The sequence below is a fragment of the Fusibacter sp. A1 genome (genome assembly GCF_004125825.1).
Taxonomy (GTDB): domain Bacteria; phylum Bacillota; class Clostridia; order Peptostreptococcales; family Acidaminobacteraceae; genus QQWI01.
The window spans coordinates 1-115,343 of sequence record NZ_QQWI01000008.1 but is presented as its reverse complement, the minus strand read 5'-3'; the positions used below and the strand labels follow the sequence as shown (position 1 = coordinate 115,343).

Here is a 115,343-nt window from a genome sequence, read left to right as displayed (position 1 = left end):
GAGCTTTTGAGGATGACCTTACATTGAAAAGTGACAATTTGAATTTACCTAATTCCATTGATTCCATTTTTCTCTCAAGAATAGATCAATTAAGTAATTATATAAAATCATTTGTTAAAAAAGCATCAATCCTTGGTACAATATTTCCAATTGAGATTATATCACGTATGCGTATTGATGGAAGTGTCAATGATTATTTGATAAAAGGTATTGACGAAAACATATGGGTATCTATGGATAAATTCAAGTATATGTTCAGGCATACATTATTCAGAAATACTGTATATGAGCTTCAGCTTAAGTCAGAAATTAGAGAATTACACAAATTAGCTGCTAGAGAAATGATAACCGTATACAAGGAGTATTTGGATAATAAAGCCAGTATTATTGCTTTTCATATGGAGAAAGCACAACAATATAATGAAGCAGTTAAGTATTATGTTATGGCTTCTAATTATAACTTTAGTAATTATAGATTAGATGATTGCATAAATAATTTAGATAAGATTACTGAGTTAAAGTCTTACGTTACTAAACAAGAGATGTATGAGGTTTTTGAGAAATATGCAGAGATTTACTACTTGAAAGTTGATTATGAAAAATCAATCATATATTGTAAAAAAGCATTAGAGATATGTGAATCAAAAAACCAATCAGTGAAGATAAATCTTAAAATTGTAAGAGTCTACAATGTGACAAACCACGATAAATCGATCGAAATGTACGAGGAAATAGAAAGTTTATTAGATGAACTCGATGATGATGTGAAAGCTGAGTTTGCACTCAGTAGAGGTATTATATTGCTTCACAGCGCGGAATATGATCAAGCAGATATTCTATTAGATAGAGGGCTTACTTGGGCTGAAAAAACAAGTGATATCCAAATGCGAACATCAATATATAACTATAAAGCTTATATTTTAGTAGCACGAGGAAAGTATAATGAAGCAATAAAAATGTACAAGGAAATCCTTCTCACTAAAAATGAAATTAAAGATTACTATGGGCTAACCAATATTTTCTTGCATATTGGTATTGCCTACTATTACTTAAATGATTATCAAAATTGCATAAAATATTATAAAAAAACTTTGGAAAATGCTATTAAGCTTCATGATAGAAGAAGTCAGGATGCAGCAAAAATTAACTTAGCAAATGTATTAAAGGACATTGGTCAATATGAAAAAGCAACTTCCTATTTGCTGCCGATACTAGAACATCGCAAAAAAAATAACGATGGTTTTGTATTGATTTATATCTATAATAATTTAGGTGCCATATATAAAGCTTCTGGTGATTATATAAATGCTATTAATGCTTTAGAGCATTCTAATAAATTTGGGGTTGAATATGATCATTACAAAGCAACACCAGAAAATAATCTTTTATTGGCAGGTATATATGACGATCAAAATAGACTTGAAGAGGCAATTGAAAAGATTGAAGAAGGATTAAATCTAGCTGAAAAGCACGATGTTTCGCAGTTGAGTTTATTAAAATTGATAGAATATCGTGTTAAGTTTAAGTTGCTTTCGGATCAACAAGTCAATCAACAGAAAATTATAGATTCTCTCATTGATTACGGAGAGCATATTACGGATTCAGTTTTGAAGGCTTATTATCTGAAGGAGTTAGCCTTTATGTATAAAGTTATAAATAAGAAAGCATTTAGAGTAACAAAAGAAAAAGTAATACGTTTACTCGAAGAAGTTTACCGAACTATACCTAAAAAAGAAATTATTGACAATATAAATGAGGTATCTAATTTGTAAGTTGAAGTCAATTAATGATGAAAGTTTAATATTTTCAGATAACTGGTTATTGATAAAATGATAACAGACTAGGATTTCAAGACCCAATTTTATATGCAGTTAATAGCAAAGCAGGTTATTTTATTGTACAAACTTAGATAGTTTCAGAAGGAGTCGGCTACATTCTATATCATATAACGACAATCAGAAAGAATTAGAATTAGACAATATCTAATTGTAATTTAATCAGAAAAATTACATGAAGCATTATTTACAAGACTAAACGAACTACAGAATCAAGAGACATTATCAGCTCAAGAACTGACAAAATATGATGAGTCAAACAATGTAGGAAAAATAAAAGAAAGTGACATTTGTGAGGTGTTTGATAAGTACCGGTTTGTAGTGAGAGATGCAGACAAACGAAAAGTGAAATTGGTAGTTAGGAAATTTATAGTCGAGTAGATGTTTATGAAGATCGTGTTGAAATAAAATTCAATGCAGCCTCTTCTTATGTTAATTTCGATTTGGTGTTGCTTGAAGATTGTGCAGTTGGGAGGACTGGTACCGACCTCAATTGTTAGTCAAAATTCTAAGAATAGCTATATATAACAAAACCCTCACGATATTTTCGTGAGGGTTTGATGGTGCCGAAAGCGGGACTCGAACCCGCACGGGTTGCCCCACTGCCACCTGAAGACAGCGTGTCTGCCATTCCACCACGTCCGCACTATAGTAGTAGTTTAACATATTCTTACTGTTGTGAGAAGATGAATTTTGTGAAGCGCCTATACCAAATTTACCAATTAAATTACATGATGCATTTCTATGGAATATTTCGACTTCTACTGGGTATGTTGATTCTAGCAAGATGCTTTTGACAGTGGAGGTGATTTGATTGGTAAAGAATTGCTGGGAATATTGCAAGTGCGGTAGGGAACCGGGAGGTATCAACAAAGATGCCCTTGGCGTTTGTCCTGCAACCACTGATGAACTTGCCGATGGTTATCTTGGTGGAACAAATGGTGGTCGTGCATGTGTTTATATTACAGGCACCTATTGTAGTGGTGAGATCCAAGAGGACTATAAAAGGAAGGTCAAAAACTGCAAAATGTGTGACTTTTATCATAGCCTAAGACATGAACATGACATCGCAATGAGCGCCTACGAGTTTGCAAAATATAAGAAGGCAAGGGGAGCTGAACTAGGAAATCATCGGTAGTAATAGCCTTACCCGGTTCGCGTATTAAATTCATTTATTAAATTCTCCAAAAACACCATTATTATGGTGTTTTTTTTATATACTATAAAAAAGATACATACGTTTTGTCGAGCGGTAATTTTAAGTATGGGCTATTCTTTAACTAAGGAGGATATTGATGGACGAAAATGAAATTAAGATCTATATTCAAAATCAAATCGGTCAGCCCATAGATAGCAAAGTGCTTGCGGATTTGGTCAAGTATTCAAAACCGCATTTCAATATGCTGTTTAAAGACAAAACAGGCATGACAGTTAAGCGGTATATCCTGAATGCTAGGTTAAGTGAGGCCTGTATCATGCTGATGGACAAAGAGAAGCAGCTTACAGAGATCGCGCTTGATTTGGGGTTTGAACATTACGACACATTTCGTAGGGCGTTTAAAGCTAAAATGTGTATGACGCCGAGTGTTTATCGCAGGATTCAATCAGAATGCGATCAAAAAGGAGAAAGTAAGATGAATCATGAGATAATCAAACAACTGAAGTCATGTTCAGACGAGGATAAGAATAAAGCGTTGGAGCTGGTCAAAGAAGTCTTGGTCGCGGCACAGCACGCGAGGAGCAACGGACTTGTGGCCTTGAGCGATTTGAAACTTCCTTTGCTTGGTCGAATGGAGTTTTATAAGAAAGCATTGTCGCTAATGATAGACGGTACCGATCCGGACCTGTTGTCACAAGTACTTGAGACGATTTTACTTGTAGGAAACTATAGCTCGCTTGAACTTTTAGAACGGACGATTGTCTTAGTAGGTATCACAGAAATTCAGAAGGGAACCAACATTCAACTGCAAAAGCCCCGTTTGCTGTCTCTTTTAGGAGAGGGCTATATCAACAAACTTGAGGAGTTGAGCGGCGATAGTTTTAAACGTACCGAGATTATGGCGCTTTTAGCAGGCATGGACAAGTCCTATGAGACATCGAATGACGTTGTCACCTTCGAAAAGCTTATACGGTCGTTTGATAAGCGGTCGCTCCAAAGAATACTAAGGGAAGTCAAGGTTGATATCGCTGCAAAAGCGATCGTCGGATTGCAGTCCGATGTTCAGCAGTCGCTTGTGGATGCTTTGTTCGGAGCGAATTTGACGATGTTGTTGAATGATTTGGAATTCTATCCATGTAGTTTTGAAGTCACTGTAATCGCCCAGAAGAACATCATCAACACGATAAGCATGCTCAGGACGGCTGGCGACCTATTGTAGAAATGATTTGTGTATGAAAGTGGAGGCGTACTGATGGAATCAAGAAAACAGTATTGGAACAATAAAATCAGGCGAATCGATGCGAGCAAGGCGATCTATGACGGTTGGCTGGATAAACACGTTGAAGCTCACGAGTTGAAGCAGACCATCGTCGAACTTGGTTGCGGTTGGGGATGTGACACACAATTTCTAGCAAGGACGGAACATAACATCATCAGCTGCGATTTTTCGATAGAGGCAATCGAAATAATCCGTGAACGATATCCCAATGTAATGACCATGCAGTTCGATATGCTGGACGGACTTCCGTTTGATGACGAACGTGTCGACATCATTGTCGCGGACTTGTGCCTTCATTATTTTGATTGGAAAAACACGGTGCTTATTTTCAATGAGCTATTACGGGTATTGATTCCCGGTGGTAAGCTGCTATTCAGAGTAAACTCATCAAAAGACACAAATTTTGGAGCAGGTGAGGGAACGGTGATAGAAGACAACTACTATATGTCTGAACGAGGCCAGAAACGATTTTTCACCGAAGAAAACTTAATTGAATTACTTGAAAACTGGCATGTCGAATCGTTAAGCGAGCTGACAATCGGCAAGTATGGCAGGCCTAAAGTAGTCTTTGAAGCAGTTGCCATTAAACGATGAGCGATTTGCCTGTGAGCTGTAACTTTTCACAGCATCTTCCAATGAGGACTAGCATAACTTAATGTGATTTAGTACAATTGAATAGACAATAGAATAAGTATTCAATACTTAGTAGAGAAGGCGGTATTCATATGGTGGGTTCATTAGTTATAGCAAAATTCAAGAATAAGTACATTCAAGCATTGATAACAGCTGTTAAAGGGAAGTTCTATTACGGCTTTGAAGTAATCACAACAGAACAACTACTGCAAAAGGTCACCTCGGAAGAAAAGGAAATCACGTATATTTATGATAAGAATCTAATCGTGAACGGGCAAAATTCGGTCATCTTGTTTGATAAGCTTGTTAAGTTCAATGAGTCTGACTTGTCCAATCCGACTGGCGACTATAAAGATTTGGCTACAGCTGTAGTCGGGCATTACAACTTGCCAAAAATTGAGAATCTGTTCGACAAACATGCCATGACTGCTGCTGAAAAGGCGGAACTGAACGAAAAGTTGGAATATGCCTATATCGCGATAGAGACCTATGAAGTGGACATTATGACGATCAGTCAGGAACGACTTGAGGCACTTAAGCATGAAGTCATTAAGTCGCTTGGCAAGCAGTATAAATTGGGGTGTTATGAGAATAGCCTGGAACATATCTGGGAGGATGTGATTCATGACACCCAGTTGCACGAAGTGACTCCAATTGAGATATTCAAAGCGTATGTAGCTTGTGGTGCGCTTACCGGTTTGACACTTTCAAGCTCTGATTTAGGATTTGAAAAAATCGAAACGACAAAAAAAGGATTGTCAACTGTCGATCTTCCTAAGACCTTACTGACGATGACTCCTGTTCAGATCGCTAAAAAATATGTTAAATCACTTAGCGAGAAGCAGATTGAGAAAATCCACAACTTCATTTTGAAGGAGTGCAGAGACCAGCAAAATAGTCATTCACCCAATTTGTGGATTTCTGACTTCAATAAAATGTGTAACGAGGTCTATCTTCTGGATCATGAATTAAGGTTCGTACCCTTAGGATTCTATGAGTTCCTAGCAAAACATGCTATCAAGACAAATGATGTCACCTTTAAACTTGATGAATGTATGATTAAAATAACGGATGAAGCATTTATTCAAGAGCAAAAACTAGCGGATTAGTGATCTGAGATAAATCACTGGACAGTCTTTGAAAGACTGTCCAGTTTTCTTTTTTTGAAGGATTGAATTTCTTATATTACATTTATCTTAAAAAACCTTATTTAAGGCTCTTTTTCTATATAATGAGGATAAGGAGTGTCTGAGGGAAGATACATAGGCACGACATTACCGTGAGATAGCTGTTCAAGCCAATCAACGGCTATGCGATGTGTATTTTCTTAAAGAGGATTAGTTTGTTTTGGAGGTTACAGGATGAGTTTTAATTTTGTGGATGGATCAGGCGGGTTTCCAATCCTTTTTGCTATCGTACCGATTTTTATTTTTATCGTTTTTGCAATCATGATCATTATGCTGCTTTCAAAGGCTATAAAATATGGTGTAGATAAAACTAAGGATGTCGAAAGTGTCCATGCGATAGTGTTGAGTAAACGCCAGCAGGTATGGGGGGAGCGTACACATACCTATTATTTCGCCACGTTCGAACTTACGGGTGGACAACGTGTTGAATTTAGTATTCCAGATTCTAAAATTGGTTATCTGGTAGAAGGGGATGAAGGAACACTTACCTATCAAGGAAAGCTTTTTGTCGGATTTAGCAGGCAGATTCAGACAGCGAGTATCATATAGGCTTTTAGAAAGGATTTTGTGATGAAACTATTACTTATCATGACAAAAGGCGTTGAGATGTTGGAAGCGAGCGCGTTTATCGATGTGTTCGGTTGGTACAGGGATATCAGCAAAGGGGATATCGAAGTGGTCACATGCGGTTTTAACAGGCAGGTGGTCAGTTCTTTCAACTTAAAATTTGAAGTTGACCTTTTAATCGATGAGGTACATGGTCCTGAATTTGACGCAATCGCCGTACCTGGCGGATTTGGATACTATGGCTTTTATGAAGAAGCCTTTGACGTACGGCTCTTGAACCTTATCAATTGGTTCAATCAGCATAAAAAGATAGTCGCTTCAGTTTGTGTAGGAGCTTTGGTCCTTGGTAAAAGTGGTGTGCTTGACGGCAAAAATGCGACCACCTATCACTTAATGGACGGTCGAAGGCAGAATCAGCTAAAAGCGATGGGGGCAAAAATCGTAGAGGCTCCTGTGGTGGTTGATGATCTGCTTATCACTTCATGGTGTCCTTCCACTGCTCCAGAGGTTGCGCTAAAAACATTGGAACTGATGACATCTAAGGAAACCGCTGACCAGATCAGGGTAATGATGGGATACTGATGACGCAAAAAAACACTCTATGTTCCATAAGGAATTCAGAGTGTTTTCATTTGGCGTGCCAAGCGGGATTTGAACCCACGACCTACGGCTTAGGAGGCCGTTGCTCTATCCAGCTGAGCTACTGGCACGTGTGAGCGGACTATATGTTAAAATGATGTCCTATACTAGGATAACCAATAAAGTGCATATTAACAAGCATTTTTTGCATATTTATGGTTTTAGAATAAAATTTTTAGGAGAATACACCCAATGAATAAATTCATAGACTTGCTGCTCAAACCGCTGAAAGACGTACTTCTGATCGTACTACCCATCTATGTGGTCGGCTTTTTGATAGGAATCATGGAAAAAGTGATGCTGACAAATTACTATTCGAGGTTTGGAATGATAGGCGTAAAAGTGACTTCATTCATCGGCACGCCTTTTCATGAACTTTCACACGCACTGACAGCACTTGTTTTCGGTCATAAGGTTACACAGCTCCAGTGGTTCAATTTTAATTTGAGCGGAGTACAAGGTTTTGTAAACCACAGCTATAATCCAAGCAATGTATATCACCAGATAGGAAACTTCTTTATAGGAATAGCCCCCTTGATTTTAGGTAGCCTCTTCATAGTTTTACTTTATCGCCTGTTACTGAAAGAAAGTTATCAACTGCTGATGGAAGAGGTGATGCGTTCTGTCGTATCCATTAAAATGGAAAATGTATTTAATCTATTTAAAATTACGGCTAAAAGTCTGATTGACTTAAAACAGTTTAAACGCTTGAAATACTGGTTGTTCATTGTGTTGTCGTTCAATATAGCCCTTCACATGTCGCTTAGCGATGCGGATATTCTGGGTAGCCTCAAAGGCATAGGGTATCTGTACCTGCTGTTTCTTATTCTAAGGGCTGTGCCTATCAGAAAACTAGGAAAAGCGATTGACGACAAATTGATAGCGTTACAACGTATGTTGCTTGTTTTCTTGACCATTGCGTTGGTTTTCAATCTATTTAATCTAGTCTTGTCCATGGTTGTTAGTATATAAAAGAAAGCGGATCATTCCTGTTGATGGGGAGTGGTCCGCTTTTTCTTTTTGTATCTTAGCTGTGTATCATCTTGTGAAATGGTTTTTGATTCTTATGCCGGAAACTTTATTCCCTACCTACAAGGTAGTCATACATGTAGTAAAACATGGGGTACTGTCTTTTGGATGCGCCGGTATCAAGGTCGTTCAACCATTTAAAAGAATCGATATCCTGTTTGAATGGAATGAGATTTGCCTGCCATAGTGGAGTGAGGACACCTAATCTGATATAGTCGCATACGGATCCGAAGTTGATACGATGCTGGTAGGCAACACCTGTTGTACGACAGGTGATAGGACGGCTTTCATAGATGGTACAGCTTCCTTCATTTGAAAGAAAGACACATGGAAGGGTCACTTCATATCTGTCGGGGTGCTGATAATAGTCATCGTTTACTACGTCGATGGTCTGCTTTGAGAAGTACGTTTCATGAAAGTCCGGCCAATTTTCTCTGAACAGGTCCATTAGTGTTTCGGCTCTCAGACTCAGTTCGTTTTTTTCGGTTTGGCTAAGGCTGTCTACTTGCTCTTTGATGACTGCGAATTCAAGTTCGGATATTTCAAAAAACTGACTGCAGCATGAGGAGCAGCCCTTAGAGCAAGGGGGTTGAAGCCTTTTGCCTTTATAATGATTCGTGATGGTTTCATCAAGTTTCCGATATAGGTCTGTTAGTTGATCAAGTCTTGTGTTCATAATGCCTCCTCTTGTAGTGACATTCATCATACAACAATCAACCTTGTAATGCAATTGTAATATTCATCCACTTCATTATTTGTTATACTATACAACAATATACATAAAAAGGGGGGGTATTTATGGCAATCATCGAAGTAAACAACCTAGTCAAGCATTACAAAGTAAAGACAAAAGCACCTGGATTCAAAGGGAGTATTCAGTCGCTTTTGAATCCCCAGTATCAGGAGGTCAATGCGGTAGGCGGAATATCCTTTTCTGTAGATCAGGGGGAGATCCTCGCATTTATCGGACCGAACGGGGCAGGAAAATCCACGACCATCAAGATGCTCACAGGAATCCTGCATCCGACTTCCGGTGACATGTCGGTCTTGGGGATGAATCCCACGCGGGACAGGAAAAAGCTTGCCTATGAGATCGGTACGGTGTTCGGGCAAAAATCGCAGCTATGGTTCCATCTACCTGCGCTTGATAGTTTTCAGCTACTGGGTAAGATTTACGAGATAGAACCCAATAGGCTCAAAAAACGTATCGATCTCTTAAAGGAACTATTCGACATTGGAGATTTGATGAACATACCTGTGAGAAAACTGTCGCTTGGGCAGAGGGTCAGATGTGAGATCGCAGCGTCCATTCTACATGAACCGCAGCTCATATTTTTGGACGAGCCGACAATCGGACTCGATGTGGTGGTCAAGCAAAAGATCAGGGAGCTGATCCTACAACTGAACAAGGAAACGAAAACAACCATATTTTTAACTTCACATGACGCCGGCGATATCGAACAGCTTTGCAAGCGCGCGATGATCATCAATCACGGTGAAGTCGTTTTGGATGAGTCGATCAAGAGTTTAAAATACAATTACTTGAATAAAAAAGTCATCAGCATCAAATACGAGGAGCCCATCCAGCTTGCGCATCCTCATCTGAACATCATCAAACACAAGGGCAACGGACTTAAGGTAGAAGTGGACACCAGTTGCCAGAACATAGACGATGTGCTCACAGACCTTATCAAGCTTGGTAAAGTGAACGACATCACCATCACAGAAGCACCGCTTGAAGAGATCATCAGTACGATCTATCTTAAGAAGAAAAGTGGGTGATGAGATGAGGAAGATAGATAAGTATTTTGAAGTGATGAAGATCACCTTGTCGAACAAGCTGGTCTACTTTTGGGACTATCTTAGCAACAATCTGTTTTTTGTATTCATCATGTTCGTGTACTGGATGCTCTGGAAGGCCATTTTTGCTAGTAAAGGCGATGTGGTAGGCGGTTTTACACTCAACAGCATCATGTGGTATCTGGTGGTCACTGAACTGGTCACTTTGTCTAGGCCTAACGTGCACATGCAGATCACAAAGGATGTGAAGGACGGCAGCATCGCCTACTTATTGAACAAGCCTTATGACTATATCCTATACAATTTTTCTTTGTTTTTAGGTGAGACAGGAATCAAGCTGATGACAAACGGCTTAGTGGGTCTCCTTGTAGGACTAGTGTTTGTCGGTCCGTTAAATGGGGCGAATCTGCTGTACCTGCCATTTGTGCTGGTTTCAATTGTGCTCGGTTGCATGCTCAATTTTTTCATCTACATGACCCTCGCGCTTACCGCATTTTGGTTTGAGGAAAACCAGGCCTTCTTTTGGATCTATTCGAAGCTTGTGTTTACCATGGGAGGAATGCTGATTCCTATTGATCTTTTCCCGGAGTGGCTGCAAAAGATCGCTGTGTATATGCCTTTCGCCTATGTCACCTATGTTCCGGCGAGATTAGCCGTACATTTTGACATGGGGCTCTTTATCAGCAATGTCAGCGTTCAGTTGTGCTATGTAGTGACGTTCTATCTATTGGCTAATGTGCTTTACAGAAAGGGGGCTCGACAACTCAATGTTCAAGGAGGCTAAAGGCGCCCTAAGACTGATGGGCCATTATATGAAGTTCAACCTAGCTGCGATGATGGAGTATAGGATGAGCTTTATCATACAAACACTGGGAATGGTACTTAACAATTCAGCGTTCATCTTTTTCTGGTGGATTCTCTTTAATACGGTGGAAAACATCGGCGGATATGGATTTGAAGATGTCATGCGTATTTGGGCGCTGACATCCACTGCATTCGGCCTTTCGAATATCTTTTTCGGCAATACAAGATTCATCACTCAAATCATTATGACTGGCGAGCTGGACACCTATCTGCTACAGCCCAAGGATCCGATCATCAATTTGATCTGCTCAAAATCAAACCTCTCATCATGGGGAGATGCTGTTTACGGACTGATACTGATCTCACTTGTTGAACAATTCGCGGTACCTAAGATCGCACTCTTTCTTCTGCTGAGCATGACCGGAGCGCTTTTGTTTACAGCGGTGATGATCACGTTCCATTCGCTTAGCTTTTATGCTGGAAACATGGAGGCGTTTGCAGGACTGATGACAGAGTTCATGGTCACATTCAGCATCTACCCCGAAGGCATATTTGGCGGAGCCCTGAAGTGGGTCTTGTATACTTTGGTTCCAGTCGCTTTTTTAGTGTACCTGCCAAGAAGCATCATCATGAACTTCAATTTAGCCCGATTGCTCTTGGTGCTGCTGGCCGTAACGCTATGGATCATGGTCGCATATGTGTCGTTCTACCGTGGACTTAAACGCTATGAGTCCGGAAATTTGATAGTGAATAGGGTCTAGTGATTTTTTTTGTGATAATTGGGTAATCATAGCAATAGCAATTATCATTTCTTCATTAGGTAGGATTCTTTTACAGGAGGCCGACATGCAAAAGAATATCGTGATTATTTTATTATGTTCAATAGGAATTGCGGTCTTTGCGATTCTTAATGCGGGCGCTGTGCCTGTTAATTTGATTTTTACTAAAGTCAATGTTTCTGCGGCGCTTGTGATTCTTATTTCAGCGAGCTTAGGCGCCATCATCGTATACTTTTTAGATACGGTCAGCAGAATGAAGTCGAAAAAGTCAAAAAAAGAGTTTGAAAAGATGTTATTGAAGATGACCAATGAAAATCAACAATTAAAAGAACAGATTGAGGATTTGAATGCCGAGCTGATTGAATGTCAAGTCAATTTGAAGAACTCGGTGAAGAAAGCTAGCGGCAAGAAAGAACTCATTAAAGAGGTTGAAGGTACAAACCAATAAAAAAATCGCCGGTTTCGGCGATTTTTTTTATTGGTTTGAATCACTCTGATCTTATGCAGACTTGCTATTTATCGAGTCCGAAGTTTTGACCACGGTTCTCATTTCTACCTTAAAAGCTTTAAGTATAAGCTCCATCGGACAGAAGCCCGTTGTCGCTGAGATAATGAGCATGGTTCCTACTAGGCCGGTGAAATATAAGAAATACTGGCTTACTGTAACACTCAGGATGACGCTGCCTAAGACAAAAATTCCTGCGATCAATCGAATGATAGATCCTTTTCCATTTACTAGAAACATTGATAACCTCCAATTTTATTAGTACAAAACCTTGATGATTCTAGGTTCAGTATACCCTTTTCAATCGTTGATTAGCAAGCTAAATAAATAAGGAGTAACATTGAATTTTCAAGATGCTGCTTCAAATATGGTATGGATATTTGGAGTAATATTAGGCAATAGCTGTGTCATCATGCATAAGTGGTGAGGTTTCAATTAATTCTCGTAAAGTCTGGTCCTTAAATCGGGGTATAGATAGAACAACCACATTATTGTTTGACGAGGTGATATGATGAATGTATTTTGTTATGTTGAATCAAAAATGCTAACCATGATGTTACATGACTATTTTAGTAAAGCCAGCATCACGAGTCAATTCTTCGATAAGGAATACTTGAAGGTACATGGACTGGACCTGAGTAAACCAGATTTTGTTGTGGTGGATATGACCCTGTTTACTATAGAAAATTCTGAACTTGTTCAAATTGTAAAAGAAAACTTCGGGTATTCAACCGATTTGATTGTTTTGACTGAAGAGGTGGAAAGGTCTGATAATAGGAGCAGTGAAGTCTTTTATGTGAGTGCGACTTCTAGAATGGAACTGGCTGACGGATTTAATGAGGCGATAGAGATCAGAAAGGAAAACCTTATTAAATTGCATGATGAGTTCAATGAGATAAAGAAGAAAAAGCGGGTATTGGTCGTGGACGACAGTGAGCTGCACCATGAGCATCTGAAAAACATCTTTATGAACACCGAATTCGAGCTCGAGCATGCCTTTAACGGCGAAGAGGCCATTGCACTGGTTAACCGAGATGTGCCCAGCCTTATCATCACTGACTTTGAGATGCCTAAGATGAACGGAGTAGAGCTTTGTAGCGCGATTAGAAAAACCAAATACGGTTACGCGCTGCCGATCATACTTGGAACCAGTTATACGAGTGAGACAATTCAGCGGGATACCTTTAATGCCGGTGCGGATGACTTTATTTGCAAACCATTTGTCAAAGAGGAGCTGCTCAACAAGGTGAACAGTTATTTTGGCAAGGATAAGAGAATTGAAAAGATACTCATTGTGGATGACAGTGAGATGATCAGAAAAATACTGCAGCACGCGCTTGTCAAAATCGGATATACCGTCATTGAAGCGAAAGATGGAGTAGAGGGATATAACAGTGCCTGCAAGTACAAACCAGATATCATCGTGACGGACCTTACGATGGATAAGATGAGCGGATACGAGATGATAGAGAAAATCAGGCAAACACCTGCGATCTCAGAAACACCTTGCCTTGTTGTGAGTTCGATGTCTACCGAATACGATAAAAAGCTTGCCGAAAAGTTAGGTATAAGCAAGTATTTTGTAAAACCTTTTAAGGTGGATTACCTTCTTTTGGAGATTGAACATCTCTTTCTTGAAAAATACCGTGAACTCGCACTTGAAAACGAGTTTCTCTTAGATACGATCAATACGTTGATATGCGCTCTGGAAGCTCGTGACAAGTACACCCAGGGCCATTCTGAGCGTGTGACTCGATATGCATGTCTCATTGCTGAAAAGATGAATCTTGATGAAAACGAGATAAAGATTATTGAAGCGGCATCTAAACTTCATGATATCGGTAAAATTGGTATCAGGGACGAGCTGCTTTTAAAACCGAGCAAACTGAGCGAGCTAGAGTTCAACCTGATTAAAAATCATACGATTATCGGAAAATCCATTTTGGGTGCGTCGAAAACGTTTAGAGAGGTTGTACCGATCATGTATTATCATCATGAGAGAGTTGATGGTAAGGGCTACCCCGAAGGGCTGTCTGGTGAGGACATACCGCTTGGGGCAAGGATCATCGCCGTCGCCGACTCCTTTGACGCGATGACATCGAACAGACCCTATAGGAACAACTTATGTGTGGATAGGGCCTTAAAAATATTGATTGATAATGTGGATACACAATTTTGTCGAAAGTGCGTGGAGGCATTTCTACTCATCAATCCCGAACGCCTTAACCGGATAAAAATGGGACTGGAATAGCAGCTAATTATGACATATTGTTTTTGTTCAAAATATAACAAAAAGGTTGAAAATCCAAAATGTGATGTTAGAATGGACTTAGGTGTCTGAAAACGTTTTACTAAAGGACACTCAGCCATATGGGGCACAGCAATTTAAGACTATTTCTGAGGAGATTTCGTATGAGTAAACCAATTCTTTCATCTCACTTTGAGTCAAGAAAACCATCGGACGTGAGATTAGCACAAATGAAATATGACGAGCGTAAAGTCAAGCCTGAAGCTGTTATCAACGTAGGTATAGGTAACGTATCACTTCCGACTAATCCGGCTATGATGAAAAGAATGTTTGAACTTAACGCACCGGGTAGTCCGTTTGAAAATGGCGTTGTGAGATATTCAGGTACTGCAGGTACACTTGAATGCCAGGATGCATTTAAGAACATTCTAAAATGCGAAGGTTTTGATACGAGCAAGTTGCACGTTCAGGTTACTGACGGTGGCTCTGCCGGAATGGAGCTTTTACTTATCGGAGTTTGCGGACCTGCAGGTTCGGATGAAAAACCACTGATGATGATTGATCCCGCTTACACGAACTATATTTCTTTTGCTGAAAGATTAGGACGAAAAACAGTCACTGTTAAACGTCAGTTAAGTGAAGACGGTAATTTTGATTTGCCTGAACTTAGTAAAATTGAAGAATCGATTAAAGCGAATAATCCAGGAGCACTTCTTGTTATTCCTTATGATAACCCAACTGGTCAGCTATATGACCACAATACTCTAGTTGATCTTGCCAAGCTTTGTGTTAAATACAACATGTGGATGATCAGCGACGAGGCATATAGAGAGCTTTACTATGAAGAAGGTAAGGATCTTGTGAGTATTTGGGGTCTTACAGATGCCGAAGCACCAGGAATCGAAGGCAGAAGAATCAGTATCGAGACAGCATCGAAGGTTTGGAACGCTTGCGGTCTTAGAATCGGCGCTGTGATTACCGATAGCGCTGAGTTCAACAACCGTTCTGTTGCAGAATACACTGCGAACCTTTGTGCTAACGTCATCGGCCAATATATCTTTGGTGCCCTTGCTCATGAGACAAAAGAGCAAATCGCTGCTTGGAGCAGTGAGATCAGAGGATACTATAAGGAACACATCCTTAAAGCTTATCATGGATTCAAATCGCTTGAGCCTGGCTTAATCGTATCTAGTCCTGACGCTTCGATCTATACGGTTCTTGATGTGAGAAACATCGTAAAACCTGGTTTTGATGCGATCGATTTCGTACTTTACTGTGCACAAGAAGGTTCTGTAGTGGTTGATGGTGTAGAAACTACGTTACTTGTGGCTCCTATGAAAGGCTTCTATGACATTAAGGCTGGAGAAGTGAATCCAGGAAGCACGCAGTTTAGAATCTCCTTTGTTGAAACACCTGAGAATATGGCTAAGATTCCATATCTGTTTGTTGAATTGTTAAGACAGTTTGAAGCACAAAGATAAGTATAAAATCAATTATTTAGGGTAGGCCGTAGGCCTACCCTTTTTGTTTATGACATAAGGTTATTTAATGAAAAACTACAAGCTAGAAATTGCCTAGCTTGTAGTTTTATTTGTTAAATATTCCTCGATTGCATTTGAGGTAAGTTTTGAATATTTTACAGCTTCGACTACGGTCATAGCGCCAGTCACCACATCACCAGATGCAAATACGCCTTCGCGAGTGGTACGACCTGCATCATCCGTGATCACCAGTCCGTATTTATTGGTGCCGATGTCTTTTGTGTTTGAAACGATATTGTCTCGTGGTCCTTGGCTGACTGCGATAATGATCGAGCTTGCTTCAATCATCCCGGTGCTTGAAGGATCTTCATGCCAAATCAAGGCTCCATCGCTATCCTCTGTGGAATAGGTCTTGATGTACTTGATTCCTTCCCGCGTCAATTCAACAGGGAGCTTATTGAACTCGAACTTGACTCCATCTGCCTGAGCGTATAATCGATCCTGCTCATTGGCAGGCATTTGCTCAAGCTCTTTGCGGTAGACAATGCTAACGTTTCGACTGCCGTTTCTAAGCGCTGTACGTGCCACATCCATCGCAGCATTACCAGCGCCTATGACACAGACATTGTCTCCAAGGGCATACACATTGGGGTTCTTAAGGTAATCCAGTCCATAGTGGACGTTACCTAGCGATTCGCCCTTGATTTTCAGCTTATTGGGTTTCCACACGCCTGTGCCGATGAACACTGCATCATATCCGTCTTCAAAAAGATTGTCGAGGGTGAGGTTGGGCCCGATGAGCGTATTTGGTCTTATCACAACACCAAGTGCGATCAACTTATCGTGGATACGGTCTAGAATGGATTTTGGCAGCCTGAATTCAGGAACGCCATATCTTAAAACACCGCCGATTTTGTCGTTTGCCTCAAAGATGGTGATCTGATAGCCCTTGATCGCCAGGGTCATGGCAATGGTGAGTCCGGCAGGTCCTGCTCCGATGATTGCGACCTGTTCTGAATTTTTCGCCTTGATCTGGTAGTCCATGACCGTCAGGTAGTAGTCTGATATGTAATTCTCAATTGAACTGATATGGATTGGTTGCTCTTTTTTATTCAGTACGCAGTAACCTTCACATTGGCGCTCGTGAGGGCAGATCAGTGAACAAACCACTGAAAGGGGATTGTTCTCGAATAAAAGCTTGCCGGCCTCTAGGATCCGGTTGTTTTTAAAATAGCTGATAAACGCGGGTATATCGGTAGAAACAGGACAACCCTTTATACATAACGCGTTTTTACACTGCAGGCAACGCTTGGCTTCTAAAATTTCATGACGACTCATAAGATGCACCTTCTGTCTTAAATATAGTTTAATGAAAATAGTAACACAGAATTCAAGGCTAGTAAAGCTGTGAATCAACAAATTTGGGCATTTAAATGGTTAAGCAGCGATTTGGTGAAGATGATCTTCAAAGATACTTGACCGGTTACTAGATTATTTGTGCTCGATTAGGGTAATTTATGAATAACGTCAAATGCAATAAGACATAGTTTGGTGTAAGGCGAGGTGAGCGGATTTGACTGATGTGAATAAGGACTTTGCTAATAAAAGTAAGTTTGAATTATCTGAGCTTATGAACCTAATACAAGGTCTGATGATACTCGAAAAAAATACAGGCATGTATCCTGAAGGACACAGCGCAATTGATAGCGTCAGTGAACGCTTATTTGTTTTATTGGATGAGTTTTTTACAAGGTCTCCTGTGATCAGCATTACTGCAATTAAAAACAGGTTGATCATCAACGATATGGAGCTTGCTTTAAAACAGGCGGGTCTTCAGGAGTTCGCTCTTTTTCTCAGCCAGCGCGGCATTCACACCCTGCTATTAAAAAAAGGGCTGCAAGCAAAAGAACTTCAGTCGTTTTACCGTCTTGTACTTGAAGTATCACCTAAAACCGTACTTGAAGAATATCCGCTTGTAGAAGAACAGATCAAGTCGCTTGAGTATGTATCCATCAGCGAAATGGACCTTAGTGTTGTCTCGTATGATGACGATTCGACAGGAAGCGCTGACATGGCAAGAGCTGATAAAACATCCCTATGGGAACGGCTCATTAGGGGACAGCTGTCACAAGAGCAGATAGCGAATAATTACACTCATATCTTGGACGAGTGCTATCATAGGTCAAAGCAAGGCGGTCAACTGGTAGATAAGAAGAAAGTGTTTGAAACGATCAGTAAAATGTTCCCTGAGTTTACCAGCGAGCTTAAGGAAGTCATCCTTTCGACGTCCTTTGAAAAACTAAATGGTTTTAGCGAAGAGTTCGAGCTTGATGAGTTTATCAACGCAATTTCTATAGAAATGACTCAGGCTTTTCTTGAGCATGCGAGTCGTCAGAACAAGGAGATCTCACCGGCACTCATAAAACTGATAAGCGCGTTCTCGCAAACGGACAAGCAAAAGCGAAAAGGAGCAGCTAAGCCGGGGGAGGAACCAAGTATCCATTATAAACAGATAGAAAAGCTTTTTGAAAGAGAACTTTATGAGGACTATGTACCTGATGAATATGGTGAGATCCTTAGTGACATAAGACTCGGCGACAGCCGCGAAATTGAAATTGATAAGGAGTCGTTTGATGCAGAGGGCTACATCGAGGCGCTTGATTCATCCTATGTGAACAAGCGTGTTGTCGGTGCCATTTTGAAACTTATAGATGGCGAACTCGATCAGCAGGCTTTTTATGATTTTGTAACGGATATCGCAGGGATGCTGCAAGGTTTTCTTCATGAGGCAGAATATGCCCTGCTTCTCCATATCCACCATGTACTCCATCGGCATAACATTCAAAGCGAAGACCAGAACAGAAGCCTTGCCATCGCGTTTGTCTTAAACGCTTATTCCGAACTCGCGTTTACGAGTCAACTCAAAGCTGATTATCAGGGTTTACTTAAAAGTAAGACCTTTGGTGCAGGTTTTGATGAGCTGAACGAGCTGATTGTACTGAGTGGTAAGAAGAATCTGACATGGCTTCTTGACTGCTTTTTAGAGGCTACAACTGATATTGAACGACAGAAGGTTTTTGATCTTGTCGTCAACTTCGGCAATAGCGCTTCGATAGCAGCGCTTGATAAGATAGGCGAGGTAAGCGATGAGCAAATTCCAATACTTCTACGAGTGGTCGAAGTCGGATGGGACCATGCCATTAGTGCGAGGCTTAGGGAACTGCTGGAGAGTCATGAGCTTGAGGTGCGGATCGCTGTTATCGACCTATTTTTAAGACATCATGACAGGTATGCGATTACCACGCTTAAGGAGTTGCTGGACTCTAAAAAAATGGAAGAGGCAGTGCAGGCGCTAGCCCTGATTCGAGCATGTGCGATAAACGAAATGGCTCCCCATTTAGCGGAGATGATCAAGGTATTTTATGTCTCTGACGACTCCCTAAGGCTTAATAGAGAGCTACTCGACACGCTTGCCAGTCTCAAGGAAATCGAGGTATTGCCTACGCTTGAAAAGATCGCGCGCCACAATGTCTCATTAACCCTAAAAAACTTGAAAAAGACACAGCTACACCTTTACGGCACTTTAAAGTCCTACCCGCGAGAAAGCATTCAAAGTATGCTGGAGTATTGCTTGAATGTACGAGATGAGAACATCAGAACCCTATGCGAACAGTTAAACGACAAGGTGTAAGAAGGTGCATGATGATTAGAACATTCAATCAAGAAAATCAAAAGGTCATTCACGAGATCGTAGCGACGGTGAATACGATCAAGCTCTATACGCTCGGGCATCCTCAGATCGATATCTTCGTTGACAAGCTATACGAGACGATCCAGTTGATCTTCTTTACAGAATCGGAGCTAACGATCCTGATCATAGACGGAGAGGTCGTCGTAAACTCAAGATTGCTTCCTGATCTTGGATCTGTGAGCCGTAACTTTGTAGAAGTGTTAAGAAAAAAAGGGATAGAGAGGCTGACCTTCATAAGAGGGGTCACTCGGGAAGAGCTGTTAGCCGTATTTAAAGAGATGGTGTCGCCGGAGGTTAAGGAGTTTGGCAAGTACGATCGGATTAGGTTGGGAAAACTGGCGATTGAAGATTGGGATAAGGAATATATCCGAGAAGATGCAGCGATCGACTACGACAGGATCTTTGAAAAATCAACGCTTGATCTCAAATCACTTTATGCCAATATTCAGTTCACAAAACAACTTACCAAGACAGATGAGAAAGAGGCAAGGTTCTTGGCTGTCAATTTTATTAAGACCTTCAATCAAATCAGTAATCCTATGGAATATCTGGCGTCGATCAAGACAGAGGATGAATACACCTTTGTACACACGACAAATGTCGCCCTCCTGACGATGAAGCTTGCCGATAACTTGGGGTTTACAGGGCAACACCTTGTGGACATCACCCTAGCGGCACTGATGCACGACATTGGAAAAATGACGATATCCTCTGAAATCCTCAACAAAAAAGGCAGCTTAGACGACGATGAACTCGCAATCATTCAGAGTCACCCTATCAGAGGCGCCCAGTATATCTGTAAACAGAACGAGATGAACAAGCTGACGATGCTCGTGGCGCTTGAGCATCATATCAGATACGACGGTGCTGGTTATCCTAATCTTGGTGAGCGCTGGAACACAAATATCGTCAGTCAGATGGTAAGCGTGTGTGATGTGTACGATGCACTCAGAAGCAATCGACCCTACCGTGGGCCCATGAGCCATCATGAAATAAGGGAGATACTGATTAAAGACAGCGGAACCGTCTTTAATCCTGTTCTTGTAACTAAGTTTTTAGATATGATTGAAAAAACATATTCACCTTCATAAGGAATTAATGCCTAGTCGGAGGGGGGAGAAAAATGAGTCAGTATACGAAAAAGAACATGAAAAAGAAAAAGTTGAATCGGTTGGTGATGTTTTTAATCTATACTTTCTTTCTGGTAATCGTTTTAGGAGTGATCGCTGCAGGGACCGTGCTTCAACTTGTGCAGAGCATTATTGCTGAGACGCCGCCGATTACGAATTACGATATCTACGAGCTTCTCGAAGAGAACTCGGTGATTTACGATATCAACGGTGTTCAGTTTGAAAAGGTGTCTGACGGCGGAGTGAGAACGATCATACCCTATGAGGACATCGATAAGGACATCATAGATGCCTTTGTCGCTGTTGAGGACAAGACCTTTTTTGAACATGATGGTTTCAATTTTGTCAGACTGGTAGGTGCGGTGATTGAAGCGCTAAAAAATGATACAAGTCCTTCCGGGACATCGACCATCACACAGCAGTATGCAAGGAACATGTACCTTGCGGATACTCGATTTGATAAGGGCCAGGAGGGCTTTATCAGAAAAATCAAAGAAGCCCACTACGCGACCGATCTTGAAGAACATCTGTCAAAGGAACAGATCATCGCCTCTTATCTAAACACAATCGAATTAGGAGCAAATGTTCAGGGAATTCAGGCCGCGACCCAGCGCTATTTTTCAAAAGACGCCGACGATGTAGACTACATCGAAGCGGCTATTCTAGCTGGGATTCCTAAGGCCAGTTCCAGATATGCGCCCTTTACGATAATCGATAAAAACGATGTGACAGACGGCCACTATGTGCTTGGCGAGCATGCGGACGAGTATGCGATAGTCTTCAATGAGAACATGCTAGAGCGCTTTAAGGTAGTGTTATATGCGATGAAAACCAATAGCGTGATTACCAAAGAGCAATATGATTATGCGCTAGACTATGCGACAAGCTATAAGATCATCGAACGATTTGTACCGGGAGCCTTTAGAAACGAAGACATCTCTTCTTATTTTGCAGATATGGTCAAGGAAGATGTGTTAGGGGCGCTGATAGAAGAAAAGAACATTACAAAGCTAGAGGCTGAAAGAATGCTCTATGGAGCAGGGCTTCAGATCTATTCGACACTTGATCTTGAGTTGCAAAAAAAGGTGGAAGCCGCGTACAATTCTGACGATTTCAATCCTACCTTTGACGCAGCCACAAGACGTGCTGTTGTCGCATTTCAAAAAAAATATAGTCTGGGTACCGATGGAATCGTCGGTCCGGACACACTTAATAAACTTGCAGAGCTTGGACTGATCGAAAGGGATAAGTTTTTAAAAGAAAACTATTGGGAATGGATGATAGAAGATGAAATCGTCCTTTTAAAGCAGGCGCTAGAAAAAGAAGGGTTATTGTTCAGGACGGTGGCTAATTTGCCTGTCATTGAAGCCTATAGGGATAAATCCAGAAACATTCTGCATCTGATAGAAAATGAGAATGACGATGTCATCGGGTCGATCATCAGTCTGAACGATCTTGACACGCTGGTCAATGCGAATGCAGAACTTGTTGTTAATCCTAACGATTACTATTTTGACAATGACGGCAATCTTGTTTTAAAACACAGCAAGGCCTTCAACTTTTATAGGGTCTTCAATGCGGATGGAACAGAAAAGGGAATCGACCTCTTCATTAAAGACGCCTATCGATCGGATCCGACCTTTGAAACACGGCTACTTGGGGCAAAGGAATTCTACGATGAAAAAGTTTCGATCCAGGAGATGTACATTTTTAAAGGAAAAACCATAAAAATAGGATACGAATACAAGTCCTTTGATAGACGAAGAAATATCGTGATTGATAAGTCTTTTTTTGAAATCAATCCTACCTTTTATACAATCGGAGAAAGCGGCGAACTCCTGATCAATAAGGTGTTTTACAATATTTCAAGTACCGGTGTGATTCAACCCCAGTCTGCGATGGTGGTGATCGATTACCGTACTGGTGAGCTGCGAGCCCTTGTGGGTGGCAGAAACATCGCCGGGCAGCGAGTGTACAACAGGGCGCTTAATCCTAGACAACCAGGATCTTCAATCAAACCCTTAGGTGTCTATATACCGGCACTTGATAGTGGATTGACCACATCTACCGTATTTGACGATGTGCCCCATTATGACAACAAGGGTAAAAGATGGCCTAAGAACTGGTATGAGCATCAGGCATACAAGTACTGGGGTATCATGACCATGCGTGAAGCGATTGAGATGTCCAACAATGTAATCGCTGTCAAGGTTGCTGATCGTCTTGGAGTGGATCTTCTGATACCTTACTTGCAAAAGTTTGGAATATCGACGCTCGACCTCGAAGGACCGGTTCATGACAGAAATCTATCGGCTGTCGCCTTAGGTGGCATGTCGGTGGGCACGACACCGCTTGATATGGCAGGTGCATACGGTGCGATAGCAAACGGAGGAACACGAAACGAAACCATCACCTTCACCAAGGTCACGGACAAATACGGAAAGGTGATTCTTGAGAACGTTCCAGAAAAGACCTTTGTGGTTGAAGAGAATGTCGCATTTTTGATGCATGACATGCTGCAATCGGGAGCGCGCGTAGGTCTAGCCAAAACCGCGGCTATCAGAGAAAACAACGAAGGAATCCCCATTGCGGGTAAGACCGGTACGACATCCAGCAAACACGATGCGTGGTTTATCGGTTATACAGGCTACTACGCTGCGAGCGTCTGGATAGGAAACGATGTGCAGGTACCGCTTTCTCAGGGGTCCACAATCGCAGCTAAGTTTTGGAAGGGAGCGATGCAGTCCATTCATGAGGACCTTGCGGACAAAGGGTTCAAATCGTATGAAGAGGTGGGGCTTGTCACCATGGAAGTCGACAGTAAATCAGGTAAGATTCCAACTCCGCTAAGTTATAGAGACCCTGAAGGCAGTACGGTTATCACCGAACTCTTCATACCCGGTACAGAACCCACAGAGTATGATGATATTCACAAGGAATCGATCTACTGCAGCGAGAGCAACAGGCTGATTACGCCCTACTGTCCAGAAAGCACTTATATATCGGTGGTGACCCGCACAAGGGTCGATCCAGGCTACTATTCTTTCGCAATAAAGGACAATATCTATATGGCCCCAAGGTATGGGTCTGCTACTGACTTTGACTATGCAGCCTATACGAATAATCCAAACTCACCTTATTGCTTTATTCACACTGGAGTGGTCAGAACCGCTCAAACGACGGTTTCCATACTTGGCAACATCGGCACAACAGACCTTGCCGACGGACAAAAGCTAACCACCGAATCCATCATCATCACAACCATTCATAAAGCCGTGTACAACGTGGATGCAGGCTCCAGAATCAACAACCAGGGTACCATAGTCACTACAGAAAACATCGTGATCTACCCATGGCAAATCGAAAGCTATACACGCAAATGACAAGTGCATTAATACAAAAAACTAGTATCTCATCACTGAAATACTAGTTTTTTATGGTCGGAGTGACAGGACTTGAACCTGCGGCCTCTTGACCCCCAGTCAAGCACGCTACCAATCTGCGCCACACCCCGATAATGAATAATTATAGTGTATAAGACACTAATTGTAAAGGGTGTGATAACATTTATCTTGCTGAACCGGTAAAGATTCTTACAAGAGTGTAAGGCAAATGTAAGTTGATTCGAATGATGTTTAGCTCTCGTATTGGTATACTTGGCTTAACCAATGAAAGGAGTTGCTAAAATGAAAAAATACCATGTCAGTTTGTTAGCGCTAGTACTAGCTGCAAGTTGCATTATCATGTTCAATCTCATCGGCTCATCTGTGAATGAGGAGGGTATCTTGATCGAACCTTTCTTTTTGATTCCGATAGGATACATTTGTCTATTAATCGCTGTGGTTTCAGCAGTGTTCACACGTATTTCTACTAGACGATCTGCAAGAGGATAGTAGGCGAAAACTACAAACGGTCTTACTAGCTATCGGTTGAATGGGATCCGATCAGTTTTCCCGATCTACGATTGCCCTCATTCTGTTTTGAGAAGCGTCTGATAGTCCGGAATTTTGCAGTAGTACAGTTAAATCTTTTGATTTACCATAACCTGCAATGTATCCGTTTAGCTTTGATGCAAGGATGGATAAGATTTGCTTATCGGGTGTGGTGAATATTTGAGAAACTTCGTCATAGAGCGAGGTTTCTTTTTTTAGATAACTCAGTTGATGTCTATCTTCGGCAAGATAGAATACGTCCAGTGGGTCGATTTCTGTAAAGATGGGTTTTCCCTGTGATTGTGAAAACTCCTTTTTAAGATTATTGGCTATACTCTGTTCCTCGTCGTCGCGATAGAAGATCACAGACTTTACCCGCTGACTATATGCTCTCACGGTTGCATCATAATAGGTGAAATAGAGGGTTACAAGATCTTCATAGGTGAGGAATGCAGGGTCATAATCAATTTCGATGACTTCGATATGGTTACCCAGATTTTCGTATGACGGCGTAGTGCCTGTTCCGCCAGTGTAACCGACTCTGGTTCTAAGTACGCCGTCAAGTACGGCAAAATGAGCTGCTGGTCCCCAGAAACATCCTAGTGCGAAGGTAGCAGTCTTATAGTCGCCATCAAATTTTTCGATCTGTGGGTATTCACCTGTCCAATGGGCATCATAAACCACTTGCCCCTGAGGTGTATAGGCAAGACAGTAAGCACCTTCGTTTTCACTAGGTGTTTCTTGTGATGCAGTTGGGGTACAACTTGCTAGAAGTAAGGAAAATACGAGTATCAAACATAGTCTTTTCATCTTTACCACCAATCTTTTTCATACAATACAATCGTATAGTATATAGATACCCGTAATTGATAAATGTTATCATTAAACAGTGGTTAAACTATCACCTTAAGAAATGATATACTGAAACTGGTAGAAACTAATCAAATAATCGGATAGTAGGTGAAATGATGGCACAAGATATAAAACTGGCAAGCTTCATGGAGTATCTGGTATGTAAATACGGCGTTGTACATATGGACTGGGCTTTTGATAAGTATCGCGAGCTTGCTGCTGTCGATTTTTCAGATAGGGAGCTTGCGTTAAGAGTAAAGGAAATCAATCGGACGAACCGCACATTTTTGACTACGGGCAATTTTGTTTATGAGTCGAGTGTGAAGAATGTCGCTCTGTTTTCTAGGGGAATTGCAAAGAGAGGCGATTGTGAACGGGATGAGCCTAGCATGGTGGAATGGAAGGGGTTTAAAAGCAGCGGTCTGGGATACTGGGCCGATGGGTATGAACCGCTTGTTGAAGCTCTTGCTGAGCTTGTCGATGACATGAGGATTGACAGTAGGAGGCTTACTGACCATCTGCTGTCTATCTACCAGGTAGAAGGTGATAAGCAGGGGATTGTGAATGCCATAGGACAGGTGACTTCTTTAAAATCAGAAGATGAAGTCCGTCTATTCTTGAGTCGTTTCCTGCAGGTGTTTAAAAAGATGCCGAAGTGGCTGAACCTAGGCGCAGTTATGAACTCTAGGGGTGATTCGGACCTTGAGCCTGATGTGATTAAGTTAAGAAAGAACAGACCGATGCAGGAAGGAAAGACACTGAATGACTGTCTGAATGAGCTTACCGATCTTGAGCTTCAGAGGATTGGAAGTAGACGCGGTATCAGAGGGGTCGACAATCTGAAACGTGCTGAAAGGCTTGAAGTGCTGCATACTGATATCTTATCGAAGTTACCTGAGCATTGCCACTATATGATTGATGGACATATCAAATGCTTCAATGCTTTAGTGAAAAATAGGTTAAGAGAGCATGTTTGCCCCTTTGTGGAGGATTTGATCGACTTGGGCTTTTGTTTTGAGTTAATAGAAAAAGACAAGGCGTGCCTGTATGTTCCACATGAGGTAGCCGAAGTGATTAAAGCGCAGATGAACGAACGGGTGATTAGACAAATAGGTTTTAACACTAGAATAGCTAGAATGATTGAGTTTGCCGTTTATAAATTCGGTGTCATTTCAATATATGATTTGGACAAATGGATCAAGTCGGTTCTTATGGATGAGTACCGAATCAGCACCCTTTTCGCTCTGCTTCCGGTGACAAATGTTGGACATGACTTTCAATCTGCAAGAATCTATCATCCTGGTATCGAGTCAACGTTTATTGAAATCTATCAAAGGATAAAAAACAATTCGACTTTTGAGGAATACTCCAAATTTGATTCAGAGGAGTTTGAAGCTTTCTGTGACGGATACGTTTGGAGCTTTCACCCAGAGCTTGAAAAGGTAGAGCATGAACTGAGTATGCTTTTACCGGATGGGGAGCGTATGGATCTTTTCATGTTTGAAATGATGAAGTGCTTTTCACTGGGGCAAAGCATCAAGAGCATCACGAAAAGCCTATCCGAAGGAGACACAAATACATGTTTAATTGATAAAGATAAGCTTTTGCCCCTAATCGAGTACTGTGACAATCATTGTCCTTTGTGGCTGCACAAGGGACATGTCAAAGAAAGACCTAGGCTCAGGCTCGTATGATGGGTTTAAATAGCAAAACAGCACGCTTAAGGCATACCACTTTGAGCGTGCTGTTTCTATTCTTGTTTAATGGAGCTAATCAGTCCGGTCATGCTGTTTCTGAAGATCTGATCATATCCATCGAGGGTATGGATGCTTTCCAAAATAGGCAGGTAGACCTGATAGATGGTGTTAGCCATGATTTTGATAAGCTTATCATCGAGTGTGGAATACTCGGGAACCAGCCTCAGTAACTGGTTGAATACAAATACGAAACCGTGCTTGTAGCTTTCTATTTCGGTGCAATCATCCGAGTTTAGCTTCATTAGCAGGATCGAGTTTAAGGACTCGGTTTTCCACAGCTCAAGACAATAGGTCCAGATTTGGTCTAAAGAGATTTTTTTAAGATCTTTGGCATCCGATAGATAGTCTTTGGCATGGTCGCAGACAGGCATGACCATTTCTTTGATAAGCGCCTCTTTGTTTTCGAAATGGTTGTAGATGGTCTTTCTTGCCACATCCGCGTGTTTTGCAATATCTTCTAAAGAAACAGAACCTGATCCATGAAGGACCATCAAATCGGCAGCTGCGGTTAAAATCTCCTGATGTTTTTGGTCTCTTCGTTTTGTAGTTCGACTAATTTTTAATTCCTTCATAGTTCACCTCACTGCTGATTCGTGTCTGTTAATTAGTTATAGTTTATCATATGATTAAAGTAAGTTGTACAGAGGTGTGTAAGTTTATGTATGGATGAGGCAGGCTGTATCCTTCTATCGATTAATAAGAAATATCAAGGGTAAAAGTGCTATAATGGGATATAGATATTTCGCAATAAACCTACCTTAGGAGCTGCTTATGAACGTGACACGGGCAAAAATCAGGTTGAACTGGATCATTCTTATTGGCATATTGACGATGGGACTACTCGCCATGTCCGTCTATCTGTTGGCTACGGGAATCGACAATGTCAAAGTATCCTCAAAGCGTTTTGAAACGTTCATTCTAAATGGAATGAAAAGCGACGTCAGGTCCGAGGTGCTCAACCGGGTGGATGAGATCGAATATGAACTGAGGTTCATTCAGGATCGTGAGAACGAGGTGACAAAATCAAAGGTTCAGAACATGAGAGACATGTTGCTTAATGAGCTAGAGTTTAAAAACGTTGATATTTCTGAAATGAAAAGCAAGGTACTCGAAGAGTTCGAGATACATGTAAGTGTGGACACTGAATATTTTTTTTTTGCATTGAGCAAAGAAGGGGAACTGCTCAGATCTGGAACGGACAGTACCTTTGAGGGGACGAGTGTTGTCGATCTTGTGGATAAGAATGGTGTCTACTATATACGTGAGATGCTCAAGGCTGTTGATAATCCAGATGGCGTTTATGTGACCTACGACTGGCCCAAGGTAAGCGGAGGCGAACCGCTGACGAAAACATCCTACTGTTTATATGCTCCAGAACTCGACATACTGATCGGCACTGGCAGCTATCTAGAAGATATGGAAATCGACTTGAAAAGCAACATTACAAAACGCCTTCAGTTTTATTATAGCGGTAAAAACAGCTATATCTTTATCCACGAAAACGACGGTACCGCTCTTGTTAGCGGGAACTCGAGCTATCTGGGTGAGAATATGTCACAGATCCTCGATTACGACGGAGTGTCAATCCATGACAAGTGTCTGGAGGCGCTCAAGGATAGCGAGGATGCCTTCATTACCTATTACTACCTTAATAAAGAGACCGGTAGCGTTTCTGAAAAGATATCCTATATCAAGCGGATCGACCAGTGGGACGCTTACATAGGTATGGGCTTTTATACCGACGACCTGGTCCAGGAGATCGAACGATATAATGAGGAGTTCAAGAAGGATCATTACCGAAAAACAAGCGTCGCAATCAGTTTACTGGTGGTTTCCTATATCGCACTATTTCTACTGATTAGAAGAGCGACAAGCCTTCAGGGCAACTACTTGAAGCAGGAAGACGTTATCTTTGAACAGCTTTTTCAGCTTTCAAATGACGGCATATTGATTTTATCGGACAGCGGTGAAATCTTGTACGAGAACCGAAAAATAAATCTGCTGTTCAACAACAACATCGAGGATTATGTCAACGGCAGCAAGCTGACCCTCAAGTCTGAAAATGAAAAGGTCTACCGTATTGAGAATAGCCTAGATAGGACCTATTTTATCGAAATCAGTCAGGAACCTATCGGATTTAAGGGCTATGACAGTCTGATCTACTTCTTTAAGGATGTGACCAAAGCCTATTTGAAGTCGAACAAGTTTGAACAGCTCGCACTGATAGATGAGCTTACCCAACTGCCCAATCGAAGAAAACTGGTGTCCGATTTTGACGAGCTGTCTTCGATCGACCCGAGCGAGCACGAGATATGCGTCGGCATTGTCGACCTTGACGACTTTAAAAAAGTCAACGACGTCTTTGGGCACACCTTAGGCGATGAGGTGCTAAAGCTCTTAGGCGACGTTTTCAAGCACCGACTAAGACCGGAAGATACAATCTACAGATATGGTGGCGAAGAGTTTGTCGTGATCCTGAAAAACACCTCGCTCAAAAATGCGAAAGCGGTTCTTACAGAAATCAACAAGACGCTGGGCATAGAAAGCGAAAAGCAGTTTTCTGTCAAGGTTACCTATAGCGGGGGGCTTGTCAGCTATAGGGGCGATAGTCTGTATGATACCATCAAATCTGCCGATTTTAAATTGTATCAGGCCAAAAGAAACGGTAAGAACCGTATTGAAATATAAGGATCAAACTTCACCTTTCGTAGGTGAAGTTTTTTTTTGAATTTTAAGGACTTGCCCTGAGACCTTGAAAATAATGGTATAATAATTACAATATTCTGAATTTAACACAAGGAGAGATTATGTATACTTTTGGAGTAATAACCGTTAGCGATAAAGGTGCTCGTGGAGAGCGCGAAGATAAAAGCGGTGAGCTGATCAAGACGATGATGCATGCTTGTGGGTACCAGATCAAAGGTTACCAGATCGTACCCGATGAGGTGGACAGGATAAAAGATGCCTTAGTCGACATGTGCGACCAGGCAATAAACATAATACTGACTACCGGAGGAACCGGGTTTTCGAAACGGGATGTCACTCCTGAAGCGACAAAGCAAGTGATTGAAAGAGAAGCCTTGGGCCTTGTTTTCGCCATGCTTTCAAAGGGTCTCGAGGTGACTCCAAAGGCCATGCTTTCGAGAGCGACTGCGGGAATACGCGGTGAGTCGCTGATTATCAACCTACCCGGGAGCCCCAAGGCGGTTGCAGAAAACCTAGAAGTGGTGCTACCGGTATTAGGGCATGGACTTGGAATCTTGTGCGGTACAGACGGCGAATGCGGCTGAAGAGGAACTAAGGAGTGACACATGAAAAAAATTGTCTTACTCTCTGTCATGGTTGTGCTGCTGCTTTCGTTGACTGTGGTATTTAAAGCCGAATCGAGAGAGAGCATTGTATTGGCAACCACGACAAGTGCTGAAAACAGTGGGCTGCTCGCTTTTTTACTGCCTGACTTTGAAGAAGCATACGGCGTAAAGGTGAAGGTGGTTGCCGTCGGTAGTGGAAAAGCCCTGAGGATGGGCATGGAGGGCGAGGCGGATGTGCTGCTCGTTCATTCAAAAGACGCAGAAGAAAGCTTTATGGACGACGGGTACGGGATTATGAGAAGCGCTGTGATGTACAACGAGTTTATCTTAGTCGGCCCTAAGGAGGATCCTGCATCTTTAAAAGGGCTTAAGGACATCGCCCTAGCTTATAAGAAAATAGCGGATAGTGAGTGCAGCTATCTTTCAAGAGGCGATGAATCGGGTACGCATGTCAAAGAACGCACCCTGCTCGAATCCTTAGGTATTTCACCATCCTCAAGATGGTACCTCGAATCGGGCCAGGGTATGGGAGCGACGCTTCAGATGGCAAGCGAGCTGATGGCCTATACTTTGACAGATCGTGCGACTTATCTGTCGATGAGCTCTCACCTTGACCTAGAGGTGATTGTGGAGGACGACCGGCGGCTTTTCAACCAATATAGCGTGATTCTTGTCAATCGGGCAGAGACTGAAAAGGAATATGAGAATAACGCCTTGCTATTCTATACGTGGCTGGTGTCTGAAAAAACACAAAACAGAATCGCAACCTTTGGGCAAAGAGAGTACGGACAGCAGTTGTTTGTACCCAATGCGGACCATGGAGATCAGTAGATGAATTATATTTTTGATGGACTAAAAGAAGGTGTGCACCTTCTTGTAACTTTTAACCAGGACGTGTATCAGGTGATTTTTCTGTCGATCGCCGTGTCCTTCATGTCAAGCCTTATCAGTTCTGTGATAGGCATACCGCTTGGACTGTTGATTCTTTCTAAGGACTTTACCCTCAAGAAGATGACCGTCCGCTTGATCAACACCATGATGGCCATGCCGCCTGTTGTGATTGGACTTGTCACTGCGATACTGCTGGCAAGAAAGGGTCCCTTTGGTGTCTTTGAGCTGATGTTCACACCCAGTGCGATGGTGATCGCCCAAACTATTCTGATTACACCCATTGTGATGGGTATCATTATAAACAACACAAAGGCAAAAGCGCAACATACCATAGACACCTGCGAAAGCTTGGGTGCGAATCGGTTTGAAACATTCAAGATGCTCGTTTTAGAGCTCCGTAAAGTAATCATGGGGGCGTATGTGGCCGGGTTTGGCAGGGCGGTTTCAGAAGTCGGTGCGATCATGCTTGTGGGTGGCAACATCAGAGGAGCGACAAGAACGATGACGACCTTTATCGCCATGAACAACAGTATGGGAAACTACGAGACCTCGATTGCGATGGGGCTGATTTTGATACTTTTAGCCTTTGTCGCCAACACGATACTTTATAAGTTGATAGAGTAAAAGGATAACCCTATGAATGTGATTTACAACAACCTGACAAAACAATATGACAGCAGGCAGGCTCTCTCCATTGACGAGCTGGTCATAAAAAAAGGAGAGATCACCTGCGTGATCGGACCTAACGGTGCCGGAAAATCCACCTTGCTCAAACTGCTGAGTTCAGCCCTTAGCCCTTCAGGACACGTTCGCTGCATCAACGGGTTTGACAAGATGCAAACGAGCTTTGTGTGGCAGCAGGCGGTCTTATTCGATAGGACGGTGATCGATAATTTGATGTATCCGCTGACCCTTCGAAAGATCAGTAAGGATAAGGCGAAAGCGGTGGCTTATGAGGTCGCAGGTCAGATGTGCATCGAAGGCTTACTTGAGCGGTATCCTATCACCTTATCGGATGGCGAAAAACAGAGGGTGATGATCGGCAGGGCCCTTGTGTATCAGCCGAAGCTTCTGCTGTTAGACGAGCCGACGGCGAATATCGACCCCTATTCGATTGAGGTTGTGGAACAAACGATTAGAGACAGGGTGGATAACGATGGACTTACAGTCGTTTGGGTGACGCATAACCTGTCGCAGGCGGCAAGGGTCGCTGATACGGTCGTCTACCTTGAAAAAGGGCGAATCGTCGAACAAGGAAACGGTAAAAGCGTTCTGCTTTCTCCTAAGAAAGAGCTGACAAAAACATTTTTACATCACGAGGTACTCACATGGGCAAAATAGTAAAAGGGCTGAGCATGACTCCTATAGAGGAGGTTCTTAAGACAATCGGCGGTGCATTTATGGATCGGCCGCTGCAATCGGAAGACATCGGTATTTTAAATGCAGCTGGTAGGATGTTAAGCGATAAGATAATCAGCAGGGTCACCATACCCGAATTCGCAAAATCGACCGTGGACGGATATGCCATACGTTTTTGCTCGCACACAAGCGTGAAAAAGCTTATAGGTAAAGTGGGCATGGGCAGTGTCACCGACTTAACAGTGGACGAAGCTGACTGCGTGTACGTGCCAACCGGGGCGATGATTCCAAGTGGCGCGCAGACGATGGTGATGGTGGAGGACACGGTCGCAAACGAAGACGGCACAGTCACCATTATCGGAGAACATACTAAACGCAACCACATCATCGAAGCCGGCGAGGATATCAAGCCCGGTGAGACGGTGCTACATAGACATACACTTATCGGAACGCATGAGATAGGGGCTCTTGCCTCACTTGGATTTACAGAGGTAAACGTCTTAAAAAAACCTACGATCATGATCCTCTCGACAGGAGACGAGCTGGTGAGTCTTGAAGAAGCGCAGATAAAAGGAAAAGTACGCGACATCAACACCTATATGCTAAAGGTCGAAGCCGAGGCCTTAGGTTTTGAGGTGCTGGAGACCAAGGTGCTTAAGGACGACTATGACCTGATCAGACGCGAAGTGGAACAGGCTGTTTCAAAGGCGGATGTCGTGTGCGTATCGGGAGGAAGCTCAGTCGGTGAAAAGGACATGACGGCTACGATCTTATCGTCTATCGGGGACCCTGGAGTCCTTGTGCACGGTATGGCGATAAAACCTGGAAAACCCACCATCGTGGCATCCATAGGGGGTAAACCCATATTCGGTCTGCCTGGACATCCTGTCAGCGCGATTGTGGTATTCAGACTGCTAATCAAAGCGCTGCTTGTGACGTGGGGCTATAAGGTAGCTAGCGAAAGAAAAGTGCAGGCGGTGCTTGTTGATGAGGTTGTGGCGGCACAGGGCCGTGACACCTACCAGATGGTGAGTCTGACAGAGGAGAACGCGCGGCTCTTGGCGAACCCTACTAATGGTAAATCGGGACTGATCACCTATCTGACGCAGTCAAACGGATATGTGGTCATACCAAAAGAGATAGGACGGATAGAAAAGGGTACTGTGGTTGACGCATACTACTTTTAAAGAACAGTAGGTTGATGATGAGAGATCAATACGGTAGAACAATAGAATATCTGAGGATCGCAGTGACAGATCAGTGCAACTTAAGCTGCAAGTACTGCAAAACAGGCGAAAGCTGCCGTGAAGAGAAAAGGGTGCTAAGCGCCGATGAGATCGTACGCGTTGCGCAGGTGATGGTCGATATGGGCATCAAAAAGATCAGACTGACAGGTGGAGAACCTCTGCTTGCCGATGGGATTATCGCGCTTGTGGCAAGGCTTAAGTCGATCAGCGGATTAAAAGAACTCACGCTTACCACCAACGGAGTGCTGCTTAACAGGTATGCCAAAGGCTTAAAAGAAGCCGGACTCGACCGCGTGAACATCTCGCTTGACTCACTGGATAGGGACAGCATGAAAGAATTGACAGGTAGGGACTGTCTTGACCTTATCTTTGAAGGAATACGTGCGGCAGATGCAGCGGGTCTTACTCCGATTAAGCTTAACACAGTGCTTATCGGTGGATTCAACGACCATGAGATCAATGACTTTATCAACCTGACCCTGACGCATGACCTTGACATACGGTTTATCGAACTGATGCCTATCGGTCAAGCGGCATACTGGCAAAGTCATCGGTTCATTGCAAGCGATACGGTGCTAAAAGCTAACAAGAACTTGATTGAGATCACTGAGGACAGCTCCAGCCCCGCAAGGTATTTTAAGCTCGAAGGCGCAAGGGGCAGGGTAGGACTTATCAGTGCCATGACCTGTGACTTTTGCGACAGGTGCAACCGGTTGAGGCTGACCTATGACGGCAAACTAAAACCTTGCCTTCATACCGACATAGAGGTGGACCTGCTTGATAGCCTCGAAAGTGATGAATGGATCGCAGACAGAATAGAAGAAGCAGTCCAAAATAAACCGCAAAAGCACCACGCAGGCGACAAGGGCCATATACCTGTAAAACGGGCGATGTTCCGCATTGGAGGGTGAAAACAACTGATGGACAAACCTAAGCTAAATCAAATGAATACGACAGGCGCATCGGTGCTGTCGGTCAACATAAGCAAAACAAAAGGAACAGTCAAGGATCCTGTAAAGAGCGCTGAGCTAAGGACCGGCCATGGAATCGTAGGCGACGCGCACGCGGGTGACTGGCATAGACAGGTTTCACTGCTCGCTATCGAGAGCATCGAAAAAATGATCGACAAGGGTTTTGACAACCTAACCCCAGGAATCTTTGCTGAAAACATTACTACAAAAGGAATCGAACTACACACCTTGCCAGTAGGGACCAGGCTTAAGATAGGCGCTACCCTGCACGAAGTGACTCAAATAGGAAAACAGTGCCACAATAGCGGCTGCGCGATCAAGCAGGCGACTGGAGAATGTGTGATGCCTACTGAAGGCATTTTCACCAGAGTGTTGGAAGAGGGAATTGTCATAGCCGGCGATTGCATTAGTTTGATAGAACAGGACGACTTATGAAGAATAAGATTTATGAGCAGCTAAACCAAAATCTTAACAAGGGTAAGCGGTGCGTCGTCTTTACGGTGCTTGACTTCATCGATGACACCGGAGGCCGGATCAGCCACAAGGAACTGATCGTCGAGAACGAGTTGACAAGTGGGATGGGCGGGCATTCTGAGAATTACCGCCATGCGGTAGTAGAAGCGCTGGACACAGGAAAAATGCGCTTTGACAGGATTAGTCGGACCAGTGCGGTTTTGATCGAACCTTTCTTACCAAAGCCGCGACTGATCATTTTTGGTGGGGGTCATATCTCTTTACCCTTGGTCGAGTTTGCGACCAAAGTAGGCTTCTCTTGTGTGGTATTCGATGACCGCCCGTTCTTTGCGAACAAGCAAAGGTTTTTAGAGGCCGATCAGGTAATCTGCGAGGCCTTTGACAAGCTGACGGACACGATCGAGTTTAGAAGCTCTGACTATGTGGTGCTGGTCACTAGAGGCCATAGATACGACAGGGACATCCTCAGAAAAATGCTCAAGATAGATCTTTGCTATTTAGGCATGATCGGATCGAAACGCCGGGTTGCCGGCATGAAAGAGCAGCTGTTGTTGGAAGGAGCGGATAAGGCAAGGCTTGAGAGGTTGATGTCTCCAATTGGTATCGAGATAGGTGCGGTTTCACCAGAAGAGATTGCAGTAGCTATAACAGCGCAGCTGATCGCTGTTAAAAACAGGTTCGGCACAAAACATTTTGACAAACAAGTCGAAGTGGTGACCTTTAAGGAGCAGATCGCCAAGCAGCTGAATGATGAGGCAGCGATGCCAAAGGCCCTGCTGACCATCATTTCTACCAAGGGATCGGTCCCCAGAAAAGCTGGCGCCAAGATGGTCGCCTATTATGACGGGCGGACGTTTGGAACGATTGGTGGAGGCTGCAGCGAGTCCGATGTGATAGCAAAAGCAAGGGATAGGATGCTTGAAAGAGGATTCTTCGTCGAGTCAATCAGGATGACAGGCGAAGTCGCAGAGGACGAGGGAATGGTCTGCGGCGGAATCATGGATGTACTTGTAGAAGTGTTTTAAGAAAGAGCTAAGTAGTTTAAGCCAAACGAAGGTGCAAGGTGTCTAAATAAGACATCTTGTACCTTTTATTTTTGGGCTCAAACTGTGTGACGGGTTCAAATTTTGGTATAAGACAAATAGTTGGAATTAGTGTAGAAACTAAGTTAATAAATGGGGGTGCAGTGGTGAGGGAATTCAAGTACTTTAAGCCGGAATCGTTAAAAGAGGCAAGTGATCTTTTAGTCACCTATGGGGATGGAGCCCATATTCTTAATGGCGGTACCGACCTTTTGACAAGGATAAAGGCGGGAGTGACCCGAGTTGACCAGGTGATTGACATCAAAGGGATCGGCGGACTGGATCAACTAGGCTTCACAAAAGAAGACGGTCTCTTTATCGGCGCGTGCGTAACCCTGAACAGTCTTATGAAAAACGACGATGTAAAAAGACATTATCCAATGTTAATAGAGGCCATACACCTGTTGGGATCGACCCAGATCAGAAACCGTGCGACCTGCATAGGCAATCTGTGCAATGCCTCACCACTTGCGGATACGGCGACACCACTTTTAGTCATGGATGCTGTCGTTCACGTATACGGAAAAGACGGCCCCCGCGACATATCCATCCACGACTTCTTCACTTCGGTTAGAAAGACAAGCCTCATTGAGGGCGATATCGTAACGGGTGTGACCCTGCCATACGAGGAGGACTTTCATGGGTACTTCCACAAAACATCCAGAAGAAAAGAGGTTGATCTTGCCATTGTGTGTGCGAGTGTCGCCCGTGTTAAAAACGACTATAGAATCGCGCTTGGCGCTGTGGCTCCGACACCTATCAGGGCGTCAAGGACCGAGGCCTTCTTAATGGATAAAAGGTTGAATGAAGATGTGATAAAACGTGCCAGTCTGATGATTGCCGGCGAAATCAGCCCGATCGACGATGTGAGGTCTACAAAAGAGTACCGTATGGATATTGCTCAGGTGCTTGTAGAACGAGGCCTTGAACTTCTGATGAAAGGGGACCGTTGATATGAAGCATACCATCAGTTTTTATTTAAACGGCGAAAAAATACAGCACGAAGTAAAACCGAATCTGACGCTTCTTAAGATGATTAGAGAGGATTTTTACCTGACAGGTGCTAAAGACGGTTGCGGCGCGGGAGAATGCGGCGCATGCACGGTACTTTTAGACGGACTGCCTGTCACAGCGTGCCTGATGCTAGCAGTAGAGGCCGATGGCACTTCTATCACAACGATAGAGGGATTGTCAGATGGTACAAAGCTTCATCCGCTTCAGACGGCGTTCATTGAAAAAGGCGCGCTTCAGTGCGGGTACTGCACTCCCGGAATGGTCCTGACGGCAAAGGCCTTGCTCGATCATCAGCCCAATCCCACAGAAGATGAGATCAAAGCTGGCATCAGTGGAAACTTATGCAGATGCACCGGCTACAAGAAAATTATCGAGGCGATTCAAGAGGTCGCAAAGAAGGGAGGAACTACATGAAAGTTGTCGGAACCAGGGTAAACAGAGTCGACGGTATCGACAAAGTCACCGGTACCACCCAGTATGTAGACGACCTCCATTTACCTAGAATGCTCTATGCAGGTGTAAAGCGAAGCGATTACGCCCACGCCAAGATTATACGTATCGACACAAAAAAAGCAGAAGCGCTTGAGGGTGTCAAGGCTGTGATCACCGGTGAGCACTATAAGAAAAAGTGCGGTCTTTATCTGGAAGACAAGAACTTTTTAGCGGTCGACAAGGTCAGGTATCTAGGCGAGGCGGTGGCTGCTGTCGCTGCTGAAACCGAGGACATCGCCAAGGAAGCTGTGAAACTGATTGAGATAGAATACGAGGAGCTGCCCGCTGTTTTTGATGCGGTAAAAGGCATGGAACCCGACGCGCCCCTTGTGCACCCCGACCTCGGTGATTACCACTATGCCAAGGTGTTTTTCCCCAAGGCTGGGACCAACATCAGCAATCATTATAAACTGCGAAAAGGAGATGTCGAGTCAGGGTTTGAACAGGCGGACCATATCTTTGAGCATGAATTTAAAGTACCGCATGTGCAGCACGTGCCCATCGAAAACCATTCGGTCATCGCCAAGATGGATCCCGACGGTACCGTCACGGTTTGGGCCAGCTGCCAGTCGCCTTTTGCCGTGCGCAGAACCCTTTCAGTGGCATTCGATTTGCCGCTCAACAAGATCAGGGTCATCTCGCCGGCTGTAGGTGGCGGGTTTGGATGTAAGGCGGGAACAACCCTTGAAGGGATTGTCATACCGCTTGTGATGCTCACAAACGGAAGACCTGTCAAGCTCACCTATTCGAGAGAGGACGAGTTCTACAATGCCTTTGTAAGGCAGGGTCTGCATCAGACCATCAAGACGGGCGTCATGAACAGCGGCAAGGTCGTCGCTGTTAAAAACACGCTCATCTGGGATGGTGGAGCCTATAACGAGTACGGTGTCAACATCGTCAAGGCTGGGGGATACTCCTCCACTGGAGCTTATGATATCGACAACGTGTGGACCGATTCGTACTGCGTGTACACCAATCATCCGGTAGGCGGCGCCTACAGAGGCTTTGGCATGTCAGAGATCCATTTTGGGATTGAGCAGAATATGGACATGATTGCGCTAGAACTGGGGATTAACCCAATTGAAATGAGAAGGATCAACAGTTTGCAGGCAGGAAGCAGAAACGGAATGGGTCAGACGATCGACCAGTGCGGGCTACTCGAATGTATAGAAAAGGTCGTCAAACATCTTGACTACGACAAGTCGAAAAACAGCGAGAACAACGACTTGGTAAAAGGCGTCGGACTTGCATGCGCACTTAAACCACCCTTTATGCCCAACAACGCGGCCTCGTCAGCGATCATTAAAATAAATGAGGATGGAACCGCGCATCTTTTGGTCACAGCGATGGATCTAGGGCAGGGATCTGACACGGTGCTGACGCAAATCGCATCAGAAATGCTTAGTATCCCTGTTGAAAAAATAAAAATCAAGACAGGAGACACCGATTACACACCGTACGAGTGGCAGACGGTTGCGAGCAGGACGACCTACAGCGCAGGGAACGCAGTAATCAAGGCGTGCGAAGACGCCAAAAGCCAGCTTCTTGATCTTGCGCAAATCAAGTTGGGTATCATCGACAGGGACCTTGAACTCGAAGATGAGTTTATCGTATCGAAGATTTACCCGCAAAAGCGGATACCTATTTGTGAACTAGCCGTTGGCCTAAGCATGGAGGACGGTTCAGGTATCCATGGTCCGATTATCGGAAGAGGTGTGTTCATCCCCGACAACCTGAGAAACGCAGACCCCGAAACAGGACTCGGGGACAATCCGGTGCTGTTTTGGACCTACGGCTGCCATGGTATGGAGATTGAAGTGGACAAGCGCACAGGAATCATCCGGGTGGTAAAAGCCGTGGCCGCCTATGATGTGGGTAAGGCGATCAACCCTCAGCTGCTCGAAGGACAGATCGAAGGTGGAATCATGCAGGGGCTTGGAACTGCGCTATGGGAAGAGCTTAAACTCAAGGATGGGAAAGTGCTCAACGCCTCCTTTACCGATTACAAGATACCTACAGCCGACGATATTCCTGAAATGATCATCGAAATCATCGAAAATCCCGAACCAAAGGGAGCATTTGGTGCAAGAGGTGTTGGAGAACTTGCGATGATACCTGCCGCACCCGCTGTGGCGAATGCCCTATATGACGCGCTGGCCATCAGAATCATGTCGATGCCGTTAACGGCAGAAAAAGTACTTAAAGCGATAAAAGATAAGGGATGATGTGAATCATGATACTGGTATCTGAAGATTTGATAGCATTATTAAAACAGAAGCACATAAAGGCGAACATCCATTCAAGGTTTGAAAGCGCCATCAATATGCTTACAGAATCATACGAGCTGATCACGGTGTTCATGGAACCTGAGAACATCTCACCGATGTCTGTAGTGATCACAAAAGACCGTTTCAGCGACCTTGAGCGGCACAAGGAAAAGAATCTGGAGCTGTCGCTACAAGGAAACAGGCTGCTGCTTTGTGGCGGACATCAGATACTTAGTGAGGAGTTCATCACCTGGAGCCCGATGACTTCTTATAGTCCTGTAGCTATGGGGCAAAATCTGGATCTGAGCGTGTCGTGCAAGAAGATGGTAGATGCGGTTTCGATCTATGGCAACTTGGATGGCGTGGGTCCTTTGATCTATATGAACGAGACAAGTGTCGGGCTGACCGACGCCTTGGCCTTCTTCATGCCTCGGCTGCAGTCCTTTATAGAATCGCTCTGTGAAATGGAACTAGAACGTATCCGGTTCCATTCACTGCTGATCATAGGCTTCGGACCAGGCCTCACACCAGCAAGCGATGATCTGTTAAGCGGAATGTTACTCAGCCTGATCTACTTCGGTGAGCATTATGGATTAAACATTCAGACGGTGCGTCAGATCACCCGGTCGATTGTTTCAGGAATTAGGGGTTTAACCACATTGATCGGTGAGCGTAGTCTTATCTATGCTTCTGAGGGAAGAGTCTGCCTGAAGGTGAAAAGGGCGATCGACTCCATATTAAACCAAAATCAGGGTTTAGAAGACGCTCTGATTGGGGTGATAGAACTAGGCGCTACATCGGGCACAGACCTTTTGACTGGCATGTACTTAGGCATGCGGCTCTTGATGGATGGGCGGATCAACTGGGAGGATAAGGCATGAAGGTTTACACAAGGGTCAAAAAAAATGCGTATTACGACTCCATCACGTTGATGCGGATGTCTAAGGAACTAGAAGGCATGGACGGTGTTAAAAGTCCTCTGATAGGGATGGGTACGTCGCTTAACAAAGACCTTGCCAAACATCTTGACGTGTTTGATGAAACCATGACAGACGCGACGCCTAATGATCTGATGATCACCTTCATGGCAGTCAGTAAGGAGTGCGCCGATGCGATTTTTGACAATCTGGAAGGACTCTTGACCAGTGCTAGAAGTACAGGGACCGGAGATTATGAAGCTGCGACCCTCGAATCTGCCATGGAAAGCACACAAGATGTCAATCTTGTTTTAGTCTCTGTTCCAGGGCAATACGCAGGTGCTGAGGCTAAAAAAGCGCTAGAAGCTGAAAAACACGTGATGGTATTTTCTGATAATGTCGATCTTGAAACGGAGCTTGAGCTTAAAGAGCTTGCCACTGCAAAAGGACTGCTCATGATGGGACCCGACTGCGGAACGGCAATCATTAACGGAACACCGCTAGGATTTGCAAATGCCGTTGCTAGGGGTTCGATAGGAATCGTCGGTGCTTCCGGCACGGGTATTCAGGAAGTATCGGTACTGATCGACAGGTACAAGGAGGGCATCTCTCAGGCGATAGGAACCGGTGGAAGAGACCTAAAGGCGCCAATAGGTGGATTGATGATGCGCATGGGACTGAGAGCGCTTATCCAAGATGACAGGACCGAAGTCATCGTGCTGCTATCAAAAAAACCGGATAATATAGCTGCAAGAAGTGTATTGGAGTTGATCGGAACGACAGACAAGAAAGTGGTGGTCAACTTTTCTGGATGTGACAGAGCACTGATTGAAAATTACGGCGCGATCTATGCGCATACTTTAGAAGACGCAGCCCGACTGGCTGTGGAGCAATGCGGCAAAGAGGTCGCGGTTACGCATGCTGACATAAGAACGCTAGTTGAACAGGAGTCTCATGCGATGAGAAGCGACCAGAAGCTCCTGCTTGGGTTGTTTACCGGCGGAACACTGGCTTCTGAAGCGGTGGAGATCATCGGTGATTCGATGAAGGAGTTAAGCACAAACCTTGTACAGGAGCATAAGATCGGCGTTTCGGATATTCGGACATGCCCAGGTCAGCTCATCATAGACCTTGGAGACGATGCATTTACTGTAGGTCGGGCGCATCCAATGATCGATCCTGGCATCAGGACGAGCATCATCAACCACGACATGGGACAACAGGTCGCTGTGCTTCTTCTGGATATCGTATTTGGATACGGAGCCCACCCTGATCCTGTAGGTGAGATGCTTAGCGCCCTTGTTGCAGCCAAGAAAAGAGCCCGTCTACAAGGCGGATACCTGTCCGTCATCTGTTCGATCTGCGGTACCGACAAAGATCCGCAGGATTACGAGGCATCCAGGTCTGTTTTAAATGAGATCGGTGTGATCGTTGCTGAATCGAATGCGCAGGCTTCAATGATCGCTAAGGAACTACTAAACAGGGTCAACCAGATTCAGTTAAAGACAAAAGACCTGTTCGATACGGACTTGTCTGTCATCAATGTGGGTCTGGACATTTTTTATCAAGACCTGATACGCGCTCATTGCAAAGCGGTCAATGTGGACTGGAGGCCCCTCGCCGGTGGCGACAAAAGAATGACCGATCTTTTATCAAGGTTGAACCGGTGAAAGGATTCAAAAGAAAGGCAGGTGCACGGTGAACGAAAAAATCAAAATGGCGAACGAGCTGGCGATTGACAGGCTTTTAAAGGCTCGTCCCGTTCTACTGGACATAAAAAAGGCGGGGGATGTCATTCCCGGCTTGGACAAGACTACCATCTTGCATGCGGGTCCGCCGATCAAGTGGCAAGACATGAGCGGTCCGCTAAAAGGCGCAGTCGCTGGCGGACTAATTTACGAGGGGCTTGCCACTGATTTTGAAACGGCTAGCGAGCTTGCCATGTCGGGCGACATCAAGTTTGATTCCTGCCATCATCATGGGGCGGTAGGTCCTATGGCCGGGGTCATCACCAGCAGCATGCCTGTTTGGGTCGTTAAGAACGAAACCTTTGGCAACTACAGCTACTGCACCTTAAACGAGGGTCTAGGAAAAGTGCTTAGGTACGGAGCGTTCAGCTCTGATGTGATGGCAAAGCTTAAATGGATGGAAACCAAGCTGGCGCCTGTATTGAAGGCTGCGCTTAAACTATCGGGGCCCATAGAACTAAAACCCATGATCGCTCAGGTGCTTCAGATGGGTGATGAGGGGCACAACAGGAACAAAGCCGGAACTTCTCTATTTATCAGAGAGATGGCGCCATTTATTGTCAGGACGGACTTTACTGACGACGAAAAATCAAAGGTGCTCAGCTTTATACATAGCAACGACCACTTCTTCTTAAACCTGACCATGCCCGCATGTAAATGTACGATGGACCCACTTAGCGGCATAGCGTACAGTACGATCGTGCATACCATGGCAAGAAACGGAACCGAGTTCGGTATCAGGATAGCAGCACTTGGCGACCGGTGGTTCACGGCTCCCGCCCAAGTGGTCGAGGGTCTGTTCTTTACAGGATTTACAAAGGATGATGCCAACCCGGACATCGGAGACAGCGTGATCTGTGAGACCGCAGGTATCGGTGGTTTTGCGATGGCATCGGCGCTGTCCATTGTTCAGTTTGTAGGTGGAACTACAGCTGACGCGCTAAATTACACACGAAGCATGTACGAGATCACCGCTTGTGAGAATAATGCCTATAAGATCCCTATGCTCGCCTTTAAAGGCACACCGACAGGAATCGATCTGCTAAAAGTGATTGAGACGACCATACTGCCGATCATCAACACCGGAATCGCACATAAGCTTCCCGGTATCGGCCAGGTCGGAGCGGGCCTTGTGAGACCCCCAAAAAAGTGTTTTGAAGACGCACTGGAAGCTTTTGTCGAGATGATCGAGAAAGAAGGAGGAAACTAAATGGAATTTTGGAACAAGGTAAAGATGTACGACCTGACTCAGAACTTATCACATTTGACACCCGCCTGGCCTACGTATGAACCTCTTCAGATCAAGTTTTTCAAAAGGCTCACACCCAACGGCGCCAACGGGCAGCTTATCACGACGTCAAACCATGTGGGAACACACCTAGACGGATCCTTACACTTTTGCACCCATGGAAGGGACATCGCATCGATTCCGCTTGAAGACCTAGTGGGTCCTGGAGTGATCGTGGACCTTTCGGATATGGCGGAAGACTATGGCATCTACACCTCACAAGATATCTTAGATAGGGTAGAAGTCAAAAAAGGGGACATACTTATCATCAATACCGGCTACCACAAATACGGATGGGACCAGCCCGAGGCCGACGAACGAAGGTATATGCTCAGGCATCCGGGACCTACAAAGGAGTTTACAAAATGGTGTACCGACATGGAGCTCAAGTGGATCGGTGTGGACTGCGGTTCGGCGGACCATCCATTCAACACCAAAATAAGAGACTGGGAGCCAAAAGAAGCCAAGCTTGCAGACAAGTATTTGCAACAGAAATACGGAAAATCCTTAGAAGAGATATTCCCAGACGAGGATTACCAGCTGATGCATGTCGATTTGTTCCCTATCGATATCGTGCACGCAGAAAACCTTGGTGGAGAAATCGACAAGCTGCTCAACAAAAGAATGATCATCGGATGTTTTCCTTGGAGATTTCAGGGGGGGGAATCGAGTATCTGCAGAATCGTCGCATTCAATGAAGAATAGACTAGGGGTGAGCGTATGAAAGAGCATATCGCTTCTTGCGTGCAGTTTGCTGTACAACCCAATGAGATAAGCCTTAATATCGATAAGGCATGCCACTACCTTGAAAAGGCGGCAAAGGAATACGAGGCAGAGCTGATCGTTTTTCCAGAATCGATCACTACAGGATTCAGCCCCAATATGGAAACGGCTGAGTTTTATGAAATGCTTACTGAGGTACCGGGGGTGCACACCCAAAAGATTCAGAAGTTATGCAAGTCACTGGGGGTGCACGTCGTTTATCCGCTTTACGAAAGAGCAAGTGAAAAGAACGTGATTTTGAACAGTTCGGTGCTCATCGACAATCACGGGTCGGTGCTTTACAACTACCACAAGACCCATCCTTTTCCTACAGAAAGGGCGTGGACGACAGCTGGCAACGACTGCCGCGTGGTGGATACGGCACTTGGAAAGATAGGCATGATCCTATGCTACGACGGTGATTTTCCAGAACTAAGCAGGGTGCTCGCCCTAAATGGGGCAGAAATCATCACTAGACCATCGGCCTTTTTAAGAAGTTATGAGATATGGGAGATGACCAACAAGGCCAGAGCCTATGACAACCACTGTTACGTGCTTGCGGCAAACGCCGTGGGTAGGGACGCTGCGGACAACTACTACTTCGGGCACAGCATGATTGTGAGTCCTATCGCCCAGACCCTTGCGCTTGCAAGAGGGACAGAAGAGATTATCGCAGTCAAGCTCGACCCGGATCCCTTAAGGCATGTCACCTACGGATCCAAGTCGCCCATGATCTTCGACCACCTGCAGGACAGGAACGTGGGGGTCTACAAAGACATACTTAAAACAGGCAAATCGGCGTTTGAGCCATCAAAGCGCATTGACTACAAAAGGTAGGTGAACCTATGGCATTCGCATTAGAGGGAATCAAGGTGCTAGACCTGACAAGGGTGCTTGCCGGTCCCTATGCCACGATGGTACTCGGGGACCTGGGCGCTGATATCATCAAGCTTGAAATACCATCAACCGGTGACGATTCAAGAATGTTCGGACCCTTTATCAAGGAGCAGAGCGCTTACTTCATGAGCTTAAACAGAAACAAACGAAGTATGACGCTCAACCTCAAAACGGAAGAGGGCATCAGAATCTTTAAAGAGCTTGTAAAGAAAGTGGATGTGGTGGTTGAAAACTTTAAACCCGGGACCATGGATAAGCTGGGACTTGGCTATGATACGCTGATTAAGCTAAACCCTAGACTGATCTATGCAAGTTCGACAGGGTTTGGACAAACAGGCCCCTATTCCAAGAAGCCCGCATACGACGGTGTGATTCAAGCCATGAGCGGCATCATGAGCATCACCGGACCAAAAGACGGAGAGCCCACAAGGGTAGGACCGTCGATCGCTGATATCACTGCAGGACTTTTTACCGCAATCGGCATCTTAGCAGCGCTGACAAGCAGGCAACAAACAGGTGCCGGTCAGATGGTGGACGTGTCCATGCTGGACTGCCAGGTCGCCATACTCGAAAACGCCATCGCAAGATATCAGGCGACGGGTGAGGTACCAACGCCAATAGGAAACAGACACGCGTCGATCGTCCCCTTCGAACCTTTCGAAACTTCGGACGGCACCATCGTCATCGCTGTTGGAAACGATAAGATCTGGAAAAGCTTCTGCAAGTGCTCGGGGCTTAAAGCGCTGGCAGAAGACGGAAGGTTTATGACAAATGCAGATAGAAGCAATCATTACAGTCAACTTAGACCTATCATCGCAGACAGGATCAAAGAGCATACCACCAGCTACTGGCAGGCTTTGTTTGATAACAACGATATCCCGTCAGGACCCATCAGCGGTATGGACGAGGTTTTAAAAAACGAGCAGGTGCTCGCTAGGGAAATGCTTGTGGATATCATGCACCCGGTGGCGGGGATGACCCAGATTCCAGGTATCCCGATAAAACTCAGCACCACCCCAGGCAAAATCACACGCCCGGCACCGCTCCTTGGTGAACATACCGAGGAAGTTCTAAAAGAGATGCTTCAGATGGAGCCTGATGAGGTAGAGGAGTTACGAAAAAAAGGGATACTATAAAACCACATCCCCTCGTAGGGGCGCGGCCTTGTGTCCGCCCGCTCTAAAACAGAACTTAAGCGATCAAGAGAACTGCATATTCATAAAACCACACTAAGAAAAGCAATCATCGCAACACTTTCTGTATTTATTCGACATTACATTTGATAGTGCATGTACAAGTTTACCTGTACATGCACTTTTAAGGCGCTACGCTTCAAATGCAAGGAAATTCAAGGCGTGAGTTGACCACAATCCTCGTAGGGGCGCGGCCTCGTGTCCGCCCGCTTTGTGTTTTTTGATGGATGAAATAATACCTCAATATGAAATAATTATCTCATCGGAAACTATAAAAGGAGTCCATCGATATAATCTATGTCCACTTGATAAGCAAAAAAAAAGTACTCACAAATGATATTGTAAGCACGAATCATATTGACTTATTGGATAAAAGTAGAGGATCACCAAAGGTCGATAAGTCGCATTCCAATGACAAGCATAATTGGAATCGCAAGGAATTTGACAAGCGCTGTAAGGATCAGCGGTCCTACTAGGAACTGAGCTACAAGAAGGAAAGCCAGTACTCCTAAGCCATTAGCCAAGTAAAACTGCATGGAATCCTTATATTGGTACGTTAAAAGTTTCATAGTTGCTCCTTTCGCACACGAGTAATTGTTGTTATAACTTATTCCCTATTTTAAGGTGAACTATCATTACAAATAAAATTAGAATATGAAATTGTTGTAATAATACATGCAGTTTGTTATAGAGGCTGATGTGAACGACGCCAGACCATATTAGAGAATGGACATTCACAACTGACGATTGGCACTGCCCACAGGCGACAAATGATTTGTGGGTGTTTGGTCGATATGTAACCACGATGGCTTGAGTTACTTTTGAAGCGATTGCACCAGGAACAACCCGGATTGTTGAGGTTTTTGAAACAGAAGATGAAAATTCATTGGAGCAGCAGCGCATTGGATGGCAAGCCAATTTAAAAACCTATAAACGTGCAGCTAACGCCGAAAGGAAGTAGATTGTGCAAAAACATAAGATTTATACCATGAGTGTAGCAACCGTTTATCCTCTTTATGTCGCAAAGGCACAAAAGAAAGGGCGAACTAGAGAAGAAGTTGATTCAATCATCTTTTGGTTAACTGGATATACGAAGACGGAGTTTGATAAACTTATTGAAAATAAAACCGACTTTGAAACTTTTTTTGAGAAAGCACCGAACTTGAATCCAAATCGAAATGAGATCAAAGGTATGATTTGCGGAGTTCGTGTAGAAAATATTGACGAACCGTTAATGAGAGAGATCAGGTATCTCGACAAGTTAATCGATGAACTGGCAAAAGGTAAAGCAATGGCTAAAATACTTAGAAACACGATATGAAATATATTTATTACTAGCAATGGGCAGAGAAATCTGCTCATTTTACGTTTAACTTTGATATTAGTAAATCTAAGTTAATAATTTTTTTAATAGAATGCCATCATATAATAATGACGCTAAACAATTGGTTCTTTAAATTCAGGAAAAGTCTTAGTAGTTAACATATGCAGCTCACAGACAAAACAGCAAGAACAAGTCAAGACGCAGGTCTTTGATATTACATGAACTGATAAATACATGTATTGTAATTACTAGTGTAAATGGTACTATAAAAGAACAATTTACAATATGGAGGTTAGTTGATTATGCTTATTAGATGGGTGAAAAATGAAGATAAGCCAGCATGGATGCAACTTGTGGGAACGGTTGCCGAACTTTTTAATAGTTCAAATATGGCGACAGATGAAACCTTCCATAGTTATATGGATCATAAAGTTGAAAGGTTTGAGGCACTTACTGCAATAGATCGAATGACTGGAAGATGTCTTGGAGTCATTGACTTTTCAAGAGCGAATAACCGCATTTCATGGTTCGCTGTTCAACCGGATCTAAGGGTGGAGAAGCTGCAAGGATTATTTATGAAAAAGCTGATTTTATCGATAGTGGGTTCTTTGAGGATGAACAGGGAAACTTACGCTGTAAGATGAAACGTTTACCTACTACTGAAAAAAGAGGTGGGAGTTTTCATTACAATTACCCTGGCTATGATAAGTATTCAAAAGAAGAAAACTGCCTGTGCTGCACTAATGCTCCTGCTCCTGATTTTTTAGTCGATATTGCAGAACTCGACTATGCTTTTGCTACCGCCGAAAAAATTGCACAGGGAAAGCTGTTTGGTAAATGTCATGTGCTGATTAAGAATCACTATGTTAATTTTGAGGACATTAATCATGATGACATGGTTGGCTTTATGAGTGAAATCCAGCTAGTTGGAAATGCACTCAAAAAAGTTACCGGAGCGGTTAAAATCAATTATGAAATCCACTCAAATTCTGGACCGCATATCCATTGTCACTTGTTTCCTCGCTATCTTGACGATGACTTTCCATCAGCACCAATAGATTATCGCATTTGCGAGCCATCACCATATGAAAGTGAAGAAGAATTTTCATGGTTTGTGCAGCGAATTAGAGAAGAATTGATTAAGGGATAGTAAACCTGGTTGACGGTCTGTGGTTCGTTGGACAGAAAGGAGAACAACATCGATAGATTAACTTATTTAAAAAGAATATGCTATGAAGGTGAATTACTCCCCAATTATGATGTTTTATGTAAGTTACAGCACTCACATATGTTTCATATTCCCTTTGAAAACCTTGATGTACATTCTAAAACTGAAATTTCATTGAATTTAAAAAACATTTTCGAAAAGGTCATTCATCGTCATAGAGGAGGCTTTTGCTATGAGCTAAATTATTTGTTCTATAGCTTATTGATTGAAATCGGCTTTGATGTGAAGCTGATTTCTGCAAGCGTGTATGATCATCACTCCAAAAAAAATGGTCCAGAATATGACCATTTGGCTATGCTTGTTCAAATTGATCGCAAAACCTACTTAGTGGATGTAGGTTTCGGTGAGTCAAGTATATTGCCTTTGGATATTGGGATACCTTCTATACAGAGTGATACAAGATTTGAGTATATCATTGAGCATCTGGATTTCGACTCTATGATCTTGAGTGTTCTTCATGAAGGGCAAAAGGTGCCTATGTATCTATTTTCAGTTCCAGAGCATGCCATTGAGGACTTTGCATCTATGTGTGTTTTTCATCAGACAAGCGATGAATCTCCATTCACAAAAAGAAAGCTAATCACTCTTCCGATTGATCATGGAAGAGTATCAATAAAAGGCGATAAGCTAAAAGTGACTTCAAATGGTCAGGTTATAAGTGAGAGGGTTATTGAGAGCTCAGAAGAATATGATAAGCTACTTCAACAATACTTCTATTTCAAATAGATAGAAGTGATTTTACTTTTCTTCGACCTATCCTAATTATTATTACAACGTAGTATGACAACTCAAAGGGGAATGAAATGCCAAAGGGGATTCTTGTATTTGGATTAAACGGTAGTGGAAAATCAACGTTAGCTAGGGTGCTTGCGGATGCACTGGACTATAAGTTTATGGATATTGAAGAGTATGTTTTTATGGAAGCAGATGTTCCATTTACAAAACAACGATCACGAGAAGAATATCTAAGCTTGATGCAAAAGGACATTATAAAGTATGATACGTTTGTTTTGGCAGCGGTAAAGGGTGATTTTGGAGATGAAATATCATCAGGCTATAAGCTAGGTGTGTATATTGATGTCCCATATGATATCCGAATCAAACGTGTAATCAAGAGAATGACTGAGAAGTTTGGAGATAGGGTGAAAGCTGGCGGTGACATGTATGATTCGGAGATGGAATTCCTTGAATTTGTAAAATCGCGCACTGTTCAAAGTGTTGAAATGTGGTCAGATACGTTGCACTGCCCAATACTTCGAGTTGACGGCACAAAAGAAATAGCCGATAATGTCAGACTGATAGAAAAGACATATTTAGAAATTGTTGAACGCTGAAAACATTCGTAATTATCATCGCTAGAAGCAAAGTAAACCTCCGACAAGTACTACCTAGTATGAACTAGGCTACTGATTGGAGGTTTTTCTAGTTTATTTGACAAAGGTTATACTTAGAATTTCTTCACCAAGATGCTATTCACATTTAAACTGCTGACTTCTGAGGGTCTGGCTGACTTTTGGGAAGTATACCTTGTTGTAGGTGTTGCCGATCGCTCCACTCCAGTCGTGGATGTTTTGACCCTGACCTCGTGCAGCCATGTATTTTTTTATGGTTTCATCGTATGTGTCGATGTGCTTTTTAAGGTCGGTGTTGTATTTTTCGATGTGTATTACCGCATCTTTTTCAAATCTTGGTTTTTTGTCAGGCAACGTTTCTGTGTTGGGGTGACCGACACAAAGTCCGACAAGAGGGTAGACGTACTCCGGTAGTCCGAGCAGGTCGATCATTCCTTGAGGGTTGTTCCTGATTCCACCGATGCACACTGTGCCAAGCCCCAACGATTCAGCTGCAGCAATCGTATTGCCCATGGCAAGTCCTGTATCGATGGATCCGACAAGTGTACCTTCCATATTGCCTGCGATGACAAGAGGTTGTCCGATCTTATCACCTGCAAGCTTCGCTCTGTAAAAATCAGCTACGAAAAGAAGAAATACAGGGGCTTGGCTGATCCAGGGCTGGCCGCCTGCAAATTCCGCGATTTTATCTTTTGTCGCCTGATCCTTAACGACAACCACGCTCATCTGTTGACCGTTGATGGACGATGGAGCGGCTTGAGCACACGCGAGTATCGCATCCAGTTCTTCAACAGATATCTCTTTATCTGTGTAGCTTCTTATCGACCTGTGATTTAAAATGCTATTAATTGTACTGTTCATAATCAACCTCCTAGTTGAATAAAATGAATGTTCATTCATTTTATAGTGAAAATAAAACTAAAACAGAAAATGTTTTAGTTGGTTTGCTTGCTGATTCCTTGCCAGATGACTGAAAAAGCCTCTTTGATCATGGCGTCGTCTACGACTGCTATTCCACTTTCGTGGTAGATGTACAGTTCTGTTATCGGCCCTAAGATCATTGAGCTCATGACAGCGCAGGAAATCGGTTTGATCAGTTGCTGTTCGACACCTCTATGGAGTACCTGCGTGAAGAGGGCATAGACTTCTTTTTGCTTGCAGAGTACTTCTTTGGATGCATGATAGGACATTCTGTATTCGTGCATGAACTTTACTTTATTGGAGTTGGCAAGGTAGTAGTCGATAATGCCTTTCCACATTTCATAAATGCAGGTCTCAAGCATGAGAGACTCATCGTGGCGATCAGCCATGACCTGATAGAGCTCGTCTGCAATGCTGTTATAAAGTTCGCTTAGCAGGACTTCTTTGTTTTCGAAATAGCGGTAAATCGTACCGGCGGCAATGCCCGCATGGTTTGCGATTTTTGACATAGGCGTAGCGCTTATTCCACCTTGCAGGGCGATTTCTAAAACGGCATGATAGATTCGTTCTTTTTTGTCCATGTAAACAGCTCCTCAAAAATGAATGTTCGTTCATTCACTGAAAGTTTACCATAATCAATCGTTAATATCAATGATAATTTTTATCATTTAAAGAAGTGTGCTGCTTTCGTAAAAAAAGTAACGACTCAATCAATAAGTCATTACTTTAGCTACTACGATAATTTGTGGTGCAGGTAAAAAGCCGATCGTATCCAACCGCTTTTCAAGCATGGCAGCCTTTATCTCGAATTTTTCAAAGTCTTTGTGGTCTTTGACCCTATCTAAGGACTTTACGAGCGTGTCTTTCAACAGGACATAATCCTCTGGTTTTAGAGGCTTTTGATCGGTGACTTCAAGGTTCCAGATATCGACTTCGCCGATCCTTTCGTGACCTTTGATCGCTTTAATGATTTCTTTTCGGTCTAGGGTCTCGTTGTGGACGATATTGTTTGCTCTGTCTATTTCGGCCCAAAAGTGATGGATGAGCGTGTGTGTCACTTGCTGCTGGTTGAGGCTACCTGAGTACATTTCATTAAATAGAAGGATTCCACCAGGTCTTATCAGTTCTGTCATGATACCGATGCATTTGTTAAGATCTTGCATATGATGTATCGAGTTGGACAGACAGACCGCATCGAAAGAATACTTTTGTAGGGTGATGTCTTCGATATCCATCTGCATGAAGGTGACCTTGTCATGTATCACGGCTTTCTTAGCAGCTTCTATGGCAGTAATTGAACTGTCGATTCCTATGATGGAATCGAAATCAATATCCATCGATAATAGTGTTTGGATAAATGAACCGTTTCCTGTCGCTAGGTCAACTATTTTTTTAGGATGAATATCGGTAATGAGTCTTTTGAGTCTTTCCATCGTGATCTCCTTTATTCTGTGCAAGTGAGTCACTTTAATGACTTATCCCAGTGTATCATGTATTTCTTAAATTGGTGGATTATTGTTCAAATATATGATTTCGTTTTCTTAATTAGCCGACATTTTATCTCAGATAGAGTACACTGTAACTAGTAAAAAGTACCCATTCGGATAAGGAGATGACAAGATGATCTATGATATTACTAAAACCATCAATAATAAACTCAAATGCTGGCCAGGTGACCAGGAATATGGGAGACACGAAACAGAATTTGATTTTAAGGGCGGAACAGGACATGCTTCATGGATTACAGCTAGTCTGCATACCGGAACGCATGTGGATGCCCATTGGCATTATAGCGATAGCGGCTTAACGATAGATGAACACAACCTGGAACATTATATCGGACCTTGCCAGGTGATTGACGTGACAGCTGCGACCAGCAGCCATATTGAAGTATCGGATATCAAGGTTGCAATTACTGAAAAAAGAGTGCTTTTTAAGACAAACCAACAGGTGGATGAGACGGTTTGGACTGACGATTTTAAAGGTTTATCGGTAGAGCTTGTTCATTATTTGAATTCTTTTGGAGTTGTCCTAATCGGTTTAGACACGCCAAGCGTGGATGTTTATCAAGCGGAAACACTTTCTACCCACTTGGCCTTTTACGAGTGCGGTATTTACATTTTGGAAGGACTTGTGCTGAACGAGGTCACACAGGGCACCTATGAACTGATCGCGTTACCGCTTAAATTTGAAGGGGCAGACGGAAGTCCTGTACGTGCTATACTGAAGCCAACCTAAAAAAAGATACCATGTATATGGTATCCGAAGTAGCTTTAGCTGATTATAGTTGACGAAATACATCTTCGTCATTGTGGAGTTGCTCGTTGACAGCTTCAAGTGTGACACAAGCGTTTTGACGTTCTTGTTCGCGGTTCATTTCATCCAATTGCTGATGGCTGAAGATATTCATGTTTTGATTAGAAACGCCACATTCCACTTCTAGTGCTTGTTTCTTTGCCTTAAGGTTGATGATTTCATCAAGAAGTTCCTTTTTCATCATTTTCACCTCCGCAAGGACTCATAATTCCCTTATTCATATATACCCAATTTGAAATAAGATGAACTAAATTTTATAAGGTTTAATAAATAATGATATAATCAGTACAGATAGTGTTAGACAAAAGGGAGGGTAACATGTCAAAAGCAATCGTAGTATATTATTCTTATGAAGGAAGCACAGAGGAGATCGCTGAAGCCTTGTCCGATTATCTTAAGATTGATTTGCTTGAAATCAAACCAATAAATGAGAAGAAAGCGACTGGGTTCTCAAAGTTCTTTTGGGGTGGAAGCCAGGTGGTGATGGGCAAGACGCCAGAGCTGAGCAAGATGGATAAAAATATCGACGATTACGATACTATCATCATCGGGTCGCCGACATGGGCAGGGTCCTATACGCCACCTGTAAAAACACTGTTCGACAAAGGCTTTGTCAAAGACAAAAAAGTCGCCTATTTCTACAGTCATCTCGGAGGCGATAGCAAGGTGGAGTCGAAGGTTCGAGCTTTGATTGAAAAGAATAACCAACTGATTGGCATCAAAGCGATTAAGGATGTCGCCACCAGCAAGGATCAGGCGCTTAAGGATATTAAAAATTGGGCGGATTCGTTAGCCTTATAGGACTAGTATGAGTTAATAATCAAACAGTATTTCACAGCTTATGCGGAATACTGTTTTTTTTGTTTTAGATACTCTTTAACTGGAATCGATTGTAAAATTAATCTATACTTGTTAAGTAGGAAACTTTCAACTTAGGAGGGTGCTGTGAGATTTAAAACAAAAAACTTTCATTTGAATCAATTTTTCAAAGTTCATGCATGGCAGATTTTGATTACAGCAAGTCTGGATATCATAGGTGTGTTTGCAGCGCTTTCTATTCCGCTTTTTTTAGGTAGGATGATTACGGAACTTGAAAAGGGAAACGCTACAGTACATTCGCTATTTGTCAGATTTTTGACGGTTGTCGGATTGTATGTGATTTGGAACGTGATCTCACTACTAGTTGAAGTCAATTTTGAAGTGATCAATAAGAAAATTGAAAACCAGGTCAGACAGCATTGTAGGAGTCTTTAGAAGTGCTACGATATTTGTGGGAGGACTGTTTTACTTGACCGGTAGAGTCTCACTCGGCAGCATATTTACCTTATACACTTATGTGATTCAATTGGCATCTTATTTACGTAGTCTTGTCGAGGTAGATATCCTCATTAAGGACATGGCAGCTTCACTGACTAGGTTAGACGACTTTTTAGATAGCCTAAGCAGTGGTGAGTTTGATGACAAGGCCTGCGTGGGACCGATCACCGAAGTATCATTTAAAGAGGTGTCGTACAAGTTAGGTGCACAGACAATTTTACATCCAATTAGTTTTAGAGCACAAAAAGGAGATATTGTTGGAATAAGGGGGAAGAACGGTTCTGGAAAGTCTACGCTGTCGTATTTTATCAACGGCCTGCTTAGTCATGACGGCATATTCTTAAACCAAATGCCGGCTAAACAGTTCAGTACTGCGAGTCATATCGGTAGAGTGTCATCCGTGTTAAAAGAACATATATTAGAAAACGAAGAAGATCAAAACTAGTACATGGTCGAAACGGTGACCTGATACGCCTACATTACATACAAAGGAAAGTTTACTTAAATGATAAAGCAGCTGACACAAGTTTACAAAGCATTTTTAAAACAAATCATCCTAGTGGTTCTTCTTGTTCTGACATTGTCCTATGTCAATGTTCAGATTGTGGTGCTATCCGGATCGCTCATCAATACCTTGGGAAATAATGTTGCATTTATGCCTGTTCTGATCTTTTTTGCAGTGATGATGCTGGTTCAGCATTTATTGACGCTCACGCTCAAGTTTTACGAGGAAAGGCTGAACTTTAGAATCACTAACCAATTGAAGGCGCTTGTCTATGAAAAGTTGATCGGTATTAAGACCGACAGACTGATGGCCTGGTCTCACGATGACCTTTTTCAGATGTGGTCGTTTGATATCGACGAAATTCAGAAGATTTCTGTTGGAACGGTCACATCCTTTAGCATTAAGCTGATCAGCGCTTTTATCGCGGTCATTCAGTTGAGCCGTATTTCGGTGGTGTTCACGCTGATTGGGTTGTTTTTTTATCTGATAGCGATGATTCCGATACACTTTGTAGGCAAATTGAGTAAACGTGCTGAAAATAAGTTGCGGCAGTCCATGACCGGTGTGAATAAAACCTTTTATTTTGGCATCGATTTCATCAGGCTAATCAAGACCTATGGTAAAACCAGTGAGACACTACTAGATTTTGAGAAGGCAAGCGAGGAATACAGTATAAGAAAAGTGAACCAGTTGACGCTTTCAAATCTTTTTAGGATGGTTGCCTTAGTGCTTAAATCCATCGCTCCAATAGCCGTTTTACTTTTGGCGAGCAGCAGAGTCTACAGTGGAAGCCTTTCTCTTGGGGACCTTGTGGTCGCGATGGCGCTACTTGGAACAATCAGTGCCCCGATATCAGAAATAGGCACCTTTTTGATCCAGATCAGGTCGACCGCGCCTAAAATTGATAGACTGTTTGACTTTTTATCGGAAAATGACGAGCAGGCTGATACTAATAGGTGTGACTCAGGTGACAAAATCGATTTAAGCGGTGATATCACTTTTGAAAATGTCTCGGTGGTCAGAAACGGCCAAAGCATAGTTAGCGATGTGTCTTTTATTATTCAGAATGGCGAGAAGGTGGCTATAGTCGGCGAGAGCGGTTGTGGAAAAACTACAATCGCAAATCTCTTGACTGGTCTGATTGAAGCGGATGTAGGTCAAATCAAGGTTAAAGGCAAACCAATCAGCAGCGTTGAAGTGGGCGCTTTAAGAAAACAGCTGATGTATGTGGAAAGCGACATCTATCTATCGAACGATACACTTTTAAATAATCTGACCCTTCTGGGCGGCTGTGAGCCGCAACTTTTGTCCATTACAAGAGCCTTGGGTTTCAACAAGGATATTCTGAACATGGATGAAGGATTTCAGACGGTCATAAACGCTAACGGTACCAACGTTTCAGGCGGACAAAAGAAAAAAATCGGTTTTATCAGGGCGGCAAGCGTTAAGAAAAACCTTTATCTCTTGGATGAGGTCACGACAGGACTTGACAAGAAATCCGCTCATCTGATGACCGACTATATAAAGAATGAAATGAACGCTACGGTAATCATGATTACCCATGAAATCGCTCTATGTGAGGCCATGGACAAGGTGCTTGTACTTAAGGACGGTTGTCTTATCGACTTTGGGACGCACAAGGAAGTCTACAGTCGTTGTGATTATTACCGCGAACTTCAGATGAGTGAGGTGGGCGAAAATGAAATCGGTTAAGACGACCTATAGGGACCTGTTCGATCAGAAGGTGAAAAAGAATTGGTATAAGGTGGCAGCTTCGATTCTTTCGGGAATGATAAGAGCTGTCGCCATGCTGATGCCGACTTTTCTTATACGTAATATGCTGAATGCACTGATCGACAGGATCAATACGACCTATTTGATTCAAACGGCACTTTTGACCCTGTTGATGCCAACGATCGTTTTGATTTTGTACGTGATCGATGCAAGAATCAGCAAGTATCTGTTTGACATCGTAAAGGATATCAGAACCGCTACCTTTAAGACGATACTCAGTCAAAAACTGCGCTGGGTCTTGTCGAAAGACCGGAGCGAACTGTTTAATAAAACGATCTCTTCGACGATTCAAATTGCGGAATTTTATTACTACACGCTCAGCAACCTAGCATGGTACAGTACCACAGCACTTGTAGGAAGCCTACTGATGATCAGGATCAATGCTTCGATTGCCAGCCTACTATTGGTGTTATCGGTCATTCAAGTGATGGTGGCAGTTTTTCGTGGCGGTGCGACAATGAGGGCAAGCCACCTGGTAAGTGAAGTGAAAACTGTAGGCGATATGGAGTTTACTACAGTGTTACATCACAATTCGTATATCAAGGTCGCAGGTCTGAAAGACTGGGCACAGGCACGCTGTAATAACTGGATAGAAGACTCGCTTAAGGCTTTTAACATGCAGATGAGTCACTTTTTTATAACGCAGTCGATGACCTTTGTGATTGTTTCACTAAAAAGCCTACTCCTTTATGTACTTGCACAGCAACTATTCGTTAAAGGACTAATAAGACCAGGCGATGTGGTGGCGCTCGGCAGTTATGCCATCTATCTGACACCTGTGTTTTTTGGATTGCAGGACTGGGTATCTGATGCCTACAAGAACAGGGTGAATAAAAACCGTGTCAATCAATTTTTAGACCTGGAAGAGGTTGATACGACTTTGAGCGAAGTGAAGAATACGGACAGTTCATGTATTTCGAACATCGAGGTAAAAGACCTTGGATTCAGTTACCGAAAAGATGCTTCTTTTAAGCCGCTGATAGACAAGTTGTCGTTTAAGGTAGATGTAGACTCTCATCTTTATGTGATTGGCCCCTCCGGATCGGGTAAAAGCACGCTGATCGATATCTTAATGAGCCTGGAGGACGACTATACCGGTTGCGTTCTTTATAACGGGATAAATGCCAAGGTGCTCCATGAAAACTATCTGCTCGATAATATCGTCTGTGTGAGTCAGCACAGTGAGATTATTCAGAGCACGCTTTGGGACAACCTACTATATTCGTGTGTGCATCACTCGGATGAAAGGATAATATCGCTGCTTGATAAGCTGAAGCTAGGGTATCTGGTGGGCGAAATGCCAGGAGGTCTCAGCTGGGACATGAACTTACACCCTAGGGCGCTTTCGGATGGTGAGAAAAAACGGATATGCATCGCAAGAGCAATCTTGTCTGAGCCGAACGTGCTGATACTCGACGAGCCCACGGCAGGTCTTGATATGCTAAACAAGCAGTTTGTGATGGATACGATCAAAGGCGAGATGACTGGCAAGATACTAATTGTCGTGACCCATGATGCGCTTTATGAGACGCATGACAATGTGTTAAATCTCGCAAAAAAGCGGACCTCTTAAGTGATGGTCGGCTTCCTTTTGACAAACCAATGGTTATTCAGTTATGTAGGATGGGTATATAGCGGATATAAGCACTAATGCCAATGATTAACTTAACCGAGGTGGGCCATGTTAAACGAGAAATATGCAATTCACCCTGAACTCAAAGACCAGTCCAGTTATCAGTTGTCTGAATTCTATATGACCAGACTGGGAAGCAACATCTACAATCTGTATGCGGTACTTAATTGCCTTTTTGTTAAGAAGCCTGCCGAGATCCGGTCAAAAAAATATTGGTTTAAAGGATATAAGAAATATGCAATCAGTGCGTCGGTGTATGAACCGGTGAATGTGGATGCCAAAGTTCCTGTCCTTGTCTATTATCACGGAGGCGGATTCGCCTTAAAAGCGACAGCTATCACACATGATTTGGCAATGAGGTATGCACTGGGGGCCAAGTGTAAAGTGGTGGTGGTCAATTACAGGACTTCTGCCAACCATCTTTTTCCTATTCCGGTTGAGGACTGTTATGAAGGAGCCAAATGGGTTTATGAACACGCTGAGACCTTGGGCATCGATCGAGAAAGAATAGGTCTTGCCGGAGATAGCGCCGGTGGGGCGCTGGCTGCCTGTGTCGCTCAGATGCTTAGGGATAGAAAGATCTTTACACCTAAGTTTCAGGTGCTGATTTATCCTGTGATCGATGAACGTCTTAATACACAAAGCATGCAGGACTTTGATGATACTCCATTTTGGAACTCCAAGCTCAATAAAAGAATGTGGAGGCTCTATTTGCGAAGTACCGATCTTACTGAACAGCTCTACAGCGCGCCACTGATGCATGACGACTTGACCAATCTGCCCAAGGCCTATATCGAGGTGGCCGAATTCGACTCCTTAAGGGACGAGGGTGAGCTGTATGCGGATAAACTTAGAAAATCGGATGTGGAAGTCGCGCTGAACAAGATAATAGGTGCATACCACGAGTTCGACATTTTTCAGGATAAGGAAATTGTTAAAGACGTGATGAAGGAGAGGATTAAGTTTTTGATTAGCGGTTTTAGTGATTAGAAGGGCAATGAAAAGTGCAATTATAAAACCACACTAAGGGAACTTTGTAGCAAACCCTTAAGTAGGTAGCAAGTTACAACCTCAACAATAACGTTATAATTCATCTGAACATGTTTATTTAAGGCGCTACGCTTCAAATGCAAGAAAAACCTTCAGGAAATGATAAATTTTTTAGTGGGCTTTTAGTCAAAATCTTGTTTTTGTGGTTTTGTGGGTTGGAGTATGGTATTGTCTAGTAAGACACTGATTTTGACTAGAAAAGGGATGTTTATGAATTTTACTGTGATTGATTTTGAAACTGCGAATAGTAAGAGGGCGAGTGCCTGCGCGCTTGGGATTGTGAAGGTTGTTGATGGTGTGGTGGTTGAGAAGGATGCTTGGCTGATCAGGCCCGACGATATGAGGTTTGACGGGATGAATATCGCGATACACGGTATTAGACCCGAACAAGTCATCGACGAGCCTGAGTTTGACGAGCTCTATCAACTTGTTTTTAAGGAAAAACTTGAAAATCAGCTCGTGATCGCCCATAACGCCAGTTTCGATATGAGCGTGCTCAGAAAATCGCTTGATCTATATGGGATAGATTATCCAAGTTTTGATTATCTTTGCTCTGTAAAGGTCGCTCAGAAGACGTGGCCGGACCTGATAAACCATAAGCTTGACAGCATGTCTAGGTTTTTGAACTTCAAGTTCAAACACCATGATGCGCTCGACGACTGTCTTGCGTGTGCGAATGTCATTATTAAGGCATGTGAGGAGAATCAGGTGGATAGCCCGTTAAAACTTGCGGATAAGCTAAAGATGCAAAAGGGACGAGTTTTCAAAGGCGGATATAGGGCATGCAGCGTAAATAAAAGATAAGACAAAGACACACATTCCATGTGAACCCGACAAGGTGGAATGTGTGTCTTTGTTATGGATTAAATACGAGTAAGCACTTCGAGTAAAAAATCATACACACGCTTTGTAGAGCTGATGCTTAAGTTCTCTTTTGGTGTATGTACATCATTTAGGTCGGGGCCAAGCGACACCATGTCGATGTCTCCGACTTTTTCAATGAGAAAACCGCACTCAAGACCGGCGTGCAGGGCGTCAACCTTAAGCGATTTTGAGAACATCTCTTCGTAGACTTCTTTCATTAGCTCGCGGGTTTCAGATACCGCTTTGAATGGCCATGAAGGGTAATCGGACTCCAGTCTCATATCCGCACCGATCAAGTCGCAGGTTAGACCGATTTTTTGATTGATCATGTCTTTAAGTGATGCGACTGAACTTCTTACAGCACTTGTGAATACGAGCGATTGCTCGTTTTGATCAAGTATGCCTAAATTGATCGAACTTTCTACAAGGCCTTCGATACCGGCGCTCATCGTCTGCACCGCATCAGGAAGCAGCATTAGAAGCTGTACCGTTTTTTGTGCTGAGTTATGGTCGTAGGCTTCAACAGGAAGTTCTGTTTCTTGTAGTTCGATTGTCACTTCGGCATCTGAAAGTTCGACTTCGTTTTTAAGTAAATGTTCGATTTCTGAAACAGAAGTTCTCAATAGGTCTGTATCCGCTTTTGAGCAAATGACAACGACTTCCGATCGTTTAGGAATGGCATTTGGTTTGTCACCACCATGAATGCCCGCAATTTCAAAGTTTAACTTAGTTTTAAGCAGGTATAGGAGTCTACCGGCGCAAACTATGGCATTTGCACGGCGTTTGTGTATTTCAACTCCCGAATGTCCACCCAATAGTCCTTTGATGACGATTTTGAAGGCGGTGTCATAAGAGGCTGCTTGTTTTGTGATAGGAAGTGTGATGATATTGTTAACGCCACCAGCACATGAGGAAAGTAGAACACCTTCTTCTTCAGAATCAAGGTTGATTAGGATATCGCCTGTTATATTTGCAGGGTCAAGCGCCATGACACCGTCCATGCCGGTTTCTTCAGCTATGGTGATGAGCACTTGCAAGGGTGGGTGAACAAGTGTCTTGTCTTCTAAAATGGCCATCGCCATGGCGACCGCTATACCGTTGTCGGCGCCTAAGGTGGTGCCTTTTGTTTTTATGAGGTCGCCGTCGATCACAAGCGGAATCGGATCTTTGCCAAAATCAAATTCCAGATCGTCTTCTTTGACGCAAACCATGTCCATATGTCCTTGAATGATGACGGTCTTGTGATTTTCGTAGCCTGTTGACGCTTTCTTCTTTATGATGACATTCATCGATGGCTCTTGAATCACATCGAGTCCAAGTCCTTTGGCAAATGCTGTTAAAAAGTCGCTGACCGCTTTTTCGTTTCCAGATTCACGCGGAATACGTGTGAGTGACTCAAAATGATGCCAAAGGCGGTTAGGTTGCAAGTCTTTTAGTAGGTCTGTCATGGTTACTCCTTAATCAATGTGAACTTGTTTTTACTGATTTGCGTTAAAATTTTCTTGTCGACAAGGGTCTTGATGATTTGACCGCTCATGAGCCTCGCATCTGTGATCTCTACTTTGTCTTTTGACCAAAACAGAGAGGCTTTGGTACCTTCAATCATCATTTCAATTTCGGTTAGTGAGAGCTGATCTTTATGTTCAAAGGCTTTTAGCACCTTTTTTTCGCATTTGTATAAGAGTTGATGGATAAGTTCATCGTGTTTACGCTGTTTCTTGATTGTTCCCCAAGCCATTAAAAAGGTGAGGGTGACTGCCAAAAGGAGTATTTCAAAGACGATTTGCATGAGTCTCTCCTATATCTTGATGAAGTTGTTGTTTTTGAGTATGTTGACATAGGCACCGAATCGCTCGTATAAGGGTTCGATATCCGCGCCAAACGCATTATTCAGCTCTTCGCATAGTTCGTGTGTGGTTTTTGTTCCATCGATGGATTTCCAAATAAAACTTCCGTATTCGTCCAAGTCGATCTTCATGACTTCAGGTGTTCTTGCAAATAACCTGACTGCCTTATCCAGCCAAGACATTCTAGGTATCTGAATCTGAATACAACCATTGTCCAAAACGATCCACTGGACACTACTGATTTTTTTAGGTACCAAATCTAAAAAGTTAGCTTGTTTTTTAGCCATGTTATTCCTCGCTTTAGAGATAAGGGGGGAAGCTTGTTCCCCCATATCATCCTCTTATTTTTTGTCCAGTAAATTCTTTTTACCGATTGACGCTTTGTAAAGTGTAAATGTCAGTAGACCAAAGAATACTAGTGCTCCTATTTGACCTAAGTCGATTCCAAGGTTTAGATTGATGTTTGCCACTGCGAATACCGCAAGTAGAATACCGATCAGACCTTCTCCAGCGATTAAGCCGGATGCGTATAAGATACCGGATTCGATTTTGTCTTTGATGTTGATTTCGTTGTATATCTTGTTTGTAAGACGTTTATCAAGTACCCCACGTAGTAAACCACCAACCATGATAGGTGTAGAAAGGTGGATTGGCAAGTAAAGGCCGATTGCTATTGGAAGTACAGGAAGACCCAAAAGTTCGATGGCGATACCCATGCCGATACCAGTGAATACTAGTGACCATGGCAAGTTTCCGCCCATAACGCCTTCGATAACAAGTCTCATAAGTGTTGCCTGAGGTGCTGGAAGTTCTGCAGAGCCGAATCCCCATGCGTTGTTTAGCAGTGTTAAAACGCCACCGATAGCAAGTGCTGCAGCAACCGCACCGATAATTTCACCGTACTGTTGTTTTCTTGGTGTCGCGCCTACTAAGAAACCTGTTTTTAAATCCTGTGACGTATCACCGGCCATTGCAGCGATGATACAGATGATTGCGCCAACCGTAAGTGTCGCTATCATGCCTGCTTGACCGTCATTACCAGTTGTTTTGAAGATGATTGCTGTGATGATCAGTGTTGCGATTGTCATACCAGAAACTGGATTTGACGATGAACCTACAAGACCGACGATTCTTGATGATACAGTTGCAAAGAAGAATCCTAAGACTGCGATCATAAGTGCTCCGATGATGCCAACCGGGATAATCGGTAACATCGCCATTGCAAGAATAACAGTTAGTGAACCGATCAGTACGACTTTCATCGACATGTCTTTGTCAGTTCTAAGGCTTGAGATGCTGCCGATACCGCCTGAGTAATCTTTCATCGCATCTTTAAATGTTTGTACAATCAAAGGCAGTGATTTTACAAGGCTGTAAACACCACCAAATGCTACAGCGCCAGCACCGACATATCTGATGTAGTAGTTCCAGATACCCCAGTAGCCTAGTTCGCTGATTGGCACTGATGCAGGATACATGATGACTTCGCCCATTGAACCGATATTGGCGATTAGTGGAATAAAACCGAACCAACCGATTACGGCACCACCAAGCATGTAAGCAGAAATTTTTGGTCCGATGATGAAACCAACACCTAATAGAGCAGGTAATACATCTGCACCGATCGCAGCACCTTGGTAACCAGGGATTGCTGTTTCGATTTCACTTGGGAACAATTTGAATCCATCTGTAAAGAATTTGTAGATCGCACCGATTCCAAGACCTGTGAAAGTAAGTTTCGCCTTAGAGCCACCTTCTTCACCGGCAAGTAGTACTTCGGCACAAGCAGTACCTTCCGGGTATGGAAGCACGCCATGCTCTTTTACGATCAGAGCTTTACGAAGTGGAACCATGAAGAATACGCCAAGTAGACCACCACAAAGTGCGATTGCAGTTATAGTAAGTAGACTTGGTGCACCTAATCCCCATTCAGTTGACCAGATGTATAAGGCCGGTAGTGTGAAGATCGCACCAGCAGCTAGTGATTCACCGGCAGAACCGATGGTTTGTACCATGTTGTTTTCAAGGATTGATTCTTTTCTTAGTATTACGCGGATAACACCCATTGAGATAACTGCAGCTGGAATAGAAGCTGAAATTGTCATTCCTACTTTTAAACCAAGGTAGGCATTAGCAGCACCGAATACGACGGCAAGGATAATACCAAGTAGGATCGATGTAAGTGTGAATTCAGGCATAATACGATCAGCCGAGATATACGGCTTAAACGCTTGAGTGTCATTTTGATTTGACATGAAGTGTTCCCCCTCATAATTAGTATTGAATAAAACCACTAATGTGCGCACATTCAGGAGAAGATCTTCTACATGCATGATTATAATAAGAATACAAACAGAAAACAAGAGGCCTCAACTTACGGAAAAACGTTTTCATATCATAGATATAAGGGGTAGGTAGTCACCTAACATCGGTAGGTGCATTTAACTTTGCCGTGCCTACCAAATGGTAGACAGTTGAAATAAGTGCTTTGACGGTCCATATGCATGTTTATTGCAAAAAAATTGAGTAATCGGTACGGATGTTTTTGTTAACATGGTGTAACAAGTGTCGAAATATGCGTATTATACATTTTAAGTGTATATATATTCATTTCATATTTTTTTTTTTGCGTTAAAAAAATAGCCGAAGCTCTTATGCTTCGGCTACAGGTTACTTATTGGGGTTGTACATAACAGAAAATTTCATCAGAGAATAGAAGAGTAAACTAAAAATACTTAAGGTTCCCATAAAACCAAGGTCGATTCCCAAGGATAAATTTATGCCTACAGCGGAAAGACTTGCGAACAGTATTCCGATGACGCCTTCGCCGGCGATCAGACCTGATGAGAACAAGATGCCGGAATCGAGCTTTAGCTTACGCTTATGGTTGTCCCAGTCAAAGGATCCTTCTTCGATCCAGTTTCTTAAAAGTCCACCCAGAAACATGACGGTTGATAAATGTATTGGAAGGTATAGGCCGATCGCTACGGGTAAGACCGGTATATCCAGTACCACCAAGATGATTCCGACACCGACACCGACAAGTATCAGAGTCCATGGCAGATTGCCGTTCATCATTCCTTCGACGACCAGTTCGATAAGTGTGGCCTGAGGAGCAGGGAGTTCTGGTGTGCCGAATCCCCATGCCGAATGAAAGAGAAGTAACACGAAGCCAAGGGCGCTTGCAGATGCGATAACGCCGATCATCTCTCCGATTTGCTGCTTGATGGGAGTGGCTCCTACGATAAATCCTGTTTTCAAGTCCTGAGACGTATCCCCGGCCATGGCGATGATGATGCAGATGATGGATCCGACGATAAATAGGGACATGATCATGTCGTTATCGACATCGTTAAAAAGCTTAAAGATGCTACCAGTAAAGATAAGTGTAGCCATTGTCATACCAGAGATCGGATTGGAGGAGCTGCCCACAAGACCAACTATTCTGGATGAAATAGTAGCAAAGAAATAACCAAGTATGATCACGATGATCGCACTAAGAATATTCAACTTTAGAATAGGAAGTGTCACCATGGCAAGAAACAGAATTAGGATGCCAAGAAGTACCGAGGTGATGGGCAAATCCTTTTCGGTTCTGATCATCGAATGGGTCCCGCTCAGTTTATAGTCCTTTATGGTGTCTACGATTGTCCTGTAGATAAGGGGCAGTGAACTGATCAGTGAAAGCGCGCCTCCGAAGGCGACTGCTCCGACACCGATATATCGTATATTTTGATTCCAAATCCACTCAGGGTTAAGCACGGAGCTGCTTGCCATACTAAATGTCGTAAACTCAAAGCCTACCGCATCGATTAATGGGATGAATACCAGCCAACCGAGCAAGGAACCTGATAGGATAAGACCTGCTGTTCGTTTACCTATGATAAAGCCTACGCCTACAATAGCAGGTAAAAATTCACCACCGATGGTAGCAGGATAGGGTTTTGGTAGTGTAATGGCAAGTCTAGAGGCGAACAGGTGGATGCCATCGGTTAAGAACTTGTACACTGCACCGATAAACATGCCTGTAAAGGTTGCTTTCGCTTCTTGTCCTTTTGTCTCGCCGGCTAAAAGCACATCTGCGCAGGCAGACCCTTCGGGGTAAGGAAGCACTCCGTGTTCCTTTACAATCAGTGCCCGCCTGAGTGGAATCATAAACAGCACGCCCAGTAGCCCGCCAACCACTGCGATAGCAGTGAGTGTCGCAAGCGTAGGGGCTTCAAGTCCAGATTTGGATGTCCAGATAAAAATCGCAGGAATGGTGAATATGGATCCTGCGGCGAGTGACTCGCCGGCAGACCCGATGGTCTGGACCATGTTGTTTTCTAAGATCGAATCCCTTTTCATTAAAAAGCGTGTAAGACTCATCGATACGACTGCGGCAGGAATGGATGCGGATATGGTCATACCAACCTTTAGTCCTAGGTAGGCGTTTACAGCGCCAAAAATGATGGCCAGTATAATACCCATAACGATGGATGTGATTGTCAGTTCTGGAAGTACCGTGTTTGCAGCTATGTATGGTTTGTATTGTGTGTTATTCTTCATCTGTATATACCTCGCAATTTACATTATAATGTAAAACCCGAAAATCACAAGAGCGAAACTTTACATAATTTTATACGCGCGTTATAATAACCTAACGGAGGTAGGTATGACAACTAAAGATAAAATATGCAGGGTTTCACTGAAGTATTTCATTACTCAAGGTTACGAGTATACTTCGTTAGAGCAAATAGCAAATGAAGTCGGAATTAAAAAACCATCTATCTACTATCATTACAAGTCAAAAGAAGACCTGCTCGCTCATGGCGTGCATCTTATTATAGATGAGGTATTGTCCACGATAAACCGGCATGTGATCGACCACGATCCTTGCAAAGTTCAGTTGCAGGGTTTTTTTGAGTCGATTTTGGACTGCAATCAGAACTTATCCGCTCTTATCGGTAGCGATTTGAACGGATCGACCAATATAAGTGCCATTTTTCAACTTTCTGCAAATCGATTTGACCATATTGCTGAAGAAATCACGGCGTATTATGATTCTCTTATCGCGATCATCATCAACATACTCAACCGTGGTGTGAATCTTGGCGAAATCGAGCTGGCGCTTGAAGTGGAAAAAGCAGCAATTGAAATACTTGCGACGATAGAAGGGCTGATTACCATTTCAAGCCTCTATAAGAAGCTGAATATCGCCCAGATTAGAACCACCCTTTACGATAGGTTGTGGGACACGATCAGTATTACCCCTATTAAGGAAAAGAAAAAAACAAATAAGGTTCTTGATTCGTTCCTGATCGGACGAAAGTGGTGAACTTACATTAAACTGCCACACTTCTGTCACATAAGCAGCGTAGTATAAGACTATACAAACAATGCTTATATTGAAAGGAGAAAGAACATGAAAAAAATCTTAGCAGTAACACTAGTAGGTATGATGGTGATGGGCATGATGGTATTCTCATTTGCAGACGGTGTATTTGGACCAGCTTCTATCTTTGCGGATCTAATCGATGTTTCAGAGGATGAGGCCTATGACTTAAAATTGGAGTCCGGTCTGACCTTTGGTGAACTCGCAGAAAAGTACGATGTCTATGAAGCCTTTAAGGATGCGGCTTTTGGTGCAAAAGAGTTGTGGATAGCAGAGCTTGTTGCAAAGGATGAGTTGACTCAAGCGGAAGCGGACGAGATTTTGGCAGCACTTGCAGCATGTGATGGAACACAAACTCATATCTTGAGAGACCAGTTTAACCTAGGTCAGAAAATGATGAACGGTCAGGGTAACGGTCAAAGATTACAGGACGGATCCGGTGCCGGTGGGCAAGGAGCTGGAAAAGGAAATGGCAATAGAAGAGGAAGAAACTGATATCCTGTATTAGGGATGGACAAGGCGACCGGTTCGCCTTGTTTTTTTTGTTTTTGATGCGTTAATGGGGTATAATTGTAGTTGTAAGTTGATAGCTATGAAGGAGGACCTATGTCGTATATTGAACAGATTTCTTATTTAAAGGGCATACGAAGTGAAGTGCCAAACCAAGAGCTTGCAAAAGGTTTGGCCATTGCAAATGACGTGGCGGGGATGGATGAGATCGCCAGCTATCTGTTCGATAAGAATAAATCGATCGCCAGCGATTGCTTAAAAGTATTGTATGAGGCAGGCTATATCAATCCGCAATTGTCCTCAAACTATATCGACCAGTATCTTAAGCTATTGACTAGCAAGAACAACCGTATGGTCTGGGGGGCGATGATCGCCATCTGGAATGTCGCAAAAATCGAACATGAAAAAGTGTATGCCCATATCGACAAGATACTCCATTTGACAGAAACTGGTACTTTAATTACGCATGTAACAGGCATTAAGATCTTGCTTGCGCTTTGTGAGGTCAAGACGTCCTATTACGATAAATTATATCCTGTACTGATCAAGTACCTAGAAGCTTGCAGACCTATCGATTTTGGAAAGCGGGTGGAGGATTATATGGTGATTCTAAATGAGGATAACAAAGACGCTATCGTGAAGATCGTTTCAGACCGTTTAGAGCATTTAAACAAGAGTCAGCTGGCAAGGGTCAAAAGAGCCTTGAAATCGAAAGGCATCGAGCTATGATTTTTAGTGTTGCAGGAAATGGAGAGTAGACAGAAGTGAAACATCATAGATTGGACCATCTACCTTTTAAAGTCAATGTGCACTATTCAAACAGAAAGTCGACAGAACTTCGATTGATTTCGCAGGATGTGGTTGAGGTGAGAACCCCTTTTCATACCAGTGAAAAGAGCTTGTTCGACTTGATCAATGAAAAAAGGGACTGGATTGATAAGCATAGAATCAAAATGAAGCTAAATCATAATAAAAGAAATACCCTGATAAGCGACCCCGAGCGTCAAGTGCTGTTTTTAGGCAACGTATTGTCTCTGGTCACCAAAGAAGACAAGGGTAAAAATCATGCAAGCGTAGTGAGGAGAGAAAGTGTTCTTGAAATCACCGCACCGAGTGTTGAACGCGCTTATATCGATCAAGTTCTCATACAGTGGTATAAGGACATGGCAAAATTGAAACTGAAGGAACAAGTCGATCATTATAGCGATAGGCTTGATTTAAGACCGAATCGAATCTTCATTAAGGATCAGAAAACCAGATGGGGAAGCTGCTCGTCAAAAAGAAACATCAACTTGAACTGGAGACTGATCAAAGCGCCGATTGAAGTGATCGATGCGATCATCGTTCATGAACTGTGTCATTTAAAACATTTGAATCATTCAAGTGAATTCTGGCAGCTGGTTGAGTCTAGCTACCCTGATTATCACTCACGCCATAAATGGTTGAGCATTTATGGTGCAATTCTGATGAATTAGTTATAATTTGAGATTTATGGGTAGGTATAGTACAGGTCTAACATGCTAATTACAATTTAAGGAGTTGCTATGAACAATAAAAAAACAGGTAAAAAAATACCAAAGTACGTGAAAGAGTTTCACCCCAAAGCTACGAAAAAGGCCTGCTGTCATGGAAAGCATTCAAAAGGGATTTTCACGCTAGTAAGCATCTGTGCAGTCGTAACGATTGCAACATCAGCAATGTCTTGGATCGGTTTTATGAATATCAAAAAAAATGGTGGTAAACTACCATGGGAACGCTAGTTTCATCACTAAAAGGACTTCATTAATTTGAAGTCCTTTCAGGCCGTAGACAAAGTCCAATTTCTGCGTCAATTCAAAAACCCTGCACGCTTACGTATGTCTGTATACGCTGCGCCCGCAGGGTTTTCTTTTTCCTTGAACTTGAACTTTCTCTACAGCCTGCCATCCTGAAGACTATGTCTTCAGGATGAAAGGACTTCATTAACTTGAAGTCCTTTTAATTTTGTCACCTGAGATATGACAAAGTCTTAATAAGTCGTGGAGGCAAGAAAACGTTTTTTAGTGCATAATCATCATGAATTCAAATGGTAAGTAGGTACCTATAACACGTTTTCTAATGAAGGGGGACAAACAGTGGAAGCTACAAAAGTAAAAATCGCAGCAAGTGAAAAACTGGCTGCTAAGGATCGGATTCAAAAGTTCGGTCGTGTCTTGTCGGGTATGGTTATGCCGAATATCGGTGCATTTATCGCTTGGGGATTGATTACAGCGCTCTTCATTCCAACCGGCTGGATGCCAAATGAAGGTCTTGCAGCACTTGTAGGACCAATGATTCTTTATATGTTGCCATTATTGATCGGTTATACTGGTGGTAAAATGATTGCAGGGACAAGAGGTGGAGTACTTGGCGCCATCGCTTCAATGGGAGTGATTGTCGGTACTGACATTCCAATGTTCCTAGGCGCTATGATTATGGGGCCGTTCGCCGGTTTCGTCATTAAAAAAGTAGACGAAGCGGTTGAAGGAAAAATACCTAGCGGTTTTGAAATGTTAGTGAATAACTTTTCTGCAGGAATCGTCGGTATGTTGCTTGCACTTGCCGGACTTGTAGCAATTGGTCCTCTTGTTCAAGGTCTAAATTCAATTTTAGAAGGTGGCGTTCAACTGATCGTCAATGCAGGTCTACTACCGTTGACGTCGGCATTTATTGAGCCGGGTAAAATTCTTTTCCTTAATAATGCAATCAACCACGGTGTCTTAAGTCCGCTTGGAATTGCTCAATCGGCAGAACTTGGAAAGTCAATTTTCTTCTTACTTGAAACAAATCCTGGTCCAGGACTAGGGATATTGCTTGCTTACTGGATGTTTGGCAAAGGCATGGTCAAACAATCGGCACCAGGCGCTGTTATCATTCATTTCTTGGGTGGTATCCATGAGATTTACTTCCCTTACGTATTGATGAATCCTGCTTTATTACTTGCTGTAATCGGAGGCGGTATGAGTGGTGTGCTTACCTTTACGATGTTGGGTGCGGGTCTTGTTGCTACACCATCACCAGGTTCGATTTTCGCACTACTTGCAATGACGCCAAAAGGTGGTTTCTTTGGTGTGATCGCCGGAGTAGCGATTTCTACAGCGGTTTCCTTCTTTATCGCATCCTTCTTTGTAAAAAGAAGCAAAGTTTCAGGTTCGGACCAAGAACTTGAAGATGCACAAGAAAAAGTGAAAGCTTTAAAAGGTGTGAAGAGTGGTCAAGTTAAAAAAATCATTTTTGCATGTGATGCAGGTATGGGGTCGAGTGCGATGGGTGCGTCTTCATTGAAGAGCAAGTTAAAAGCAGCCGGACTATCGATTGAAGTAAAACACAGTGCGGTTGATGAAGTTCCATCCGATGCGGATATCGTAATCAGCCATGAAAGGTTGACTGCCAGAGCGATGGCGAAAGCCCCTAAGGCGGAACATATTTCAATTAAGGATTTTGTAAACAATCCTGTATATGATCAACTGGTTCAACGATTAAAATAGGAACGATTTCAGCGCCTGCTACCTGTAGGCGCTGAAATTTTAAATTATATTATTCAGAGTTGTCACTCTCTTGAATGACATAAATCTAGAAGTTTAGGGTGTTATATGAGGTGTACCGTAGTATAATTAATTATATTCTTCAGGTGTGTCACAAGGAGTGATGAGATGAATGCATTAAGTAAAAGGGCGAAGCAGCTGCTTCAACATATGTTGCAAAACGGGGATTATCTTACCAATCAAGAGTTGGCCGATAAACTGAAGGTCAGCACGAGAACGGTAATCAGAGAAATGCCTAGTATAGAAAGTTATGTGTCTGAGTTTGGGATTGAAGTCGAGAAAGTAACCGGCAAAGGCGCGACAATCAAGGGAACGATTGATCAGAAGCTATTGCTTTCAAAATCGCTTGACGGCATACAAGTAGAAAAATGGTCTAGTGCGTCTGAACGACAACGGTTCTTATTGATAGAGCTGTTAAGATCGAATGAATCACAAAAACTATACTATTTTTCTTCACTATTTAACGTGTCAGAGGCGACGGTGAGCAATGATCTGGACAAACTTGTCAGTTGGCTTGAGAGTAATAACCTAGGCGTTTTAAGAAAGCCAGGCTACGGCATCGAAATCCTTGGTTCAGAAAGAAATAAGCGTGCTGCGATTATGCGGCTTGTCAATGACACGTTTTCAAAACCGGACCTGCTTTCACTGCTCAGAAGCCAATATGTTGAAGAAGGAATCTCAGAGCAAGAGCCGGATAGCAAGGACCGTCTACTGAATTTCATCGGCGACCGTGTTTTATCAGGTGTTGAAAAAGCAATTGACTGTTCTGGAGCCTTAACCGAATATAAGATAGCTGACAGCGCCTATGTCGCTTTAGTCATCCATCTTTCCTTAGCGGTTCAGCGACTACTAAATGGAGAAGGGATTCACTTTGACACCGTTTTACTTGAAGAATTGAAAGAGTCACCTGAATATGACGTAGCAAAACAAATCGTCACGTGTACAGCAAAAGAGTTCGGGATCTTTGTACCTGATGATGAAGTTGGCTATATAACAATGCATTTGCAAGGCGCAAAGCGGAGGACTGTTTTTTCGGGAGAACAGGATTTACTGGTGCATGACTATGAACTGGTCCATATCGCCGAAGCTTTGATTATGAGAATGGAAGATGAAACAAGTTATTCTCTTTCTTCTCATAAACGTCTGGCAACCGATCTTATCAATCACTTAGGTCCGGCGCTCACAAGAATCAGATTGGGAATGGATATTGTAAATCCACTGCTGGATCAGATCAAAACGCAGTATAAGAGCTATTATGAAGCGACATTGAAATCGTGCACATTGCTTGAAGACAGACTTAAAACAACGATACCTGATGCTGAGGTCGGATTTTTGACCATGCATTTCGGTGCGGCGATAGAATCGATAAATCAGAAAATCAAATTGCCATGGAAAGCTGTGATAGCATGCAGTACTGGAATCGGTTCGGCTAAACTATTACAGGCAAGAGTCAATAAACTATATAAGAACATCAAGGTCATCTCGGTTTTATCTACTTTAGATATTCAAAAGAAGATTAAGGAATTGGATGTCGATTTGATGATTTCAACTATTCCTATTAAAAACGCACCTTGTCCGATGGTGGTGGTCAGTCCACTGGTTCTGGAAGAAGATGCGAAAAAGATCGAAGTGCTCCTTTCGACGCTTGAGGTCAGACAATCAAGTCGTGAGGAATCCAACAATCAATCGTTGGTAGAACGACTTCAGGTGATCAGCCATCATATACCCATTGCGGTTTCCATGTTAGAAAGATTCTTTTTCGAAACATGCGAGGCGAGCGAAGATCAGGAGATTTTCGATTTGGTCCGAATGCTCGCCGATACGGATCATGGAGATGTTCTGGTCAAAGACCTTATGCAAAGGGAAGCGATAGGAAAGACCATATTTGATAATGGTATGGGCTGGCTACTGCACTGCAACACGACATCAGTCAACCATGTACAGATGGGACTGATAAGAAAAGCCAAAGAAGATGCTTGTACCTCTTATGTCATGGTGATGTTGATTCCAAAGAATCTAGAACACCTGGGAAGGAATCTGGTGGGTAGTGTCAATCAGCAGCTCTTTGAAAACAAGCAGCTAAAACAAGCAATCATGGAAAATAACAAAGGCGTGTTCATTCAATTGCTTGAAAATGCGATTATTGAACATTTGGATTATGTCTTGCATCATCTGGAGGGATCATATGAAAGAAGGTAGTTTACAACAAAGGTTACAACACTCAGGGCGCTTTTTAAGCGCGATGGTCATGCCAAACATAGGCGCATTTATCGCTTGGGGTTTGATTACGGCGCTCTTTATTCCGACCGGATGGTTACCGAATGAAAGTCTATCGGCTCTAGTCAGCCCAATGATCTTATACCTGCTTCCACTACTTATCGGCTTCACCGGCGGACAACTTGTCGGCGGCACAAGAGGCGCTGTGGTTGGAGCGGTAGCGACGATGGGGATCGTAGTAGGTGTTGATATTCCTATGTTTATCGGTGCGATGATCATGGGACCGATCGGTGGACTTCTCATCAAAAAAATCGACGAGCTTGTTGATGGAAACATACCTAACGGTTTTGAGATGTTGGTCAACAACTTCAGTGCTGGAATTACTGCCATGGGTCTTGCCCTACTATCCTATGTTGCCATAGGTCCGGTCGTTCTGAGCGTCAACAGGTTACTGGAAACGGGTGTCGGTTTTATTGTGGAACATGGCCTACTTCCTTTAACCGCACTGTTTATCGAACCTGGTAAAATACTTTTCTTAAATAATGCAATCAACCACGGTGTCCTTGGACCTTTAGGGATTGCCGAATCGGCAGAATACGGTAAGTCGATCTTCTTCTTACTTGAAACAAATCCAGGCCCCGGTCTTGGAATTCTTCTGGCATATTGGCTATTTGGAAAAGGTGTCGCAAAACAATCTTCACCAGGCGCTATGATCATTCACTTCCTTGGAGGTATTCACGAAATATACTTCCCTTATGTTTTAATGAAACCTAGCTTATTGCTGGCGGTCATCGCAGGTGGTATCGGTGGAATAGGCACCTACTCGATTTTGGGTACAGGTCTTGTCGCCACACCTTCTCCAGGGTCGATTTTCGCACTACTGGCTATGGCACCTCGAGGCTCGCAGCTTAGTGTTATCTTGGGTGTGCTCGTCGCGACCAGTCTAAGTTTTATAGTTGCGGCATTCTTGCTCAAAAACGAAAAAACTGCTGAAGATACTGATTTTGAAGATGCAAAAGCATCGATCGAATCAAAGAAACGTGTCAGTAAGAATTTACAAACCGGCGTTAGCATAACCGAATCGGTAGATCAGGTTGAAAGCTTGAAGCTGGATACGGCTGTGATTTCAAAAATTAGGTTTGCCTGTGACGCTGGAATGGGATCAAGTGCGATGGGTGCCTCAAAACTCACTAAAAGACTAAAGGAGTACACCGGTAGCTTTGACATCGGTTTCATGTCGATCGATCAACTTACCGGAGACGAGGATTTGGTGATTACACACAAGGTACTACAGAATAGAGCACACGCAAAGGCACCAGATGCGCAAATGATCGGCGTAGTTGACTTTTTAACCGATCCACAACTTGATGATCTTGTCGTACAGCTGATCGGTGCATCAAAGATGAAGACAACCGCAACAGAAGAAATCATATGCGAAGAATTCCTAGAGGTGCTTTCAATCAGTAACGTTAAAGTCAACCTGGCTTCTGAATCAAAAGAAGATGCGATTAGACGTGCAGGAAACCTACTGGTCGATCTCGGGTATGCAAAGTCCGACTATATCACAGGAATGTTGAACAGAGAAGAAGTGACAACTACCTATATCGGTTCAAGCGTGGCTATTCCACATGGTACAAATGAAACAAAACATTTTGTTAATCAAACAGGTCTTGTGATTCTTCAGTACCCTGACGGAATTGATTTTGGTGATGGCAACGTCGCGCATCTAGTCATCGGTATCGCAGCAATCGGTGATGAGCATATGATGATCCTTTCCAATATTGCAGAATCCATCAGTAATGAAGAGACGTTGGCGATGCTCATCAATACCGCATCGGCTCAAGAGATTTTAAATCGATTTTCTGTATTTGCGTAGGAGGACAGAATGATAATTACACTGACGATGAATCCGGCAATTGATCATACTGTAAGTATTCCTGATTTCAAGGTGAATCATGTCAACAGGATCACGGAGTCAAGGTATGATGCTGCTGGAAAGGGAATTAATGTTTCGAAAGTGGTAAAGGGGTTAGGCGGTCGCACAAAAGTATTCGCTTTTCTTGGTGGCGATACAGGTGACTATATAAAAAAAAGTCTTGTTGAGGAAAAAATCAGTTGCATTGCAATCGAAACCAGTGAACCGACAAGGACCAACCTAAAGATTGTAGACCCTGACTCTAAGACGTATACCGACATCAACCAGACAGGTGCTTATGTGAGTGAAGATCAGCTTGCTCTTTTTAGAAAACAGGTCTTTAACTACTTGTCTTCCCAGTCGCTTGTCGTACTGACGGGAAGCTTGCCCCCAGGGGTTCCTGTTACAATCTATCAGGAGTTGATCAGTGATATCCAGGCAATTGGTGCGGTGGCCGTTTTAGATGCTGATGGTGAAGCGTTTGAACATGGTCTGAAAAGCGGACCCAAAATCATTAAACCAAATATCCACGAACTCGAACTTTATGTTGGAAGGAAACTCGACACTGAAGACGAGGTCGTTCAAGCGGCAAAAGAACTGCTGGCTTTCGGAACCGAACTGATTGCGGTGTCGATGGGCGCTGAGGGAGCTCTGTTCATCACGAATAACTGCGTCTATAGGGCTCATGGGCTTAAAGTTTCGGTTAAAGGCACAGTTGGCGCTGGTGATGCCATGTTAGCCGCGATCTGCTACGGACGGGATAAGAACTTGCCCATAGAAGAAACAATTCGGCTGGCAATAGCGACATCTGCAGCGAAGGTAATGGTCGAAGGTACTAAATCACCGGATTTCGATACGATATACGACTTGAAGAAGCAAGTGAAGATTAGTGTATTATAGGGAGGAAATATGAAGGTTAAAGGTGTAAGGCTACATGGACCCTTGAAGGTCACGATGGATACTTTTGAACTACCAGAGATTAAAGAAGATGAAATCTTAGCGTCGGTCATCACAAACAGTTTATGCATGTCTACGTACAAGGCTGCAAAGCTTGCCGAAGGTCATCGCAGAGTTCCTAATAATATCAGTACAAATCCAATTGTTACAGGTCATGAATTTACAGGCAAAATTCTAAAGGTCGGATCGAAGTGGGCGCATCAGTTTAAAGAAGGCGACTTATATTCTATTCAGCCTGCGCTAAACTGGCAAGGCAAACCGGATTCGCCCGGGTATTCCTATGAGTTTTTTGGCGGAAATATGACAAAAACGATTATACCAAACGAAGTAATGGAGCTAGGGTGTCTGTTAAAGTACGACGGTAAAGGCTTTTTCAATGCATCTCTTGCTGAGCCGATGAGTTGTATCATTGGTGCCTATAATGCTCATTATCATACAAAATTCGGTGATTATAAGCACTATATGGGAATTGTAGATCAAGGAAATATGGCAATACTCGCAGGTGCGGGTCCAATGGGACTTGGTGCGATCGATTACATTTTAAATCAAGAAAAACGTCCTTCACTTTTGGTCGTTGTGGATATCAGCGAGGATCGACTGAATAGAGCTTCTGAAATCCTTACTGTCGATTATGCAAAGAAGCAAGGGGTCAAGTTGATCTATGTGGATGGCAGTAAAGTAGATACGTATTCTCATTTGATGGGTCTAACTGACGAAGAGGGATATGATGATGTATTCGTCTATGCTCCAATCGCCCCACTTATTGAAACTGGCGATAAACTGTTAAGACAAGATGGATGCTTAAACTTCTTCGCAGGACCGACAGATACTGAGTTTAGCGCGCCGTTCAATTTTTACAATGTGCATTATAAACAGACTCATTTAGTTGGTACAAGCGGTGGTAATACAGACGACATGATTGAATCACTGGTGAAGACTGCAAAAGGACAGATCAACCCTGCTGTCATGGTTACACATATCGGAGGCTTAAACGCCGCACCGGACGCAGTTGTCAATATGCCATTTTTAGAAGGTGGAAAAAACCTGATTTATACGGGACTAAAAATGCCTTTAACTGCGATAGTGGACTTTGAAAAACTGGGTACTTCAGATGAACGATATAAGCGCTTAGCTGAGCTTGTAGCGACTACGAATGGCTTATGGAATGTCGATGCCGAGAATTATTTGCTAACGTATATGGATAAAATAGAGGACGAGGTGTAAAATGGTTAGATCAGAAGTGAAATTAGGTGCAGGTAATGGATTACACGCAAGACCTGCCAGCATGTTGACAAAAGTTGCTGCAAAATTCGATGCGAATGTAAAACTGGTATCTGGTGAGAAAAAAGTGGATTGCAAAAGCATTATCGGCATATTGAGTTTAGGAGCCACTGAGGGCACGTCCCTGTTCGTCGAAGCAGACGGAAGTCAAGCGAATGATGTGGTAGAAGCGATAAAAGAGTTATTCAACAATAACTTTAACGAATGATAATGGCAAGGCGTACAGGCTTCTGTACGCCTTTACTTAACTTAACTTGTTTGAGGTGAAAATATGAGAGCGACACCTGCATCCGGCGGAATAGCCATAGGAAAAGTCTATCTTTGGGAGTCTGATCCTGTGGAAGTAAAAGAAAGAAGCATTGTCAGCGTTGATGACGAACTTACCTTATTAAGAGATGCTAAAACTAAATGCGAAGTCGAAATCACTAGTTTAAGGGAGCATACGGCGGTTAGTATCGGACAAAAGGAAGCCGAAGTATTCGATGCCCATATCATGATTTTAAGCGATCCGGAGTGGTTTGGAAAAATTACAGAGATGATTCAGACGGATCAGGTAGCGGCTGAAATTGCAGTTGTGCGAATTACAGACGGTTTTTTAAAGTTATTCGAACTGATTGAAGATGAGTATCTAAGAGAAAGGGCGACAGACTTAAAGGATGTAACTGCAAGACTACTCGGTCACTTGTTAGGTAAGGAAAAAAGAAGTTTTATTGAAGATGACAAAGTCATCCTGATTGCAAACGATCTTGTTCCTTCAGATACCGCTCAGCTCGACAAACGTTATGTTCAAGGAATTATCACGGAAATGGGCAATAAAACCTCACATACGGCGATTATTGCCAGAACGATGGGGATACCGGCGATTGTAGGGGCAAAGGGGATAGTGTCAGCTATTAAGGAGGCATCTGTAACCAAACTGGCTTTTGACGGTAGCACAGGCGAGTATGTCCTTAATCCGACCGACGATCAAGAAGTAGCATTTGAAAAGCTCATGGCAGATGAATACGAAGAAAAGCAAAAGCTTGAGGGTGTGCGCGGTAAAGACACAATCACGCTGGACGGTTACTCGTTAGAGCTGGCGTGCAATATCGCAAAATCCGAGGAGGCAAGCCTGGTTTCATCATTTGACGGTGAAGGAGTCGGGCTGTTTAGAACTGAAATTCTATTCATGAATCGAACAAGCGCACCGACTGAAGAGGAACAATTTGCCACCTATAAAAAGACGATTCAGCTACTGCATGGTAAACCGTTGATCATCAGAACTCTGGATGCAGGCGGTGACAAGCAGGTGGATTACCTGAATATCGAACCGGAACTAAATCCTTTTTTAGGTTATCGTGCGATACGCATTTGTCTCAAAGAAACCCAATTGTTCAAACAGCAGCTAAGAGCGGTTTTGAGAGCATCCGCATATGGACCGACAAAATTGATGTTTCCTATGATCGCCACCATCAACGAGTTTTTACAGGCAAAAGAACTTGTGAAAGAAGTGATGAGTGAGCTTGAACAAAAGGGCTCTGCATTTGACAAGGATATTCCTATCGGCATCATGGTTGAAATTCCATCTACTGCCGTACTTGCTGAGCAGTTTGCCAAGCATGTGGACTTTTTCAGCATAGGTACAAACGATTTGACTCAGTACACTTTAGCCGCAGATCGCATGAATGAGAACTTGACAGAGCTTTATCAGCACCTTGATCCAGCCGTGCTCAGTCTGATTGCAAATGTCATTAGAGCTGCCAGAAAGCATGGTAAGTGGGTTGGAATGTGCGGCGAAGCGGCATCGGACCCGATGATGGTTCCATTTTTAATCGGTCTTGGCATACATGAACTATCGATGGCGCCGATCTCTGTTCTTCCTACTAGAGCGATGATACGAAAACTAAGTAAAAAAGACTGTGAGAAGCTGGTCGATGAAGTCTTAAGCGCAGGTACAGTCGATGAAGTGAAATCGATACTGCATGAATTTATCGATTAACTGACAAAAAAACCAAGCCGCTGTAGTGTGCATTCTACAGTGGCTTGGTTTTGCATTTAAATGGTGGTTTTATATCGCTTATACCCAAACTCATAGATGACAAAGAGGACCATGAGCACGATATTGATGGTTCCCCATGCTTTTAGAACAGCTGGGTTAAACCAAGTCGAAGCGTTCATCACGGTCGGAAACAGGTTTGGGAAAGACGACCTGATGACCAAGTGCGTCGCCAAGGTATAGATACGTGCCATAATATACAGCTCGTGTCGTTTTTTAAATACCGGATATAATTCCGCAGCGAGTAGAATCACTAGTGAACTGGCGAAAAAAGTCGCTCCTTCTCCGTAGACAAAGCAAGCGTTCCATGTAGTGTACATGAAGTTCCATCCAATCGCAGTGTAAGCGAGAAGATCACCGGTATCTTGGCTGAATTTCCAGCGCTTAAACGGCAGTGGAATCGTCACACACAGCAGGGCTCCGCAAATTGCGTTCATGTAGTTTCCGAGTGCGACATCCTTTATCGTGGCTTCCAGTATATTTAAGAACAAGACGCCATAAAGAACGACCAAAACCCAGTGTTTTCGTAAGTTTTCATAAAGCCTTGTGGTTTTAGGCGAAGTGTAGGCGATCCTTGTTATCCCGACAAATATGGTAGGTAGGATGACGCTCAGGTTCTTCGCCCAGCGAAACCAGCCTTGCATGCCGCCGATAATCCAAAGCGGTAATGTGAATAAGGACCCTATTACAGCAAAGTGAGCGATTTTGACATGCTTTCTGAAAAATTCAACCAGTGCTAAAAGAAAAATAAAATAAAGACCCATCGATACGACATACTTGATAATGACCATGATTTCCCCCTCAGTATTTAGATACTACGTTACTAATTTAACATAAAATCAAATGCGTGAATATGTCGAATTGTTACAATTGCGTGAACAAAGTGATAAAACACAGTTTCGATTGGTTAATAAGACAGGATTCAAGTATAATGGAGATAGGAAAATACTTTAGAAGCGAAAGGTGATAGAACTTATGGTCCTGATAGTTTTAGTGATAGTAGGAATTATGGTTGTCGGCGCATTATCGATCACAATTGTGCAAAACAAAGAAAAATAGGAGTTTTATATGGCAGATTTGAAATACGAGATACTCGAGACCATCGGTAAGGTTTCTGAAAACAGCAAAGGATGGTCTAAAGAACTGAATAGGATAAGCTGGAACGATAGACCGGGAAAATATGATTTACGCGATTGGGCACCCGAGCATTCAAAAATGGGAAAAGGGGTCACCTTAAGTAAAGAGGAGCTCATCGAGCTAAGAACATTGCTTAATTCCATGGATCTGGACTAAGCGTTTAAACCACTCAAAAGAGTGGTTTTGTTTTTGTCTGCTGACTGCCGATAATGGGTATACGATAGTATGAATAATGCAATCAAGGCAAATTACAGGCACGAGATAGAAATAATACAGGTGAGCAGAATGTCTAAAACAAATAGAATATGGGTGAAGTTTTCCGTTTCTGTCATTATTGCTGTGATCATCACCATGACCCTAATCAGTTATATGAGATATCTTGATGATAAACGTCGAATTGCAGAATCAATCGACGAGGAACTGATCTTGACCAGCCAAATAGCTTCGCTTGCCGTATCCGATCCCTTATGGAATTATAATCTTCAGGGAGTGAAGACTCTGGTAGATGCGATGTTTGAGAGAAAAATAGTTGCAAGCATTGTCGTGACCGATCTGAATAGGGGTGAAGTCTATGCAAGGTACGAGGAGGGTGAGCCTTATCAGGTGGAGCATGTCATCAAGAATAGGGCGGGGGTCTTTATTGATGAGTTGCAGATCGGCTGGATTGAAATAGGTGCGACCGACTATTATCTCATTGAAGACCTGAAACACTTGTTAAGAATAAGAATTTACGATACATTGATACAAATTGTGATCCTCATGATGTTAACTTCAATCATCGCCTTAAGTGTCACAAGACCGATTAAAAAGCTTGAAAACGCCATGGTGGCACTCACTAATGGAGATTACGACGCCACAATCGATATAGACTCAAAGGACGAGGTAGGCAGACTTGCAGAAAAATTCAAATTTATGGCCAATGAAATCAGAATCAGCACACTCGAGCTTCATAAGTTCAACGACGCGCTCGAGAATCTTGTAAATGAAAGAACAAACCAGTTGAATCGGACCAATGAGATGCTTGAGACATCCCTTGCTGAAACCGAAGAATCGCAAGCGGAGTTGATCGAAAAGAACGATGTACTGTTAAGTACCCTTGATGCACTTGAAAAAACAAGAGAGGAACTTATCCAGACCGCCAAGACGAGCTTGACCAGTCAACTTGTGGCGGGTGTCGCCCATGAAATCAACACTCCTGTGGGGGTCTCCTTTACGACAAGCACATACCTAAACCATGAAGTGGATTGCTTACTAGAGGACTTGAACCAAGGCAGGTTGGAGAAAGAAGATTTTAAGAATGCGTTATCGTCGATCAAAGAAGCTGCGACAATTATCCAGCGTAATCTGGAACACTCCGCCGTGCTCATCGAGAACTTTAAGGAAGTGGCAGTGGACCAGTCGGGGCTTAGAATGAGGGAGTTCAACTTAGGTAGCTATGTAAATGAAGTGCTTGATAACTTGAGGGCTAGCTATAAACGTACAAACCACCATATCGAAGTGGAATGCGAGGACGAAATTGTAATCAACAGTTATCCCGGGGCGTACTCACAAATTATCACCAATCTTTTGATGAATTCGTTGCAGCATGGATTTAAAGGCATTGATGAAGGACATATCAAAATAGCTGTATTAAAGGAAAACGATCAGATAAAACTGGTTTATTCAGACGACGGACGAGGGATCAAGGATGAGGTTCTACCAAACATATTCACTCCTTTCTATTCCACTTCTCACGGCGATGGAGGCAGCGGCTTAGGGCTGAGCGTGATCAACAATCTGGTGACAACGGTCTTAAGTGGCAAAATCGAATGTCAAAGCAAGCCCGACGAAGGGGTTGTATTCACAGTGAGTCTTCCTTATCTTAATTAGTTAATGCATTTGTATCGATGTATGATATAATGATTACTTGAATCTATCAACTTTTGACAAGAAAAGAGTAAGTAATGAAAACAGCAAAGTTTAAAGATTATACATTGAGTGAAGATATATTAAAAGCCATAGACCTGATGGGCTTCGACCATCCTACAGGAGTACAGGCCAAAGTGATACCTGATTTTTTACTTAAAAAGGACATTATCGTCAAATCGCAGACTGGCAGTGGAAAAACGGCGGCGTTTGGAATCCCTCTTTGCGAAATGATCGAGTGGGATGAGAACAAGCCTCAGGCTATGGTCATTACTCCGACAAGAGAGCTTGCAGTACAGGTGAAAGAAGACTTGTTCCATATCGGAAGGTTCAAGCGTTTAAAGGTGGTACCGGTCTACGGCAAGTCGCCATTTCATTTACAGGAAAAGCAACTGAAGCAAAAATCGCATATTGTAGTGGGGACTCCCGGACGACTGATCGACCACCTCAAACAAGGGACGCTGGATGTTTCTGAAGTAAGATTTCTTGTAGTCGATGAGGCAGATGAAATGCTGAGAATGGGATTCATCGAACAGCTCGATCAGATCATCTCGTCGCTTCCTAAAGGTCGTAGCAGTATTCTCTTATCTGCTACGATGCCTGATGATATTGAAAGAATCTGCCGAAAATATATGAAGTCTGCCGTACATGTGGAAATTGAGGATGCAAGTCCCGCCATCAGCCGTATCGAACAGACACAGATCAGTGTGAGACAAAATGACAAGAGCCATGTGCTTGAGCAGGTACTGATCACTCAAAATCCTGAGAGCTGCATGATCTTTTGCAACACTCAGCTGGCGGTTGAGGAAATCTGTGAGTCGCTAAACGATGACGGTATCAATGCGGATAAGATCCATGGTGGAATGGAACAGCGTGACAGGCTAAAGGTGATGGATAAGTTTAGAAACGGCAAGTTCAGATACCTGGTTGCTACGGATGTGGCGGCAAGGGGAATCGATATCGACAATATCGGATTAGTCATCAATTTCGACGTTCCAAACACGCAGGAGAGCTATGTACACAGAATCGGAAGAACCGGAAGAATCGGTATGGCAGGCAAGGCGATTACCTTTGTCACAACTTATGAAAAAACTGCGATGGAAGAAATCGTCGACTATATCGGCCGGGAGATTCCACAAGTGGATAAGCCTCTTGAAGAGCTGATCGAGGAAGCGAAAAAACACTTTTACCTGAAGGCGGGTTCGTTGCCTGAAGAGAAAAAGACCAAAGGCAGTGAAGTTAACAAGGGAATTCTTAAGCTTCATATAAAAGGCGGCAAAAAGACGAAAATGCGTGCTGTCGATCTTGTTGGCGGCTTGTGCGCCCTCGACGGGATTGAGGCAAGTGATATCGGGATCATCAATATTCTTGACGTATCTACCTATGTTGAAATCCTCAATGATAAAGGAATGCTGGTATTGGAAGCCTTAAAAACAAATCCGATCAAGGGAAGAATACGTACTGTCAGTATCGCAGATAAATAACCAAAACAAAGCCATCTATTCGTGAGAATAGATGGCTTTTTAAGTGTGTAGGATTACTTAACGTGATTAAAGGTATATTCGACGATCATGAGTCCATCGCCTGACGGTGTTAGGCTTGCTGCGAATCTAGCGTATTTACCATCAAGTCGTGTGACAATAGGAGTGAACAGGATGGTCTTTGATTTGCTCTTAAAGAACTCTCCATAGGGAGGGTACAAGTCGAAAAGATTGAGCCCGATCGCCTCTTTTTCGGTCGCCTTTAGGATAACACCTTTGCTTGATAGTATTTGGAACTGGTCTATGCCGAACTTATATTGCGCTTTTGCAATCGAGTCCTGGTCGAGAAGACTATCGAACTCGGCTGTCAGGTCTTCTAAGTTCTTTTTGAGTGTTTTGTCCGTCGTGTTGTTGATGACGTACTGATTGAATTTTTCTGAGGAGTTGCCAAGTTCATTGACTGATCCGTCAAGAACATTAAAGCTCTCATCTAGGGCCGAAACGAGCACCCCCGATTCTGTAGAACGCTCCTTTGTGTCAATCGACAGTTCGTGCAGGTGATTCGTGTTGGAGATGATCTTATTGAGGCTTGAATCCAATGTTTTTAGATCATCAAAAGCGCTCTTAACCATGGTTTCTGTATTATCCGAATTCTTCTCGATTTGAGATAAGGCTTCAACCGTCGCTTGAGCGAAATCATAAGCCTCTTCACTCTTTTTAACCGTTGAATCCGCTGTGCTCTCGGCGGTTTCTATGGTATCGAGTACCTGATCGACGATATCGTGAATCTCTGAGAGCGCCGAATCGGTGCTGACAGATAATTTTCGGATTTCTTCTGCGACAACTGCGAATCCTCTGCCTGCTTCTCCAGCCCTCGCGCTTTCGATCGATGCGTTTAGGGCGAGCAAGTTGGTCTGTTGGGCGATCGCTTCGATATTTGTCGATAGCTCATCGATCTTACGGGATTTTTCAGCCAAGGTGATGATGATGTCCTTGATTTCTGAAATGGATAGGTTGACAGCAGAAAAAGAGTTCAGGGTATCGTTGATCTTATGATTCGCACCCAGGGATGCGGTTTTTGAAGTTTGTGCCGCTGTCAGCGCGTTATCGATGACCTTTTCGATATTTTGAGTCAGCACGCCGATGTCACTGAGGTGATGGTTGGTTTCATCAATCGCTGTGGATATGGTGATGTTGCTTTCAACGATCTCACTGAAGGTGTCAGAAATATTCTTTAGATTGGATTTATTCTGACTGGAAAACTCAATCAGCTTTTGAGCGATTTCTGTGGTGTTGATGGAAGCGACGATGACATTGTCAAAGATGTTCTCGTTGTTCTCGTCGATCTTGCGTAAGGTTTTTCCAATATCGCTAAACTCCTTTGAACCGCTTAAGGAGATGTTCAGCTTTAGCTGTCCGTCTGCGAGTGAGCTCACATAAGAGATGGATTTTTTATTGGGTTTGGTGACTGAATAATAGTTGAGTATAAAAATTCCGATGATATAAACTGACTGCAGGGCGATCATGACGATGGGGCTTGTGAGTGATCCGATTAAGACAAAACCTAACGCGATCCCTCCCATAACGGCGGTCCATAAGAGCAGTTTGCTATTGATGCTGAGTTTGTTCATAGGATTCTCCTTTATTCGATATGCTTATAGTATAATACAGAATTGAATAGATAAGTATAGTGAAGTTCTATAAAGTCATGAAGGGCATTGCATTATTTCTCTTTATGTGCTATTTTGAAAATTATATGAAAAGAGGTGTGGATGATGATAAGTCGAATGGATAAGAGAATTGGGGCACTTGCAGTCAAGGCCTTGCTATATGAAGTAGCTGCGACACCTAAACCGGGACTGGTGGACAGGGTCGATACCGGCGCCCACGATGATATGGACTATTATACGTTTATGGATAGCGCTTCTGTTTTGGGGCCGTATTTTACCACGTGTGCCAGCTATGGACTTGATGACCATCGTGATGATGAAATGTTAAATCTGCTCAAACCCAAGGGCATGCTCGCAGAAAAAGAGATGTTCAGGTCGACGAACGGCATCAACACACATAAGGGTCTGATCTACGCCTTGGGTCTTGTCAGCTGCGCAGCGGCAGCTGTACTGAAGGATGGGTATAGGGAAGATTGGGTGGACCAGGTAGGTGAAAAAGTACACCGATATGTAAAAGAAAAAAATGAGCTGGGTATGGTAGAGCTTAAGGAATCAGAAACCTATGGCGGTCGGCAGTACAGGAAATATGGACTGCTCGGGGCACGCGGAGAAGCATTGTCCGGTTATTATCATGCAAGGGTTGTGGGGTATGGCGCCTTAAACGAAGCAATCACTGAGTCTCGGTTGAATATCAATGATGCGATGTTAGTCGCCCTTTTAAAAATCATCACTAGTTTAAGCGATTCGAATGTGATTGGAAGACACAATCAGGAGACCTTGAATCAGAGTCAGAAAATGGCGATGGAAGTGATTGAATCAGGACATCTTACCACCGATGCCGGTAGGGAGAGGTATGACGCCTACATCAAGTGGAGCAAATCTAACAGGGTAAGTCATGGTGGCGCGGCTGATTTATTAGCGGTCAGTGTGTTCTTTTATTTTATCGATCAGGACAAAAATGATTTTTAATCTTTTGTAAGAAAAACGTTTGCATATTTTTAATTTTTCCTTTAAGATAAAAGTGGTCATACCAAGTTGATGAGAAATTCAGACAATGAGGGTGACGGTCCGACAAGTGAATCATACTTTTAATGATGGGTAACCCCCAGAAGATCAGTATATGAGATCAAAGCGATTTGATTTTATATACTGATCTTTTTTTGTCTTCATTTTTGCGAAAACTGCGAGGAAATCTTATGTACGGTCAAATACTACAAGTGAATATGACTGACCCTGTAAGAAGGGCAGAGGTCGTCGCACTGCTTGGGGAGTGCGGAATCAGTCTTGATAGGTCTGTTGAAAGCACCTATGGCCTTTACGATTCAGGCGAATTGATTGCTACAGCATCGGTATTCGGAGCTAGTATCCGTTCTGTCGCAGTGACACCAAAAGCGCAAGGAAGCAATGCGATTGCGAGGATCGTCGACTTTGTGATTCAAACGATCTACAAATCAGGCTTCGAGAATGTCTACGTATTTACGAGTAGCTTCAATGCTAAAACCTTCAAGCAGCTTGGATTCTTTGAAGTTGTTCGCGGTACAGGCAATATCGTTTTGCTTGAACGCAATCCAAGAGGCATTGCAAACTATGTGGAAGAGTTATCCGATTTTAAAGTCTGTGTCGAAGATGTGGGTGCGATTGTCATGAATGCAAATCCATTTACTCTCGGACACCTTTACCTGGTGGAACAAGCCGCTAAAAAATGTGACTATCTGTTCGTATGGGTTGTGAAGGAGGATGTTTCAGCTGTACCTTATGAAGCAAGACTAAAACTTGTACAGGCTGGCGTGTCGCATCTGAACAATGTCTATGTAATCGAAGGATCTGACTATGTGATTTCTAGCGCGACTTTTCCAAGCTATTTTAGCGAGGATACCAAGGAGGCGACAAGTCGATTCGCAGAAATTGATTTGCGTTTGTTCGCAACTTATATCAGCAAGACACTGGGTATAAAAAAGCGTTTTGTAGGTACAGAACCTTATTGTGCAGTGACAAATGCCTATAATCAGACGATGAAAAAGATATTAGGCGACTACGGCATAGAGGTGATCGAAGTAGATCGGTTGAGTGAGGACGCTGTAGCGATAAGTGCTTCAAGGGTACGTGAGCTTGTGATGAATAAGGACATGACGCAGCTTAAAAGACTGGTGCCTGATACGACGTATGACTATTTAACTTCCGAAGACGGAAAAAAGGTCCTGTCGGCTCGGCTTAAAAGAGGTAAGAGACATTAAAGGAGTAACGTATGGAATTTGTAAAGGCGGCTAGCGCGGGTACGATGGATTCGTGCGACATTTCAATAAGGCTTGAAAAGGGTACGGCAAATAAGAATGTCATTTATCTGACCAGTGCCGTTCAAAAGCAGTTTGGCGAACATATTGAAAGACTGATAGAAGACCTATTGAATGAACATGGTGTAACTGGAGTTATTGTCAATGCGGTGGATAAAGGTGCGCTTGACTGCACGATCAGTGCAAGAACCATCTGCGCGATCAGGCGCGCTTGCAAGGTCGAGGAGGCGCACAATGGATAGATTGAGAAGAACCATGCTGTATGTTCCAGGAAACTCGGCAAGTATGATCGCCGATGCCCATATCTACGGCGCGGACTCTATCATGTTTGACCTGGAGGATGCTATTTCAATAACCGAAAAAGATGCGGCAAGGCTGCTTGTCTATCATGGGCTAACCTCGCTACCCAAAATCAACTGCGAAGTAGTGGTTAGAATCAATGGACTTGACACACCTTTTGGTGAAGAGGACATCAAGTATATGGTAGCGGCCGGAGTCGATGTGATCAGGCTTCCAAAAACTGAAACGGCTCAGGACATCATCGATGTTGAAGCATTGATCGAAAGAGAAGAGAAAGTCAACAACAAGCCGCCAGGATCGGTGAAAATGATGGCCGCTATCGAAAGTCCGCTGGGCGTCGTCCACGCCTATGAGATAGCCAAGGCATCCAACAGACTGATAGGCATAGCACTTGGCGCGGAGGATTATGTCACAAACCTTAAAACGAAAAGGTCACCTGGTGGGATAGAACTTTTACATGCTAGGTCTCAAATACTTAACGCAGCTAGGGCGTGCGGTATCGCAGCGCTTGATACGGTTTACTCAGACCTTGACAATATGGACGGTTTCAAGACCGAGGTAGAACTGATCCATCAGCTTGGTTTTGACGGTAAGTCAGTGATCAACCCTAGACAAATCGATATTGTTCACGAGGTGTATCAGCCTACTGCCAAGGAAATCGACTATGCGAAAGAAATTGAAAAAGAAGCAGAAAAGGCCAGTCTTGAAGGTTTGGGTGTCTTTACCGTTCGTGGCAAAATGGTTGATAAGCCCATTATCGACAGAGCCCTCAGAATTCTTCAACTCGCTGGAGCAACAAAGGTGGTAGACAATGACTAAAGTACGGATGCACGGTAGAACAATCAAAAGATATGAGAATTACGATAAAGTAAATTACTCGATTACAGACACGATCAGAGCCCTTCAACTAAGGGATGGCATGACGATTTCCTTTCATCATCACTTTAGAGAAGGCGACCTCACAGTCAATCAGGTGATTGAAGCGATACATGAGCTGGGAATCAAGGACTTGACGATTTTCGCAAGCTCGCTTGGCAACGTTCATTCACCCTTTATCAAATGGATAAAGGACGGAACGATCACCTCCATCCATACGAGTGGCTTGCGCGGTGAACTTGCGCAGTTCATTTCAAGAGGTGGACTTGAGAATCCTGTGATCATCAGGTCGCATGGTGGAAGAGCGCGTGCGATTGAAGCCGGCGACGTGAAGATAGACATCGCATTTTTGGCGGTTCCTAGTGCCGACAGGATGGGTAACGCAAACGGTCATGGCAAAAATACCAAATGCGGTTCTTTAGGATATGCAATGGTCGATGCGGCGTTTGCCGATAAGGTGGTGCTGCTAACCGATGATCTTGTGGATTATCCCAATATGCCTAGTCCCATCTCTCAGACCCAGGTGGACCATGTGGTCGTGCTAGACAGGATAGGAGATCCTGCCGGTATAGCATCGGGTGCCACACGGTTTACTAAGAACCCGAAAGAAATTCTAATTGCAAAGCAGACGGCAAAAGTCATTACAAACCTGGAATATTATAAAGAAGGATTTTCATTCCAAACCGGGTCCGGTGGAGCATCGCTTGCAGTCAGCAGATTTTTAGAAGAAAAGATGCTAAAGGACTCCATCACCGCAAGTTTCGTACTTGGTGGTATCACCGAGCCTATCGTTTCGATGCACGAAAAAGGACTCATCAGACATTTGTTCGATGTACAGAGCTTTGATCTTGCGGCAGTGGATTCGGTATTCAGAAACCCCAACCATCATGTGATCAGCGCTTCAACCTATGCGAACGCTTTCAATATGGGACCGATTACGACAAACCTTGATTATGTGGTCTTAAGCGCGCTTGAAATCGATAAGTCCTTTAATGTCAATGTCATGACCGGGTCTGACGGTGTGGTCATGGGTGCTTCAGGCGGGCACTGCGATACTGCTGAAAGTGCCAAGTGTACGATCATTGTAGCTCCGCTATACCGAGGTAGAATCGCGACGGTTGTCGAAAAGGTGACAACCGTGATAACGCCTGGAAGCAGTGTGGATGTGCTTGTAACCGATAGGGGAATCGCAGTAAATCCTAAAAGGGCAGATATCATGGAACAACTGACAAATGCAGGAGTCAAAACTGTCAGCATCGAGTCGCTCCTTGACATGGTGAATGTGTTGATCGGGTCTGCAAATCCCATTGAGTTTACAGACAGGGTGGTTGCCAAAGTTGAATACAGGGACGGTACGATTATCGATAGGATCATGGCAGTGAAGGATATTGATAGTGATGCTTAGTGAAATGTTAGAGTATAGAGACCTAAAATATGAATGGATCAGTGGGCTTTCTAAAAACACAAGGAATACAATCGTTGTGTTTAGAATCAACATACCTGGCGTAATAAAACTTTCGGATCAATCAAAGCTTCTCTTTGAACTAGGGATAAGATGTTTTGAAGAGGTCATGGGGGAAAATCTTTGGGAGTACAAAGTGTACGAGCCGCAATTTGATATCATAGAACACTTGGCGGTGTTCGAGGTAATGGCGGACGGATCAAGCGTGAAGAAAAAGCTTATGACACTCGAGGACGAGCATCACTGCGGAAGAACCTTTGATTTTGATGTCTATCACCAAAGTAGCGAACCGCTTTTAAGAACACAGTTTAATGGTAAGCAAAGAACCTGTTTTTTATGCAGTGAAGATGCTTTTGCATGTGCCAGATCTAAGGCACATTCACTGGAAGCGTTGCAATTATATATAACTTCAAAAGCCGCATGGGCTTTTGACAATATGAAGGAGGACTAATTAATGAAAGCAAGATTGAAATGGCTGTCAAAAGTGACAGCGGTAGCACTAGTAGGTGTCATGTTACTCACAGGCTGTGCTCAACAAGACGGAAGTGCAGGAACAAGTGCCGATGCAAGAGCAAGCTATCCAAAAGGCTCACTTGAGTTCATCGCTCCAGGCGGAGCAGGAGGTGGCTGGGACTTAACCATCCGTACAACTGCAAAAGTGCTTCAAGACACTAAACTGGTTGATGTTCCAATGCCTATCACAAACAATTCCGGTGGTGGCGGTGGTGTAAACCTAGCCTACATGCAGACGCAAGATGGCTCTGACAAACTGGTTTCTGTCTATTCAGCACCACTTTTACTGATCAACTTAAACGGATCAAGTGAATACAGTTACGAAAACACAACACCGCTTGCCAGACTGATTACAGACTACGGCGCATTTGTCGTACCTGCGGATTCAAAATACTCGACAATCAAAGAAGTGATGGACGCGCTAAAAGAAGATCCAAAGAGCGTAAAAATCGGTGGTAACTCTTCTGCAGGAAGTATGGACCATATCCAGTTCCTAATCATTGCAAAAGCAGCAGGTGTAACTGACTTAAAAGAAATCGACTATATCAGCTTCCAAGACGGAACTGCTACAGCTCAAATACTAGGAGGTCACGTGGACCTACTTACAACAGGTCTTGGCGATGTACAGACACTGCTTGAGTCGGGTGATTTAAAAGCACTTGCCCATACGGGAACACAAAGAGTTGGCGAAGGTCTTTTAGCAGAAATTCCGACTTGCATGGAGCAAGGAATCGACGCATCCTTTGAAAACTGGAGAGGTCTGTTCGGCGCTCCTAACATGCCAAGCTATGCTGTGGACTACTGGTCGCAAAAGCTAGAAGCAATGGTTAAGACTGACGAGTGGAACGCTGAAAGAGCGAAACATGGTTGGGCGGATGCTTATCAGAATCAAGCTGACTTTACAGCGTTCTTACATGAGACAAACAAGGAATATGAAAGTGTATTGGCTGAAATAGGTCTACTAGTTAAATAATACTTAGGCATGGGAGGCGGTATCGCCTCCTGAACCTATGGAGGATGGCATGGAAAATAAACAGACAGCGAATTACGACTTTTTAATTGGCCTTATCACCATAGTTTTAGGAATCGTCTATGGGATTTTTGCCTTCAATATCAGAAGAAGCCCAATAGGTAATCCTTTTGCGCCTTCAATGTTTCCTTTTATGCTTGCCGGATTTATGGTTTTGATGGGTGTGATAGTGCTTTTAAGAAGCAATCCTACTGAGCTTAAGCAGGCGTTCAGTATCTCTAAAAGCAACAGAGATGCTGATGACATCAAAGGAAACAAAATGATCAGTATCACAGTACTCAGCGGAATTATCTATGCTCTTATGTTTGAACACTTTGGATATGTGATTTCTACTATAGTATTTATGATGATCAATCTCTTTGTGACTGAACCGGAAAAAAGAATAAGAAACTTGATAGTAGCACTGATTTTCAGCTTGGTTGTATACTATGTGTTCTTTTATATGTTAGGTATCAGTTTACCAATGATGCCATTTGTAAATTGGTAGGAGGAAAAGATGGACGTATTAGGATATTTATTTCAAGGATTGATGGTCGCTCTACAGCCCTATCATCTTCTTTTAATCACCTTAGGTGGTATTTTGGGAACCATCGTCGGAATGCTACCGGGGTTAGGTCCGGCAACCGGTGTTGCTGTGCTGCTTCCGATGACATTTTCGATGTCGCCGACGGGAGCGATCATTACGATGGCGGGTGTGTATTACGGAGCCATGTTCGGTGGATCGCGTAGTTCGATCCTGATCAACACTCCAGGAGACGGAGCTGCGCTTGCGGCAACCTTTGACGGTTATCCGATGGCTCGAAACGGGCGGGCGGAGGCTGCGCTTGCGATCAGCGGTATCGCATCGTTTATCGGTGGGTTGGTTTCTGTATTCTTTTTAGTAGTTCTGGCAGTACCTGTGGCAAAATTCGCACTTAAGTTCGGCCCAGCCGAATATTTCTTACTCATGATCGCAGCACTTGCGATGACGTCGTCAATGAGTAAGGGCAATTTGATCAAAGGACTCATCGGCACGGCCCTTGGTTTGATGATTTCGACCATCGGTATCGATGCGCAGTCCGGTATATCGAGATTTACTTTCGGTATGTTGGAACTTCAGTCCGGAGTCGACTTTTTAGTAATCATCATCGCCCTATATGCGCTTGGTGAAGTCTTTAAGGCTTATAAGGACATCAATGCAGGCCATATCAAACCACAGACGAAGTTCGGCAAGATATGGATCACTAAAGACGATTGGAAGCAGTCGTGGAAAGCGATACTCAGGTCGACTCCTCTAGGGTTCTTTGTAGGTGCTCTACCCGGTGCGGGCGGCACGATGGCATCACTCATGGCTTATAACAACGAAAAACAGATGTCAAAAGATCCGGATTCATTCGGTAAAGGGAACATCACAGGGCTTGCCGCACCAGAAGCTGCCAATAACGCCGCATCTGTCGGTGCCTTCATTCCAATGCTCACACTAGGTATTCCCGGTTCGGGAACTACGGCTATCATGATGGGTGCGCTATTGATGCTTGGTATTCAGCCTGGTCCCTTATTCTTCACCCAGTACCCTCAAATGGCTTGGGGTCTTATCGCAAGTATGATCGTGGGTAACTTCATACTCGCAGTCATCAACATCCCTATGGCCGGTCTACTTGTCAGAGTCCTAGCAGTACCTGCAAAAGTGCTTTATCCGATCATACTTGGTCTGGCTTTTGTCGGCACGTATGCCATCTCAAACTCGGTAGTCGACTTCTATATTTTACTGCTTGTCGGTGTCGTAGGATTCTTCATGGCGAAAGTCAAGTTTCCTACATCGTCACTCATCTTGGCGGTTATCGTCGGCAACACGATGGAGCAGTCGTTCAGACAGGCGATCAATATTTCGGATGGCGATTTTGAAATATTCTATCATTCACCGCTTGCAAAGGCGCTGATCCTTGTCACACTGGTTTCGCTTTTCATGCCTACGCTTAAAGTAGTGGCAGATAAGCTCAAGTCAAGCGTTTTCAAGAAGCCTTGTCCACAAGAATAAGCTACTTAAGTCACTGTTTTTCAGTGGCTTTTTTGGCGTAACCGGCATCATCTATGGTAAACTGATAGTAACTATCAGGAGGTAATTATGCGTAATGTCTGGCAAGTCAGTTTAATCGTAGTCGTGTCTTTATTTATGATATTTTTAATCGTATTCAGTTCGTATTCAAATTATATTTCTGTCAGAGAACACGTGATCAACACCGAACAGATGCAGCTCTTGTCTCAGGTAAAGACCGTGTCCAACACACTCGAAAGGTTCTTCACCGCTCAAAAGCATGACCTTGAGATACTTGCGTCCAACAGGATGTTCAGCTTGGACCACATGGCTTACAAGGAGAACAGGGAAAACGACGCGACTTGGCAGCAGTTAGAGGATTACTATGCGATCAACAGCCAGATGCTTCATAGTGTGGGTCTGATCGATCGAAACGGAAGCAACATTTTTTCGGTGCCGACCAGTACGGATTTTCAACTGTTCAAAATGGATCTCGAATCGTTTGGAGAGAAGACCCGAGTAAGCGTAGGGGAGATATACACAGAAGATAACAAGCTCTACATCAATATTTACAGGATCATCGAGAGGAATACCGATCAGGAACTTATCCTCTATAGCAGGGTGATGCTTGAAACGCTTTACAGCAGCATGATCCAACCCATCAAGGCGGGCGATAAAGGGTACGCGTCCATTAAGGATGCTACTGGAATGATCATCATGCACCCCAATCAGGATGACATTGGTAAAAACGTACTTGAGGCAAGGGCGAACCTCTATCCAGATTTTGATTGGACCGAACTTGAGGAAATCGTGCACAAGCAGCTCAAAGGTGAAGAGGGAGTTGGGATCTACCATTCGGTCTGGTTTAGCAACAACAATCAGGAACGCGTGAAAAAGTTCAACGCGTATGGACCGGCAAGAATCGGCGATGATTTTTGGATTGTCAACCTATCCAAGGATTATGAAGAAGTGGTCTCCTTTTTAAAGGTACGAACCTACACCATCGTGGTCATAAATTTCGCCATCATCATTTTAGTGATCATGTTCTTATTCGCTTACTACCGTATGAGCAAAGACAGGCAGACACTTGCCATTCAGCGCAAGCTATCCGAAGAGGTGCAGCAGCTCAACGATGTGCTGAAGCGCGACCTTGAGAAAAGAAAAAAGCTTGCGGAGGAGCTCAAAAAGAGCAAAGACTGGTACGAGATGATCTTTAACAGCAGCACCGACTATATGTTCATCACGACCGTATCGGATGACGGAAGACCTGGCTATATTCTGGATGTCAATCAAATGGTGATCGATAGGCTGGGTTTTGACAAGCAGACGCTGCTTGCCATGAAATACTCCGAACTGATTAAAGAGGATTTAAAAGTAGAGGGTGGAAGTGTTGACGGGTCGATGATTATTGAGAATGAACTGATCACGAGTAAAGGTCATATCGTCCCTGTTGAAAACCACTATAAACTTATCGAAGAAAAAGGAATGGCGCGGCTGATCATGGTATCTAGGGATATCACTCAAAAAAGAGTGAATGAGGCCGCACTTAGAAGAAGTGAAACACGATTCAGGAAAATCGTCCAGCAAGTGACCGATAGAATGGTCGATAACGAGCTCATCGATAGGAAGGTAAGCCATTTAGCGATAGAGAAGGAACAGTTCGCTCTAGATCTTGAATCGATAAACATTCAACTTGAAAACCTGTATAAGTATGAGATGCAAGAAAATCAAAAAAAAGAGGCGCTAATGATCTACCAGTCGCGCCTTGCTGCGATGGGGGAGATGATCGGCAGTATCGCCCACCAGTGGAGGCAACCGCTGAGCGTGATGCAAATGGTCTTCAACAATGTGCTTGATGCATTCAAGCATGGCGAGCTGGATGAGGAGCTTATCATCAGGCAACACGATAGAATGACAAGTCTCACAAGGCATATGTCACAGACCATCGATGATTTTAGGTATTTTTTCGATCCAAATGCCAAAGTCAACCGATTTTTCGTATCAGCCACCGTGGACAAGACTTTATCCCTGCTGGATGATACGCTTAAGCAAAAGATGATTGAAGTGTCCTATAAAAAGAGGGAAGACGCTTTGATCTACAATTTTGAAAACCAGCTGTCTCAGGTGCTGCTGTCAATTTTACAAAATTCAATTCATGCGCTCGAACAGATCCATGAGGGACAGCGACAGATCGGGATCATTCAAAGTTTTGATGGAGGATTCGTCACGATCGAAATCACAGATAATGCCGGTGGGGTCACAGAAGAGGTAAGGAACCATCTGTTTGAACCCTATTTCACTACAAAATCATCAATCCACGGTACAGGACTTGGTCTTTATATAGCAAAAGAAATTATCGAAAAAAACTTTGACGGCATGATTGAGGCTGACAACCACAATAAAGGTTTGCAAGTGCTGATTACGCTTCCATATAAGGAGGAGGTTGAATGAATCATCCTGAAGAAAACAAGATCAAGGGACTGACTGTCCTTTATGTAGAAGACGAGGTCATGTTAAGCGAAGAGGTTTCGGCGTATTTGAAAAGGCGCGTCGGAAAATTGTTTAGCGTCCACGACGGGGTCGAGGCGCTTGAGATTTTAGAACATTACCCTGTCGATGTCGTGATCACGGACCTTCTGATGCCCAAAATGGATGGAATGAAACTAACCCAGATGATTAGGGAAAAACATCAGTCCTTACCGGTCATCATCACAACCGCCATCAACGACGTTTCTGTGATGCAGCACTCCATCGAGCATGGAATCAATCGGTATATCATCAAACCCTTCGATCCGAGTGAATTGATTGAAGCGCTGGTTGCTGTCAGCGCCAAGATCGAACGACGGGTAGATGGCAGCGCTGTTTCAATAGGGGATTATGCCAAGGTGACCAGTAAGATTGAAAGTGAAGTCGCCAAACTGATAAAAAACACTTCGGGCAAGGGACCGGATAAGGTCAGCGCCTTTCTACAGGCCAATTTGATGGAGCTTGTAATAAAAGGGAGCCGCACAAAACTTGAACAGACCATTTTTTCAAATAGTGAAAACATAAGAGTGGTCGATTTTTTAAGGGAGACCTATTACAAAATGCTCACAAAGGAATTATGCGAGATCATAAAGGAGCACAGCGCCAGACACGCCCATCTGCTTCAAGTTGTTTCTCGCAGCGGTGAGGATATCGATATCATTAAATTTGCGCTGGATTAGCGTAAAATAAAAAAACCAGCCGGCGGCTGGTTTTATTTTGCTTATTTACGATACCAAGTACAGTGGAACGCCAACATATCAAGCGGGTGGTCTTTTATTTCTCTACACTTAAAGCCTAAAGACTTGAAAAGCTCCACATTGTTTGGATATGCTTCAACTTCAAGCGTCTTAAAGGTCCTTTCAGAAGTGAGATGCTCGATTAGCTTTCGGGCGTATCCCTTGTTGCGCTGGTCTTCCTTGACGGCAAGGTGCTTTAGAATGAATTTGACACCGTCGATCTCCGTACCACCGATGATGCCGATTACCTGTGAACTATCTTCTAGCACATAGAAGAACCCTTGATTCTTAGAATAAGTCGTCTGTGCTGCCTTACGGATCTTTCCCTCAGTGGGAGAAACGATACACATCGACAGCAGGGCTGCAATCTGTGGATTTGAATGGATTTCATCATGTGATTCTATTCTTGTAATTGTCATTATTAGTCCTCATAGGTTCGTCTGATAGTTTTTCAATACACATTGTATCACATGTTACTCTAAAACAGGCTATTTTAACGTCATCGCGCTAAATTTTTTTGATTTGAGCGCATGAACTATCAAGTCTTCTGTGGTACAGGAGTCGTCGAACGTATTGTAATAGCAACCTGTCTTACGATCATAGTGGCTGTCTGAGTTCGTAACCACAGGGATTTTCAGCTCTTTTGCGAGTGATAAACGCCTATCATAGTTTTCCTCGTTTAAATTGGAGGATAAAAGCTCGACAGCGTGGGGAGGATGTAGGTATACATCGGGATGTACAACATCAGAAAACCTGAATGGATGTGCAAGAATGATGGCACCACCAAGTTCCTCAACAAGCTTATACAGGTCCTTATAGGTGAAATGCCTATTTTCGATTGCGGTGTCATGGACTCCGATGACCAAGAAATCCTCATAACCGATATCGAGTACCGTAACCTCTATCGCTTGATAGACCTTAAATGGAGCGTGAACCTTATTGAGCCCATCCAATTGCTCCTGAGGAAACAGTTTCATGTGTTCGGTGATGAAGATCGCGTCAAGACCCTCGTTGATTGCCGCCTGAATCTGATCCTCGATGGATGATACGGCGCAATCGGAATAATTGCTGGAATGTACGTGAAAATCTATTTTCATAAGTTGCCTCTCTTTTTTGTTGACCCATTCCATTTTAACACATCTCAATCGCTTAGAGGAGTCTGGTGATAGGCGGTTTCTTAAATTTAGGAAATCATAAGGATAAAACTGGATTATTCAAGCTTGCATGGGTATGATTATAGATAGGGAAATCACTTTTGAAAGAGAGGGCATTATGATTAGATATCAATCAAAGGCAACTGATTTTGTAGAGAATTACAGCCTGCTCAAAGCGGCGTTCAAATGGGACCATAACCTGATCAACTATTTTGGAGCCTTGATGGCTGTTGGAGAAAAGAAACAGGTCGATACGGAGGAAATCAAGGAAATCAGGAAGTATATCAAGAGCAACACCACTGTCTTCTCGCAATTTAGGGGAATGAACGAGCTGCTTGTCGCACTGATGATTTGGTTGGAGCCAGGAGCAGAACGCGTATTTGACAGAACCATAGAGATATACGATAGTTTAAAGGATAGCGGCTTTAAAGGCGGCACCTACCTGCCTATGGCAGCCATCATACTTGCAAAGAACGAAACAAAGAAATCGGTGGAATCCATGATCTTTAGAATGCATGAGTTTTATGACGGAATGAAAGAACAGCACTTTTTCTTAACAGGGCAGGACGACTATGTGTTTGCAGCGTTACTTGCGGCAACTGAGCTTGTTCCATCAACCACCCTAAAGCTGATCGAGGACTTTTATCGTGATCTGCACAGTAATGGGTTTTCAAAAGGAAACGCGCTACAAAGCCTATCACATGTGCTTGCAATAGGTGATGAGCCTTATGATAAGAAGCTCGAAAAAACAATCAGAGTCAACAAGGCATTTACGTCAAAGGGATACAAGTTTAGAGACTACACGATGAGCAACCTAGGTGTGCTGGCACTACTGACAAATGATCCAGAATCCCTTGTGGACGAAGTACTCGAGGTCTCCGACTGGCTAAAGACGCAAAAGGGTTTTGGAGGCTTTAGCCTTGACAAGAAGACCAGAACGATTCTTGCGAGCAGCCTTATCGCGTATCAGTACATGGACGATAGTGAAGTGACCTTTGAAAAGGCAGTGCTTGCAAACAGCATTCAGACCCTCATCATCGCCCAGCAGGTAGCCATGAGCGCGGCTGTGATCGCAGCATCGGCAGCGGCGACCAGCGCAAGTACGTGATGACACCTTCAAAACATACTAAAAAAGGACCGAATATATTTCGGTCCTTAATTTTATGCCAACTTATCGGATGCTACATGATATCGTGGATCTTCGAGGATGTTCACTTCAACAAAATCCTTCGCGTTTTCAAGCAGTTCCTTGCACTCCGAGCTTAGATGTCTTAGGTGGATGGTTTTGCCGCTAGCCAGGTATTTTGCAGTGATCGCATCGATTGCTGCGATCGCCGAGTGGTCATGGACATGTGAGTTCATAAAGTCGATGATCACATCGTCAGGATCTTCGTTGATGGTGAATATATCCTGAAAGTTTTTAATCGATGCGAAGAAAAGTGGACCGTCAAGCAAGTAGACTTTAGAACCGCAGTCTTCCATGCGAGTACGCGCTGTGACGTTTTTGCCTTTGTTCCATGCGAACACCAATGCGGATAGGATGATACCAAGTGCCACAGAGACAGCAAGGTTTGTGAATACAGTTACGATAGTCACAACGATGATGACAAGCGCGTCTGATTTTGGAATCTTATTGATAATACTAAGTGTGGTCCATTCAAACGTAGCGATGACTACCACAAACATGATGCCCACGAGTGCGGCAATCGGAATGATTGAAATCAGACTTGAACCGAACAGGATGAACGCCAAAAGTGAAAGCGCGGCAGTGATGCCTGAGATGCGTCTTGTTCCGCCAGACTGAATGTTTAGCATACTTTGACCGATCATCGCGCAACCGCCCATACCGCCAAACACGCCACAGACGATGTTGGCAACACCTTGACCGATGCATTCTCTGTTACCATGACCACGGGTATCGGTTGTTTCATCGATAAGGCTCATGGTCATCAGTGACTCGATAAGTCCGATTGTCGCCATAATCACCGAATAAGGGATGATGGTAATCAGCATATCGATAGATGCAGGGACATTGGGGATGTGGAACTTAGGCAAACCACCTGAGATGGTCGCAAGATCGCCGACTGTGCGTGTATCGATGTTGAAGATGTTTACAAGCAGTGTCACAAAAGCAATCGATGCGAGTGTTGCAGGTACTGCCTTAGTCAGTTTAGGGAAGAATTTGATGATTCCCATCGTTAAGAGTGTTAGTCCAGCCATGATCAGTAGCGGCATACCTGTCAACCAGTGGTGGTCGACTTTGAAATGCTCGAACTGAGAGATAAAGATCACAAGTGCCAGACCGTTGACAAAGCCGATCATGACTGTATGAGGAACCAGCCTGATAAACTTACCAAGCTTGAACAGGCCGGCAAGAATCTGCAGCAGGCCCATCAGAATAACGGCTGCAAACAGATATTCGAGCCCGTGGCTGAGCACAAGCTCTGTAATGACGACTGCAATTGCGCCTGTGGCACCAGAAATCATTCCAGGACGTCCGCCAAAAGCCGACGTGATCAGACCAATAATAAAGGCAGTGTATAGACCGACAAGCGGATCGACACCTGCTACAAAAGAAAAGGCGATGGCTTCTGGCACTAGCGCGAGCGCGACAGTGATGCCGGATAAGACATTGTCTTTCATTGTGGATGGCAATTTGTTGGTTAATGAGTACATATAAACTCCTTCTGTTGTCCTTAAGTTTTCAAGTGTCAACTATAACACAAGCAGTGTGTTGAGGCAATGTTTGAGTAAATAGTGCAAATATTTAGACTGCGTGGATATGGATACCCAGAATTTTGGGGATTAAGAAAAGAAATGAGGGATGATTATTGATTGGTGATTGGGGATTGGTGATTGGGGGTTGGTGATTGGGGGTTGGTGATTGGGGATTGGTGATTGGGGATTAGATGATGGGTGATGGGTGGGGGATATAGTGGTATAATGGAGGGGAAGAGTGAGGTTTAGGAGGGAGTTTATATGAATGAGGTATTGAGAGGGCTTGCGGCGCGTAAGTCGGTTAGGGTGTTTGAGGATAGAGCGATTGGTGAGAGGGAGAAGAAGGCGATTTTGAACGCTGCATTTCAGGCGCCAACTGCCGGTAACCAGATGTTATACACGATACTTGACATCACGGACCAAGAACTTAAGGATAGGCTGGCTGTGACTTGCGATGATCAGCCTTTTATCGCAAAAGCACCTTTAGTGCTGATTTTTTTAGCCGATTGCAGAAGATGGCTTGACGCTTACAGACACGCAGGACTTGAAGCTAGAGACCCAGGTGCGGGTGATTTGCTCCTTGCCTGCCAGGATGCTGTGATCGCGGCGCAAAATGCGGTAGTAGCCGCCGAATCCTTGGGGATAGGGTCGTGTTATATCGGCGATATCCTTGAAAATGCGGAAGAACACATGGCAATGCTTCACCTGGATGAGTTCGTGCTTCCTATTACAATGCTTGTATTCGGTTATCCGACCGAGCAGCAAAAGGAACGTGAGAAACCACCACGATTTGAAGAACGGTTTATCGTGCAAGAGAACACCTATAAGCGCTTGAGTGAAGAAGACCACCGTACGATGATGACAAACAGGGCCAATAAGGCGTCATTCGACTATGATGAGTTCATCACCCGTTTTTGCACACGTAAGTATATGTCCGATTTTTCGAAAGAAATGTCTAGATCTGCAGCGATCTATCTAAATAAGTTTAAAGGCGAGTAAAAAATATGACTGAAAACACAAATCAAAATGCCCGTACCATATGGATCGATGCCGATGGGTGCCCCGTGGTGAAAGAAAGCGTAAGAATTGCAAAAAAACATCACTGGAACGCGGTTGTCGTTAAAAACCATGCGGTACAGATAACAAGCGATTATGCGGCGGTTATAACAGTGGATACCACAAGGGACGCGGCTGACTTTTATATCGCCAACCATATGAAGCAAGGCGATGTCGTGGTCACAGGGGATTACGGCCTTGCTGCAATGGCGCTTGCAAAATCAGGTAAGGTCATTACCAATAACGGCAGGTACATCACAAATGAAACAATCGATTTTGTCTTGGAGACAAGGCACGAAAACAAGATGAACAGAATGCAGGGCAAACGGGGAACTAAGATAAAGAAAAGAACAGCGGGTGACAATGAACGCTTTACTGAAGCGCTCATCGAGCTTGTGAGCAAGATGGTCTAAAGCTCAAATAGGTCGTGATCTAAGATGGTGATTGATTTGTTGTCAAAATCGATGATGCCATCTTTTTTCATTTTTTGGAGTTCTCTTGAAAGCGAGGTGCGTTCCACGCCAAGTTTTTGTGCAAGTTCGGTTTTGGTCAGCCTCAATTCGATGGTGGGTGATTTTGATCTTCTGTATCTTGATTGTAGATAGGTGATGATGTTTTCGCGAATCGTCTTTTTAGAGTAGCGTTTGATGGTGTCTCCAAGATACAGCGACCGATCGGCGATCGTCCTTAGGAGTTCGGTTAAAAACACCTGATTCTCTGTACAGAGTCTTAGGATCGCTTCTTTAGTAATCACTAAAAGACGCGTCTTTGTCTGAGCGGTCACCGTCATCGGGAAAAACGGTTCTGATGAAAACAAGAGGTTTCCACCAAGAATCTCATAGTTTTCAAAGGTTCCGATTTGCAACTGATTTCCGTTTTCGTTGATGCGGTCGACAGATACGGTACCGTCTATGATGATTTCAAAGTGCGTGCACCGTTCACCTTCAAAATGGATGACTTCATTTTTAAAATAAACTTTGTATAAGTAGTCGGTGGTATCCAACTGTTTTTGAGTGATGAGTTCTTCAACGGTTTCTAATAAGATCATGTTTTTCATGAAAACCTCCTAATGTGTTACCATGGTAACAGATTGATTGTCTTCATTGTACTATCATTGGTATTAACATACAAGAAAGAGTACATTAACATTTATAGGAGGAAACAATGGATATCTTAACAATACTGTTTTGGGTGATCACTGGTAGTTGGATGATTTGGTCGCTCTTCAAGGACAAGAAAAAAACACTTGGCACCATGAAAAAAACAAAAGCCAAAATGGGAAGCATGATGGGCGAAATCGTAGCGATTATTTTTCTTATCGGTCTGGTGCTGGCGTGGATACCGCCGGAGCAAATAGAAAAAGTGCTAGGGGCTTCAACCGGATACCTATCGACAGTCCTTGCGGCGTTAATCGGAAGCATCACGCTCATTCCAGCTTTTGTGGCTTTTCCACTGGTGGGATCTCTTGTCGATTCGGGTGCAAGCATCGTACCTGCTGTGGCATTTTTAACCACACTTACGATGGTTGGCGTCATGACCTTTCCTATCGAAAAAAAGGCGTTCGGACTTAAGTTCACCCTGATCAGAAACGGTTTCAGCTTTGTCGCAGCGCTTGTTATCGCATTTGCAATGGGGGTTATCTTATGATGAAACTTAAAAAACTACTTAATAACAAGGCGTTCTTACTTGTCCTTTTAGGTTATGGACTCACCATGTTCATTGATCCGTCAAGGCTACTACTCGCCCTAAAGGGTAGTTCATATTACTTGATAGAAATGGTTCAAATCATGCCGGTCGTATTCATGCTGACCGTATTGATTGAAGCTTGGGTACCCAAGCATGTGATATCCAAGAGCTTAGGACAAGATGCCGGATTCAAGGGAAACCTAATGGCTCTTCTTTTAGGCAGCATCTCGGCAGGACCAATCTACGCGGCGTTTCCGATCTGCAAGGCCCTTTATAAAAAAGGTGCGACCATCGTGAACATCGTAATCATCTTGAGCGTATGGGCGGTCATCAAAGTACCTATGCTTGCCAATGAAGCCAAGTTCTTGGGCGGAGAGTTCATGACGGTAAGATGGATCTTAACGGTAGTTTGCATACTGATCATGTCATACGGCGTCGGATATTTTGTCAAGGCGAAGGACTTTGCAGTCAAGTTAACCGTGCAAGAAGAGGAGATTCAGGTGAATTGATCCTTTGATTAAGATTCCCTTAGAGAACAATTAAGAAAGAGTGTAGCTACTTGAATTCGATTTATTCTTGTAGGATACTAGACTTAACAACATGTTTATGAAGGGGGTTTACTTATGAAAGGCAATTTATTAGGAGTTATTCTGGTCGGAATCGGCCTCGTGTCGTTACTTGGAAACATCGGATTTTTAGGTGATGAGCTATTTCTGCTGTTTGTATCGGCAGCGTTCTTCCTTGCTTACTTCGGTGGTAAAGGTAAACGTTCATTAGGTTTTTTAATACCGGCAATGCTGATCGCTGGGGTCGGAGTATTTGCGAATATCGAACCTATTTTAGGTGTGATGGAGGGTCCTGTATTCTTCTGGATGATAGGAGCGAGTTTTGCAGGCATCCACGTCATTCATAAAGCGAATGGGGGCACGTTCAAATCGACAGCTTGGGCCATGTATCTAGGACTAGGACTTGCGGCATTCGGCGTATTCGTATTGACAATTGAAGTCATGTCCTTTGAACCCTTGGCAAGACTCATCAAGTTCATCTGGCCACTCGCCCTGATCGCAGGCGGTCTGTTACTCATAAAACGACATAAGACGATTGAGAAAGAACCCTTTTAAGGTGAATTGAAGATCAAAACAGAGATTACAAAAAGTGATCTCTGTTTTTTTATTTGAAAAAACATTGGAACCCCACGCATATTAGTGTTTTTTTGCTGAAAATATGTGTTACAGTATGAACTGTACTTAAATGAATATTGGCAAATCAACTGAAAGGTTGAGACGCAAAGCCGTGGGTCTAAGGTGTAAAAGCTATGATTGCCAGGTTGCCGTTATAAAGATAATAATGATGAGCAGCCGTATGGGCTGCTTTTTTTGTGGGCAAGAATGTTAAAAACAAGGAAAACTACTAAGAGGAGAAGAAAATGAAAAAATCAATGGTTATTGTGGTACTGGTAATTGGCATCGCTCTAGGCGGTGATCTGTTGCAAATCCTGTTCGGAAGCGCTCTACTATCAAATTGGGGTAGCGTGATCCTGACTGGTCTGCTTCTTGGAATGCACATGGGGAAAAAATACGCAGGCAGGTTGGATACAAAACAGTTCATCGATACCTTATCGCTGATCGGTGCGATTACAAAAGTTGTGATCACTGCGATAATGACAAGTCAAACGACGCTTCTCGCACTAGTGCTGATCGCCTTTTTGAATGTGGTGGTCATCAATATTGCGCTTAATGTTGGATTTAAGTTAACAAAGAAAAAAGAACTGTCTTAAAGGTGGGGCAGTTGATGAGTAGACAAGTAGTGAGAGGTCAGTGAATGTGTTAGTTGTCAGGAGGATGTATGTTTTTGTGAACTCATAAACCCTCATACAATAAAATAAGGTATATGAGTTACAAGCACTTAAACGTATTTTAAACTACAAAAATACAGGCAGTGGGCGTTTCAGAACACAAAACGTTCTGAAGTGGTGAAATACTTCGTACATTTTTATAATCGTTTATTCCAATTTTGATAACTTAATCTGTGCTAAACTAAGTTATCTAGTATTTAAAGGAGGTCGATGACAATGATAAAAAACAATAGAACATTCAAACTACCATCGACAAATGGTGTCGGTGGCTTTTAATTATTTTGGAGGCTTATTTGACAGATTATCAGAATGAATGGAAAGGCCGTGTGATTGCATCGCATGGCAAATTGGTTACGTGCTTAATTAATGACGTTGAAGTGAACTGTGAGGTTGCGGGGTCGTTTTTCAATCAAGAGGTAATTGATCTACCGACGGTTGGCGATTGGGTGTTTTGTGATCGTGATTCGGATAAGAACGGACGTGCGATTGTACACCGTATTGAAGAGCGAACTAGTGAGTTTAGCAGAAAAGTTGCTGGTGGTAGGCTTGATAAACAGGTGATTGCTGCTAATATCGATACGATCTTCATTTTGATGTCACTGAATCACGATTTGAATTTTTCAAGACTTTTACGTTATGTGACCATTTCAAAGAGTAGTGGGGCAAATGTTGAGGTCGTGCTTACAAAGTCCGATCTGATGCCCGAAGCGATTTGGGTGGTTGAAGATATCAAGAGTCAGTCGGGTATTGAACATGTACATGTCATCAGTGTACTGACAAATGACGGCATGGAAGAGCTGAAATCAAGAATTAAACCTGAGCAGACCATAGTTTTTGTCGGTAGCTCGGGGGTTGGAAAGTCGACGCTTACCAATACGCTTCTTGGCGAAGAGGTCATGAGCATTGGCGGGCTTAGAAACGACGACAGGGGTAGACATACCACCACGCACAGGCAGATGCTCAAAACAGAAAGTGGAGCTTGGCTGATTGATACTCCAGGTATGCGTGAGATTTCGTTTATCGACCAAACGGATGGTCTGAGCGAAGCATTTAGCGATATCACAGAACTGATCGACAAATGCAGGTTTAATGACTGCTCTCATAAGAACGAACCCGGTTGTGCGATAAACCATGCACTTGATAGTGGCGAGCTGTCGGAGTGGAGGTTTGCTGAATATTCCAAGTACCTGAAAGAAATGGCTTTTTTTGAAAGTAAAATGAGAAGGAAGCTGAATAAAGATAAAAAGAATAAAAAGTGAGTTGGAAGCCTAAGGATTCAATTTCTTGGGCTTTTCTTTGTTTTAAGTACACTACCTATTAGAAGTAACTTTCTATTTTATCTGAACAATGATACAATCAAATAATGAGACTTTATAGATGAAAGAGAAGGAAATATGGAACAAACATTTAAGGAATTAGGCGTATCAGAAGAAATTTTAAAGGCACTGAAGGAAATGGGATTTGAACAACCGACAGAAGTTCAAACGAGAACCATTGGACCTATAATGAATAAAGAGGATTTGATCGTTAGGGCGAAAACAGGTAGTGGTAAGACCGCTGCGTTCGGTATTCCTATGCTTCAGTTGATCGACGGAAAGTCAAAATTGCCTCAAGGGCTTATCCTGACTCCTACTAGAGAACTGGCTGTACAGGTTAACGATGAGGTTAAAAGAATCGCAAAGCATCTTCCTCTTCGTGCCACGGCTGTTTATGGGCAACATAACATGAATACCGAAATGGATGAACTTGAAAAGGGTATTTCACTGCTTACAGGTACTCCAGGTAGGGTTTATGACCATATCAACCAAGGGAACTTTAGAACCAATGAAGTTAAGTTCTTAGTGCTTGATGAAGCGGACAAGATGCTGGATATGGGCTTTATCGACCAGGTGGTTAAGATTATCAAGGCGCTGCCTAAGGACAGGATTACTTTATTGTTCTCAGCGACAATGCCATTTGAGATTCAGAATATCTCTTGGGAATATATGAAAAACCCTGAGACGATTGAAATTGAGTCGGATACAAAGACGGTGGATTCGATCCATCAAACCTATTACCGCGTGGAGCATCATGAGAAGCGCACCCAGATGCACAGGCTCTTGATGGTCGAACAACCGGATTCGTGCATGATTTTTTGTAACACGAGAGCCATGGTTGACCGCGTCAATGAGTACTTAGAAAGAAAAGGCTATGCTACAGAAGCCTTACACGGCGCTATTTCGCAGGCTAAAAGACTTAAGACGATCAACCGTTTTAAGACGGGGGCCTTTAAGATTTTAGTCGCGACCGATGTGGCAGCCAGAGGAATACACGTGGACGATCTGTCACTTGTAATCAATTACGATATTCCTGTTGAAAGGGATAGTTATGTTCATAGAATCGGTAGAACCGGTCGTGCCGGTAACGGTGGACGCGCACTTACTCTTGCTACTGCTGAGGATATCATGAGCCTTTATGAAATTGAAGAGCACATCGGTGCGATGATTGAAGAAGGCGAGCTTCCTACAGACCAAGAAGTCAGAGCGTCAAGGACTGCAGCCGAACTTAAACTGTTCGGTCCTAAGAAGTCACCGAGAGAACACACTGCAAAACGTGTTCATGCGTCGCCTGCTAAGGAAAAGTATAAGAAGGCAGAGGCAAAACCTATTAGAAAAGCGACTGTAAAACCAGCAGTTGTGAAACCTGTTGTTGTTAAACCGGTTGAATACAAACCGGCAGAGGCAAAGGTGGCTGCTTCTAAACCTGCAAAAACTTACGAGTACAAAGCGGGTAAACCTGCTGTAAATAAGCAAACTTCGGTAACATCTGATAAGAATAAGGCAGTCAAGGCTTACTCAAAGGATGAAGTGGCAAAAGTGCTTGCCAGTTACCAATCGAAGGGTAAAGTCAAGAAGAAGGAATCCATCTTTAAGACGATCTTCAAAAGAATGTTAAAAAAGTAGGTGTTGTATGTCTAAATTAATGATTATCGAAGATGACGAGAGCATTCGCAGAGAGTTGAGCACTTATCTTGAGAAGCACGGTTTTGAAGTAATTGCGCTTGATGAGTTTAACGATGTGGCCAAAAGGTCTGTCGCAGGCGGGTATGATCTGATTTTACTGGATATCAATTTGCCTGTAAGCGATGGACACTACATCTGTAAGGAAATCAGAAAGTCAAGTGATGTGCCAATCATTATCGTGACAAGCCAAGATACAGAGATGGACGAGCTTATGAGCATTACTTTTGGTGCCGATGATTTTATCACCAAACCCTATAACCTTCGTATCTTGCTTGCTAGGATCAATTCCTTGTTACGTAGAACCGTAAAGTCGGCGGTTGCCAACAAATTGGAACATAAAGGGCTGGTTTTGGATGTTAAGAACGCGGTCGTTCGCAAGGGTAGTCATGAGGTTGAACTGACAAAGAACGAGCTTCGCATTCTTACGACCCTTATTGAACATAAGGATGAAATAGTGTCACGTTCTGAAATCATTGAAGAACTTTGGGATTCGGACGCTTTTGTCGATGACAATACGCTGACTGTGAATGTAAACCGTTTGAGAAAGAAACTTGACAGCATCGGTGCTGTGGATTTTTTGACGACCAAGCGGGGCATGGGATATAAGGTATGAGTCTTCTCGGATATCTAAGTGACAAAAAAGTACTGTTGGGACTGCATGCGGTTTTGGTGGTTACTTTATACTTTACGCTTAAGGCGTTCATGATGACTCCGGCTGCGATCGGTTTTGTCCTACTGCTGATCATCACTACGGATCTTGTTTATGTGATTTATGACGTATTTCGTAGGTATACTTACTATAAGAATATTGAATCGGTTCAAGATACACTCGATAAGAAGTACCTGATTGCGGAAGTCGTTGAGAACCCAAGTTTTTTTGAAGCGCAGGTAATGTTTGAACTGCTTCAGTCCTCACTTAAGAGTATGAACGATGAAATCGGTATGCATCAATACGCCTCTAAAGAGTACAGGGAGTATATCGAAGCATGGGTACATGAGATTAAGTCGCCGATTGCTGCTGTAAGGCTGATGATGGAGAACGATCAGATTAGCGGCACTAGCGGACTTGCCGATGAGATGGCAAGAATTGAAGAGTATATCGAACAGGCACTGTTTTATGCAAGATCAACGCAGCTGTCTAACGATTATTCGATTAAGACAGTCGAGCTGCGACCAGTTGTCAATGAAGTCATTAAGAAAAAGGCCAAATCCTTGATTGGAATCGGCGCAAGTGTTGATACACTGGGAGTGCAAGGTCTCGCGCCGATCGATACAAAATGGTTTCAGTTTATTCTGGGGCAAATCGTATCTAATAGTATCAAGTATAGAAAAGAAAACCTGACGATTAAGATATGGACCAGGCAGTGTGAACATTCCATTTTGCTGTATATCGAGGACAACGGTTGTGGAATAGCCCAAAAGGATCTTGAGAATGTGTTCAATATGGGCTTTGTAGGCGTCAACGGGCGTAAGAACTCCAAATCGACCGGGCTGGGACTATACTTATGTAAAACCTTATGCGCTAAAATGAGTCTGGCCATCGGTGTTGAGTCTATCGAAAGCCAGTTTACAAGAATCACGATAAGCCTACCTATGCAAAACAACTACTAGCGATGCCGAACTGATATGAGGTATCGCTATAATTATGCGGATTTTTAACTTACATTTCTGTTAGTTAATTGTTATGAAGATACATGTAATCTAATCGTGAACTGCGTTAAGCTAGAATCATAAAACGTGCTTAAGGAGGTAGTATGGAAAACGTATTGAGTGTGAACAGGTTAGAAAAATATTATGGAAACAAGGGAAATGTGACTAAGGCGCTTAACGGCCTATCTTTAGAAATGAAAAAAGGTGAATACGTGGGCGTAATGGGCGCATCAGGGAGTGGAAAAACAACGCTTTTAAACTGCATAGCCACGATAGACCGTCCTACTGCGGGGCAGATCACCATAAACGGCGAGAACGTAACGATGCTTAAGAGCAAACAGCTGGCAAAATTCAGAAGGGACTCGTTAGGTTTTGTCTTTCAAGATTTCAATCTGCTGGATACCCTAACAGGCTTTGAAAATATTGCTCTTGCCCTTACGATGACAAGAGTGCACCGCCTAAAGATTGAGGACTCTGTGAAGGAAGTGGCTTCTACGCTTTCTATCGAGAATATTTTGAACAAGTACCCCTACCAGATGAGCGGTGGTGAAAAGCAGAGGGTCGCGGCCGCCAGGGCGATTGTGTCAAGTCCGTCCTTGATCTTAGCGGATGAACCTACGGGGGCGCTTGATTCAAAATCATCTAGGCAGCTACTGGAAAGCTTTGAAGTGCTTAATCAAAAGAAGGGGGCTTCCATTCTGATGGTTACCCATGATGCCTTTACTGCTAGCTACTGCCACCGGATAGTGTTTATTAAGGACGGTGAAGTATTCACCGAACTTAGACGCGGTACGGATTCCAGAAGTGAATTTTTTGCTCAAATCATTGATGTGTTGACTCTTTTAGGAGGGGATAATGCTCATGTACTTTAGACTTGCTGTAGGAAATATTAGAAAGAGTGTTAAGGATTATCTAATCTATTTTTTAACGCTGACTTTTGGGATATGCTTGTTTTACTCTTTCAATTCTATCGGTGCCCAAAAGGCGATGCTGGTCTTGTCGGATCCGCAGCTTGAAAGCTTAAGTGTGATCAATGAGGTGATGAATTATTTTTCAGGAGTCATTTCGGCTGTGCTTGTCTTTTTAATGGTCTATGCGAATCGGTTTCTTATCAAGCGCAGAAAAAAGGAACTTGGAATCTATATGGTTCTCGGTATGAACAGACTATCTGTGTCCGCCATACTTGTGCTTGAGACTGTTCTTATTGGGTTTGTTTCACTGGTTTGCGGACTAGTGATGGGCGTCGTTGCCTCTCATTTTTTATCTATTGTGACTGCAAATCTATTTAAAGCGGATCTTTCAAGTTTTCAATTTATCTTTTCAGTGCCCGCATTCGTTAAATCGATTGTATTCTTTAGTGTCATATTCATTCTGGACATAGTCCTTAACACATTCACTATCTCAAGACTAAAACTGATCGATCTCTTATATGCGAAGGTTAGGAATGATGAGCTTAGGAACAAGAATTTACTCTTTCATAGTCTTGTCTTCTTACTGTCAGTTATCATGATCGGTGTGTCTTATCACCTAATTATGAAAAACGGTATGATGAGTCTGGATTTAGAGTTTCAGGGTTCTATCCTGTTCGGTTCTTTAGGGACAGTACTCTTTTTTAAATCCTTTACGAGCATATTGATTTTGCTGCTGACAAAGCATGGCAGAGTCTATTACCGAGGAATCAATATGTTCACCGTCAAACAGATTCATGCCAAGCTTACTGGAACCTATTTGTTGATGGCGCTGGTTTGCATCTTGATGCTGATTGCGATTGGAACCTTCAGCACAGGTATGGGAATCGCTCAGGTCTTGGAAGCCAATTTGGAGGAGAGCCTGCCTTTTGATGCGGGTGTCGATTTATGGGTTCAAGACGATGTGCCTCCCGATTTAGTTGACATTGCTGTCCGCAGTGGATTCTCACGGGACCAAATCAGTTTGGAACGCGTCTATTTTACGAATATGGATTTGAAATCATTGGTTAACGCAGAGGCATATCACGGATATAGCGACGATTTTTTAGCGTCGATAAAACTTCAGGCGATGTCGATCGACGATTATAATGATTATTTAAGATTAGCTGGTGAACCGATTGTTGAGCTAAAGCAAGATGAGGCGATTGTGGTTTATGATGTGAATAAGCTCAAGTCGTTTTACGATGATCTAAGCAGAGTTGGGGGAAAGTTTGATTTTGGCGGAATGACCCTTGACCTTGTTGATGTGAAAAGGCAAATTCTGAGTAATAGGCCGGTGCTTACCAATACGGGCACTTTGATTGTTAATGAAGGTTTGTTGGTTGACTTGGAGCTTCGTGCGCATTTTATGAATATCGATTACAGAGACATGGACCAGTTGGAGGCTACAAAAGCATTTGGGAAGATAATCAGTTCTATTGAGAGAATCTATTATGCCTTTGGTACCCTTAGGGAAGATATTCTGTTGGAATCAGTCGGAATCAAGACGGTTGTTTCTTATGTAGGTGTATATGTTGGTATCATATTTATGATGTCTAGTGCTGTAATGCTTGCACTGCAACAACTGACAGAAACCAGTGATAACGTGGAACGCTATTTGCTGCTTTCAAAACTCGGTGTATCTAAGAAGTGTTTGTCAAGTTCGATTTTTAATCAGATTGCCTCATATTTCATGTTTCCATTAGCGCTGACAGTGGTACACTCGATTGTTGGAATCAATGTGGCAAGCAATATCGTCAGGATGCTGGGTGACCTCGATATCTGGCTTAATCTATGGATTACAGCAGGTTTTACTCTGGCAATTTTTGGGAGTTACTTCATAATTACTTATATATCTGCCAAAGCGGTCATCATGCAAAATATCAAATAGTTTGAAAGCGTTGTACGTTATTGCTGTACAGCGCTTTTTTTATGTGCGCCCAGCATGGGCGCAATCCAACGGGTGCAAGTCCCGAACACGCCCTAGTAGTGGGAAGTGTATAGCTTAAGGCAAGGGTGTCGCGGGTGACTGCGAATCTGAAGGAAGCCG

The 115,343-nt window shown here is 43.3% G+C and carries 110 protein-coding genes, 3 tRNA genes and 1 riboswitch (1 of these 114 running past the window's edge); of the genes, 89 read left to right on the top strand and 24 right to left on the bottom strand.

Features of this window, described 5'->3' with window-relative positions:
• A protein-coding gene (locus DWB64_RS12710; RefSeq protein WP_129488626.1) for an adenylate/guanylate cyclase domain-containing protein crosses the window boundary here: on the top strand, nt 1-1,772 show its end. The gene continues 2,017 nt to the left of window position 1, outside the view; 1,772 of the gene's 3,789 nt are visible here — the last part of the coding sequence; the start codon falls outside the window, past its left edge; the stop codon is at nt 1,770-1,772.
• 624 nt (nt 1,773-2,396) lie between these two features.
• Here the strand turns inward: DWB64_RS12710 and DWB64_RS12705 are convergent.
• Nucleotides 2,397-2,480, bottom strand: a tRNA-Leu gene (locus DWB64_RS12705).
• A gap of 169 nt (nt 2,481-2,649) precedes the next feature.
• Between DWB64_RS12705 and DWB64_RS12700 the strand changes: the two genes are divergently transcribed.
• From DWB64_RS12700 to DWB64_RS12675, 6 genes are all read left to right on the top strand, one after another.
• Nucleotides 2,650-2,973 (top strand): two-CW domain-containing protein, encoded by a 324-nt coding sequence (locus DWB64_RS12700; RefSeq protein ID WP_129488625.1) that lies wholly within the window; start codon nt 2,650-2,652, stop codon nt 2,971-2,973.
• A 157-nt stretch (nt 2,974-3,130) separates the two neighbouring features.
• A complete protein-coding gene (locus tag DWB64_RS12695; RefSeq protein ID WP_129488624.1) occupies nt 3,131-4,213 on the top strand; it encodes a helix-turn-helix domain-containing protein in 1,083 nt (360 codons plus the stop codon).
• A gap of 33 nt (nt 4,214-4,246) precedes the next feature.
• On the top strand, nt 4,247-4,867 hold the full coding sequence (locus DWB64_RS12690; protein ID WP_129488623.1) for a class I SAM-dependent methyltransferase: 621 nt from the start codon (nt 4,247-4,249) through the stop codon (nt 4,865-4,867).
• Between the two features lie 131 nt (nt 4,868-4,998).
• The gene (locus DWB64_RS12685) at nt 4,999-6,015 is read left to right on the top strand and encodes a hypothetical protein (RefSeq protein WP_129488622.1); all 1,017 of its coding nucleotides are present in this window, start codon (nt 4,999-5,001) and stop codon (nt 6,013-6,015) included.
• A gap of 252 nt (nt 6,016-6,267) precedes the next feature.
• Nucleotides 6,268-6,642 carry a DUF2500 domain-containing protein gene (locus DWB64_RS12680; RefSeq protein WP_129488621.1) on the top strand — a complete coding sequence of 125 codons (375 nt, stop codon included), beginning with the start codon at nt 6,268-6,270 and terminating at the stop codon, nt 6,640-6,642.
• 21 nt (nt 6,643-6,663) lie between these two features.
• The gene (locus tag DWB64_RS12675; protein WP_129488620.1) at nt 6,664-7,242 is read left to right on the top strand and encodes a DJ-1/PfpI family protein; all 579 of its coding nucleotides are present in this window, start codon (nt 6,664-6,666) and stop codon (nt 7,240-7,242) included.
• Between the two features lie 51 nt (nt 7,243-7,293).
• Here the strand turns inward: DWB64_RS12675 and DWB64_RS12670 are convergent.
• Nucleotides 7,294-7,370, bottom strand: a tRNA-Arg gene (locus tag DWB64_RS12670).
• Between the two features lie 121 nt (nt 7,371-7,491).
• On the opposite strand from DWB64_RS12670, the gene DWB64_RS12665 reads away from it, so the two are divergent.
• Entirely contained in the window at nt 7,492-8,271 is a 780-nt protein-coding gene (locus tag DWB64_RS12665; protein ID WP_129488619.1) for a hypothetical protein, read from the top strand.
• Nucleotides 8,272-8,377: 106 nt separating this feature from the next.
• Here DWB64_RS12665 and DWB64_RS12660 read toward each other — a convergent pair whose 3' ends face one another.
• The gene (locus DWB64_RS12660) at nt 8,378-9,004 is read right to left on the bottom strand and encodes a YkgJ family cysteine cluster protein (protein ID WP_164980398.1); all 627 of its coding nucleotides are present in this window, start codon (nt 9,002-9,004) and stop codon (nt 8,378-8,380) included.
• Between the two features lie 122 nt (nt 9,005-9,126).
• Here DWB64_RS12660 and DWB64_RS12655 point away from each other — a divergent pair, with 122 nt between their 5' ends.
• The 4 genes from DWB64_RS12655 to DWB64_RS12640 all read left to right on the top strand — a co-directional run bounded on the left by DWB64_RS12655 (nt 9,127) and on the right by DWB64_RS12640 (nt 12,159).
• Nucleotides 9,127-10,110 carry an ATP-binding cassette domain-containing protein gene (locus tag DWB64_RS12655; RefSeq protein ID WP_129488617.1) on the top strand — a complete coding sequence of 328 codons (984 nt, stop codon included), beginning with the start codon at nt 9,127-9,129 and terminating at the stop codon, nt 10,108-10,110.
• Nucleotides 10,111-10,114: 4 nt separating this feature from the next.
• On the top strand, nt 10,115-10,912 hold the full coding sequence (locus DWB64_RS12650) for an ABC-2 family transporter protein (RefSeq protein WP_129488616.1): 798 nt from the start codon (nt 10,115-10,117) through the stop codon (nt 10,910-10,912).
• Entirely contained in the window at nt 10,896-11,693 is a 798-nt protein-coding gene (locus DWB64_RS12645) for an ABC transporter permease (RefSeq protein ID WP_129488615.1), read from the top strand. The genes DWB64_RS12650 and DWB64_RS12645 overlap by 17 nt, the downstream gene beginning before the upstream one ends.
• Before the next feature lie 85 nt (nt 11,694-11,778).
• On the top strand, nt 11,779-12,159 hold the full coding sequence (locus DWB64_RS12640; protein ID WP_129488614.1) for a lipopolysaccharide assembly protein LapA domain-containing protein: 381 nt from the start codon (nt 11,779-11,781) through the stop codon (nt 12,157-12,159).
• A gap of 51 nt (nt 12,160-12,210) precedes the next feature.
• Here DWB64_RS12640 and DWB64_RS12635 read toward each other — a convergent pair whose 3' ends face one another.
• Nucleotides 12,211-12,456, bottom strand: coding sequence for a DUF2892 domain-containing protein (locus DWB64_RS12635; RefSeq protein ID WP_129488613.1), 246 nt, complete (start codon nt 12,454-12,456; stop codon nt 12,211-12,213).
• 268 nt (nt 12,457-12,724) lie between these two features.
• Here DWB64_RS12635 and DWB64_RS12630 point away from each other — a divergent pair, with 268 nt between their 5' ends.
• Together DWB64_RS12630 and DWB64_RS12625 are read left to right on the top strand one after the other, a co-directional pair.
• Entirely contained in the window at nt 12,725-14,467 is a 1,743-nt protein-coding gene (locus tag DWB64_RS12630) for a response regulator (RefSeq protein WP_129488612.1), read from the top strand.
• Between the two features lie 161 nt (nt 14,468-14,628).
• Nucleotides 14,629-15,945 (top strand): pyridoxal phosphate-dependent aminotransferase, encoded by a 1,317-nt coding sequence (locus DWB64_RS12625; protein ID WP_129488611.1) that lies wholly within the window; start codon nt 14,629-14,631, stop codon nt 15,943-15,945.
• A 93-nt stretch (nt 15,946-16,038) separates the two neighbouring features.
• Here DWB64_RS12625 and DWB64_RS12620 read toward each other — a convergent pair whose 3' ends face one another.
• Nucleotides 16,039-17,283: an NAD(P)-dependent oxidoreductase gene (locus tag DWB64_RS12620; RefSeq protein ID WP_129488610.1), complete on the bottom strand. Its 1,245-nt coding sequence runs from the start codon at nt 17,281-17,283 to the stop codon at nt 16,039-16,041.
• Nucleotides 17,284-17,518: 235 nt separating this feature from the next.
• Between DWB64_RS12620 and DWB64_RS12615 the strand changes: the two genes are divergently transcribed.
• The 3 genes from DWB64_RS12615 to DWB64_RS12605 are packed head-to-tail and all read left to right on the top strand — an operon-like array spanning nt 17,519 to nt 24,209.
• The gene (locus DWB64_RS12615) at nt 17,519-19,636 is read left to right on the top strand and encodes a HEAT repeat domain-containing protein (RefSeq protein WP_129488609.1); all 2,118 of its coding nucleotides are present in this window, start codon (nt 17,519-17,521) and stop codon (nt 19,634-19,636) included.
• Between the two features lie 11 nt (nt 19,637-19,647).
• Nucleotides 19,648-20,787: an HD-GYP domain-containing protein gene (locus DWB64_RS12610; protein WP_164980397.1), complete on the top strand. Its 1,140-nt coding sequence runs from the start codon at nt 19,648-19,650 to the stop codon at nt 20,785-20,787.
• 32 nt (nt 20,788-20,819) lie between these two features.
• Entirely contained in the window at nt 20,820-24,209 is a 3,390-nt protein-coding gene (locus DWB64_RS12605) for a transglycosylase domain-containing protein (protein ID WP_129488607.1), read from the top strand.
• Between the two features lie 54 nt (nt 24,210-24,263).
• Here the strand turns inward: DWB64_RS12605 and DWB64_RS12600 are convergent.
• Nucleotides 24,264-24,340, bottom strand: a tRNA-Pro gene (locus DWB64_RS12600).
• Nucleotides 24,341-24,512: 172 nt separating this feature from the next.
• Between DWB64_RS12600 and DWB64_RS12595 the strand changes: the two genes are divergently transcribed.
• Nucleotides 24,513-24,719, top strand: a complete 207-nt coding sequence (locus tag DWB64_RS12595) for a DUF3955 domain-containing protein (protein WP_129488606.1) — start codon at nt 24,513-24,515, stop codon at nt 24,717-24,719.
• A 51-nt stretch (nt 24,720-24,770) separates the two neighbouring features.
• Here the strand turns inward: DWB64_RS12595 and DWB64_RS12590 are convergent, their stop codons facing one another.
• Nucleotides 24,771-25,568: a peptide-methionine (S)-S-oxide reductase gene (locus DWB64_RS12590; protein WP_129488605.1), complete on the bottom strand. Its 798-nt coding sequence runs from the start codon at nt 25,566-25,568 to the stop codon at nt 24,771-24,773.
• Between the two features lie 158 nt (nt 25,569-25,726).
• On the opposite strand from DWB64_RS12590, the gene DWB64_RS12585 reads away from it, so the two are divergent.
• On the top strand, nt 25,727-27,304 hold the full coding sequence (locus DWB64_RS12585; protein WP_129488604.1) for a hypothetical protein: 1,578 nt from the start codon (nt 25,727-25,729) through the stop codon (nt 27,302-27,304).
• A 56-nt stretch (nt 27,305-27,360) separates the two neighbouring features.
• Here DWB64_RS12585 and DWB64_RS12580 read toward each other — a convergent pair whose 3' ends face one another.
• A complete protein-coding gene (locus tag DWB64_RS12580; RefSeq protein WP_129488603.1) occupies nt 27,361-27,939 on the bottom strand; it encodes a TetR/AcrR family transcriptional regulator in 579 nt (192 codons plus the stop codon).
• A 199-nt stretch (nt 27,940-28,138) separates the two neighbouring features.
• Here DWB64_RS12580 and DWB64_RS12575 point away from each other — a divergent pair, with 199 nt between their 5' ends.
• From DWB64_RS12575 to DWB64_RS12490, 18 genes are all read left to right on the top strand, one after another.
• Complete coding sequence (locus tag DWB64_RS12575) at nt 28,139-30,055, top strand: cache domain-containing protein (protein ID WP_129488602.1); 1,917 nt, start codon at nt 28,139-28,141, stop codon at nt 30,053-30,055.
• 119 nt (nt 30,056-30,174) lie between these two features.
• On the top strand, nt 30,175-30,657 hold the full coding sequence (locus DWB64_RS12570) for a MogA/MoaB family molybdenum cofactor biosynthesis protein (RefSeq protein WP_129488601.1): 483 nt from the start codon (nt 30,175-30,177) through the stop codon (nt 30,655-30,657).
• A 21-nt stretch (nt 30,658-30,678) separates the two neighbouring features.
• Nucleotides 30,679-31,509 (top strand): substrate-binding domain-containing protein, encoded by an 831-nt coding sequence (locus DWB64_RS12565; RefSeq protein ID WP_129488600.1) that lies wholly within the window; start codon nt 30,679-30,681, stop codon nt 31,507-31,509.
• Nucleotides 31,510-32,193: an ABC transporter permease gene (locus DWB64_RS12560; RefSeq protein ID WP_129488599.1), complete on the top strand. Its 684-nt coding sequence runs from the start codon at nt 31,510-31,512 to the stop codon at nt 32,191-32,193.
• Nucleotides 32,194-32,205: 12 nt separating this feature from the next.
• A complete protein-coding gene (locus DWB64_RS12555) occupies nt 32,206-32,910 on the top strand; it encodes an ATP-binding cassette domain-containing protein (protein WP_129488598.1) in 705 nt (234 codons plus the stop codon).
• Nucleotides 32,898-34,115 (top strand): molybdopterin molybdotransferase MoeA, encoded by a 1,218-nt coding sequence (locus DWB64_RS12550; RefSeq protein ID WP_129488597.1) that lies wholly within the window; start codon nt 32,898-32,900, stop codon nt 34,113-34,115. The genes DWB64_RS12555 and DWB64_RS12550 overlap by 13 nt, the downstream gene beginning before the upstream one ends.
• Before the next feature lie 17 nt (nt 34,116-34,132).
• Nucleotides 34,133-35,086 carry a GTP 3',8-cyclase MoaA gene (moaA, locus tag DWB64_RS12545; protein ID WP_129488596.1) on the top strand — a complete coding sequence of 318 codons (954 nt, stop codon included), beginning with the start codon at nt 34,133-34,135 and terminating at the stop codon, nt 35,084-35,086.
• A gap of 9 nt (nt 35,087-35,095) precedes the next feature.
• Nucleotides 35,096-35,581, top strand: a complete 486-nt coding sequence (locus DWB64_RS12540) for an MOSC domain-containing protein (RefSeq protein ID WP_243118980.1) — start codon at nt 35,096-35,098, stop codon at nt 35,579-35,581.
• Entirely contained in the window at nt 35,578-36,645 is a 1,068-nt protein-coding gene (locus tag DWB64_RS12535) for an XdhC/CoxI family protein (RefSeq protein ID WP_129488595.1), read from the top strand. The genes DWB64_RS12540 and DWB64_RS12535 overlap by 4 nt, the downstream gene beginning before the upstream one ends.
• A gap of 164 nt (nt 36,646-36,809) precedes the next feature.
• Nucleotides 36,810-37,655, top strand: coding sequence for a xanthine dehydrogenase family protein subunit M (locus DWB64_RS12530; protein ID WP_129488594.1), 846 nt, complete (start codon nt 36,810-36,812; stop codon nt 37,653-37,655).
• Between the two features lies 1 nt (nt 37,656).
• A complete protein-coding gene (locus DWB64_RS12525) occupies nt 37,657-38,130 on the top strand; it encodes a (2Fe-2S)-binding protein (RefSeq protein WP_129488593.1) in 474 nt (157 codons plus the stop codon).
• Nucleotides 38,127-40,433, top strand: a complete 2,307-nt coding sequence (locus tag DWB64_RS12520) for a xanthine dehydrogenase family protein molybdopterin-binding subunit (protein WP_129488592.1) — start codon at nt 38,127-38,129, stop codon at nt 40,431-40,433. The genes DWB64_RS12525 and DWB64_RS12520 overlap by 4 nt, the downstream gene beginning before the upstream one ends.
• An 8-nt stretch (nt 40,434-40,441) precedes the next feature.
• Nucleotides 40,442-41,356, top strand: coding sequence for a DUF2877 domain-containing protein (locus tag DWB64_RS12515; RefSeq protein ID WP_129488591.1), 915 nt, complete (start codon nt 40,442-40,444; stop codon nt 41,354-41,356).
• A complete protein-coding gene (fdrA, locus tag DWB64_RS12510) occupies nt 41,353-43,062 on the top strand; it encodes an acyl-CoA synthetase FdrA (protein ID WP_129488590.1) in 1,710 nt (569 codons plus the stop codon). The genes DWB64_RS12515 and fdrA overlap by 4 nt, the downstream gene beginning before the upstream one ends.
• Before the next feature lie 28 nt (nt 43,063-43,090).
• Nucleotides 43,091-44,350 (top strand): DUF1116 domain-containing protein, encoded by a 1,260-nt coding sequence (locus tag DWB64_RS12505; protein WP_348983809.1) that lies wholly within the window; start codon nt 43,091-43,093, stop codon nt 44,348-44,350.
• On the top strand, nt 44,351-45,133 hold the full coding sequence (locus DWB64_RS12500) for a cyclase family protein (RefSeq protein ID WP_129488589.1): 783 nt from the start codon (nt 44,351-44,353) through the stop codon (nt 45,131-45,133).
• Between the two features lie 15 nt (nt 45,134-45,148).
• Complete coding sequence (locus DWB64_RS12495) at nt 45,149-46,027, top strand: carbon-nitrogen hydrolase family protein (RefSeq protein WP_129488588.1); 879 nt, start codon at nt 45,149-45,151, stop codon at nt 46,025-46,027.
• Between the two features lie 8 nt (nt 46,028-46,035).
• The gene (locus DWB64_RS12490; protein WP_129488587.1) at nt 46,036-47,223 is read left to right on the top strand and encodes a CaiB/BaiF CoA-transferase family protein; all 1,188 of its coding nucleotides are present in this window, start codon (nt 46,036-46,038) and stop codon (nt 47,221-47,223) included.
• A gap of 440 nt (nt 47,224-47,663) precedes the next feature.
• Here DWB64_RS12490 and DWB64_RS12485 read toward each other — a convergent pair whose 3' ends face one another.
• Complete coding sequence (locus DWB64_RS12485; protein WP_129488586.1) at nt 47,664-47,849, bottom strand: hypothetical protein; 186 nt, start codon at nt 47,847-47,849, stop codon at nt 47,664-47,666.
• 395 nt (nt 47,850-48,244) lie between these two features.
• Between DWB64_RS12485 and DWB64_RS12480 the strand changes: the two genes are divergently transcribed.
• From DWB64_RS12480 to DWB64_RS12465, 5 genes are all read left to right on the top strand, one after another.
• Complete coding sequence (locus DWB64_RS12480) at nt 48,245-48,601, top strand: DUF2200 domain-containing protein (protein WP_129488585.1); 357 nt, start codon at nt 48,245-48,247, stop codon at nt 48,599-48,601.
• 305 nt (nt 48,602-48,906) lie between these two features.
• Nucleotides 48,907-49,248 carry a hypothetical protein gene (locus DWB64_RS19285; protein ID WP_164980396.1) on the top strand — a complete coding sequence of 114 codons (342 nt, stop codon included), beginning with the start codon at nt 48,907-48,909 and terminating at the stop codon, nt 49,246-49,248.
• Nucleotides 49,245-49,754: an HIT family protein gene (locus DWB64_RS12475; RefSeq protein ID WP_164980395.1), complete on the top strand. Its 510-nt coding sequence runs from the start codon at nt 49,245-49,247 to the stop codon at nt 49,752-49,754. Before DWB64_RS19285 ends, DWB64_RS12475 begins: the two co-directional genes overlap by 4 nt.
• A 27-nt stretch (nt 49,755-49,781) precedes the next feature.
• Nucleotides 49,782-50,558: an arylamine N-acetyltransferase gene (locus DWB64_RS12470; protein ID WP_129488583.1), complete on the top strand. Its 777-nt coding sequence runs from the start codon at nt 49,782-49,784 to the stop codon at nt 50,556-50,558.
• Between the two features lie 77 nt (nt 50,559-50,635).
• The gene (locus DWB64_RS12465; protein WP_129488582.1) at nt 50,636-51,166 is read left to right on the top strand and encodes an AAA family ATPase; all 531 of its coding nucleotides are present in this window, start codon (nt 50,636-50,638) and stop codon (nt 51,164-51,166) included.
• A gap of 135 nt (nt 51,167-51,301) precedes the next feature.
• Here the strand turns inward: DWB64_RS12465 and DWB64_RS12460 are convergent, their stop codons facing one another.
• The 3 genes from DWB64_RS12460 to DWB64_RS12450 form a co-directional block, all read right to left on the bottom strand.
• The gene (locus DWB64_RS12460; RefSeq protein WP_129488581.1) at nt 51,302-52,045 is read right to left on the bottom strand and encodes an NADPH-dependent oxidoreductase; all 744 of its coding nucleotides are present in this window, start codon (nt 52,043-52,045) and stop codon (nt 51,302-51,304) included.
• Between the two features lie 74 nt (nt 52,046-52,119).
• Nucleotides 52,120-52,686, bottom strand: a complete 567-nt coding sequence (locus DWB64_RS12455) for a TetR/AcrR family transcriptional regulator (RefSeq protein WP_129488580.1) — start codon at nt 52,684-52,686, stop codon at nt 52,120-52,122.
• A gap of 129 nt (nt 52,687-52,815) precedes the next feature.
• On the bottom strand, nt 52,816-53,571 hold the full coding sequence (locus DWB64_RS12450; protein ID WP_348983810.1) for a methyltransferase domain-containing protein: 756 nt from the start codon (nt 53,569-53,571) through the stop codon (nt 52,816-52,818).
• A gap of 154 nt (nt 53,572-53,725) precedes the next feature.
• On the opposite strand from DWB64_RS12450, the gene DWB64_RS12445 reads away from it, so the two are divergent.
• Complete coding sequence (locus DWB64_RS12445) at nt 53,726-54,343, top strand: cyclase family protein (RefSeq protein WP_129488578.1); 618 nt, start codon at nt 53,726-53,728, stop codon at nt 54,341-54,343.
• Between the two features lie 43 nt (nt 54,344-54,386).
• Here DWB64_RS12445 and DWB64_RS12440 read toward each other — a convergent pair whose 3' ends face one another.
• On the bottom strand, nt 54,387-54,605 hold the full coding sequence (locus DWB64_RS12440) for a hypothetical protein (RefSeq protein ID WP_129488577.1): 219 nt from the start codon (nt 54,603-54,605) through the stop codon (nt 54,387-54,389).
• A gap of 134 nt (nt 54,606-54,739) precedes the next feature.
• Here DWB64_RS12440 and DWB64_RS12435 point away from each other — a divergent pair, with 134 nt between their 5' ends.
• The 7 genes from DWB64_RS12435 to DWB64_RS12405 all read left to right on the top strand — a co-directional run bounded on the left by DWB64_RS12435 (nt 54,740) and on the right by DWB64_RS12405 (nt 61,524).
• Nucleotides 54,740-55,222, top strand: coding sequence for a flavodoxin (locus DWB64_RS12435; RefSeq protein ID WP_129488576.1), 483 nt, complete (start codon nt 54,740-54,742; stop codon nt 55,220-55,222).
• Between the two features lie 144 nt (nt 55,223-55,366).
• The gene (locus DWB64_RS12430; RefSeq protein ID WP_129488575.1) at nt 55,367-55,675 is read left to right on the top strand and encodes a hypothetical protein; all 309 of its coding nucleotides are present in this window, start codon (nt 55,367-55,369) and stop codon (nt 55,673-55,675) included.
• A 34-nt stretch (nt 55,676-55,709) separates the two neighbouring features.
• Nucleotides 55,710-56,183, top strand: a complete 474-nt coding sequence (locus DWB64_RS19580) for an ATP-binding cassette domain-containing protein (RefSeq protein ID WP_129488574.1) — start codon at nt 55,710-55,712, stop codon at nt 56,181-56,183.
• A 60-nt stretch (nt 56,184-56,243) separates the two neighbouring features.
• A complete protein-coding gene (locus DWB64_RS12420; protein WP_129488573.1) occupies nt 56,244-57,956 on the top strand; it encodes an ABC transporter ATP-binding protein in 1,713 nt (570 codons plus the stop codon).
• Complete coding sequence (locus DWB64_RS12415; RefSeq protein ID WP_129488572.1) at nt 57,943-59,610, top strand: ABC transporter ATP-binding protein; 1,668 nt, start codon at nt 57,943-57,945, stop codon at nt 59,608-59,610. Before DWB64_RS12420 ends, DWB64_RS12415 begins: the two co-directional genes overlap by 14 nt.
• A 108-nt stretch (nt 59,611-59,718) precedes the next feature.
• Nucleotides 59,719-60,660 carry an alpha/beta hydrolase gene (locus DWB64_RS12410; protein ID WP_129488571.1) on the top strand — a complete coding sequence of 314 codons (942 nt, stop codon included), beginning with the start codon at nt 59,719-59,721 and terminating at the stop codon, nt 60,658-60,660.
• A gap of 228 nt (nt 60,661-60,888) precedes the next feature.
• A complete protein-coding gene (locus tag DWB64_RS12405; RefSeq protein WP_164980394.1) occupies nt 60,889-61,524 on the top strand; it encodes an exonuclease domain-containing protein in 636 nt (211 codons plus the stop codon).
• 59 nt (nt 61,525-61,583) lie between these two features.
• On the opposite strand, the gene DWB64_RS12400 is transcribed toward DWB64_RS12405, so the two are convergent.
• The 5 genes from DWB64_RS12400 to DWB64_RS12380 form a co-directional block, all read right to left on the bottom strand.
• Nucleotides 61,584-63,032 (bottom strand): aminoacyl-histidine dipeptidase, encoded by a 1,449-nt coding sequence (locus DWB64_RS12400; RefSeq protein WP_129488569.1) that lies wholly within the window; start codon nt 63,030-63,032, stop codon nt 61,584-61,586.
• Nucleotides 63,033-63,034: 2 nt separating this feature from the next.
• Nucleotides 63,035-63,373, bottom strand: coding sequence for a hypothetical protein (locus tag DWB64_RS12395; protein ID WP_129488568.1), 339 nt, complete (start codon nt 63,371-63,373; stop codon nt 63,035-63,037).
• A 9-nt stretch (nt 63,374-63,382) separates the two neighbouring features.
• The gene (locus DWB64_RS12390) at nt 63,383-63,718 is read right to left on the bottom strand and encodes a PqqD family protein (RefSeq protein WP_164980393.1); all 336 of its coding nucleotides are present in this window, start codon (nt 63,716-63,718) and stop codon (nt 63,383-63,385) included.
• Between the two features lie 54 nt (nt 63,719-63,772).
• Nucleotides 63,773-65,686 carry an OPT family oligopeptide transporter gene (locus DWB64_RS12385; protein WP_129488566.1) on the bottom strand — a complete coding sequence of 638 codons (1,914 nt, stop codon included), beginning with the start codon at nt 65,684-65,686 and terminating at the stop codon, nt 63,773-63,775.
• A gap of 415 nt (nt 65,687-66,101) precedes the next feature.
• Entirely contained in the window at nt 66,102-67,979 is a 1,878-nt protein-coding gene (locus DWB64_RS12380; protein ID WP_129488565.1) for an OPT family oligopeptide transporter, read from the bottom strand.
• Between the two features lie 106 nt (nt 67,980-68,085).
• Here DWB64_RS12380 and DWB64_RS12375 point away from each other — a divergent pair, with 106 nt between their 5' ends.
• The 12 genes from DWB64_RS12375 to ptsP all read left to right on the top strand — a co-directional run bounded on the left by DWB64_RS12375 (nt 68,086) and on the right by ptsP (nt 81,226).
• Nucleotides 68,086-68,748: a TetR/AcrR family transcriptional regulator gene (locus tag DWB64_RS12375; RefSeq protein ID WP_129488564.1), complete on the top strand. Its 663-nt coding sequence runs from the start codon at nt 68,086-68,088 to the stop codon at nt 68,746-68,748.
• Between the two features lie 87 nt (nt 68,749-68,835).
• A complete protein-coding gene (locus DWB64_RS12370; RefSeq protein WP_129488563.1) occupies nt 68,836-69,300 on the top strand; it encodes a hypothetical protein in 465 nt (154 codons plus the stop codon).
• 111 nt (nt 69,301-69,411) lie between these two features.
• Complete coding sequence (locus DWB64_RS12365; protein WP_129488562.1) at nt 69,412-70,044, top strand: hypothetical protein; 633 nt, start codon at nt 69,412-69,414, stop codon at nt 70,042-70,044.
• Nucleotides 70,045-70,079: 35 nt separating this feature from the next.
• Nucleotides 70,080-70,790 carry a M48 family metallopeptidase gene (locus DWB64_RS12360; protein WP_129488561.1) on the top strand — a complete coding sequence of 237 codons (711 nt, stop codon included), beginning with the start codon at nt 70,080-70,082 and terminating at the stop codon, nt 70,788-70,790.
• Between the two features lie 69 nt (nt 70,791-70,859).
• The gene (locus DWB64_RS12355) at nt 70,860-71,075 is read left to right on the top strand and encodes a hypothetical protein (protein ID WP_129488560.1); all 216 of its coding nucleotides are present in this window, start codon (nt 70,860-70,862) and stop codon (nt 71,073-71,075) included.
• A gap of 354 nt (nt 71,076-71,429) precedes the next feature.
• Entirely contained in the window at nt 71,430-72,821 is a 1,392-nt protein-coding gene (locus tag DWB64_RS12350) for a PTS mannitol transporter subunit IICBA (protein WP_348983811.1), read from the top strand.
• Nucleotides 72,822-72,986: 165 nt separating this feature from the next.
• The gene (locus DWB64_RS12345) at nt 72,987-75,077 is read left to right on the top strand and encodes a transcription antiterminator (RefSeq protein WP_129488559.1); all 2,091 of its coding nucleotides are present in this window, start codon (nt 72,987-72,989) and stop codon (nt 75,075-75,077) included.
• Nucleotides 75,064-76,971, top strand: coding sequence for a PTS mannitol transporter subunit IICBA (locus tag DWB64_RS12340; protein ID WP_129488558.1), 1,908 nt, complete (start codon nt 75,064-75,066; stop codon nt 76,969-76,971). The genes DWB64_RS12345 and DWB64_RS12340 overlap by 14 nt, the downstream gene beginning before the upstream one ends.
• Before the next feature lie 9 nt (nt 76,972-76,980).
• Nucleotides 76,981-77,910 carry a 1-phosphofructokinase gene (gene pfkB / locus DWB64_RS12335; RefSeq protein ID WP_129488557.1) on the top strand — a complete coding sequence of 310 codons (930 nt, stop codon included), beginning with the start codon at nt 76,981-76,983 and terminating at the stop codon, nt 77,908-77,910.
• 9 nt (nt 77,911-77,919) lie between these two features.
• On the top strand, nt 77,920-79,191 hold the full coding sequence (locus DWB64_RS12330) for a zinc-binding dehydrogenase (RefSeq protein ID WP_129488556.1): 1,272 nt from the start codon (nt 77,920-77,922) through the stop codon (nt 79,189-79,191).
• A 1-nt stretch (nt 79,192) separates the two neighbouring features.
• On the top strand, nt 79,193-79,456 hold the full coding sequence (locus DWB64_RS12325; protein WP_129488555.1) for an HPr family phosphocarrier protein: 264 nt from the start codon (nt 79,193-79,195) through the stop codon (nt 79,454-79,456).
• A gap of 63 nt (nt 79,457-79,519) precedes the next feature.
• Nucleotides 79,520-81,226 carry a phosphoenolpyruvate--protein phosphotransferase gene (gene ptsP, locus DWB64_RS12320; protein WP_129488554.1) on the top strand — a complete coding sequence of 569 codons (1,707 nt, stop codon included), beginning with the start codon at nt 79,520-79,522 and terminating at the stop codon, nt 81,224-81,226.
• A gap of 56 nt (nt 81,227-81,282) precedes the next feature.
• Here the strand turns inward: ptsP and DWB64_RS12315 are convergent, their stop codons facing one another.
• Nucleotides 81,283-82,074 carry a hypothetical protein gene (locus DWB64_RS12315; protein WP_129488553.1) on the bottom strand — a complete coding sequence of 264 codons (792 nt, stop codon included), beginning with the start codon at nt 82,072-82,074 and terminating at the stop codon, nt 81,283-81,285.
• A 277-nt stretch (nt 82,075-82,351) separates the two neighbouring features.
• Here DWB64_RS12315 and DWB64_RS12310 point away from each other — a divergent pair, with 277 nt between their 5' ends.
• The 3 genes from DWB64_RS12310 (at nt 82,352) to DWB64_RS12300 (ending at nt 85,809) form a co-directional block, all read left to right on the top strand.
• Entirely contained in the window at nt 82,352-82,576 is a 225-nt protein-coding gene (locus tag DWB64_RS12310) for a YdbC family protein (RefSeq protein WP_129488552.1), read from the top strand.
• A 129-nt stretch (nt 82,577-82,705) separates the two neighbouring features.
• On the top strand, nt 82,706-84,289 hold the full coding sequence (locus DWB64_RS12305) for an ATP-binding protein (protein ID WP_164980392.1): 1,584 nt from the start codon (nt 82,706-82,708) through the stop codon (nt 84,287-84,289).
• 74 nt (nt 84,290-84,363) lie between these two features.
• Complete coding sequence (locus DWB64_RS12300; RefSeq protein WP_129488550.1) at nt 84,364-85,809, top strand: DEAD/DEAH box helicase; 1,446 nt, start codon at nt 84,364-84,366, stop codon at nt 85,807-85,809.
• A 53-nt stretch (nt 85,810-85,862) separates the two neighbouring features.
• Here DWB64_RS12300 and DWB64_RS12295 read toward each other — a convergent pair whose 3' ends face one another.
• On the bottom strand, nt 85,863-87,437 hold the full coding sequence (locus tag DWB64_RS12295; RefSeq protein ID WP_129488549.1) for a methyl-accepting chemotaxis protein: 1,575 nt from the start codon (nt 87,435-87,437) through the stop codon (nt 85,863-85,865).
• 141 nt (nt 87,438-87,578) lie between these two features.
• Between DWB64_RS12295 and DWB64_RS12290 the strand changes: the two genes are divergently transcribed.
• From DWB64_RS12290 to DWB64_RS12240, 11 genes are all read left to right on the top strand, one after another.
• Nucleotides 87,579-88,445 carry a triphosphoribosyl-dephospho-CoA synthase gene (locus DWB64_RS12290; RefSeq protein ID WP_129488548.1) on the top strand — a complete coding sequence of 289 codons (867 nt, stop codon included), beginning with the start codon at nt 87,579-87,581 and terminating at the stop codon, nt 88,443-88,445.
• A 227-nt stretch (nt 88,446-88,672) separates the two neighbouring features.
• On the top strand, nt 88,673-89,710 hold the full coding sequence (citC, locus tag DWB64_RS12285; protein ID WP_129488547.1) for a [citrate (pro-3S)-lyase] ligase: 1,038 nt from the start codon (nt 88,673-88,675) through the stop codon (nt 89,708-89,710).
• 11 nt (nt 89,711-89,721) lie between these two features.
• Nucleotides 89,722-90,009, top strand: a complete 288-nt coding sequence (gene citD, locus DWB64_RS12280; RefSeq protein ID WP_129488546.1) for a citrate lyase acyl carrier protein — start codon at nt 89,722-89,724, stop codon at nt 90,007-90,009.
• Complete coding sequence (locus tag DWB64_RS12275) at nt 90,002-90,886, top strand: aldolase/citrate lyase family protein (protein ID WP_129488545.1); 885 nt, start codon at nt 90,002-90,004, stop codon at nt 90,884-90,886. Before citD ends, DWB64_RS12275 begins: the two co-directional genes overlap by 8 nt.
• Nucleotides 90,879-92,348 (top strand): citrate lyase subunit alpha, encoded by a 1,470-nt coding sequence (gene citF / locus DWB64_RS12270; RefSeq protein WP_129488544.1) that lies wholly within the window; start codon nt 90,879-90,881, stop codon nt 92,346-92,348. Before DWB64_RS12275 ends, citF begins: the two co-directional genes overlap by 8 nt.
• Nucleotides 92,341-92,856 carry a citrate lyase holo-[acyl-carrier protein] synthase gene (gene citX / locus DWB64_RS12265; protein ID WP_129488543.1) on the top strand — a complete coding sequence of 172 codons (516 nt, stop codon included), beginning with the start codon at nt 92,341-92,343 and terminating at the stop codon, nt 92,854-92,856. The genes citF and citX overlap by 8 nt, the downstream gene beginning before the upstream one ends.
• Before the next feature lie 3 nt (nt 92,857-92,859).
• Nucleotides 92,860-93,891, top strand: a complete 1,032-nt coding sequence (locus tag DWB64_RS12260; RefSeq protein WP_129488542.1) for a tripartite tricarboxylate transporter substrate binding protein — start codon at nt 92,860-92,862, stop codon at nt 93,889-93,891.
• A 49-nt stretch (nt 93,892-93,940) separates the two neighbouring features.
• Nucleotides 93,941-94,435: a tripartite tricarboxylate transporter TctB family protein gene (locus DWB64_RS12255; protein WP_164980391.1), complete on the top strand. Its 495-nt coding sequence runs from the start codon at nt 93,941-93,943 to the stop codon at nt 94,433-94,435.
• Nucleotides 94,436-94,444: 9 nt separating this feature from the next.
• Complete coding sequence (locus tag DWB64_RS12250) at nt 94,445-95,965, top strand: tripartite tricarboxylate transporter permease (protein WP_129488540.1); 1,521 nt, start codon at nt 94,445-94,447, stop codon at nt 95,963-95,965.
• Between the two features lie 87 nt (nt 95,966-96,052).
• Nucleotides 96,053-98,413: an ATP-binding protein gene (locus DWB64_RS12245; RefSeq protein ID WP_129488539.1), complete on the top strand. Its 2,361-nt coding sequence runs from the start codon at nt 96,053-96,055 to the stop codon at nt 98,411-98,413.
• Complete coding sequence (locus DWB64_RS12240) at nt 98,410-99,168, top strand: Na-translocating system protein MpsC family protein (RefSeq protein ID WP_129488538.1); 759 nt, start codon at nt 98,410-98,412, stop codon at nt 99,166-99,168. Before DWB64_RS12245 ends, DWB64_RS12240 begins: the two co-directional genes overlap by 4 nt.
• Nucleotides 99,169-99,209: 41 nt before the next feature.
• On the opposite strand, the gene DWB64_RS12235 is transcribed toward DWB64_RS12240, so the two are convergent.
• Together DWB64_RS12235 and DWB64_RS12230 are read right to left on the bottom strand one after the other, a co-directional pair.
• The gene (locus DWB64_RS12235) at nt 99,210-99,644 is read right to left on the bottom strand and encodes a GNAT family N-acetyltransferase (protein WP_129488537.1); all 435 of its coding nucleotides are present in this window, start codon (nt 99,642-99,644) and stop codon (nt 99,210-99,212) included.
• Nucleotides 99,645-99,713: 69 nt separating this feature from the next.
• A complete protein-coding gene (locus tag DWB64_RS12230; RefSeq protein WP_164980390.1) occupies nt 99,714-100,322 on the bottom strand; it encodes a PHP domain-containing protein in 609 nt (202 codons plus the stop codon).
• A 175-nt stretch (nt 100,323-100,497) separates the two neighbouring features.
• Between DWB64_RS12230 and DWB64_RS12225 the strand changes: the two genes are divergently transcribed.
• Nucleotides 100,498-101,487 carry a DUF4003 family protein gene (locus DWB64_RS12225; RefSeq protein ID WP_164980389.1) on the top strand — a complete coding sequence of 330 codons (990 nt, stop codon included), beginning with the start codon at nt 100,498-100,500 and terminating at the stop codon, nt 101,485-101,487.
• 53 nt (nt 101,488-101,540) lie between these two features.
• Here DWB64_RS12225 and DWB64_RS12220 read toward each other — a convergent pair whose 3' ends face one another.
• Nucleotides 101,541-103,055 (bottom strand): SulP family inorganic anion transporter, encoded by a 1,515-nt coding sequence (locus DWB64_RS12220; RefSeq protein ID WP_129488534.1) that lies wholly within the window; start codon nt 103,053-103,055, stop codon nt 101,541-101,543.
• Between the two features lie 303 nt (nt 103,056-103,358).
• Between DWB64_RS12220 and DWB64_RS12215 the strand changes: the two genes are divergently transcribed.
• Together DWB64_RS12215 and DWB64_RS12210 are read left to right on the top strand one after the other, a co-directional pair.
• A complete protein-coding gene (locus DWB64_RS12215) occupies nt 103,359-104,096 on the top strand; it encodes a nitroreductase family protein (RefSeq protein ID WP_129488533.1) in 738 nt (245 codons plus the stop codon).
• Between the two features lie 5 nt (nt 104,097-104,101).
• The gene (locus DWB64_RS12210) at nt 104,102-104,566 is read left to right on the top strand and encodes a DUF188 domain-containing protein (protein WP_129488532.1); all 465 of its coding nucleotides are present in this window, start codon (nt 104,102-104,104) and stop codon (nt 104,564-104,566) included.
• Here the strand turns inward: DWB64_RS12210 and DWB64_RS12205 are convergent.
• On the bottom strand, nt 104,563-105,210 hold the full coding sequence (locus DWB64_RS12205; protein WP_129488531.1) for a Crp/Fnr family transcriptional regulator: 648 nt from the start codon (nt 105,208-105,210) through the stop codon (nt 104,563-104,565). The genes DWB64_RS12210 and DWB64_RS12205 overlap by 4 nt on opposite strands.
• A 107-nt stretch (nt 105,211-105,317) precedes the next feature.
• Between DWB64_RS12205 and DWB64_RS12200 the strand changes: the two genes are divergently transcribed.
• The 10 genes from DWB64_RS12200 to DWB64_RS12155 all read left to right on the top strand — a co-directional run bounded on the left by DWB64_RS12200 (nt 105,318) and on the right by DWB64_RS12155 (nt 115,184).
• On the top strand, nt 105,318-105,800 hold the full coding sequence (locus DWB64_RS12200) for a permease (protein WP_129488530.1): 483 nt from the start codon (nt 105,318-105,320) through the stop codon (nt 105,798-105,800).
• Complete coding sequence (locus DWB64_RS12195; RefSeq protein ID WP_243118979.1) at nt 105,797-106,348, top strand: permease; 552 nt, start codon at nt 105,797-105,799, stop codon at nt 106,346-106,348. The genes DWB64_RS12200 and DWB64_RS12195 overlap by 4 nt, the downstream gene beginning before the upstream one ends.
• A 114-nt stretch (nt 106,349-106,462) precedes the next feature.
• Nucleotides 106,463-106,960, top strand: a complete 498-nt coding sequence (locus DWB64_RS12190; protein ID WP_129488529.1) for a hypothetical protein — start codon at nt 106,463-106,465, stop codon at nt 106,958-106,960.
• A gap of 129 nt (nt 106,961-107,089) precedes the next feature.
• Nucleotides 107,090-107,174: riboswitch (cyclic di-GMP riboswitch) on the top strand.
• A gap of 91 nt (nt 107,175-107,265) precedes the next feature.
• Nucleotides 107,266-107,616 carry a hypothetical protein gene (locus DWB64_RS12185; protein ID WP_129488528.1) on the top strand — a complete coding sequence of 117 codons (351 nt, stop codon included), beginning with the start codon at nt 107,266-107,268 and terminating at the stop codon, nt 107,614-107,616.
• Between the two features lie 371 nt (nt 107,617-107,987).
• Nucleotides 107,988-108,953, top strand: coding sequence for a ribosome small subunit-dependent GTPase A (gene rsgA / locus DWB64_RS12180; protein WP_164980388.1), 966 nt, complete (start codon nt 107,988-107,990; stop codon nt 108,951-108,953).
• Nucleotides 108,954-109,088: 135 nt separating this feature from the next.
• Nucleotides 109,089-110,636 (top strand): DEAD/DEAH box helicase, encoded by a 1,548-nt coding sequence (locus tag DWB64_RS12175; RefSeq protein ID WP_129488526.1) that lies wholly within the window; start codon nt 109,089-109,091, stop codon nt 110,634-110,636.
• Between the two features lie 7 nt (nt 110,637-110,643).
• Nucleotides 110,644-111,309, top strand: a complete 666-nt coding sequence (locus tag DWB64_RS12170; protein WP_129488525.1) for a response regulator transcription factor — start codon at nt 110,644-110,646, stop codon at nt 111,307-111,309.
• A complete protein-coding gene (locus tag DWB64_RS12165; protein ID WP_129488524.1) occupies nt 111,306-112,307 on the top strand; it encodes a HAMP domain-containing sensor histidine kinase in 1,002 nt (333 codons plus the stop codon). The genes DWB64_RS12170 and DWB64_RS12165 overlap by 4 nt, the downstream gene beginning before the upstream one ends.
• Nucleotides 112,308-112,450: 143 nt before the next feature.
• Nucleotides 112,451-113,218 (top strand): ABC transporter ATP-binding protein, encoded by a 768-nt coding sequence (locus DWB64_RS12160; RefSeq protein ID WP_129488523.1) that lies wholly within the window; start codon nt 112,451-112,453, stop codon nt 113,216-113,218.
• Entirely contained in the window at nt 113,202-115,184 is a 1,983-nt protein-coding gene (locus tag DWB64_RS12155) for an ABC transporter permease (RefSeq protein WP_129488522.1), read from the top strand. Before DWB64_RS12160 ends, DWB64_RS12155 begins: the two co-directional genes overlap by 17 nt.
• The last annotated feature ends 159 nt before the right edge of the window (nt 115,185-115,343 follow it).

What these genes read in the sequence shown, in the direction of transcription:
- DWB64_RS12240 (WP_129488538.1), top strand. Translation starts at nt 98,410, where the DNA reads ATGAATCATCCTGAAGAAAACAAGATCAAGGGACTGACTGTCCTTTAT.
- citD (WP_129488546.1), top strand. Translation starts at nt 89,722, where the DNA reads ATGGAATTTGTAAAGGCGGCTAGCGCGGGTACGATGGATTCGTGCGAC.
- moaA (WP_129488596.1), top strand. Translation starts at nt 34,133, where the DNA reads ATGAGAGATCAATACGGTAGAACAATAGAATATCTGAGGATCGCAGTG.
- DWB64_RS12315 (WP_129488553.1), bottom strand. Translation starts at nt 82,074, where the DNA reads ATGGTCATTATCAAGTATGTCGTATCGATGGGTCTTTATTTTATTTTT.
- DWB64_RS12620 (WP_129488610.1), bottom strand. Translation starts at nt 17,283, where the DNA reads ATGAGTCGTCATGAAATTTTAGAAGCCAAGCGTTGCCTGCAGTGTAAA.
- DWB64_RS12555 (WP_129488598.1), top strand. Translation starts at nt 32,206, where the DNA reads ATGAATGTGATTTACAACAACCTGACAAAACAATATGACAGCAGGCAG.
- DWB64_RS12400 (WP_129488569.1), bottom strand. Translation starts at nt 63,032, where the DNA reads ATGACAGACCTACTAAAAGACTTGCAACCTAACCGCCTTTGGCATCAT.
- DWB64_RS12205 (WP_129488531.1), bottom strand. Translation starts at nt 105,210, where the DNA reads ATGAAAAACATGATCTTATTAGAAACCGTTGAAGAACTCATCACTCAA.
- pfkB (WP_129488557.1), top strand. Translation starts at nt 76,981, where the DNA reads ATGATAATTACACTGACGATGAATCCGGCAATTGATCATACTGTAAGT.
- DWB64_RS12410 (WP_129488571.1), top strand. Translation starts at nt 59,719, where the DNA reads ATGTTAAACGAGAAATATGCAATTCACCCTGAACTCAAAGACCAGTCC.
- DWB64_RS12580 (WP_129488603.1), bottom strand. Translation starts at nt 27,939, where the DNA reads ATGAAGGAATTAAAAATTAGTCGAACTACAAAACGAAGAGACCAAAAA.
- DWB64_RS12475 (WP_164980395.1), top strand. Translation starts at nt 49,245, where the DNA reads ATGAAACGTTTACCTACTACTGAAAAAAGAGGTGGGAGTTTTCATTAC.
- DWB64_RS12365 (WP_129488562.1), top strand. Translation starts at nt 69,412, where the DNA reads ATGTCGTATATTGAACAGATTTCTTATTTAAAGGGCATACGAAGTGAA.
- DWB64_RS12525 (WP_129488593.1), top strand. Translation starts at nt 37,657, where the DNA reads ATGAAGCATACCATCAGTTTTTATTTAAACGGCGAAAAAATACAGCAC.
- DWB64_RS12355 (WP_129488560.1), top strand. Translation starts at nt 70,860, where the DNA reads ATGAACAATAAAAAAACAGGTAAAAAAATACCAAAGTACGTGAAAGAG.
- DWB64_RS12215 (WP_129488533.1), top strand. Translation starts at nt 103,359, where the DNA reads ATGAATGAGGTATTGAGAGGGCTTGCGGCGCGTAAGTCGGTTAGGGTG.
- DWB64_RS12485 (WP_129488586.1), bottom strand. Translation starts at nt 47,849, where the DNA reads ATGAAACTTTTAACGTACCAATATAAGGATTCCATGCAGTTTTACTTG.
- DWB64_RS12635 (WP_129488613.1), bottom strand. Translation starts at nt 12,456, where the DNA reads ATGTTTCTAGTAAATGGAAAAGGATCTATCATTCGATTGATCGCAGGA.
- DWB64_RS12420 (WP_129488573.1), top strand. Translation starts at nt 56,244, where the DNA reads ATGATAAAGCAGCTGACACAAGTTTACAAAGCATTTTTAAAACAAATC.
- DWB64_RS12550 (WP_129488597.1), top strand. Translation starts at nt 32,898, where the DNA reads ATGGGCAAAATAGTAAAAGGGCTGAGCATGACTCCTATAGAGGAGGTT.
- DWB64_RS12385 (WP_129488566.1), bottom strand. Translation starts at nt 65,686, where the DNA reads ATGTCAAATCAAAATGACACTCAAGCGTTTAAGCCGTATATCTCGGCT.
- DWB64_RS12685 (WP_129488622.1), top strand. Translation starts at nt 4,999, where the DNA reads ATGGTGGGTTCATTAGTTATAGCAAAATTCAAGAATAAGTACATTCAA.
- DWB64_RS12235 (WP_129488537.1), bottom strand. Translation starts at nt 99,644, where the DNA reads ATGACAATTACAAGAATAGAATCACATGATGAAATCCATTCAAATCCA.
- DWB64_RS12225 (WP_164980389.1), top strand. Translation starts at nt 100,498, where the DNA reads ATGATTAGATATCAATCAAAGGCAACTGATTTTGTAGAGAATTACAGC.
- DWB64_RS12195 (WP_243118979.1), top strand. Translation starts at nt 105,797, where the DNA reads ATGATGAAACTTAAAAAACTACTTAATAACAAGGCGTTCTTACTTGTC.
- DWB64_RS12260 (WP_129488542.1), top strand. Translation starts at nt 92,860, where the DNA reads ATGAAAGCAAGATTGAAATGGCTGTCAAAAGTGACAGCGGTAGCACTA.
- DWB64_RS12170 (WP_129488525.1), top strand. Translation starts at nt 110,644, where the DNA reads ATGTCTAAATTAATGATTATCGAAGATGACGAGAGCATTCGCAGAGAG.
- DWB64_RS12560 (WP_129488599.1), top strand. Translation starts at nt 31,510, where the DNA reads ATGAATTATATTTTTGATGGACTAAAAGAAGGTGTGCACCTTCTTGTA.
- DWB64_RS12575 (WP_129488602.1), top strand. Translation starts at nt 28,139, where the DNA reads ATGAACGTGACACGGGCAAAAATCAGGTTGAACTGGATCATTCTTATT.
- DWB64_RS12370 (WP_129488563.1), top strand. Translation starts at nt 68,836, where the DNA reads ATGAAAAAAATCTTAGCAGTAACACTAGTAGGTATGATGGTGATGGGC.
- DWB64_RS12435 (WP_129488576.1), top strand. Translation starts at nt 54,740, where the DNA reads ATGTCAAAAGCAATCGTAGTATATTATTCTTATGAAGGAAGCACAGAG.
- DWB64_RS12520 (WP_129488592.1), top strand. Translation starts at nt 38,127, where the DNA reads ATGAAAGTTGTCGGAACCAGGGTAAACAGAGTCGACGGTATCGACAAA.
- DWB64_RS12300 (WP_129488550.1), top strand. Translation starts at nt 84,364, where the DNA reads ATGAAAACAGCAAAGTTTAAAGATTATACATTGAGTGAAGATATATTA.
- DWB64_RS12185 (WP_129488528.1), top strand. Translation starts at nt 107,266, where the DNA reads ATGAAAAAATCAATGGTTATTGTGGTACTGGTAATTGGCATCGCTCTA.
- DWB64_RS12340 (WP_129488558.1), top strand. Translation starts at nt 75,064, where the DNA reads ATGAAAGAAGGTAGTTTACAACAAAGGTTACAACACTCAGGGCGCTTT.
- DWB64_RS12190 (WP_129488529.1), top strand. Translation starts at nt 106,463, where the DNA reads ATGAAAGGCAATTTATTAGGAGTTATTCTGGTCGGAATCGGCCTCGTG.
- DWB64_RS12310 (WP_129488552.1), top strand. Translation starts at nt 82,352, where the DNA reads ATGGCAGATTTGAAATACGAGATACTCGAGACCATCGGTAAGGTTTCT.
- DWB64_RS12220 (WP_129488534.1), bottom strand. Translation starts at nt 103,055, where the DNA reads ATGTACTCATTAACCAACAAATTGCCATCCACAATGAAAGACAATGTC.
- citC (WP_129488547.1), top strand. Translation starts at nt 88,673, where the DNA reads ATGTACGGTCAAATACTACAAGTGAATATGACTGACCCTGTAAGAAGG.
- DWB64_RS12175 (WP_129488526.1), top strand. Translation starts at nt 109,089, where the DNA reads ATGGAACAAACATTTAAGGAATTAGGCGTATCAGAAGAAATTTTAAAG.
- DWB64_RS12415 (WP_129488572.1), top strand. Translation starts at nt 57,943, where the DNA reads ATGAAATCGGTTAAGACGACCTATAGGGACCTGTTCGATCAGAAGGTG.
- DWB64_RS12610 (WP_164980397.1), top strand. Translation starts at nt 19,648, where the DNA reads ATGATTAGAACATTCAATCAAGAAAATCAAAAGGTCATTCACGAGATC.
- DWB64_RS12155 (WP_129488522.1), top strand. Translation starts at nt 113,202, where the DNA reads ATGCTCATGTACTTTAGACTTGCTGTAGGAAATATTAGAAAGAGTGTT.
- DWB64_RS12330 (WP_129488556.1), top strand. Translation starts at nt 77,920, where the DNA reads ATGAAGGTTAAAGGTGTAAGGCTACATGGACCCTTGAAGGTCACGATG.
- DWB64_RS12680 (WP_129488621.1), top strand. Translation starts at nt 6,268, where the DNA reads ATGAGTTTTAATTTTGTGGATGGATCAGGCGGGTTTCCAATCCTTTTT.
- citX (WP_129488543.1), top strand. Translation starts at nt 92,341, where the DNA reads ATGCTTAGTGAAATGTTAGAGTATAGAGACCTAAAATATGAATGGATC.
- DWB64_RS12305 (WP_164980392.1), top strand. Translation starts at nt 82,706, where the DNA reads ATGTCTAAAACAAATAGAATATGGGTGAAGTTTTCCGTTTCTGTCATT.
- DWB64_RS12465 (WP_129488582.1), top strand. Translation starts at nt 50,636, where the DNA reads ATGCCAAAGGGGATTCTTGTATTTGGATTAAACGGTAGTGGAAAATCA.
- DWB64_RS12325 (WP_129488555.1), top strand. Translation starts at nt 79,193, where the DNA reads ATGGTTAGATCAGAAGTGAAATTAGGTGCAGGTAATGGATTACACGCA.
- citF (WP_129488544.1), top strand. Translation starts at nt 90,879, where the DNA reads ATGACTAAAGTACGGATGCACGGTAGAACAATCAAAAGATATGAGAAT.
- DWB64_RS12690 (WP_129488623.1), top strand. Translation starts at nt 4,247, where the DNA reads ATGGAATCAAGAAAACAGTATTGGAACAATAAAATCAGGCGAATCGAT.
- DWB64_RS12640 (WP_129488614.1), top strand. Translation starts at nt 11,779, where the DNA reads ATGCAAAAGAATATCGTGATTATTTTATTATGTTCAATAGGAATTGCG.
- DWB64_RS12295 (WP_129488549.1), bottom strand. Translation starts at nt 87,437, where the DNA reads ATGAACAAACTCAGCATCAATAGCAAACTGCTCTTATGGACCGCCGTT.
- DWB64_RS12250 (WP_129488540.1), top strand. Translation starts at nt 94,445, where the DNA reads ATGGACGTATTAGGATATTTATTTCAAGGATTGATGGTCGCTCTACAG.
- DWB64_RS12460 (WP_129488581.1), bottom strand. Translation starts at nt 52,045, where the DNA reads ATGAACAGTACAATTAATAGCATTTTAAATCACAGGTCGATAAGAAGC.
- DWB64_RS12590 (WP_129488605.1), bottom strand. Translation starts at nt 25,568, where the DNA reads ATGAAAAGACTATGTTTGATACTCGTATTTTCCTTACTTCTAGCAAGT.
- ptsP (WP_129488554.1), top strand. Translation starts at nt 79,520, where the DNA reads ATGAGAGCGACACCTGCATCCGGCGGAATAGCCATAGGAAAAGTCTAT.
- DWB64_RS12245 (WP_129488539.1), top strand. Translation starts at nt 96,053, where the DNA reads ATGCGTAATGTCTGGCAAGTCAGTTTAATCGTAGTCGTGTCTTTATTT.
- DWB64_RS12570 (WP_129488601.1), top strand. Translation starts at nt 30,175, where the DNA reads ATGTATACTTTTGGAGTAATAACCGTTAGCGATAAAGGTGCTCGTGGA.
- DWB64_RS12565 (WP_129488600.1), top strand. Translation starts at nt 30,679, where the DNA reads ATGAAAAAAATTGTCTTACTCTCTGTCATGGTTGTGCTGCTGCTTTCG.
- DWB64_RS12695 (WP_129488624.1), top strand. Translation starts at nt 3,131, where the DNA reads ATGGACGAAAATGAAATTAAGATCTATATTCAAAATCAAATCGGTCAG.
- DWB64_RS12645 (WP_129488615.1), top strand. Translation starts at nt 10,896, where the DNA reads ATGTTCAAGGAGGCTAAAGGCGCCCTAAGACTGATGGGCCATTATATG.
- DWB64_RS12605 (WP_129488607.1), top strand. Translation starts at nt 20,820, where the DNA reads ATGAGTCAGTATACGAAAAAGAACATGAAAAAGAAAAAGTTGAATCGG.
- DWB64_RS12675 (WP_129488620.1), top strand. Translation starts at nt 6,664, where the DNA reads ATGAAACTATTACTTATCATGACAAAAGGCGTTGAGATGTTGGAAGCG.
- DWB64_RS12210 (WP_129488532.1), top strand. Translation starts at nt 104,102, where the DNA reads ATGACTGAAAACACAAATCAAAATGCCCGTACCATATGGATCGATGCC.
- DWB64_RS12160 (WP_129488523.1), top strand. Translation starts at nt 112,451, where the DNA reads ATGGAAAACGTATTGAGTGTGAACAGGTTAGAAAAATATTATGGAAAC.
- DWB64_RS12540 (WP_243118980.1), top strand. Translation starts at nt 35,096, where the DNA reads ATGGACAAACCTAAGCTAAATCAAATGAATACGACAGGCGCATCGGTG.
- DWB64_RS12665 (WP_129488619.1), top strand. Translation starts at nt 7,492, where the DNA reads ATGAATAAATTCATAGACTTGCTGCTCAAACCGCTGAAAGACGTACTT.
- fdrA (WP_129488590.1), top strand. Translation starts at nt 41,353, where the DNA reads ATGAAGGTTTACACAAGGGTCAAAAAAAATGCGTATTACGACTCCATC.
- DWB64_RS12275 (WP_129488545.1), top strand. Translation starts at nt 90,002, where the DNA reads ATGGATAGATTGAGAAGAACCATGCTGTATGTTCCAGGAAACTCGGCA.
- DWB64_RS12440 (WP_129488577.1), bottom strand. Translation starts at nt 54,605, where the DNA reads ATGATGAAAAAGGAACTTCTTGATGAAATCATCAACCTTAAGGCAAAG.
- DWB64_RS12495 (WP_129488588.1), top strand. Translation starts at nt 45,149, where the DNA reads ATGAAAGAGCATATCGCTTCTTGCGTGCAGTTTGCTGTACAACCCAAT.
- DWB64_RS12290 (WP_129488548.1), top strand. Translation starts at nt 87,579, where the DNA reads ATGATGATAAGTCGAATGGATAAGAGAATTGGGGCACTTGCAGTCAAG.
- DWB64_RS12655 (WP_129488617.1), top strand. Translation starts at nt 9,127, where the DNA reads ATGGCAATCATCGAAGTAAACAACCTAGTCAAGCATTACAAAGTAAAG.
- DWB64_RS12455 (WP_129488580.1), bottom strand. Translation starts at nt 52,686, where the DNA reads ATGGACAAAAAAGAACGAATCTATCATGCCGTTTTAGAAATCGCCCTG.
- DWB64_RS12625 (WP_129488611.1), top strand. Translation starts at nt 14,629, where the DNA reads ATGAGTAAACCAATTCTTTCATCTCACTTTGAGTCAAGAAAACCATCG.
- DWB64_RS12500 (WP_129488589.1), top strand. Translation starts at nt 44,351, where the DNA reads ATGGAATTTTGGAACAAGGTAAAGATGTACGACCTGACTCAGAACTTA.
- DWB64_RS12165 (WP_129488524.1), top strand. Translation starts at nt 111,306, where the DNA reads ATGAGTCTTCTCGGATATCTAAGTGACAAAAAAGTACTGTTGGGACTG.
- DWB64_RS12380 (WP_129488565.1), bottom strand. Translation starts at nt 67,979, where the DNA reads ATGAAGAATAACACACAATACAAACCATACATAGCTGCAAACACGGTA.
- DWB64_RS12200 (WP_129488530.1), top strand. Translation starts at nt 105,318, where the DNA reads ATGGATATCTTAACAATACTGTTTTGGGTGATCACTGGTAGTTGGATG.
- DWB64_RS12630 (WP_129488612.1), top strand. Translation starts at nt 12,725, where the DNA reads ATGATGAATGTATTTTGTTATGTTGAATCAAAAATGCTAACCATGATG.
- DWB64_RS12255 (WP_164980391.1), top strand. Translation starts at nt 93,941, where the DNA reads ATGGAAAATAAACAGACAGCGAATTACGACTTTTTAATTGGCCTTATC.
- DWB64_RS12490 (WP_129488587.1), top strand. Translation starts at nt 46,036, where the DNA reads ATGGCATTCGCATTAGAGGGAATCAAGGTGCTAGACCTGACAAGGGTG.
- DWB64_RS12585 (WP_129488604.1), top strand. Translation starts at nt 25,727, where the DNA reads ATGGCACAAGATATAAAACTGGCAAGCTTCATGGAGTATCTGGTATGT.
- DWB64_RS12390 (WP_164980393.1), bottom strand. Translation starts at nt 63,718, where the DNA reads ATGGCTAAAAAACAAGCTAACTTTTTAGATTTGGTACCTAAAAAAATC.
- DWB64_RS12375 (WP_129488564.1), top strand. Translation starts at nt 68,086, where the DNA reads ATGACAACTAAAGATAAAATATGCAGGGTTTCACTGAAGTATTTCATT.
- DWB64_RS12395 (WP_129488568.1), bottom strand. Translation starts at nt 63,373, where the DNA reads ATGCAAATCGTCTTTGAAATACTCCTTTTGGCAGTCACCCTCACCTTT.
- DWB64_RS19285 (WP_164980396.1), top strand. Translation starts at nt 48,907, where the DNA reads ATGCTTATTAGATGGGTGAAAAATGAAGATAAGCCAGCATGGATGCAA.
- DWB64_RS12445 (WP_129488578.1), top strand. Translation starts at nt 53,726, where the DNA reads ATGATCTATGATATTACTAAAACCATCAATAATAAACTCAAATGCTGG.
- DWB64_RS12230 (WP_164980390.1), bottom strand. Translation starts at nt 100,322, where the DNA reads ATGAAAATAGATTTTCACGTACATTCCAGCAATTATTCCGATTGCGCC.
- DWB64_RS12535 (WP_129488595.1), top strand. Translation starts at nt 35,578, where the DNA reads ATGAAGAATAAGATTTATGAGCAGCTAAACCAAAATCTTAACAAGGGT.
- DWB64_RS12345 (WP_129488559.1), top strand. Translation starts at nt 72,987, where the DNA reads ATGAATGCATTAAGTAAAAGGGCGAAGCAGCTGCTTCAACATATGTTG.
- DWB64_RS12650 (WP_129488616.1), top strand. Translation starts at nt 10,115, where the DNA reads ATGAGGAAGATAGATAAGTATTTTGAAGTGATGAAGATCACCTTGTCG.
- DWB64_RS12660 (WP_164980398.1), bottom strand. Translation starts at nt 9,004, where the DNA reads ATGAACACAAGACTTGATCAACTAACAGACCTATATCGGAAACTTGAT.
- DWB64_RS12515 (WP_129488591.1), top strand. Translation starts at nt 40,442, where the DNA reads ATGATACTGGTATCTGAAGATTTGATAGCATTATTAAAACAGAAGCAC.
- DWB64_RS12595 (WP_129488606.1), top strand. Translation starts at nt 24,513, where the DNA reads ATGAAAAAATACCATGTCAGTTTGTTAGCGCTAGTACTAGCTGCAAGT.